This is a genomic window from Pseudomonas sp. S2_E02, assembly GCF_054668355.1.
The window spans coordinates 3,872,231-3,987,573 of the sequence record NZ_CP162761.1; the positions used below are offsets into that span (position 1 = coordinate 3,872,231).

Annotated in this window: 97 protein-coding genes and 4 pseudogenes (2 of these 101 running past the window's edge); 53 read left to right on the top strand and 48 right to left on the bottom strand. The window is 58.4% G+C overall.

Translation table 11 applies throughout. The features are described from left to right. The 5 genes from AB4O01_RS17430 to AB4O01_RS17450 all read left to right on the top strand — a co-directional run. Positions 1-659, top strand: partial view of a hypothetical protein gene (locus tag AB4O01_RS17430; protein ID WP_460089092.1) — the end only. Its footprint begins 2,578 nt before the window's first position; only the last 659 of its 3,237 coding nucleotides appear in the window; the start codon falls outside the window, past its left edge; the stop codon is at positions 657-659. Then, entirely contained in the window at positions 656-1,324 is a 669-nt protein-coding gene (locus AB4O01_RS17435) for a hypothetical protein (RefSeq protein ID WP_460089093.1), read from the top strand. The genes AB4O01_RS17430 and AB4O01_RS17435 overlap by 4 nt, the downstream gene beginning before the upstream one ends. Beyond that, positions 1,311-1,784 carry a hypothetical protein gene (locus AB4O01_RS17440; protein ID WP_192062234.1) on the top strand — a complete coding sequence of 158 codons (474 nt, stop codon included), beginning with the start codon at positions 1,311-1,313 and terminating at the stop codon, positions 1,782-1,784. Before AB4O01_RS17435 ends, AB4O01_RS17440 begins: the two co-directional genes overlap by 14 nt. Beyond that, positions 1,781-3,946, top strand: a complete 2,166-nt coding sequence (locus tag AB4O01_RS17445) for an AAA family ATPase (protein ID WP_460089094.1) — start codon at positions 1,781-1,783, stop codon at positions 3,944-3,946. Before AB4O01_RS17440 ends, AB4O01_RS17445 begins: the two co-directional genes overlap by 4 nt. Positions 3,947-4,057: 111 nt before the next feature. Next, positions 4,058-4,600: a hypothetical protein gene (locus AB4O01_RS17450; protein WP_460089095.1), complete on the top strand. Its 543-nt coding sequence runs from the start codon at positions 4,058-4,060 to the stop codon at positions 4,598-4,600. A gap of 157 nt (positions 4,601-4,757) precedes the next feature. Here AB4O01_RS17450 and AB4O01_RS17455 read toward each other — a convergent pair whose 3' ends face one another. Further along, positions 4,758-5,270 (bottom strand): 3'-5' exonuclease family protein, encoded by a 513-nt coding sequence (locus AB4O01_RS17455; protein ID WP_460089096.1) that lies wholly within the window; start codon positions 5,268-5,270, stop codon positions 4,758-4,760. An 86-nt stretch (positions 5,271-5,356) separates the two neighbouring features. Continuing rightward, a complete protein-coding gene (locus AB4O01_RS17460) occupies positions 5,357-5,758 on the bottom strand; it encodes a hypothetical protein (RefSeq protein ID WP_346609412.1) in 402 nt (133 codons plus the stop codon). Positions 5,759-6,675: 917 nt separating this feature from the next. Here AB4O01_RS17460 and AB4O01_RS17465 point away from each other — a divergent pair. After that, a complete protein-coding gene (locus AB4O01_RS17465; RefSeq protein WP_346609413.1) occupies positions 6,676-7,686 on the top strand; it encodes a hypothetical protein in 1,011 nt (336 codons plus the stop codon). A gap of 43 nt (positions 7,687-7,729) precedes the next feature. On the opposite strand, the gene AB4O01_RS17470 is transcribed toward AB4O01_RS17465, so the two are convergent. Then, the gene (locus AB4O01_RS17470; RefSeq protein WP_460089097.1) at positions 7,730-9,019 is read right to left on the bottom strand and encodes an RES family NAD+ phosphorylase; all 1,290 of its coding nucleotides are present in this window, start codon (positions 9,017-9,019) and stop codon (positions 7,730-7,732) included. Between the two features lie 144 nt (positions 9,020-9,163). On the opposite strand from AB4O01_RS17470, the gene AB4O01_RS17475 reads away from it, so the two are divergent. Beyond that, positions 9,164-9,640, top strand: a complete 477-nt coding sequence (locus AB4O01_RS17475; RefSeq protein WP_346609415.1) for a hypothetical protein — start codon at positions 9,164-9,166, stop codon at positions 9,638-9,640. Between the two features lie 78 nt (positions 9,641-9,718). After that, a complete protein-coding gene (locus AB4O01_RS17480; RefSeq protein ID WP_346609416.1) occupies positions 9,719-10,309 on the top strand; it encodes a hypothetical protein in 591 nt (196 codons plus the stop codon). A gap of 168 nt (positions 10,310-10,477) precedes the next feature. On the opposite strand, the pseudogene AB4O01_RS17485 reads toward AB4O01_RS17480, so the two are convergent. Then, positions 10,478-10,735, bottom strand: a pseudogene (locus AB4O01_RS17485) (LysR substrate-binding domain-containing protein); the annotation flags it as partial. A 183-nt stretch (positions 10,736-10,918) separates the two neighbouring features. Between AB4O01_RS17485 and AB4O01_RS17490 the strand changes: the two are divergent. The 3 genes from AB4O01_RS17490 (at position 10,919) to AB4O01_RS17500 (ending at position 14,155) form a co-directional block, all read left to right on the top strand. Beyond that, positions 10,919-11,389, top strand: coding sequence for an SH3 domain-containing protein (locus tag AB4O01_RS17490; protein WP_234451149.1), 471 nt, complete (start codon positions 10,919-10,921; stop codon positions 11,387-11,389). A gap of 184 nt (positions 11,390-11,573) precedes the next feature. Beyond that, on the top strand, positions 11,574-13,136 hold the full coding sequence (locus tag AB4O01_RS17495) for an ATP-dependent nuclease (RefSeq protein WP_460089098.1): 1,563 nt from the start codon (positions 11,574-11,576) through the stop codon (positions 13,134-13,136). Then, the gene (locus AB4O01_RS17500) at positions 13,121-14,155 is read left to right on the top strand and encodes a DEAD/DEAH box helicase family protein (protein WP_346609418.1); all 1,035 of its coding nucleotides are present in this window, start codon (positions 13,121-13,123) and stop codon (positions 14,153-14,155) included. Before AB4O01_RS17495 ends, AB4O01_RS17500 begins: the two co-directional genes overlap by 16 nt. Before the next feature lie 94 nt (positions 14,156-14,249). Here the strand turns inward: AB4O01_RS17500 and AB4O01_RS17505 are convergent, their stop codons facing one another. Further along, positions 14,250-14,876 (bottom strand): hypothetical protein, encoded by a 627-nt coding sequence (locus AB4O01_RS17505; protein ID WP_236274858.1) that lies wholly within the window; start codon positions 14,874-14,876, stop codon positions 14,250-14,252. 317 nt (positions 14,877-15,193) lie between these two features. Here AB4O01_RS17505 and AB4O01_RS17510 point away from each other — a divergent pair, with 317 nt between their 5' ends. After that, positions 15,194-15,985, top strand: coding sequence for a hypothetical protein (locus AB4O01_RS17510; protein WP_460089099.1), 792 nt, complete (start codon positions 15,194-15,196; stop codon positions 15,983-15,985). Next, a complete protein-coding gene (locus tag AB4O01_RS17515) occupies positions 15,915-16,913 on the top strand; it encodes a DUF6602 domain-containing protein (protein ID WP_460089100.1) in 999 nt (332 codons plus the stop codon). The genes AB4O01_RS17510 and AB4O01_RS17515 overlap by 71 nt, the downstream gene beginning before the upstream one ends. 57 nt (positions 16,914-16,970) lie before the next feature. On the opposite strand, the gene AB4O01_RS17520 is transcribed toward AB4O01_RS17515, so the two are convergent. After that, on the bottom strand, positions 16,971-17,426 hold the full coding sequence (locus tag AB4O01_RS17520) for a helix-turn-helix transcriptional regulator (protein ID WP_236274861.1): 456 nt from the start codon (positions 17,424-17,426) through the stop codon (positions 16,971-16,973). A 159-nt stretch (positions 17,427-17,585) separates the two neighbouring features. On the opposite strand from AB4O01_RS17520, the gene AB4O01_RS17525 reads away from it, so the two are divergent. The 6 genes and pseudogenes from AB4O01_RS17525 to AB4O01_RS17550 all read left to right on the top strand — a co-directional run bounded on the left by AB4O01_RS17525 (position 17,586) and on the right by AB4O01_RS17550 (position 22,198). Next, entirely contained in the window at positions 17,586-17,981 is a 396-nt protein-coding gene (locus AB4O01_RS17525) for a DUF6957 family protein (RefSeq protein ID WP_346609421.1), read from the top strand. 42 nt (positions 17,982-18,023) lie between these two features. After that, positions 18,024-18,494: a hypothetical protein gene (locus tag AB4O01_RS17530; protein WP_460089101.1), complete on the top strand. Its 471-nt coding sequence runs from the start codon at positions 18,024-18,026 to the stop codon at positions 18,492-18,494. Positions 18,495-18,496: 2 nt separating this feature from the next. Beyond that, positions 18,497-18,886, top strand: a complete 390-nt coding sequence (locus AB4O01_RS17535) for a hypothetical protein (RefSeq protein WP_460089102.1) — start codon at positions 18,497-18,499, stop codon at positions 18,884-18,886. Positions 18,887-19,077: 191 nt separating this feature from the next. Continuing rightward, a pseudogene (locus AB4O01_RS17540) lies at positions 19,078-19,623 on the top strand (DeoR/GlpR family DNA-binding transcription regulator). A 76-nt stretch (positions 19,624-19,699) separates the two neighbouring features. Beyond that, positions 19,700-20,932 (top strand): RES family NAD+ phosphorylase, encoded by a 1,233-nt coding sequence (locus AB4O01_RS17545; RefSeq protein ID WP_460089103.1) that lies wholly within the window; start codon positions 19,700-19,702, stop codon positions 20,930-20,932. A 348-nt stretch (positions 20,933-21,280) separates the two neighbouring features. Next, the gene (locus AB4O01_RS17550; RefSeq protein WP_346609422.1) at positions 21,281-22,198 is read left to right on the top strand and encodes a CAAX protease; all 918 of its coding nucleotides are present in this window, start codon (positions 21,281-21,283) and stop codon (positions 22,196-22,198) included. A 315-nt stretch (positions 22,199-22,513) separates the two neighbouring features. On the opposite strand, the gene AB4O01_RS17555 is transcribed toward AB4O01_RS17550, so the two are convergent. From AB4O01_RS17555 to AB4O01_RS17565, 3 genes are all read right to left on the bottom strand, one after another. After that, the gene (locus tag AB4O01_RS17555) at positions 22,514-22,801 is read right to left on the bottom strand and encodes a hypothetical protein (RefSeq protein WP_346609423.1); all 288 of its coding nucleotides are present in this window, start codon (positions 22,799-22,801) and stop codon (positions 22,514-22,516) included. A 363-nt stretch (positions 22,802-23,164) separates the two neighbouring features. Next, positions 23,165-24,031, bottom strand: coding sequence for a DNA adenine methylase (locus AB4O01_RS17560; RefSeq protein WP_460089104.1), 867 nt, complete (start codon positions 24,029-24,031; stop codon positions 23,165-23,167). A 61-nt stretch (positions 24,032-24,092) separates the two neighbouring features. Further along, the gene (locus AB4O01_RS17565) at positions 24,093-25,664 is read right to left on the bottom strand and encodes a hypothetical protein (protein ID WP_460089105.1); all 1,572 of its coding nucleotides are present in this window, start codon (positions 25,662-25,664) and stop codon (positions 24,093-24,095) included. 1,238 nt (positions 25,665-26,902) lie between these two features. On the opposite strand from AB4O01_RS17565, the gene AB4O01_RS17570 reads away from it, so the two are divergent. From AB4O01_RS17570 to AB4O01_RS17615, 10 genes are all read left to right on the top strand, one after another. Then, positions 26,903-27,364, top strand: a complete 462-nt coding sequence (locus AB4O01_RS17570; RefSeq protein WP_093429958.1) for an Lrp/AsnC family transcriptional regulator — start codon at positions 26,903-26,905, stop codon at positions 27,362-27,364. 222 nt (positions 27,365-27,586) lie between these two features. Continuing rightward, positions 27,587-29,269, top strand: a complete 1,683-nt coding sequence (locus AB4O01_RS17575) for a flavin monoamine oxidase family protein (RefSeq protein WP_093429957.1) — start codon at positions 27,587-27,589, stop codon at positions 29,267-29,269. A gap of 12 nt (positions 29,270-29,281) precedes the next feature. Continuing rightward, a complete protein-coding gene (locus AB4O01_RS17580; protein ID WP_460089106.1) occupies positions 29,282-30,076 on the top strand; it encodes a carbon-nitrogen hydrolase family protein in 795 nt (264 codons plus the stop codon). A gap of 38 nt (positions 30,077-30,114) precedes the next feature. Continuing rightward, positions 30,115-32,529 carry a pyrroloquinoline quinone biosynthesis protein PqqF gene (pqqF, locus tag AB4O01_RS17585; protein WP_460089107.1) on the top strand — a complete coding sequence of 805 codons (2,415 nt, stop codon included), beginning with the start codon at positions 30,115-30,117 and terminating at the stop codon, positions 32,527-32,529. 156 nt (positions 32,530-32,685) lie between these two features. Further along, positions 32,686-32,760 carry a pyrroloquinoline quinone precursor peptide PqqA gene (gene pqqA / locus AB4O01_RS17590; protein ID WP_003422658.1) on the top strand — a complete coding sequence of 25 codons (75 nt, stop codon included), beginning with the start codon at positions 32,686-32,688 and terminating at the stop codon, positions 32,758-32,760. Positions 32,761-32,841: 81 nt separating this feature from the next. After that, positions 32,842-33,753 (top strand): pyrroloquinoline quinone biosynthesis protein PqqB, encoded by a 912-nt coding sequence (gene pqqB / locus AB4O01_RS17595; RefSeq protein WP_460089108.1) that lies wholly within the window; start codon positions 32,842-32,844, stop codon positions 33,751-33,753. Positions 33,754-33,889: 136 nt separating this feature from the next. Further along, positions 33,890-34,642 (top strand): pyrroloquinoline-quinone synthase PqqC, encoded by a 753-nt coding sequence (gene pqqC, locus AB4O01_RS17600; RefSeq protein WP_093429953.1) that lies wholly within the window; start codon positions 33,890-33,892, stop codon positions 34,640-34,642. Beyond that, the gene (pqqD, locus tag AB4O01_RS17605; protein WP_007910068.1) at positions 34,639-34,914 is read left to right on the top strand and encodes a pyrroloquinoline quinone biosynthesis peptide chaperone PqqD; all 276 of its coding nucleotides are present in this window, start codon (positions 34,639-34,641) and stop codon (positions 34,912-34,914) included. Before pqqC ends, pqqD begins: the two co-directional genes overlap by 4 nt. Further along, positions 34,907-36,046, top strand: coding sequence for a pyrroloquinoline quinone biosynthesis protein PqqE (gene pqqE / locus AB4O01_RS17610; RefSeq protein ID WP_460092280.1), 1,140 nt, complete (start codon positions 34,907-34,909; stop codon positions 36,044-36,046). Before pqqD ends, pqqE begins: the two co-directional genes overlap by 8 nt. Next, the gene (locus tag AB4O01_RS17615; RefSeq protein WP_460089109.1) at positions 36,012-37,823 is read left to right on the top strand and encodes a S9 family peptidase; all 1,812 of its coding nucleotides are present in this window, start codon (positions 36,012-36,014) and stop codon (positions 37,821-37,823) included. The genes pqqE and AB4O01_RS17615 overlap by 35 nt, the downstream gene beginning before the upstream one ends. Before the next feature lie 133 nt (positions 37,824-37,956). Here the strand turns inward: AB4O01_RS17615 and AB4O01_RS17620 are convergent, their stop codons facing one another. Both AB4O01_RS17620 and AB4O01_RS17625 read right to left on the bottom strand, forming a co-directional pair. Then, positions 37,957-38,115 carry a YqaE/Pmp3 family membrane protein gene (locus AB4O01_RS17620; protein WP_003228885.1) on the bottom strand — a complete coding sequence of 53 codons (159 nt, stop codon included), beginning with the start codon at positions 38,113-38,115 and terminating at the stop codon, positions 37,957-37,959. A 194-nt stretch (positions 38,116-38,309) separates the two neighbouring features. Further along, complete coding sequence (locus AB4O01_RS17625) at positions 38,310-39,593, bottom strand: aspartate aminotransferase family protein (RefSeq protein WP_460089110.1); 1,284 nt, start codon at positions 39,591-39,593, stop codon at positions 38,310-38,312. A 169-nt stretch (positions 39,594-39,762) separates the two neighbouring features. Between AB4O01_RS17625 and AB4O01_RS17630 the strand changes: the two genes are divergently transcribed. Then, a complete protein-coding gene (locus AB4O01_RS17630; protein ID WP_099757343.1) occupies positions 39,763-40,677 on the top strand; it encodes a LysR family transcriptional regulator in 915 nt (304 codons plus the stop codon). 227 nt (positions 40,678-40,904) lie between these two features. Here AB4O01_RS17630 and AB4O01_RS17635 read toward each other — a convergent pair whose 3' ends face one another. The 11 genes and pseudogenes from AB4O01_RS17635 to bioB form a co-directional block, all read right to left on the bottom strand. After that, positions 40,905-42,683, bottom strand: coding sequence for an acyl-CoA dehydrogenase C-terminal domain-containing protein (locus AB4O01_RS17635; RefSeq protein WP_460089111.1), 1,779 nt, complete (start codon positions 42,681-42,683; stop codon positions 40,905-40,907). 210 nt (positions 42,684-42,893) lie between these two features. Next, positions 42,894-44,690: an acyl-CoA dehydrogenase C-terminal domain-containing protein gene (locus tag AB4O01_RS17640; protein ID WP_460089112.1), complete on the bottom strand. Its 1,797-nt coding sequence runs from the start codon at positions 44,688-44,690 to the stop codon at positions 42,894-42,896. A 90-nt stretch (positions 44,691-44,780) separates the two neighbouring features. After that, positions 44,781-46,070 carry a GGDEF domain-containing protein gene (locus tag AB4O01_RS17645; RefSeq protein ID WP_093429947.1) on the bottom strand — a complete coding sequence of 430 codons (1,290 nt, stop codon included), beginning with the start codon at positions 46,068-46,070 and terminating at the stop codon, positions 44,781-44,783. Positions 46,071-46,268: 198 nt separating this feature from the next. Further along, positions 46,269-48,371 carry a cytochrome-c peroxidase gene (locus AB4O01_RS17650; RefSeq protein ID WP_460089113.1) on the bottom strand — a complete coding sequence of 701 codons (2,103 nt, stop codon included), beginning with the start codon at positions 48,369-48,371 and terminating at the stop codon, positions 46,269-46,271. A 270-nt stretch (positions 48,372-48,641) separates the two neighbouring features. Beyond that, positions 48,642-50,447, bottom strand: a complete 1,806-nt coding sequence (locus tag AB4O01_RS17655) for a phenylacyl-CoA dehydrogenase (protein WP_175555483.1) — start codon at positions 50,445-50,447, stop codon at positions 48,642-48,644. A gap of 274 nt (positions 50,448-50,721) precedes the next feature. After that, a complete protein-coding gene (locus AB4O01_RS17660; protein WP_093429944.1) occupies positions 50,722-51,018 on the bottom strand; it encodes a pyrroloquinoline quinone biosynthesis protein PqqE in 297 nt (98 codons plus the stop codon). Between the two features lie 107 nt (positions 51,019-51,125). Then, the gene (gene bioD, locus AB4O01_RS17665) at positions 51,126-51,806 is read right to left on the bottom strand and encodes a dethiobiotin synthase (RefSeq protein ID WP_460089114.1); all 681 of its coding nucleotides are present in this window, start codon (positions 51,804-51,806) and stop codon (positions 51,126-51,128) included. After that, positions 51,803-52,612 carry a malonyl-ACP O-methyltransferase BioC gene (gene bioC / locus AB4O01_RS17670; protein WP_460089115.1) on the bottom strand — a complete coding sequence of 270 codons (810 nt, stop codon included), beginning with the start codon at positions 52,610-52,612 and terminating at the stop codon, positions 51,803-51,805. The genes bioD and bioC overlap by 4 nt, the downstream gene beginning before the upstream one ends. After that, a complete protein-coding gene (locus AB4O01_RS17675) occupies positions 52,605-53,336 on the bottom strand; it encodes an alpha/beta fold hydrolase (RefSeq protein WP_460089116.1) in 732 nt (243 codons plus the stop codon). The genes bioC and AB4O01_RS17675 overlap by 8 nt, the downstream gene beginning before the upstream one ends. Next, entirely contained in the window at positions 53,329-54,507 is a 1,179-nt protein-coding gene (gene bioF / locus AB4O01_RS17680) for an 8-amino-7-oxononanoate synthase (protein WP_460089117.1), read from the bottom strand. Before bioF ends, AB4O01_RS17675 begins: the two co-directional genes overlap by 8 nt. 161 nt (positions 54,508-54,668) lie before the next feature. Then, positions 54,669-55,725: pseudogene (gene bioB, locus AB4O01_RS17685) on the bottom strand (biotin synthase BioB). A gap of 91 nt (positions 55,726-55,816) precedes the next feature. On the opposite strand from bioB, the gene AB4O01_RS17690 reads away from it, so the two are divergent. The 5 genes from AB4O01_RS17690 (at position 55,817) to rarD (ending at position 61,709) form a co-directional block, all read left to right on the top strand. Further along, complete coding sequence (locus tag AB4O01_RS17690; RefSeq protein ID WP_460089118.1) at positions 55,817-56,551, top strand: double zinc ribbon domain-containing protein; 735 nt, start codon at positions 55,817-55,819, stop codon at positions 56,549-56,551. 187 nt (positions 56,552-56,738) lie between these two features. Further along, a complete protein-coding gene (locus AB4O01_RS17695; RefSeq protein WP_220557083.1) occupies positions 56,739-57,503 on the top strand; it encodes a TOBE domain-containing protein in 765 nt (254 codons plus the stop codon). Between the two features lie 70 nt (positions 57,504-57,573). Then, positions 57,574-59,475, top strand: a complete 1,902-nt coding sequence (locus AB4O01_RS17700; RefSeq protein WP_099757352.1) for a PhoX family protein — start codon at positions 57,574-57,576, stop codon at positions 59,473-59,475. Between the two features lie 166 nt (positions 59,476-59,641). Continuing rightward, positions 59,642-60,616, top strand: coding sequence for a serine/threonine protein kinase (locus AB4O01_RS17705; protein ID WP_460089119.1), 975 nt, complete (start codon positions 59,642-59,644; stop codon positions 60,614-60,616). Positions 60,617-60,821: 205 nt separating this feature from the next. Further along, positions 60,822-61,709, top strand: coding sequence for an EamA family transporter RarD (gene rarD, locus AB4O01_RS17710; protein WP_093429936.1), 888 nt, complete (start codon positions 60,822-60,824; stop codon positions 61,707-61,709). 223 nt (positions 61,710-61,932) lie between these two features. Here the strand turns inward: rarD and AB4O01_RS17715 are convergent, their stop codons facing one another. Continuing rightward, positions 61,933-62,451 (bottom strand): glycine cleavage system transcriptional repressor, encoded by a 519-nt coding sequence (locus tag AB4O01_RS17715; RefSeq protein ID WP_093429935.1) that lies wholly within the window; start codon positions 62,449-62,451, stop codon positions 61,933-61,935. 503 nt (positions 62,452-62,954) lie between these two features. Between AB4O01_RS17715 and AB4O01_RS17720 the strand changes: the two genes are divergently transcribed. Continuing rightward, entirely contained in the window at positions 62,955-65,132 is a 2,178-nt protein-coding gene (locus AB4O01_RS17720) for a malate synthase G (protein ID WP_460089120.1), read from the top strand. 332 nt (positions 65,133-65,464) lie between these two features. Here AB4O01_RS17720 and AB4O01_RS17725 read toward each other — a convergent pair whose 3' ends face one another. Beyond that, the gene (locus AB4O01_RS17725) at positions 65,465-65,911 is read right to left on the bottom strand and encodes a response regulator (protein ID WP_034155034.1); all 447 of its coding nucleotides are present in this window, start codon (positions 65,909-65,911) and stop codon (positions 65,465-65,467) included. A 259-nt stretch (positions 65,912-66,170) separates the two neighbouring features. Here AB4O01_RS17725 and AB4O01_RS17730 point away from each other — a divergent pair, with 259 nt between their 5' ends. From AB4O01_RS17730 to AB4O01_RS17765, 8 genes are all read left to right on the top strand, one after another. Beyond that, a complete protein-coding gene (locus AB4O01_RS17730; RefSeq protein ID WP_460089121.1) occupies positions 66,171-68,105 on the top strand; it encodes a DUF294 nucleotidyltransferase-like domain-containing protein in 1,935 nt (644 codons plus the stop codon). Further along, positions 68,102-68,809 carry a 3'-5' exonuclease gene (locus AB4O01_RS17735; RefSeq protein WP_186619960.1) on the top strand — a complete coding sequence of 236 codons (708 nt, stop codon included), beginning with the start codon at positions 68,102-68,104 and terminating at the stop codon, positions 68,807-68,809. The genes AB4O01_RS17730 and AB4O01_RS17735 overlap by 4 nt, the downstream gene beginning before the upstream one ends. A gap of 221 nt (positions 68,810-69,030) precedes the next feature. Next, the gene (locus AB4O01_RS17740; protein ID WP_189661312.1) at positions 69,031-69,507 is read left to right on the top strand and encodes an RNA polymerase sigma factor; all 477 of its coding nucleotides are present in this window, start codon (positions 69,031-69,033) and stop codon (positions 69,505-69,507) included. Then, positions 69,504-70,478, top strand: coding sequence for a FecR domain-containing protein (locus tag AB4O01_RS17745; RefSeq protein ID WP_414927153.1), 975 nt, complete (start codon positions 69,504-69,506; stop codon positions 70,476-70,478). The genes AB4O01_RS17740 and AB4O01_RS17745 overlap by 4 nt, the downstream gene beginning before the upstream one ends. A 234-nt stretch (positions 70,479-70,712) precedes the next feature. Continuing rightward, positions 70,713-73,139, top strand: a complete 2,427-nt coding sequence (locus AB4O01_RS17750; protein ID WP_460089122.1) for a TonB-dependent siderophore receptor — start codon at positions 70,713-70,715, stop codon at positions 73,137-73,139. A 74-nt stretch (positions 73,140-73,213) separates the two neighbouring features. Next, positions 73,214-74,344 carry a PepSY-associated TM helix domain-containing protein gene (locus AB4O01_RS17755; RefSeq protein ID WP_116254363.1) on the top strand — a complete coding sequence of 377 codons (1,131 nt, stop codon included), beginning with the start codon at positions 73,214-73,216 and terminating at the stop codon, positions 74,342-74,344. Continuing rightward, positions 74,341-74,520, top strand: coding sequence for a hypothetical protein (locus AB4O01_RS17760; RefSeq protein WP_016772844.1), 180 nt, complete (start codon positions 74,341-74,343; stop codon positions 74,518-74,520). Before AB4O01_RS17755 ends, AB4O01_RS17760 begins: the two co-directional genes overlap by 4 nt. A 176-nt stretch (positions 74,521-74,696) precedes the next feature. Continuing rightward, positions 74,697-75,326, top strand: a complete 630-nt coding sequence (locus AB4O01_RS17765; RefSeq protein WP_093429925.1) for a glutathione S-transferase — start codon at positions 74,697-74,699, stop codon at positions 75,324-75,326. Positions 75,327-75,534: 208 nt separating this feature from the next. Here the strand turns inward: AB4O01_RS17765 and creD are convergent, their stop codons facing one another. The 4 genes from creD to rloA2 all read right to left on the bottom strand — a co-directional run bounded on the left by creD (position 75,535) and on the right by rloA2 (position 79,756). Then, positions 75,535-76,905 (bottom strand): cell envelope integrity protein CreD, encoded by a 1,371-nt coding sequence (gene creD, locus AB4O01_RS17770; protein ID WP_099757360.1) that lies wholly within the window; start codon positions 76,903-76,905, stop codon positions 75,535-75,537. A 175-nt stretch (positions 76,906-77,080) separates the two neighbouring features. Further along, positions 77,081-78,499, bottom strand: coding sequence for a two-component system sensor histidine kinase CreC (gene creC, locus AB4O01_RS17775; RefSeq protein WP_460089123.1), 1,419 nt, complete (start codon positions 78,497-78,499; stop codon positions 77,081-77,083). After that, entirely contained in the window at positions 78,499-79,179 is a 681-nt protein-coding gene (gene creB, locus AB4O01_RS17780) for a two-component system response regulator CreB (RefSeq protein WP_414927150.1), read from the bottom strand. The genes creC and creB overlap by 1 nt, the downstream gene beginning before the upstream one ends. A gap of 73 nt (positions 79,180-79,252) precedes the next feature. Next, the gene (gene rloA2, locus AB4O01_RS17785; protein WP_007909997.1) at positions 79,253-79,756 is read right to left on the bottom strand and encodes a retropepsin-like aspartic peptidase RloA2; all 504 of its coding nucleotides are present in this window, start codon (positions 79,754-79,756) and stop codon (positions 79,253-79,255) included. 257 nt (positions 79,757-80,013) lie between these two features. Between rloA2 and AB4O01_RS17790 the strand changes: the two genes are divergently transcribed. Next, a complete protein-coding gene (locus tag AB4O01_RS17790; RefSeq protein ID WP_099757363.1) occupies positions 80,014-80,901 on the top strand; it encodes an acyltransferase in 888 nt (295 codons plus the stop codon). Between the two features lies 1 nt (position 80,902). On the opposite strand, the gene AB4O01_RS17795 is transcribed toward AB4O01_RS17790, so the two are convergent. Then, positions 80,903-81,460: a DUF2780 domain-containing protein gene (locus tag AB4O01_RS17795; protein WP_099757364.1), complete on the bottom strand. Its 558-nt coding sequence runs from the start codon at positions 81,458-81,460 to the stop codon at positions 80,903-80,905. Positions 81,461-81,610: 150 nt separating this feature from the next. On the opposite strand from AB4O01_RS17795, the gene AB4O01_RS17800 reads away from it, so the two are divergent. Continuing rightward, complete coding sequence (locus AB4O01_RS17800; protein WP_460089124.1) at positions 81,611-82,246, top strand: sigma-70 family RNA polymerase sigma factor; 636 nt, start codon at positions 81,611-81,613, stop codon at positions 82,244-82,246. Next, positions 82,243-82,917, top strand: coding sequence for an anti-sigma factor (locus AB4O01_RS17805; protein ID WP_460089125.1), 675 nt, complete (start codon positions 82,243-82,245; stop codon positions 82,915-82,917). The genes AB4O01_RS17800 and AB4O01_RS17805 overlap by 4 nt, the downstream gene beginning before the upstream one ends. A 247-nt stretch (positions 82,918-83,164) precedes the next feature. On the opposite strand, the pseudogene AB4O01_RS17810 reads toward AB4O01_RS17805, so the two are convergent. Further along, positions 83,165-83,237: pseudogene (locus tag AB4O01_RS17810) on the bottom strand (hypothetical protein); the annotation flags it as partial. A 241-nt stretch (positions 83,238-83,478) separates the two neighbouring features. Between AB4O01_RS17810 and AB4O01_RS17815 the strand changes: the two are divergent. Both AB4O01_RS17815 and AB4O01_RS17820 read left to right on the top strand, forming a co-directional pair. Continuing rightward, positions 83,479-83,685, top strand: coding sequence for a hypothetical protein (locus AB4O01_RS17815; protein ID WP_460089126.1), 207 nt, complete (start codon positions 83,479-83,481; stop codon positions 83,683-83,685). Between the two features lie 54 nt (positions 83,686-83,739). Continuing rightward, the gene (locus AB4O01_RS17820; protein WP_460089127.1) at positions 83,740-83,952 is read left to right on the top strand and encodes a cold-shock protein; all 213 of its coding nucleotides are present in this window, start codon (positions 83,740-83,742) and stop codon (positions 83,950-83,952) included. A 77-nt stretch (positions 83,953-84,029) separates the two neighbouring features. On the opposite strand, the gene fdhA is transcribed toward AB4O01_RS17820, so the two are convergent. The 8 genes from fdhA to AB4O01_RS17860 all read right to left on the bottom strand — a co-directional run bounded on the left by fdhA (position 84,030) and on the right by AB4O01_RS17860 (position 94,115). Beyond that, positions 84,030-85,229 carry a formaldehyde dehydrogenase, glutathione-independent gene (gene fdhA / locus AB4O01_RS17825; protein WP_093429915.1) on the bottom strand — a complete coding sequence of 400 codons (1,200 nt, stop codon included), beginning with the start codon at positions 85,227-85,229 and terminating at the stop codon, positions 84,030-84,032. Positions 85,230-85,402: 173 nt separating this feature from the next. Further along, positions 85,403-86,260 (bottom strand): formyltetrahydrofolate deformylase, encoded by an 858-nt coding sequence (gene purU, locus AB4O01_RS17830; protein ID WP_064589552.1) that lies wholly within the window; start codon positions 86,258-86,260, stop codon positions 85,403-85,405. 212 nt (positions 86,261-86,472) lie between these two features. After that, positions 86,473-87,105, bottom strand: coding sequence for a sarcosine oxidase subunit gamma (locus AB4O01_RS17835; protein WP_008086919.1), 633 nt, complete (start codon positions 87,103-87,105; stop codon positions 86,473-86,475). A 132-nt stretch (positions 87,106-87,237) separates the two neighbouring features. After that, positions 87,238-90,255 (bottom strand): sarcosine oxidase subunit alpha, encoded by a 3,018-nt coding sequence (locus AB4O01_RS17840; RefSeq protein WP_414927146.1) that lies wholly within the window; start codon positions 90,253-90,255, stop codon positions 87,238-87,240. Then, positions 90,252-90,581: a sarcosine oxidase subunit delta gene (locus AB4O01_RS17845; protein WP_007913119.1), complete on the bottom strand. Its 330-nt coding sequence runs from the start codon at positions 90,579-90,581 to the stop codon at positions 90,252-90,254. The genes AB4O01_RS17840 and AB4O01_RS17845 overlap by 4 nt, the downstream gene beginning before the upstream one ends. A 14-nt stretch (positions 90,582-90,595) precedes the next feature. Then, a complete protein-coding gene (locus tag AB4O01_RS17850; protein ID WP_034155011.1) occupies positions 90,596-91,846 on the bottom strand; it encodes a sarcosine oxidase subunit beta in 1,251 nt (416 codons plus the stop codon). A 20-nt stretch (positions 91,847-91,866) separates the two neighbouring features. After that, positions 91,867-93,120 carry a serine hydroxymethyltransferase gene (gene glyA / locus AB4O01_RS17855; protein WP_460089128.1) on the bottom strand — a complete coding sequence of 418 codons (1,254 nt, stop codon included), beginning with the start codon at positions 93,118-93,120 and terminating at the stop codon, positions 91,867-91,869. 284 nt (positions 93,121-93,404) lie between these two features. After that, positions 93,405-94,115, bottom strand: coding sequence for a TraX family protein (locus tag AB4O01_RS17860; RefSeq protein ID WP_460089129.1), 711 nt, complete (start codon positions 94,113-94,115; stop codon positions 93,405-93,407). 126 nt (positions 94,116-94,241) lie between these two features. Here AB4O01_RS17860 and AB4O01_RS17865 point away from each other — a divergent pair, with 126 nt between their 5' ends. The 3 genes from AB4O01_RS17865 (at position 94,242) to AB4O01_RS17875 (ending at position 97,106) form a co-directional block, all read left to right on the top strand. Further along, entirely contained in the window at positions 94,242-95,282 is a 1,041-nt protein-coding gene (locus tag AB4O01_RS17865) for a threonine aldolase family protein (protein ID WP_460089130.1), read from the top strand. A gap of 314 nt (positions 95,283-95,596) precedes the next feature. Continuing rightward, entirely contained in the window at positions 95,597-96,130 is a 534-nt protein-coding gene (locus AB4O01_RS17870) for an REP-associated tyrosine transposase (RefSeq protein WP_093429909.1), read from the top strand. Between the two features lie 151 nt (positions 96,131-96,281). After that, a complete protein-coding gene (locus tag AB4O01_RS17875) occupies positions 96,282-97,106 on the top strand; it encodes an SDR family oxidoreductase (protein ID WP_460089131.1) in 825 nt (274 codons plus the stop codon). Positions 97,107-97,286: 180 nt separating this feature from the next. On the opposite strand, the gene gbcB is transcribed toward AB4O01_RS17875, so the two are convergent. After that, entirely contained in the window at positions 97,287-98,387 is a 1,101-nt protein-coding gene (gene gbcB, locus AB4O01_RS17880; protein WP_093429907.1) for a glycine-betaine demethylase subunit GbcB, read from the bottom strand. Between the two features lie 297 nt (positions 98,388-98,684). On the opposite strand from gbcB, the gene gbcA reads away from it, so the two are divergent. Beyond that, entirely contained in the window at positions 98,685-99,980 is a 1,296-nt protein-coding gene (gene gbcA / locus AB4O01_RS17885) for a glycine-betaine demethylase subunit GbcA (protein ID WP_095112747.1), read from the top strand. Positions 99,981-100,102: 122 nt separating this feature from the next. Here gbcA and AB4O01_RS17890 read toward each other — a convergent pair whose 3' ends face one another. The 9 genes from AB4O01_RS17890 to AB4O01_RS17930 form a co-directional block, all read right to left on the bottom strand. Continuing rightward, a complete protein-coding gene (locus AB4O01_RS17890; RefSeq protein ID WP_095050267.1) occupies positions 100,103-101,347 on the bottom strand; it encodes a metallophosphoesterase family protein in 1,245 nt (414 codons plus the stop codon). Between the two features lie 24 nt (positions 101,348-101,371). Then, entirely contained in the window at positions 101,372-103,240 is a 1,869-nt protein-coding gene (locus AB4O01_RS17895; RefSeq protein ID WP_460089132.1) for a c-type cytochrome, read from the bottom strand. A 136-nt stretch (positions 103,241-103,376) separates the two neighbouring features. Next, positions 103,377-106,829 (bottom strand): alpha/beta fold hydrolase, encoded by a 3,453-nt coding sequence (locus AB4O01_RS17900; protein WP_460089133.1) that lies wholly within the window; start codon positions 106,827-106,829, stop codon positions 103,377-103,379. Positions 106,830-107,973: 1,144 nt separating this feature from the next. Continuing rightward, positions 107,974-108,744, bottom strand: coding sequence for an electron transfer flavoprotein subunit beta (gene etfB / locus AB4O01_RS17905; RefSeq protein ID WP_093429902.1), 771 nt, complete (start codon positions 108,742-108,744; stop codon positions 107,974-107,976). Positions 108,745-108,753: 9 nt separating this feature from the next. Beyond that, positions 108,754-109,974: an electron transfer flavoprotein subunit alpha gene (gene etfA, locus AB4O01_RS17910; protein WP_460089134.1), complete on the bottom strand. Its 1,221-nt coding sequence runs from the start codon at positions 109,972-109,974 to the stop codon at positions 108,754-108,756. Further along, positions 109,974-111,923, bottom strand: coding sequence for a dimethylglycine demethylation protein DgcB (gene dgcB, locus AB4O01_RS17915; RefSeq protein ID WP_186619988.1), 1,950 nt, complete (start codon positions 111,921-111,923; stop codon positions 109,974-109,976). The genes etfA and dgcB overlap by 1 nt, the downstream gene beginning before the upstream one ends. A gap of 164 nt (positions 111,924-112,087) precedes the next feature. Beyond that, the gene (dgcA, locus tag AB4O01_RS17920; protein ID WP_093429899.1) at positions 112,088-114,148 is read right to left on the bottom strand and encodes a dimethylglycine demethylation protein DgcA; all 2,061 of its coding nucleotides are present in this window, start codon (positions 114,146-114,148) and stop codon (positions 112,088-112,090) included. 15 nt (positions 114,149-114,163) lie between these two features. Beyond that, complete coding sequence (locus tag AB4O01_RS17925; protein WP_005792152.1) at positions 114,164-114,694, bottom strand: DUF5943 domain-containing protein; 531 nt, start codon at positions 114,692-114,694, stop codon at positions 114,164-114,166. Between the two features lie 106 nt (positions 114,695-114,800). After that, positions 114,801-115,343, bottom strand: the 3' portion of a protein-coding gene (locus tag AB4O01_RS17930) for a dipeptidase (protein WP_093429898.1). Its footprint extends 435 nt past the window's final position; only the last 543 of its 978 coding nucleotides appear in the window; the start codon falls outside the window, past its right edge; its stop codon occupies positions 114,801-114,803.

A 115,343-nucleotide genomic window follows, 5' to 3' on the forward strand; every position in this document is an offset into this window, starting at 1 on the left:
TGGGCGCCATACCAGGAGTGAGTACGCCATGTGGGGGTTGTTACTACTCAGTCAAGACCGTCGACCACTTGCCTAGGATCCACGGCCAGATCCGTGCGCTGACAGACGAGTGCAGCGAATTGGAGGCGTATATCGTCGAGGCTAAAAAGAATGGCGCATCTCCCGAGAGCCTTGTGCAGAAAGCAAATCGTCGAAAATTCCTAGCTGCGGAGATCATCTCTTGGAGCGTTACTGCCCACTGCCTTGAACAGATGTACAGCGAGATCAAAACGCGCGAGAGTTTCCTGGTAGAAAAGCCAGAACTCGTCTCGGAACATCTGGAGCGCCTAGAACTGAAGGAGCACTCCCTTTCCAACCTGATCGCCCGTACTGCCGAAGCCAAAACCCATGCAGAGTATTTCACCCCACAACTGAATCAGCAGATAAAGGTGGCGAGAAACAAGCTCTTGGCGTTCACCGGAGACTTCAATCGCATGCTGGAAGAAGCCCCTACTGGATTCACGTTGATCGATGAATTCAGGGGCCTGATTCGATCTACTTGTGAAGTGCTCGGCCTCTCGCTGCATGACTTGAGCGATGCAATGACCAAGCCCATGGCCTTGGATCGCCCTAATTCAATTCTTAGGCTAATTTCGAGCCCTGGGAGTGTCCCGGCATGAGCAAGGGTGCAAAACCTGGTCAGAACCGCTTTGCAGGCTCTCAGAAGAAGAGTCGCGACTACAGGATAAGCCGGATCAAGGATGAGGTCGTCCCGAGACTGAAAACGTTCGCAGGGAAAACTTCTTTTGCCGGCGTTACTCCTTTTTCTAGGTTTTGTGCAGAACTATACAACGCTGAACTCCCCGTGAACGAGAAGAAGATTGGTTACCGTACACTTGTCCAGAGCACTGATTATTGGGCGCTGATCGGCCCACTGTTCTACAAGCACTGGGACTCTTCCGGCAACATGGAATCCACGAAGGACAAGCTTGTTGGGAAGCTTGCTGTACAGCGGGCAGACCAGTTGCAATCTGAAGCGGACAGGCTTAGGAAGGAAAATGAAGCGCTTCGCTCAGCCCTCCGTAGTCATGGAGTCTCGGCAGTAGCCCTGCCAGACGCAAAAAATAGCGATCAAGGCTTCATGGCGAAATTTGATAAGACATGCCGCGTACTCCTGCAAGTGCTCAAAAAAAGCGATGGCATGTTCGATGTTGATATAAAGGCCGAGAAAATCACCTGCACGTTTGATGATCTCGAACCTGCTGAAGGGCTTGTTCCAAGAGACATTGCCGAACCCTTCGTCCTTTGGATGAAAGCCAAGGAAAGCAAAAATGGCGACCAGTGATCAAAAGCGCTCTCCGTACGACCGCTACAGGGACTACGTGCTGCAGCTTGAACAGGCTGGAAAAAAATTCCCTGTGAATCAGTTTGGCGCCGTCAACTTCAGCAAAATAGCTGATGAATGTGGTAATCGTAGGCAGTGGTTTTCAGAAAGCGCAAAGAAGGTCTTTTGCTCCCAGGGCCAGACCCTGGAACAGGTCATCGCGAAGGACATTCGCCGCATAGGCAGTGAGTTTTTTGCGGCCAAAGACCCTGAGTCTCTGGCGGTTGATATGGCGGATTCGAAAAGTCGCGAAGCGAACCGGTTGCGAGTAATGCTTGAGCAAAAGTCGAAGGAAAACGAACTGCTTCGCGAGCAAGTTGAGCGACTCTCTGCCGAGCTGCGGTTGCTTCGGACATCTGCACAAGAAATCAGTAGCCAGCAGGACTTGATGATCGACTCCGGGCGGTCATTCATCCTATGAGCAATCTGTCGAGCATAATCCAGGTGAGCTCGGTGAAGCCAGGCAGTTTTGGCGGTGCAGTCTTTTCCGGGCGCATCATTGGCCAAAACAAAATTTACACATGCAGAGCAAGCTATAAAGTCATCACCCGCATTCCTCAACCCGGTGAATGCTGGCAATTCAAAGGCTCGATCACAGGGCATGATCAGTACAGGGATTTCGTTCTGATCGAAAGCTGTCACATCGTAAACCTGCCCATAGCGGCATATGTGGAACGATTGCTGATAAAGCATCCTGCATTTCGCGGGCTGTCATTCGGCAAAGCGAAAGTCTCGAAACTGGTCAGGGCATTTGGCGCAGAAAACCTTGCTCAGGCATTGACTGCAGGCAGAGTCAGCCACCTGGCGGAACTGATTAATCCTGATCTCGCCCAAAAGGTCGTGGATGCCTGGAGGACACTGCAGGATGAGATTTCAACAATTGAATTTCTCATGGAGCACGACTTCGATCCTGGGCTCGCCAAAAGTATTCTCAAGGTTTGCCAGACGGATACGGTAGAGCGCCTAAAGCTTAATCCGTACAGCCTCATTGCGTTTCAAGGCATCCACCCGAACATGTGGAAAATAGTAGACGCAGCAGCAGCCAAGCTAGGCATACCTCGTGATGACCCACGCAGGCTGGCCGGCCTTGTGGAGAATTTGCTCTATGTGCGCTTGGATCAGGGCCATACCGCATACGAAATAGAAGAGCTAAAAGCCGCCCTGATTCAGAAGCTTCCATCCGCCAGACTGGTAGACCAAGCTATCGAATGCGCCCTACAAAGGCGTGCTGTATGCGTTAAGAAGCATCAAGGAACGACGCTTATCCAGCCACTGGGAGCGGCCCTTGTCGAAAGTAAACTAGAGCAGCGAGTAGCGACTCTACTGTCCGCTCAGGCCTCATTGCTTCACGGCTCTCCGCAGGAACTGGAGCAAGCGATTGAAGATCGCTGCGCACATAGCGAGAGCGCGTCTGGATACCCACTCACCCGAGACCAGAAAAATGCAGTGCTGATGGCGCTTACTAATCGCATCAGCACGCTGACTGGATTTGGCGGTACGGGCAAGACAACGGTGCTGAAAGCCATCGTTGATATAGCCTCTCAGCACCGCCCAGTGCATGTCTTAGCACTGAGTGGAAAAGCCAAGGAGCGCGCCAAGGAGTCTGTTGGCCGAGACACCTACACGATCCACAGCTTCTTAATCAAAATCAGCACCGCAAGCTCAGGGATCAGCACTGGAGGCGACCCTCTGGTAATCATTGATGAATCCAGCATGGTAGACATCGCCTTGATGCTGAAACTGCTGAATGCCTTCGCGAAGAAAGAACTGTCTCTCTTGCTCGTAGGCGATACTGGTCAGCTATCACCGGTAGGTTATGGAATCTTCTTCCATGCACTGGCCAAATCGAAGGCGATACCGTCGACCCACCTGATAAAGGTTCACAGGTCTATCCAGAACAGTCACCTTCAGAACATCGCCATGAAGATTAGATCTGGTCATCTGGATACCTTGCCATTCTGGAATGGCGAGCGCGATGGGGTTTATCTGATCCCCTGCACAAACACGCAGGACATGCTGACACACCTCGCGAAGATCAAGCAGATCATCCCTGACGCTCAGATCCTGACGCCACACATGTCTGATCGCATGCCGGATTCCGGGCACAAGATAAACAAACATCTGCAAAGCGCCCTCCAGCATACAGACGAGACGCAAGGCATCTGGATGGGCAAATACTGGCTGCGAGTTAACGACCCCGTCATCGTCACCCAGAATAGCTACGAACATAATTTGTTCAATGGCAACACCGGGATTATGACTGGCGTTACGTCAATCGATGGCCAGACTTCAGGTGTGTTTTTCTTCAATGGGTTCGAAGTGACCCTGTCCAGGATGGACTTGTTCGTGCTGGGAATGAAGCTTGCCTACGCCATATCCATTCATAAGGCGCAAGGCAGCGAGTACGAGACGTCGATCCTTTGCACTCTGAGTCAAAGCGAATTTGTGGAACGAAGCATGCTGTACACAGCCGTCTCCCGATCTAAGCGGCTGGCTTTGATCCTAAGCACGCAGAACATCATGCAGCAGGGAGTAGCTCGCCCAAACCGAAGCGACACCCTCTGTGTTGGCTTCTCGGTTTGAATACCAAACAGGTCGTTAGCCCTACAATATTGCGGGCAGGGCTTTCGCTTCAGGCGCCTTACCCTCCTTGTATGATCGCAGGATCCGCGCCCAATGCCTCAAGGTAGGAGAATGTCATTGAAGTTGCTCACAACGCTTTGGAGCGTCATCAGCCCCGACCGCCGCCCCGAGCGTGAGAAAGCGCGTGAACGCGAGTTCATCCGGGCGGCGAACTCCTTGAAGACCCTCAAGGTGACACCAGAGGGCGGAATGTCCATCGATCCCGAAGAGCTCCGAGATCAGATAATCGCCTCACGTGAGCAGTTGAAGCATTTTGCCCACAAACCAGGAGCGCCTAGCGGGTCATTCAACGTAGAAGAACGCGAAGCCAGTCCCGCTGCAGTGGCCCCAATGAGGGTCATGGACTGTATCGAGGTGGTGGCTTGGCGTCGGCTCCATAGTGGCGCCGCTGTGCGCTACGTGTGCCTCCAGTCTACGAGTACGGGGCGGTTCACTGTCGCTACAGCAAGCATGTTCACTGGAGCCATAGAGAGTCTCCCGACTTGGGCCGACGGCAATACCAACAGGCAAATCGCGAATGCCTTACAGCTCGGTGATCTCCGGTGGTACGCGACTTTGAGTGAGGCGATGGATGCTTGGGATGCAGAACTTTGATGACCCTGCGCTTTCAGTTGGGGCGTGCCCCCTGCGGGGAGTGGCTGTCGTGTACCGAGCCCTGGCGATGCCAAGGTCTCGGCCCTTCGGGCGTCCATCCCACACGCCTGCGCGCTTCGCTTGCCATACCTACCCTGCCTTCGATTCAAGCGGACACTCAGACTGATCTAGATCCGAAGCTCAATGGATTCCACCCCTTCGAAAGTTCAAGCTTAAAAAAAGCACGGCAGGCGTTCATCAAAGCAGTTGCGTCATTCAAGGCTCGGTGGTGCCTGGTTGTCGGCAGTCGCCGGTAGATTTCACTGGCAGCCTCCCTGCCCACAAAAACCTCCAAAGGCTTCAACTCGAAGGTGGGCACCAGTTCCGGTGCCTCGTAGAGGACATCGAGCCAAAAAACGTCTTGAGGTGAATCGCTGCAAAGCGCCTGCCCTGAAAACAGCTGATTCATATGTCTCGCCACAGCAACCGGGGCATCACCTCGCTGACGCAACTGATCCTGACATAGACCATGCATATCTTGTGCATCGAACGACCAGTGCGTCCAGTAACGAGCTGGCGTGATCAGCGAGCTGAAAGAGGTCTTACTCGATACGACAGCCACCTCGATGGGATAGCTATCCGGGGCTATCGCTGATGCCTCGAAATCGATAAAACACGAAGGCTGCTCCATCTTGCGGCTCGTGTATGGAGGGTGCGACTACACCAGGCTACAGGGGCTGTTTATGCATAGTGTTATTATCGCTCGGACTAGCCACTCTAGCCGCTAGCAGTCTGTGCATCACGGTGGTTCTGAAGATGCTGCATCTCAAGTTCCCATTCAGCTAGAAACTTCTCCCAGTCACACGCATATGCCCCTTCAGGAAGTCGCGTTGATCCGATACTGGCTTGCAGGAAACGCTCTCTCCAAGGCTCGGGGATTTCAAGTTCCAAGACTATATCGATGCCAGAGGGATGGCGTTTCACTGGGACAGAGTCGCGAACCATATTTAGGTCGAGTAGCTCAAGGGTGGACACTGTGCTGTTTTGTTCCAGGTCGCCGAGGTGATCCAGGATGGCTAGAGGTTCGGATGCGTTAGGATCACCCAGGTGGAGACTGGCGAGTGCCCATAGTGTTTTTCGCCTAGCTTTCTCAAGCTCGCGGAGTTCATCGTGGGTCATGCGGCCTCCTCCAAATTTCCATGAGGCAGGGAGTGTTTGTAGCTTGTCGCCCCAGGCGGAAGGGCTGTCGTGAGTCGAGACACGGCAGGCCACGTTTCGACCCTTTGGGCTGACATTCCGCATGCCTGGTGCCGCATGATAGCCACGCGTTTGGAGCCCGAGCCCCTTCCCGCCGATGGCTTAGCGCTCTCAATCCCGACTTGAATATCTCCAGGTTCTTCGTCATCGCCGCTTTTCAGCCTGATCGAGGTTGGCCTGAGATGTTATAGGGAGAAGCAAAACTCAAACGTCAGATACGAGGAGGCCCCGCATAGCGGGGCCATCACATAACCTAGTCTCTTCACCGCTTCTTGTAGCACGGGAGTGGAGGTTCCTAGGGCTGCACATTCATTTTATACGAAGAGCTATCGCTTTCGAAACCCCAGATTGGGATTTAAGTTAGAGAGCTTTCTGGCGTTTTCTGTGGGGGGAGTTGAAGCTTCCCACGCATTGGGAGCGGAGTACGGAAAGTAGAAGTAATAAAGAAGTAATCAGAAGCGTAGCGGGTGAAAAACTCAACCGCCAGAAAGGAGGAGGCCCCGTAGAACGGGGCCGTCACATAACCTAGTCTCTTCACCGCTTCGTGTAGCGCGGGAGTGGAGGTTCCTAGGGCAGCGGGGTTAGATTACCAGCATCGACATACACGTCAACCCCCAATTTCGGAAATGAAGGCTCAAATCCTGGCTTAGGAAGCGAAAAAATCACAGAAACCTTGGCCTGCATAAACTCCTTCTGAAGTCATTTCCGCTGGCCTGCGAAACCCGTGGCAAGCTCATGCGCCGGCCAGTTATGGCATTTTGCTTTCCGCCTGTGAGTCCTGCCTGTACCATCGCATCCGCATGTGAAAATTTATGGCGTTAAAGGGAGCTTGTGGGTAGATGGTCTGGCAAACGTTGGAGGCGAAGCTCTCCACTCCAAGAATGAGCCGCTACCTCAAAGGGCATCAGGGCAATCAGGATCACGCGGCTCAAGCCTACGTGCATAACATGCGGATTGCGGAGTCCCTGGTCTCGATTTTTCACGTGCTTGAAGTGGCATTGCGGAACGCCATTCAGCGCGAAATGGTGCGTGAGTACCAGCGCGAAGACTGGTTTGAAGAATTTGATGGCAGCACCAACGGTGACCTCGCCTCCAGCTATGAGAAGGTGGCAGACGCACGGACATCTCTGAAGAAACGAGGGGTGACTGCCAGTGCGGACGACATTACCGCCGAACTGAGCTTCGGCTTCTGGACATCGTTGTTTAACCGGAAAGCCTTTCCGGACGTATCGAAGCCCCTTATGCGGGTTTTTCACCACGCTCCCAAGAATTCCAAGAAAGCAGATGTCATCCGCAGCCGTCTGAACAATGCAAGGGATTTACGTAATCGATGCTTTCATCACGAGCCGCTTTTGTGGCAACCGATCTATTTTCTGCATCGTGACATTACGGAAATCGTGCAGTGGATCGACCCAGGTTTATGCACCTGGCTCAAAGCCAATGACCGATTGCCGGCTGCTGTGGCCGACTGGAATAACTGGAAGGAAGCCGCTAGGCGCGCAGCTGGACAGGCTAGTGCTGTAGAAACCGGGGAAGTGAGGCCAGAGGCCGTTGTAGTGGCTCAGTCAGCTCAGGTCGAAGTTGCGATGAGGGGCGATGAGAACACGACGGCAACCAAGCCAGAGAAGAAATCTCGGCACGATAAGCCAGTGGTGAAAATCTCCGTCAGAGTGAAAGCGGACGATCAACACAAGCCTGGTGCAAACCCAGCGCCGAAACGCGAGCCTGCCAGAATTCGCCAAGTGGAGATTCCACCGGCAGCTGAAACTGCAAGCGAGCAGCAGCCGCAGGCCACCGGGGGAGCTGGTGTTCGGCCAATATTGAGTCTTAATCGGAAGAAACCGGACTGAGTGATCAGCGCCAGTTTAACCCGACTGCCCCAGACGACTCGAATTAATACTCATCCCAATCGTCGTACTGCTCATCAGACTCGGGCTGGCCATCCTCACGCGTCAGATCATCGGTTATAAATCTCACTCGACAAACGTTATGCCTTACCAACGTGTCAGGCACGTACTCAATCGCAGGCGTCTGCGATGAGTTGGTGCTAAGCAAGTCATCTAGGTTCGTGAAAGCAGTTCGAGGCTCGAGTGAAGCCACCACCGCATGATTAAAAAGGGTCAGGTTAGTGCCTTTCCGCACTTGAGCGGATTCGAACAGTACACCGTCGAGCGGCGGGTCGAATTGTGTAGCTAGGAACTCTGCCATGACTTGGGTAGCCAGGTATTCGTGTTCCTGGTTCGGAAGCACAGGAACGGTAATTTTTGCGTGGAGCGTTTTCAAGAAAATGCGCCTACCCATTTGCTCTTCGTAGTTGGCTTCAAACGCACTCAACGGCCTCGCTTCGTAGGCTTCATCCAGTGCGATGAAATCCAGGACGCGAACGGGTCTTGTGAGTTTGAATTCGCCGCTTACGACTCGTCCTCCGACTGGCGGGCGAAGCTCGGCGACACAGGTCTTTCGGTCAAAAGCTCCATAAAAAGCGGCCAACCCTTTAGGGTTCATTCGGCCAGCACCTGCGGCCTCCTTGGGTGGAGGGCCGAGTTCTGCGGCAGGCTTACTAATGATCGAGTCGTACTCTGAAGCGGAATCACAGCGTCTAGCACGAAAGATCTGGTCATCGACAAGCTCTCTGACAACGGACATCGAGCCATCAGGGCTTTTGAAGGATGAAACTCCTCGAAACAGCCAGTCCAGAAAACCCTTGGCATGCTGACTAAAAAACCGATTTCCATGCTTCATTTCGTTCTGAAAATTCAGCCATCGAGCTTCTGCATCTCTTGGTCGAATCACTCTCCACTCATAGTTTTCATCATCGCTGTACCTCGCTTCGCCTCCTTGCATGATGTCGTAATGGGAGCCTTCGTTCAGGTCACAGAGCACACGCTCTACGACCGGGTCATCCTCATTCAAGCCAAGCAATTCTGCGACATGGAAGACAAGGGGATCCCCGGTCTGCTCGGTCTCAGAGCGCTTACCATTGTCATCGTACTGATTGTATATCGCTCCAGGGTGGCAATACTTCTGGAGGACATTGTCGACCATGTTGATCAGGTCTTCGAATGGGATAGCCTTACGCTTTTTTAGGCAGAACGAGCACTCAGCAGTCACGCCGGTTCGCCTGATCAATCTAATGAGATAGGCTTCGTTCAAGCATTGGTGGCAGATCAGGTCTTCGTCCATGGGGCTGTGCCTAGCAAAGTTCAGATGGGGGTGATTCTAAGTCGCGTCAGAGGCTGAGCCCGATGGAAACTTGCTGCGCCTCAGTCTTCCGTCTTCAGGGTGTGTCCTGGCAATCAGTAGCACAGGTGCACAGAGGCATGTCACATGGTGCAACCGCTCTTCGATTTTGACCTCAAACGCGTTTCTCGCCGGCACTACATAACTGGCAAGGCCGCAATCAATTTCCCTCACCCAGGGTGCACCACTGGTGGGTGGCACTTCCTGTCGTACTTTGACCGAGAGGCAGGGGTCGCCAAAGTATCGCTTGCAGGGATTCACTACCCAGATACCGATGCGTTCTTCGGTGATGCGGGCATCACTGACGTAACTGATCAGCTAGCTGATCGTAAATTTCGTGTTGAAGGACGGCGGCTCTACATGGCTGACCATTACAGGGCTGCTGCCGACATGATAGTGAAATGGGTACTGAGCGACTCCAAGCACTGCAACGTCGAGGTGGCTGAATGGTTTCCATCCCAAGCAGAACGACAGTTATTACTCGCGATGCTTTACTTGGCGAAACCCAAGCTGCTTGAACAGGGTAAGCTGAAAAAAATGGAAGCATGGCAAAGCTCGCAGTAGGTCGAAGACGCCGATTCGCCCAAGAAGGCAACGAGCGGGCCTACCACCTCTCGGTCTGAACTCAGGATTTTTATTCATATGATTCATAGGAACGCTGGCACCTTTCCCCTCCCCGAGACAGTAGAACGCATCGCAACCTTGATCCGGCGCATGATGGACTTTTGGAAGGGTGCTCATGGGTGGGCGCCAATTGAAGCCGCCGAGTTGTTGAACAAGTCCATGCTTGAATGGCAAAGCTCGCTAGCGGAACAGCTGAGTTCATGGTGCGGCACATTGAGCGATGGCCAGCTAATCCTAGCTTGGGCAAACCTTGGCGCGTTAGTTGAGGGGCAGATGAAGCTGCTGTTGTCGGTCTACTACAAAGACTATTTAGCAGATACCCAAGCTATCAAGAGCAGTAGAACCGGAAATACTCTCGATCCAGACGGGGTGAGCCTAGAACCACTGATCATCTTCTTCAAGCGAAAAATATGGTCGCCGGAAGAAGATTGGGAGCCATGGGTGCGTATGGTGCAGCGTCGAAGAAACGCGATCCATGCGTTTAAGGAAAACTCCATCGGAACCGAAGAAGAGCTACATGCTGCATTGGCTACGTTTCTCGAATTTGTGAGATTCATAAACGGTCGGCTGCCGTATCCCGACGGTTACTACGTTCCTAGGGAGCGCTAGGTCGATCAGATGAAAACCCGGTTATCGAGTCAGGTGGACGGCCCCGGTCACGGGCTTTTCGCATAAGGTTATTCAGCGGGTAGATAGTGCGGTGACACACCATTTCAGCTGGGATCAACTAACGATTGGTGATGCACCTCAGGTCTCCATTGTCACCAGGTATGAATCTCACTGCCAGTGCTCGCAAACCTTGACCAGCTCATCCACCACGTAACGAGCCTTTGGCCGCAGGTGAGAAACCTTCGGCCATACAGCATGAACATCTACCGGCTCGGGTTCGTAGTTTCCCAACACCTCCACCAACCTGCCTGCTTCGATGTCTTCTCTGAACAAACAACGAGGCATCTGGCACAGTCTCACACTGGCAACTGCAGCCAGGATCATCCCTTCGCCATCGCCAATCTGGTGCGTCACAGGAGGCGCGAAGCTTTTCTAGCAAGGTTAGCTGCATAAAGTGGAAGCTTGGCTAAGCTCGCAATAGGTAAATGACGTCAGGTTGGTCAGGAAGACAGCCGTTGCAATACGTGCCGAATGAGAGCAATGGATATGCGCAAGAAGTCCCAGTCATGGTTTGTCCCGCTCCTGATTCTTTTTGCCGTTCTGTGGGCAATGGGGAAGAAAGACACGCCTCCAGCCCCGGTACAGCCACACGCTCTTAGCTCGCCGAATACGCAAGCGTCGATTTCCCCGGCCTCACCGCCAACCCCGGCTCCTGCTTCCGCAACTGAGCACTTTGTGAGTGCTGATAATCTCAATGTCAGGGATCAACCAGGTGGAAAGGTCATCTCCAAACTGAAGCGCGGGGAAAAGGTTCAGGTCTTCGAAACTAGGAATGAATGGGCGCGCATCAGCATTGATGGTCAATCTTCGAAATGGCTTTCGTCCAAGAGTCTATGCAGTGGGCCTGGCTGCTACGTTGTTCCGAAGCCCAGACCGTCGGCCCAGCTTCCACTGCCCGCTCGCCAACAGACTCCAGCTTACGGTTCCTCGTGCCCCTGTTCCTCTGGAAACGTGTGTATAGGGCCTAGGGGTGGTCGATACTGCATTACCTCTGGCGGTAACAAACGGTACGGCGTTTGAGCGATTATCTGATGACGTCTTGCCGGGGATTACACTCTCGCAGGCGCTTTAGCCGGTAAACGAGCCGATCTCTTGACGAGGTTTCGTTGCAGACGGATATGTATTGGCTATAAATCCGTAGCCACCTGACTCAACAACCATGTGGTTCAACTTCATTTTTTGATTTTCCAGCTCAGGGCTAAACATGCACACCATACGGAAAGTGGTAATTCAGAATTTCAAAAAATTCAAAACGCTCACGCTCGATTTTGAGTCTGGGAAGAATGTGCTGATTGGCAACAATGAGGCAGGAAAAAGCAGCATTTTGCTCGCGCTAGACCTCGCGCTCGGCGGGAGTCGCAACCGCATTGAAGCTCTGGGTGCAGAAGCTCTGCTCAACAAGGATTCGGTTGACACTTTCCTTGCTGGGGAGAAGAGCCTGGAGAAACTACCTGAGCTGATAGTCGACGTGTTCCTAGAGGAAGGTGACGACGAAGGCCTATATGGAACCAACAACTCCCACCAGCGCCAGACTGACGGCGTGCGCATGATCCTTGCGGTTATGGCCGAGTATGGCGAAGCGGTGCAAGCCATCTTGGCTGATGATCAACCAAACTTCCCATTCGAATATTATGCGGTGCGGTTTGAAACGTTCGCCGGCAGGCCCTACGCAGCATTCAACCGCCCCATTAAGCACATGATGCTAGACGGTTCACGTATTGATGGCGATCACGCGTCTCGTGAATACACCCGAGCCGTTTACGCTTTCAATGCCCCCGTTGAAGACCGCTATAAACTTGAAAACCTGTACCGCCAAGGCAAGCAGGCTTTTACAGGACAACATCTCGCAGCGCTCAACGCTGACCTACCCGCGTATCAGTTTGACGTACGGAGTAGCGTCCGGTCGAACCTAGAAACTGATCTAATCATCACGGAAGACAATATTCCGCTTGAGAACCACGGCAAAGGAAGGCAGTGCTTCATCAAGACTGAATTTGCGCTGAGCAAGCACAAGCAAGGCGGCTTGGATGTAATGCTCTTGGAGGAGCCTGAGAACCACCTCAGCCATTCCTCCATGAAAGCACTCGTCGCCAAGCTAGCGGAAAACGAGAGCACCCAGCTTTTCATTGCAACCCACAGCAGCCATATCTGCTCAAGGCTTGATCTTCGGCATGCCCTTTTGATCGGCCCGAATGCAGCTGCTGGCTCACTTAAAGCCTTATCACCAGACACCGCAGAATTCTTCATGAAAGCCCCGGACAACAATGTCCTGGAGTTCGCGCTTTCGAAAAAGGTGGTATTGGTTGAAGGTGATGCTGAATTCATCCTGGTGGAAGAGTTCTATAAGCAATGTACAAATGGGCGTCTACCGCAAGTCGATGACGTTCACATAATCTCTATTGGCGGCACCAGCTTCAAAAGGTACATGGAGCTCGCTAACCTGCTCGGAATTCGAGTTGCAGCCATACGGGACAACGACAAGGACTATCAGAAAAACTGCGTAGAAAACTATGTCGATTTCGCTTCAGACAATGCCAAAGTTTTTGCCGACAAAGACAATGACCGCTCAACCTTCGAAATAGGGTTGCACAACGACAACGAGGAAACCTGCAAGACCGTCTTCGGCCCAGGACGAAAAACCCTCTCCCCCTTGGAATACATGCTGGCAAACAAGGCAGAAGCCGCGTTTGAGCTGCTCAAGGGAAAGCCCGGTGAGCTGACCGTTCCGGCCTACATCGCGGAGGCAATCCAATGGATAAACGAGTGATGTTCGCTGTGGCAGGGTCAGGGAAGACCACTTTGCTCGTGAAGCGTCTGAGCCTAGAAAAGCGCGCACTGATAATCACCTACACGGAGAACAACTATCGCCATTTGCGCGATAGCATCATCAAACGGTTTGGCCATGTGCCGAAAAACATCAACCTGCTGAGTTATTTCACGTTCCTTTATAGCTTCTGCTATCGCCCTCTGCTGCAGGTGCATATGCAGACGCGGGGAATCAGCTTTCGAGCTCCGCACGCCCGTACACTAAAGCTCAAACGGGACAATATGGCGTATTACGCCACTACAAGCGGCAGCGTTTACCACAATCGCCTCGCAAAGCTCCTAGAAACCGTTAATGCAATTCCTGACGTGATGGCGCGAATGGAGCGCTTTTACGATGAGTTTTATGTCGACGAAGTTCAAGATCTAGCAGGTCATGATTTCAACCTGCTAATGGCATTAGCGAAAGCCAAGGTTGAAATGCTATTTGTAGGTGACTTCTACCAGCATACGTTCGACACCAGTCGCGATGGAAACGTGAATAGCTCGCTACACGCTGACATCGGCAAATACGAAAAGCTTTTTCAAAAGGCGGGTGTGGCCGTGGACAAAGAGACATTGAGTCGAAGCTGGAGGTGTGGCATCACCGTATGTGATTTTATTCGTACACATCTGCACATTGATATGCAGTCCCAGCATACGTATGAAACCGAAATCATTCCTCTGGCCAATCAAGTGGATGCTGACGCCGTGCACGCGGACGCCAGCGTGGTGAAGCTGTTCTACCAGGAACATTATAAATACGGGTGTCTGTCTAACAACTGGGGTGCCAGTAAAGGTCTGGATCACTACAACGATGTATGCGTTGTGCTGGGTACTACTCACTGGAAGGTCTACGAAAAATCCTCGCTTGCCGAGCTCCCTCCACAGACAAAAAACAAACTCTATGTTGCCTTCTCACGGACACGCGGGAGGTTGTATCTGGCGCCCGAAAAACTTTTCAAACGATTCAAAACAGATTAGGTCGGAGCCATAGGTGGTGATCTCTGGCCTAAGACCTTGCCCGGCAAGCATGATCAGCATGAAGGGTAACTGCCTGGCATCACACCTAGCGTGATCAGTCGCCAGGCTTTCCCTGCTCCATCTCCCCAATCCAGCTGTATGTGCCGTTTAGCCAAACGAAGACGCTGTTGAGCACCTCGCGCAAGTGCCGGATGTTGATGTGCGTAACGTCTGGGAGATGGTCTTTACCACTGTTGGTCGTCGCATACCGAAACGCCATCGAGTCTGGGTCAACGTTGTCCAACTGGCGAATGAACTCGTGAACAGCAGTAGCATTGGCGTCAGAGCGCTCTAGGCCCAAGTCCTTGAGCAGATGACGCAACTCCGACCACAGAGGCATCAACGGATGCTTGTCGTAGTTCTTGGGCTCTTTGCCTGTCAGAGCGCGAGCACTCTTTAGCATCAGCTTGAACTGCAGCTCCAAGGAGTGGCGGTATAGAAAAAGCAAAGGATAAATGCCGCTATCCAATGGCACCTGACGATTCGCCATCGCCTCCACAAGTCCGTCAGCGGCATCTTTGTATGCAAAAGCATAGAGGTCGACACGAAAGTGAGACCAGTTCAGCATCGCGTTGTACTGCCAATCTTCACCCTGGATAAACAGCTGCTGGCCGGAGAAGTCTGCCGGCCACTGGATGGCCTCAAGCTCCGGGTCGAGCATCGGTGGCGATTCCTCATCCATGTCGTCTCCTCACGTTGGCCAGTCCATGGTTTAGAACATTACGAATCCGCGTTGGCTACCGGCAACTAATAAATGGCTTTTGCCTACCGATACGCAGCAATCCTGCCGAGGGCCAGCTCGAGCGTCCAAGCGAGGCTTCGTCCTGCTCACGACCTGACTGCCGACGAAACCGGTGTAGTCTGGGAGGCAGCTGAATCCAAGTGATTGGAGATGCCGCTGGTCGGGTTTTATCTGGGAGTTTACTTCATACCGTTGTCATAATGCCCCGCCATGAGTGCTCGCGGCTAAGGCCTGCATAAAGACTTGAGGATGACGTCGTGACCTACGAACCTACTCAGAAGGGCAATCCCCATCGCCTTACTGTTAAGCAGCACACATTCCCCAAAACAAGCATTGCCCGTTTCGCTGGGCAGAAAGGCAACGTTGAGCTGTTCCTCAAATCCCTAGACAGGGTCATCCAGGCGAAACCGTCTAATGAGATTTTCTGTGCTGAAAGGGCTTGGGATCAGCAGGCGGAATCGGGTTTCATGAAAAAGGTCGAAGACGACTTTCAGGATCTTGCTGGTCGGATTCTTGATGATGACCTGGTGTCGTTCAAAGAGGCCGACTTAACAGTCATCAATGAGTTCTATTGTCTGTGGAATATTCGCGCAATTCACAAGCAGGACAGGGTTGAGGATCAGTCCATTTACATGGAGAATTTTCTCGGACTGTCACGTGTGTACACCAAGGATGAGCAAGAGCAGCTGGAAAAAGAAGGCATCAGCACCATCCAAGGCGACTTCAAGATAGCCGGCAGATTCTTGGCTAGTCCGAGTATCAGGCTGCATGTAGCCCAAGCAGCGAAGGCTATGGGAAACTCAAACTGGAATATCCTGCGTGCCATGGAGGGGGAGTTCATCGTGCCGGACAATGCTAAGCGTATGTCAATGTTGCCCCTCAGTCCTACGGCATGCCTGTGGTACGGGCCTACTAAGCCTGTTGCCGCCGTTGAGCTGCTGCCCATTGGGGAGGTGGCGTGGATCAACGAAGCTGCTATTGAAGCCAGTACAGACTATTTCTTTGCTCGTGATCTTTCCCGGTGCCCTGTTGGTGCTGCATTCGGATAGGTTAGCCACGGCGGGATCGCATACAGACGCAAGGCACATCGATATTCCTGCTTCGGATTTCCCCCTGAGCAAGTTTCAGGACGTACTGAGCCGCGCCGGAGTGTCGTTTCATGATTGGTATTCCAGACGCTTCCAGCGCGACCACAGGATGTTTTCCGTTTTGAGCAAATACTTCGATCATTTGACCCAGCAGCTCCACAGCAAGATTCAGCAAGCAAAGGTCTACATCACCAAACACAACCCCACGACCGGCGCCTTGGCTGAAGCGGTGCTGCGAGAATTCCTCCAGGAGCACCTACCTCGCGGGGTAAGTGTTGAGGAGGGCTTCATCATCAGCCCCGATGGTTGGCTGTCAAAGCAGTGCGACATCATCATTTACGATTCGCACCGATTCGCGCCTTTTTACCGAGCGGGCCAGTTGGTCGTCGTCCCCACTGAGGCCGTGCTTGCGGTGATCGAGGTGAAAACCTCAATCAACAAGAAAGGCTTTAACGATGTGATCAGATATTTCCAATCATTCGAGGCTGTCAGCTGGAAGTTTCGCACCTACCTTTTCATGTTCAACGCGCCTACATTGGGTAGGATCAACGCATGGTTCCATTCCTATCCGCATCCAGGACATCACAAAGAATTCGACCATGACACTTATCAGGTGTTGCCGGATGAAATCATCGGTCTTGACTCCTCGTACCAACTGAGGAAGGAATACGTCATTCACGATAGGGACGGCGCAGGGTACATGTCGTATTTCTACCAGGATCAGCAAGGAACTGCGATCAGCGCTCTAGAGCTATTTTTCCTGTCGGTCAACGGTGTCGTTGAAGCCCATCTTCAAGCGCACACATCGAAGAAGCTGACGCCGAGAGAGCAGTATCATCCTCACCGGGCTTTGACCAGTATCTCAGCCATCGACCTGTTTCCGATGTGACCAAGCCGAGCGTAAATACCCTGAGCCTAAGCCACGTAGCAGGCGGTAATCTTGTGGCTAACCATCTACGTGCCACAGTCGCCCAACGGTGCTTGTCGGCAACCCCAGCTTCCGGGAAACCTCCATTTGGGTAAGCCCCGCCGCTCTCAGCTCGCGAATCGCCTTGAGCTTTTCTTCCGCAGTAATCTTTCTGGGTGGAGTGAGCTTTTGAGGTTCGCCAGGAAGCACCTCGTCTAAAACACCCAGCTTTTCCAATTCTGCGAGCGTGTCCTTCAAGGCCGCGCGTGCAGTCTTGCCATCATGGGCGGCAGCCACAAGCGTGAGAAACGACAGTGGTGTTACACCCAGTGCCTGAGCTAGATCGGCGCTAAGGTCGACGCTGGCTGACACCGTCGATGCCTCCAAGCGGCTGATGTGACCCTGATCGGTTTGGGTTTGGAGGTCTGCTTGCGATAAGCCCCGCCTAATTCTTAGCCACTGCAACGTTGCTGCGTATGCCTTGCGCAAAGACATCCAGGCAGTCCTCTTCAAAAAGAAGACGGTATGCCGGGTTTGATCGTTCCCACTCAAATGTATATAGTCATTGCCGTGGGAATTCTCGATTTGCCATGGGGTGGCTACCCCCCGTGACTCGCTCTGAATTCTTCTTATCGCCATGAGGATCATCAATTTATGGGAAATTATCCTGAGCACGAACTGCTGCAGGATGGCCAGGCTTCCTCAGCTGGTACGTCGCTGTCGCCTGCCGAGATAGAGGCATTAGTGGCTGAGCGCTTTCCCCGCAAGGTGTACTGCACAGTCGAAGATTGGCTCATCCTCCACGTGGACGAACCTGCTGAGTCGCTTGCCCGAGTTCGTGCAACAGGCCTTGAGCCGATGTTCATGTACTCGCATTGCGTCATCTACGACGGGCACGGACGGTTCCCACCTGGAGGGTGGGTGCGCTCGACCCTATGCAAATCATTCGATGGCGTTTGCCTGTTCGAGACGCGAAACACGATCTATGTGCTGGTGGGTCAGGGACGCGAGATGAAGGCCTCGCTGAAGACAATATTCGGCTTATGTTAATTGCAGGTGCGCTGAGCGGGCCTGATTCAAACGAGATACATGATGTTCAGGATTAGCATGCAAGACCAGGCTGGCCCGGTGGGAATGTTTGGGGACGGTCTCGCTCACTTTCACGCCGTGTCACGATCTCTCGCAACGCATTGGTATCACGTCAGTCTCAAGCGCCGGCACGATGAAAGATTCATGGCTTATGAGGAGATGGTCAGCGATGAGCCTCGCCTCGTGGAGCTACTGATCTCCCAAGACGAAAGCATGGTCATTCAGGAAGTCCAGGTAGTCACCCCAGCCTGGATGAACAAAGGTTCGAGCTGGAAAATGGAAAAGCTGACCTCCTTGTCCATGGGGTTCAATCAGGCAGAAGTGCCAATCTGTGTTCTGCAGGTCGAGAGTGGTGATGTGTACGTCAATACCCATCAACGCGACCTGGATGTCGATGCCTTGGTTGGGGTCAGGGTGCTATATCGGCGCCGCTCTGAGACCACTGACGTAGCCTCAGCGTCGGAGGCTGTGTAGCCATGGAAAACATCAATACTGTTGCAGTCGATTTACACGAAAAGCGCTACTCGGACTTAGACCTCCTTCGCATAGCCAAAGCAGTGAATCAAGACTACGACGGGCTGGTCACGGCCTACCTGGTGAATGTCCATATTCATGCGTGCAGTGCCGTTGGCGTGGTGTTCAGTCACATTTGCCCTGGGCCGTACCAACGATTTGCAGATGGTAGGCTGATTCGGACATCGGACATTCAGTCCGTTACGAAGGAAGGTAGGTTTTGGGTGATCAATACGGTCAACTCGAAGTACGTCATTGCGACGTTCAGGCGGGACGTCGGGCGCCGTAGCCTGCGTGAGTTCATGCGTATTGCGGGTGATAGGTATATGCCAACGCCTGATCGCCTCCAGTAGAGTCATGATAATTGTTGTTGGGCGGGCGTGCCCTCTTCGAGGGCCGGCTGTCGTGAACCAAGCCCCACTGTTGCGGGTCTTGGCCCTAACGGGCTTAAATTCTCACGCCTGCGGCCATCCTGCCGCCTCGTGGCGAACATGAAAACGCGCTCCAGACCCGGATGAACGAGTTCTCTGCCGAAAAACGGATGATGGCCCGTTACGCGGCAGGTCTCTACCCCTTAGTGGACAGCATCCTCATTGATACCGGTACTACGACTCTATTTTTTGCTCGGGAGCTGGCCAAGTTCAGCTGGATAACGGTGATTACGAACTCCCTCATGATTACCGAGAGCATGGGGGGAAGTGGCAACCGGGTATCCATGATCGGAGGAGAATACCGTCCTGAGTCGGCTCAGAACACGGGGGCTTTGGCAATGCAGCAGATCGCTCGTTTCAACGCCGAGCACGCTGTTGTGACCATCGGTGCGTTGAGTGCGGACGGCGCTTTCGACTTCTGAATAGAAGAGCCAGAGATCACCAGGGCAATGATCGCTCGCACGCGATACCTTACAGTCATCGCGGACTCTTCGAAGATGGGCAAGCGCGCTTTGTTTCAGGTTTTCGCTCTCGAGCGGATTGATCGATTGATCATCGATAGAAAGCCCGTAGGGGAGCTCGCCAAGCCGCTGGCTGAGGCACAGGTTGAGGTGCATGAAGTCCCGGCAGCTACTCGAATTGAATGGACATCTCGCTGAAACTGGAAATGATTACGGCAACGGCTCAACTCTGCCACCTGAGCTAATCATTCGCTCCCTTTGAGAGGCAGGAACAATGGCTCCCAGCAGTACCGATAAGATTCTGAGTGAGATCTGGCTCGGCATGGAAAATGAGAACTCCATGTTCGTATGCACTTCGTGCGTACAAGATGATTGGATCAGGAACCTCGCCACAGGACTTGTGAAACCTCGCACATGCAGCGGTTGCGGGAAGGTTGTCGAAGAGGCGCAGACGCCGGTCGAGATTGCCTCAATAATTCGAGGCCGCCTCCAGGAATACTTTATCGTCGACTATGGGCTCCATCCAGGCTACGAAATGAGCCTGCCAACAATCGTAGGCAAGGCGATCAGATGCGAGTCTGATGCTGTGTGCTCCGCGATAGCTGAGCTGCTGGTTGATCACGAAGTCGACGAGGATGAATTCTACTCCCCAGGGCAAGAGTACAGCCTGGCACCGAGCAAATTTGACTCTGAAGAGCACGAACGATGGTGGGCCGAAGGCGATTGGCACGCAGTTTCTTATGAGCTGACCCACGGTCAGCGATTCTTCAACGATAAAGCCAAAGTGTTTTTCAACTCGCTGATCCACGAAGCAATGGGATCGAGAAAGGATAAGCTTAGCGAGCTGCCGTCAGCGGTCAAAATGGTTCCAGCAGGCTCCTTGTTCTATCGTGCCCGTGTCGCGCAGAACTTGAGTGAGGTCATACGCTTTCAGGGTGATCCGGAAAAGGAATTAGGTGCGCCGCCGAGAGAGCGTGCTGCTAACAATCGGATGAGTGCAGCGGGAATTCCATTGATGTACGTCGCGGGAGACTCTCAGACCTGTATTGCCGAGGTGCGACCGTCAATTGGAGATCAGGTCGTCGTTGCAGAATTTGTATCCACAGAAAACCTTAAGTTCTTCGACTTCACGGCACTCAGGACTCTTGAGCATTCCCCTCTCAGCCTGTTCAGCCCAAGCTTCAGTAATAGAGCCGACAGAAGGCTGCTCCTGGGCTATCTGCATGATTTGATCGCACGGCCTGTTAGAGCAAGCGATACGGATTACGTAATGACCCAAGCGCTCGCTGAATGCATTCGCTACTCAGCCCATGGATTTGATGGAATCGCTTTTCGTTCTGTCCAGCGCAGTGATGGCGGAATCAACTACGTACTGTTCGACAAGACCACATCCGCTCAAATACGCCATCCTGATCAGATGCCAGAGTTCAGTCTGGGTACATCGCCGGAGAACGTTTCAGTTCACTTGGTGAAGGGTGTGACCTATCAGACCGAGGCGCTGCCCTAACACGGTACCGCTAGCGCTTTCTGAAGCGCTAGCGGGGGTGTGTTGGTCTGAGCCGCGAGCCGTTAGGATAGGTACCCAAAGGCGGCATAGCCAAGACCCAATAGCCTCTGGAAGCTTCGACCATTTAGGTTGGCAGAGAGGATTGGATTGTCAGGGAGAGGGTGGGTGCTATGCCCAGAAACGAAAACCCCGGCTCTAGGCCGGGGCGGGTGTTTCGTGGTCTTTGCAAAGAGTCGTAAGCTTTCGCTCATTGGAGCTCAGTGCCAACCTGTGACTCCAATCCTACGAGTGGTTGACACCCATGTCAACCACAATCTATATAGGCGCCTCGCCGAAAGGAAGCCGAGCATGCCGCACACCATCCAGTATAGACCCCAGTTGATCGACGAGCTCATTAGCTCCCACCGAATCGCCAGCTACAGCAAGGTATTTTCGACCAGCAATGATGCTGAGCTAGTGGGGGCCTACCTGTGGAACTCGCACGTTTGTTCTGCCCTTTATCCTCTCCTCAGCGCAGCAGAGGTTACCCTCAGAAACGCAATCGATGCAGCTCTGACTGCCGATCTTGGCAAGTTCTGGTGGAAGAAGGGAGTGCTGCAGTATAAGAGCTTCACTCCTGGCATTGCCCAAGGCCCTTACCCAGTGGAGCACCTGGCCAGGAATTTTTCCTCGGCCTTCAATGCGGCCCAGAAAGAGCGATCTAAACGCACTGGAAAGCCGTTCAAGGGCGTACCAGACCATCATGAAATCGTCTCCAAAACCGAGTTCTCGACCTGGGAGTTCATCCTGGAGAACGAGTACATGGGGAACAATCTAATTTGGCCAAAGAATCTTGGTCTGGTGTTCAGAGGGACGTGGCCTACTAGCGCTAACATGCTGCTTCTCTGCAAAGATCGCGTCTCACTTGTCCGGAACTTCCGTAATCGCGTGTTTCATCACGAGCCCGCTTGGAAGCGTTTCGGTGTCACTAATGAGCAGCAGGCGGTGACTCACCTGCACGAGAAAATCAGGAAGATCACTGAGCTGATTTCCTGGATTTCGCCAGAGAAAATCGACCTACTTGAGAAAAGCGGTGTGATCCGTACCGCCTATCGTGCCTGTTCTGTAGCTGAGATCGAGCGGTTCAAGTATCAGTGCAAGACCAACACGGTCAACAGCATGGTCAAGCTCATCAAGGTTGCGGAGGCCGCGAGCGCCGGCAACGAAGTGCTCCAAATCGCGGTTTATGGAAAGCGTAAACAGGTTTATGCCCTTCACCCAGTCTGAATGCTTGCGCTACCAGAGGATCATTTCAGCACTCTGGGATCAGTTGTTTCAGGTCTATAGGAAACGAGCGGGCGTGTTCATTGAGCGATGAGTGATAGCGCTTGTGCACAAAACTGCAAGCGGAGCGCGCCGGCCCAAGATGGGCCAGAGGCTTGCGGATGAAAGCCTGGAGGGCCAAACCCTGGCTAAGCCAGGGTTTGGTTTACGACAGCCATACCCCAAAGGGGGCAAGCCCACAGCGAATACAGCGAGATTAGCCATCAAGATGCGACATGCGTAGGCATTAGGCATGCCCGTGCGAAGAGGCAGCTCTGTTTACCAACCCAGAATTTCTTCGACTTGCTCGGTGAGCTCCGTCCGGTCGGTAACCTTACTCAGATCCTCGCTATGAAGTGCATTTTCGGCAGCGTGTAACTCTACAAGCTTCTCCTTGCCGTGCTTGTTCATAAGCTTTTCCAGGAAATACAGGACTTCGTAGCCTTCATCCTTGTCTACCTGTCGACGATCTTTAATGCCAGCATAAGGCGAATCGCCCTCATCTCGAGTCCAAGTGTAGGTATAGACATCGGTTTGAAGGTTCGATTTTGTCAGTGTTACAGCCATGTGAACTCCATTTGCGTGATGCAGCTGATGTGGAATTTAGCGCTCCGTGCGTTCCAAAGCCCCGCCTGATAGGCGAGCACGATGGTGCTTGGGCGAGCTAATCGTGCCTCAGCTTTGGCGTAGTGTCACGGGGTTGGTGGCTTCTTGCTAGCACGCTTCAGATTGCTGCTAGGAGTTGGTCTTGTGAGGTCGATTGGGGATGAGGTGAAACCGTGCCTGGCATCTTAAGGGTCAGAGTAGTGGGTCGCACGTCCCGGCTGACTTGCCTATGACCGGGGTATTTAAAGGTCGGTTCGTCGTCCGCGTGGAAAACTGATGTGGCATCAGCGCTAAAAGGCATCTCGAAGGCATAGGCGACTTGGTCTACGATACCTTCCGGCTCAAGCCACTTTCAGGTGCTAAAATAGTTGGCCCATAGATCATAACTTCAGAACCTTTCTTTTTTTGTTGGGCTGTATAGCTCAAGAAATACTCGTCCTGCCGGTAGTTGGCGTATATCTCTTTTATCTCGCTCACGTTGTCATACGAGACGATCCAAGGCTTGTCGATGTTGCCAAGCGCGTTAGCGATCTGTACGTGATCGTCGTGTACGTAGAAGTTTCGATACAAACCAGATCCCTTGATGTAATAGGGAGGATCGAGATAGGTGAGGGATTTCTTTGGAAGAGCTGGGATTATATTATTAATGAAGCCAAGAGCATCTTCATTGTAAATTTTGATTCGATTCTTGTACTTGCCGATTAGTTCTATACGCTTAATAAGTTCGGGCTTATTGAAGCGAACATCCAACTTCCACTTTCCTGCTTGCTCTTTCCCACCAATAACGCCGGCTTTCAAGATGCCCGAGCGATTAGTGCGATTTAGGAAGAAGGTGGCCATGGCAAGATCCACAACTGAACAATCTTCTGGATTATCAAGTATGGCCTTAAATCTATGCCAGTTTTCCATGGTGACAGGCGTGTCAACGATAGCCTTGCTGATATCATCTGTATGATGGACTACCGAATGCCAGAACGCGTAGATAGCCGGATCTAGGTCATTGATATGTATAACTGAGGCATACTCGTGAAACATGAGTTCCAGAGCAACACCAGCTCCGCCTGCATAGGGTTCTGCATAATGACCATCATGTAAGCCATTCACTTCAAACACTTGCTTTATGAAGTGAGCAAATTTTCCCTTGCCACCAGGGTAGCGTAGCGGTGTAGAAAATACCCTAGAAGCGCCCATGAATCTTATCCCAGCTCGTCAAGCTGTCCATGAGAACACATGCTAGGGCATTTTCCAATGCTTAGCGCCAGATGGCTTCAAGCATAGGCTGGTATTCTTCCGCAATATCCTTCAGCTCGGATGGTAGGGGGGCGCTATGAGTCCCGTGCACGAACAGGTTGAAGTGATCTACCGATCCTGGCTGGTCATAGGAGCTGGCACGCTTGAAAATGGCCTTTGCCGCTGGGGCCGCTATTTTCTTTTCGGCTTCCAGATGTTTAACCACCGACTGAACCTTCATGACCAACTTGTCACCGTTTCCTCCGCCGCGAAGTTCATTGTTAGTGTCCCAACGCAAAACTGTTTTACCTGCATCCTTCTGCATTCTCGCGTATTCATCGCAAGTTGTTTCAATAAACACGCGAAAAGTTATTGCAACTGCGTTAGGGCACTCATCAACTCGCAGGACTGCTCTAAGCTCGTTATATATTGCATTGATACGCGAGTTGGAAATCTTCAGCGACCAAGGGGTCAAATATTTCCTCGCTCGTGCTTGTGGTTTTGCGCGAATTCCCGGAGAAGCTGGAGGTTCAGGTTTTATATTTTCGGTGCCGTCCGGCTTGCCCGGCTTAGTCCCGCCCGATTGAGGGCCACTGGCTACACCTGGTCGAGTGCCGTTGCCACCACCTGGCTGCGCGTTAGTACCTTTTTCATCGCCAGAGTCACCGTTGCCGCCAGCGCTGTGACCGCCCACTGTGCCCCCACCATTCGTCGTGTCCGGCTGAGCCGGTCTGACCTTTACCTTTGCGGCTTCAGCCAAACTGTCGGGAAGTATTTCAGGTGGAATATGCCCAAGGGTAACTACTTGGTTCTCATACTTACGCACGTCGTTCACGTTGTATCCATGGGATACAAACATATCGAGCATGAACTCCAGAGCGGGCGCAATCTGATCGAGTGGCAGCTGTGGTGTCAGGGTTTTATTTTCGACTTTTAACCGGAAGGTATTCTGCCCGAGCGTAGACGAGAAGATCCGCGTAAGGGTCGTTACGTCGATCTCGAAGACGTCCAGAGCCGCCTTGTTCGTGAAGATGTGCTGGTTGTCAACGATCAGGTTTCTGATCTGGCGGCCAATAGATTCAATGCCAGTCTGGCGTGCTCGGCGCTCGTCTCGAATGTCACTGTCCCAGCCAACCCGTCCTGCCCCCCGATTCTCACCCGTATGCTTTAGCTCAATCCATACATCCCCGTCAGCGCGGGTAGGCACTACGCTGCATTGCAGGCTTTCAGGCACCCCATCCGTCAAATTATGATGGGCTTTCAGAAAGCCTTTATAGCCGCGATCTGCAGGACAAAGGTCGGGACGCTGAAGGAGCTTAAGGGCTGTGAGCCGGCGATTCCCTTCAAGGACTATAAAGTTGCCGTCTTCGTCCGGTGTTACAAGCTGCAGCTCTGTAGGGTCGAGACCGTTTTCAACAATATGTTCGGCCAGGCGAAGAATTTTCTTGGCCTCCTCCGGATTGGAGAGCATCAGCTTGATCGCTTCACGCTGATTCTGGGCGACATCGTTGCCGAATCGCACGTTCTCCTGGTCGAGCTTAATTTGATCCAGGGAGATAACGCGTATATCCCGCATCATTGCGTCAATTTTCATAAATTATCCATTCGGCGATTCGGTGCTGGCGCAATGATAATACAAAGCGCGGGCATAGGAGGGTCGCCGTTTCTTGGTCTAGCCGCCCTTTGTAGCTGGCGGCGACGCAGGAGCGGTGTACACCGATTTCCCCCTCCAAGTTGGTAACATTTAGCATTGAGATTAAAAGGAAAGGAGTAGAAAGGTGCGCCCAAATAATGCCAATTTCAGTGAAATTACGGTGCGATTTGGAAAACCCTGCAGCCTTCAATGAAGCGATGGCGCATGTCGCTCATCGCCGCTTCCGCCCGAAATTACCGTTGAGCAGACCGGCGACCACGAGCTCCGATGAGGCTTCAGGGATTTTCCGCAATGAGCTCGTCTGAGGTGAACGCTGCACGGTGATTTAGATGTTCCCTAGCACAACGCGAGGTGGGCGCATTGTGACGAGCCATCCAAATACAACACCAGAGTTGTATTTAATTAGCTATGGCCAAATGATCGTCAAACGGAAACAATCACCAGATTTCACGGGCATTTGACCGGGGATATGACCGGACGGACAGTACACGAACGGACACTTTACATACCACATAACGGTTCAAGTCCGTGTGGGCCCACCAAATTGAAAGCCGCGCTAAATGCGCGGCTTTTTCTTGGGCGATGGATTAGGGTTCGACGTCTTGGCGAGCGCAATGTACGAAGGGCATTGTTAGGAATACAACCGCAAGATCTGTAGGAATGTTCCCAAACTAGGTTTTCTCCCCTCTCCGCGCGTTGTTGACCGTTTCTCCAGACGAGTAATCTCCGGACGCCTCCGCCCGTCCAGGATCGATTTCATGCTCGTGAATGCTGCGCCACTGATAAAGGAAGCAGCCGACCAGCAAACCTGGATCGACCTCGCCTTACCCGATCTCTGAAGACAAAGAAAAGGGCAGCCATCTGGCTGCCCTTAATATTTGAATCCTGATATTTGCATCCTCAGGAAATGGGATGAAGAGGTCTCACCTTACACCGATGTTGCAGCATCGCTGAGGTACCTACGTCCACTAATGCCCTGCAAGGCAGCGGATTTCGCACTCTTGCTGGCATTCTTGATAAATAGGCCAACCAAGTCAAATCAAATATCCGATGTATTGTTTCAGCGCAACGATGGCATCGATTCTTGGGTGAACAATTCAAACATCGCCTGCAAGCGTGTTGCTGACAGTGTCTGTAACATGCGTACTCACCGCCCCCACACCCATGGAGCCGCCCCCTTGCCCGACACCCGCACGCCCGTGCTTGATGAAATCGACCGCCAGTTGATTGCCGCCCTGCAGATCAACGCCCGCGAAAGCGTGGCCATGCTCGCCCGGCAGTTGGGCATCGCGCGCACCACCGTGACTTCACGCTTGGCGCGGTTGGAAAAGGCCAAAGTGATTACCGGTTATGGCGTGCGCCTGGGTCAGCGCGTGGTCGATGGCGGGTTGCAGGCGTACGTCGGGATCAAGGTGCAGCCGCGTTCCGGAAAAGAGGTGTTGCGCCGCCTGAGTGCGATGGCGCAGGTGCAGCAGTTGTGTGCGGTGAGTGGCGAGTTTGATTATGTGGCGTGGTTGCGCACCGATTCGCCGGAGCAGCTGGACCAGTTGCTGGATCAGATCGGGAGTGTAGATGGGGTCGAGAAGACCACGACTTCGATCATCTTGAGCAGCAAGATTGATCGGGGGCAGCCGGTTTAAGGTCTTGATCGGGCTTCTCGGCTGGATTTCAGGGCCTCTTCGCGAGCAGGCCCCTCCTAAACTTTGGTCCATATGCAGTCTTTGATCGTCATATTGATCTGCTAACTGGCAAAACGACGACACTTTGCGTCTTATTAACGTGTTCTACGCTCCCTAGAATGGCAGGCATCTTTTCCTATACTCAGACGCGCATCCTGCGTCGGGTCGCCAGCAAGGTCAGCCATGAACAAGAACAATCGCCATCCTGCAGACGGTAAGAAACCAGTCACCATTTTCGGCCCGGACTTTCCGTTCGCGTTCGACGACTGGATCGAGCACCCGGCCGGTCTCGGCACTATTCCTGAACATCATCATGGCGCTGAAGTGGCGATCGTCGGCGCTGGCATCGCCGGCCTGGTAGCGGCTTACGAGCTGATGAAGCTCGGCCTGAAACCGGTGGTCTACGAGGCTTCGAAGCTCGGCGGGCGTCTGCGCTCGCAAGCGTTCAACGGCACTGACGGCATCGTCGCGGAACTGGGTGGCATGCGTTTTCCGGTGTCCTCCACCGCGTTCTATCACTACGTCGACAAGCTCGGCCTGGAAACCAAACCTTTCCCGAACCCGCTGACGCCGGCTTCCGGCAGCACCGTGATCGACCTGGAAGGCAAAACCCATTACGCACAAAAACTGGCGGATCTTCCTGCACTGTTTCAGGAAGTGGCTGACGCCTGGGCGGACGCACTGGAAGCCGGCTCGCAGTTTGCCGATATCCAGCAAGCCATCCGCGATCGCGATGTGCCGCGCCTGAAAGAACTTTGGAATACCCTGGTGCCGTTGTGGGACGACCGAACGTTCTACGACTTCGTCGCCACCTCCGAAGCCTTCGCCAAACTGTCGTTCCATCACCGCGAAGTGTTCGGGCAGGTCGGTTTCGGCACCGGCGGCTGGGATTCCGACTTCCCCAACTCGATGCTGGAAATCTTCCGCGTGGTGATGACCAACTGCGACGATCACCAGCACCTGGTGGTCGGTGGCGTCGAGCAAGTCCCACAAGGCATCTGGCGGCATGTGCCGGAGCGTTGCGTGCACTGGCCGGAAGGCACCAGCCTGAAATCCCTGCACCGTGGTGCGCCACGCTCGGGGGTGAAGAAAATCGCTCACGCGCCCGATGGCCGTTTCGCGGTCACCGACAATAATGGCGACACTCGCGAATACACCGCTGTGCTGACCACTTGCCAGAGCTGGCTGCTGACCACCCAGATCGAATGCGACGAAACCCTGTTCTCGCAGAAGATGTGGATGGCCCTCGACCGCACCCGCTATATGCAATCGTCGAAGACTTTCGTGATGGTCGACCGGCCATTCTGGAAAGACAAAGACCCGGAAACCGGCCGCGACCTGATGAGCATGACCCTCACCGATCGCCTGACCCGCGGCACTTATCTGTTCGACAACGGCGACGACAAACCGGGGGTGATCTGCCTGTCGTACTCGTGGATGAGCGACGCCTTGAAGATGCTTCCGCACCCGGTGGAAAAACGCGTTGAGCTGGCGTTGAACGCGCTGAAAAAGATCTACCCGAAAGTCGACATCGCCGCGCGCATCATCGGCGATCCGATCACCGTATCGTGGGAAGCCGATCCGTACTTTCTCGGTGCGTTCAAGGGCGCCCTGCCCGGCCACTATCGCTACAACCAGCGCATGTACGCGCACTTCATGCAGGACGAGATGCCCGCCGAGCAGCGCGGGATTTTCATCGCTGGCGACGATGTGTCGTGGACACCGGCGTGGGTTGAAGGCGCAGTGCAGACATCGCTCAACGCGGTGTGGGGGATCATGAAGCATTTCGGCGGTTCGACACATAAAGCGAACCCGGGCCCGGGTGATGTGTTCAAAGACATCGGCCCTATCGCCCTGCCCGAGTAAGAGGAATCCCTGATGCGTGTAGCCCTTTACCAATGTCCACCGCTGCCCCTGGACCCCGCCGCCAACCTGCAACGCCTGCATCAAGTGGCGATGGAGGCCAAAGGCGCCGATCTGCTGGTGCTGCCGGAGATGTTCATGACCGGCTACAACATTGGCGCCGAAGCGGTCAGCACCCTGGCCGAGGTCTACAACGGGGAATGGGCGCAGCAGATCGGCCGCATTGCCAAGTCGGCCGGTTTGGCGATTCTCTACGGTTACCCCGAGCGCACGGCGGACGGGCAGATCTACAACGCCGTGCAGTTGATAGACGCCAACGGTGAGCGCCTGTGCAATTACCGCAAGACGCACCTGTTCGGTGACCTTGATCGCTCGATGTTCAGCCCCGGCGAAGGCGATTTTCCGGTGGTTGAACTGAACGGCTGGAAACTCGGTTTCCTGATCTGCTACGACCTGGAATTCCCGGAAAACGCCCGACGCCTGGCCCTCGACGGCGCCGAGCTGATTCTGGTGCCGACGGCGAACATGATTCCGTTCGATTTTATCGCCGATGTCTCCGTACGCGCCCGCGCCTTCGAAAACCAATGCTACGTGGCCTACGCCAACTACTGCGGCCATGAAGGCGATATCCATTATTGCGGGCAAAGCAGCATCGCCGCGCCTGACGGCAGCCGTATTGCTCAGGCCGGTCTGGACGAAGCGTTGATCGTCGGCGAACTGGATCGGCAGTTGATGGTCGATTCCCGCGCGGCCAATCGCTACCTCAGCGACCGCCGCCCGGAGCTTTACGGCGCGCTGAACAAGCGCTAATCCGCTAGCATGGGCACTTCACTGTTCTGGAAGTGCCCATGCCTGCGCCGACTCACCCCCGCCCCCACACCGAAACCCTGGCCAACGGCTTGCGCGTGACCCTGCGTCATGCGCCAGGCCTCAAGCGCAGTGCCGCTGCCCTGCGAGTAGCTGCCGGTAGTCATGACGCGCCATTGGCGTGGCCGGGGCTGGCGCATTTCCTCGAGCATTTGCTGTTTCTCGGCACTGAGCGTTTTCCGGCGGACGAAGGGTTGATGGCCTACGTGCAGCGCCACGGTGGCCAAGTGAATGCCAGCACTCGCGAACGCACCACTGACTTTTTCTTTGAGCTGCCGACGCGCTCGTTCAGCGAGGGGTTGGAGCGTCTGTCAGACATGCTCGCCAAGCCGCGTATGAATCTGGACGATCAGCTGCGGGAACGAGAAGTGTTGCAGGCGGAATTTGTCGCCTGGTCGCAAGATCCTGCGGCTCAGCAGCAGTTTGCGTTGTATGAGGGTTTACCGGCAGAGCATCCGTTGCGCGGATTTCATGCGGGGAATCGGGACAGCCTGAAAGTGGAATTGCCAGCGTTTCAACAGGCGTTGAAGGATTTCCACCAGCAGTTCTATCGCACCGGACAAATGAGCTTGAGCCTGGTGGGGCCGCAGAGCCTTGAAGAGCTGCGTGCACTGGCCGCGCAGTTCGCAGCGGCTTTACCGGCTGGGGATAAAATGGTGCAGGCTGCTCCCCTGCAACTGGCGGTGAAAAGTTATCAACAGGCCGCTGAGCGACGCGCCAATCTGCTGTTTGCGTTCGATGATTTGCCGGAGTCTTCCGCCGAGGCAATGGCATTCCTCTGCCACTGGCTTAACAGTGCCAAGCCCGGTGGGTTGCTGGCGCATCTGCTGGAACAGAATCTGGCGGATGATCTGAAAGCCTCACCACTGTACTGCTTTGCCGGGCAAGCCTTGCTGCATCTGGCATTCATCGCACCAGCCGAATCGATGAACGTCATTAGCGAACGCGCAAAGGATTGGCTGAGCTTCTTCGCGCAACAGGATTGGACGCCGCTGCGGGCGGAATACATGGCCCTGGTTCAGCGCCAGCAACAAGTCAGCGGTGCGCTGCAACTGGCACGAGTCGACAGCGAGCGACAAGAGTGTGGGCTGTCCGACAGCGGCATCAGCGCCCTCAAACACCTGCTCCGTGAAATCGGTGTTGTGGATAACTTCAGCGCCCACTGGCGATTACCTGCTGCCAATCCATTTCTGCGCGCCAGCGAACCGCTCGCCAATGCGGGCCTGATTCGTGGCCAGACCAGCGCCCACCGTGGCCTTCGTACATTTGCTCAGGATCGCTCGCGCGGCCGTCGCGAACGCTCGCCGATGCAGTTCAGCCAGGTCTTGCCGGACAGCGGCGATGAAGGCGCGATTTATCTGCGTTGGCAGGTTGAGTCTGCCGCCAGCCCTGATCTGCACTCGAGATTGCAACGCAGTCTCCGGCAAACTCAGCAAGACGCGCGCGAGGCTGGAGTCGAGTTGTCTTTCAGCACCACAGGGCATCAATGGTTGCTCAAGCTCAATGGCCTGCAGGAGCCAATGCCCAGCGTCCTGGAGCATGCGCTGAAATGTCTGACGCAAGTTGACGCCGATTCGTTGCGTAGTGAGGCGGAAACGCCGCTGATCCCCATTCGCGAGTTGCTGAAAGCGCTGCCGGAACAGGCGCTGGAATCAGCTAAAACCAGCGACGACGCCCCACAGCTGTGGACAACTTCGCATTGGGACGGCCTCGCGTTGGGACTGAGCCAACAGACCCAGTCCGCCATGGGCCTGGCCCTGAGCCGGGTTCCCGGCATCCCGGACAACCATCTGGCAGCGCCGGCGGCAATCACCGCGCAAAAACACTGGCGCCATGTCGATACCGCCTCCAGCGAACACGCCGTGCTGTTGTTCTGCCCCGGCGCCAGCCGCGACATCGTCGAGGACGCCGCGTGGCGACTGTTGGCGCAGGTGTGCCAGACGCCGTTCTACCAGCGCCTGCGCGTCGAATTGCAATTGGGCTACGCGGTGTTCAGTGCGCTTCGCGAGATGAATGGCCAAACCGCCCTGCTGTTCGGCGTGCAATCTCCGAGCGCCAGACCTGCGGAGTTGCTCGAGCACATTCAACAGTTCCTCAAAGGTATGCCCGCGCTGATCGAACAACTTGATGAGGTCAGCCTCAACCAGCGGCGGCAAAACCTCGCGGATCAATTCGACGACGCCAATCTATCCAGCAAAGATGCTGCCGAGTTGCTCTGGCAGGCCAGACTCGCAGGCCACTCGTCGGATTATCTTGGGCAATTGCTCGCCGCCATTGGCCAACTCGATCGCCAGGCGTTGTTTAACGCAGCACAGCGCTTGATCAACGCCGAAGGCGGCTGGCTCTGTCTCGCCAGCGACCCCGCACCCGGTAACCCATGGCAAACGACAAACTGATCATTACCGAGGCTGCAAGGAGCTTTCTCGAATATTCACGGGCAAACCCGGTGAAATTTTGAGTAACATAGCCGCCTAACTATTTGGAACATCTTTGCGCTGCCGTGGACTATACCTATGGACAGCGCTATCCCACCCACCCTGAAGGAGACACCCATGTCCTGGACAAAACCTGCTTACACCGACCTGCGTATCGGCTTCGAAGTCACCATGTACTTCGCCAGCCGCTGAGTTCTGCTTACGTAGAATTGCAGTGCAACGCCTCGGCTCGCCGGGGCGTTTTATTTTCCGCGTAGAAATGATGGAGCGTTCATGTTCGTCCAGATTCTGGGTTCGGCCGCCGGTGGCGGTTTTCCGCAGTGGAACTGCAACTGCGTCAATTGCGCAGGCTTTCGCGACGGCAGCCTGAATGCCAAGGCCCGCACTCAATCGTCCATCGCGATTTCCGATGACGGCGTGAACTGGGTGCTGTGCAACGCCTCGCCGGACATCCGCGCGCAGCTGCAAAGCTTCGCCCCGATGCAACCGGGCCGCGCCCTGCGTGACACCGGCATCAGCGCGATCATCCTGATGGACAGCCAGATCGACCACACCACCGGCCTGCTCAGCCTGCGCGAAGGCTGCCCGCATCAGGTCTGGTGCACGGACATGGTTCACGAAGACCTCAGCACCGGTTTCCCGTTGTTCAAGATGCTTACCCACTGGAACGGCGGCTTGAACTGGAACCGCATCGAACTCGACCAGAGCTTCACCGTGGCGGCGTGCCCGAACCTGCGTTTCACCCCGCTGCCCCTGCGCAGCGCGGCGCCGCCGTACTCGCCGCATCGCTTTGATCCGCACCCGGGCGACAACATCGGTTTGATCGTTGAAGACCTGACCACCGGCGGCAAATTGTTCTACGCGCCGGGTCTGGGCAAAGTCGATGCGCCGTTGCTGGAGATCATGGCCGGCAGCGATTGCCTGCTGGTGGACGGCACGATGTGGGATGACGATGAAATGCAGCGCCGTGGCGTCGGCACCCGCACCGGTCGCGAGATGGGCCATCTGGCGCAGAACGGCCCTGGCGGCATGCTCGAAGTGCTGGAGCAGTTGCCTGAGCAGCGCAAAGTGCTTATCCACATCAACAACACCAACCCGATTCTCGACGAAGATTCGCCGGAGCGTGCCGAGTTGGCCCGGCGTAATGTTGAAGTGGCGTTCGATGGCATGAGTATTGTGCTGTAGCCACCGGCCTCTTCGCGAGCAAGCTCGCTCCCACATTGGATCTGTGGCGTTCACAAACCCTGTGGGAGCGAGCTTGCTCGCGAAAGCGTCCGAATAAACACCCAGGATTCCAACGGTTGTTCCCCGGAGAACCGCAATGACCGACACCCCGCTGTCCCCCGCCGAATTCGAAGCGGCCCTGCGCGCCAAAGGCGCCTACTACCACATACACCACCCCTACCACGTGGCGATGTACCAAGGCCGCGCCACCCGCGAACAGATTCAGGGCTGGGTCGCCAACCGCTTCTACTATCAGGTGAACATCCCCCTGAAGGACGCGGCGATCCTCGCGAACTGCCCCGATAGGGAAATCCGCCGCGAGTGGATTCAACGTCTGCTCGACCACGACGGCGCCCCAGGCGAAGACGGCGGCATCGAAGCCTGGCTGCGACTCGGTCAAGCGGTCGGCCTCGATCCGGATCAATTGCGCTCCCAGGAACTGGTACTGCCCGGCGTACGTTTCGCCGTCGATGCCTACGTCAACTTCGCCCGCAGGGCCAGTTGGCAGGAAGCCGCCAGCAGCTCGCTGACTGAACTGTTCGCGCCGCAGATCCATCAGTCGCGCCTCGACAGCTGGCCACAGCATTACCCGTGGATCGATCCGGCCGGTTACGAATACTTCCGCACCCGCCTCGGTCAGGCCCGGCGTGATGTCGAGCACGGTCTGGCGATCACGCTCGAGCACTACAAGACCCGCGAAGGCCAGGAACGCATGCTGGAAATTCTCCAGTTCAAACTCGACATTCTTTGGAGCATGCTCGATGCCATGAGCATGGCCTACGAACTGAACCGCCCGCCGTATCACAGCGTCACCGAACAACGCGTCTGGCATAAAGGAATCACCTTATGAGTTTCGACCGCAGCAAAGTCCCGACCTGGCGTCCCGGCTACCGCTTCCAGTACGAGCCGGCGCAGAAAGGTCACGTGCTGCTCTACCCCGAAGGCATGATCAAACTCAACGACAGCGCCGCGCTGATCGGCGGCTTGATCGACGGCGAACGCGACGTTGCGGCGATTATTGCCAAACTCGATGAGCAGTTCCCCGGCGTGCCCGAGCTCGGTGACGACATCGAGCAATTCATGGAGGTTGCCCGTGCGCAGCACTGGATCGAACTTGCCTGATCTGCCGCCCAAGCCTGAAGTCGGCCTGCCGCTGTGGCTGCTCGCCGAGCTGACCTACCGCTGCCCGCTGCAATGCCCGTACTGCTCCAATCCGCTGGATTTCGCCGAGCAGGGCAAAGAGCTGAGCACCGAACAGTGGATCAAAGTGTTCCGCGAAGCGCGGGAGATGGGCGCGGCGCAACTGGGCTTTTCCGGCGGCGAGCCGCTGGTGCGTCAGGATCTCGCCGAGCTGATTCATGAAGCGCGGCAGTTGGGTTTCTACACCAACCTGATCACCTCCGGCATCGGCCTGACCGAGCAGAAAATCAGCGACTTCAAAAAGGCTGGCCTGGATCACATCCAGATCAGTTTCCAGGCCAGCGACGAGCAAGTGAACAACCTGCTCGCCGGCTCGAAAAAGGCCTTCGCGCAAAAGCTGGAAATGGCCCGCGCAGTGAAGGCCCACGGCTATCCGATGGTGCTGAACTTCGTCACCCACCGGCACAACATCGACAAAATCGACCGCATCATCGAGCTGTGCATTGCACTTGAGGCCGACTTTGTCGAACTCGCCACCTGCCAGTTTTACGGTTGGGCGCAGCTCAATCGTGTCGGCCTGTTGCCGACCAAAGAGCAACTGGTCCGTGCCGAGCGCATCACCAACGAATACCGCGCGAAACTGGAAGCCGAAGGGCATCCGTGCAAGTTGATTTTCGTCACCCCGGATTACTACGAAGAACGCCCGAAAGCCTGCATGAACGGCTGGGGCAGTATTTTTCTGACGGTCACACCGGACGGCACCGCCCTGCCTTGTCATGGCGCCCGACAGCTGCCGGTGCAATTTCCCAATGTGCGCGATCACAGCATGCAACACATCTGGTACGACTCGTTCGGCTTCAACCGCTTCCGTGGTTACAACTGGATGCCCGAGCCGTGCCGTTCGTGCGACGAGAAAGAAAAAGACTTCGGCGGCTGCCGCTGTCAGGCGTTCATGCTCACCGGTGATGCGAGCAATGCCGACCCGGTGTGCAGCAAGTCCGAACATCACGGCGTGATTCTCAAGGCCCGCGAAGAAGCCGAGACTGCCACTCAAACCATCGAACAACTGGCCTTCCGCAATGAACGAAACTCGCGCCTCATCGCCAAAGGCTGAGCCTTTCAGCGCCTCGCAAGCCGTCGCTGCCGGTATGGACTTTGCCGAACTGCAGCTCGGTGCCAACGGGCTGTTCTGGAATGAATATCGTCCTGAGGATGCCGCCTGCCGGATCTGGCATTGGCGCGATGGATTGGCGAAATGTCTGACGCCGAATGGTTTTAGCGTGCGCAGTCGGGTGTACGAATATGGCGGCGGTGCGTTTTGTCTGACACCCGATGGGGTGGCATTCGTTGCTGAGACGGATCAGCAGTTGTATCGCCAGACGCTGGGTGGTGAGCCAGAGGCGCTGACGTCGGGAGAGTGCCGTTACGGTGATCTCCATTTTGCCTTCGGCCAGGTGCTGGCGGTGGAAGAAGAGCGTGATCAGCATCGACTGGTGGCGATTGATCTGGCTGACAGCGCAAGACATTTGTTGGCTGAGGGCGCGGACTTTTATGCGGCACCAATTATCAGTGTGGATGGCCAGCGTTTGGCCTGGATCGAGTGGAGTCGGCCGCATCAGCCGTGGACGTCGACCCGGTTGATGGTGGCTGAGCGTTCGACCAATAGCGCTTTTGGTTCGCCGCGATGCGTTGCCGGCGCCGAGTTTGAAGAGTCCATCCAACAACCACGATTCGATGCCGACAATCGCCTTTATTGCCTGACCGATCGTGGTGGATTCTGGCAGCCGTGGGCTGAGACTTCCGACGGTTTGGAGCGATTACCTGCTGCGCAAGCCGATCACGCGCCAGCACCGTGGCAACTGGGCGGCTGCACTTGGTTGCCTGTTGAGAATGCGTTTTTGGCGAGCTGGAGCGAAGGTGGTTTTGGTCGCCTGACGCTCGGTGACGAAGATTTCACTGGTGACTACAGCCGCTTCCGTCATCTCGCTGTGGATGAGCGATTTATCTACTGCATCGCCGCCTCACCGATCAGTCCTTCGGCGGTCATCGCCGTTGATCGAACCACGCGAGAAGTGAACGTGCTGGTGGGTGGCGTAGCGCCCTTGCCTGCTGAGCGCATCAGCCGTCCGCAAACCCTGTGCTACCCAAGCGGTTCGGGCGAAGCGCATGGGTTCTTTTATCCGGCCATGAGCGGCGAGACAAACCCGCCGCTGGTGGTGTTCATCCACGGCGGCCCGACATCGGCCTGCTACCCGATGCTCGACCCGCGCATTCAATACTGGACGCAACGCGGCTTCGCCGTGGCCGATCTCAACTATCGCGGCAGCAGCGGGTATGGCCGCGAATATCGGCAGGCCTTGCATCTGAGCTGGGGTGAGGTGGATGTCGAGGATGCTTGTGCGGTGGTGAGTTATCTCGCCGGCCAGGATTTGATCGACGGTGATCGCGCATTCATTCGTGGCGGCAGCGCAGGTGGCTACACCACGTTATGTGCGCTGGCGTTCAAGCAAGTCTTCCGCGCTGGAGCGAGTTTGTACGGCGTCAGCGATCCGGTTGCATTGGCTCGGGCTACGCACAAATTTGAAGGTGATTATCTGGACTGGCTGATCGGCGATCCCGAGCAAGACGCCGAACGCTACGCCGCCCGCACGCCGTTGTTGCACGCAAACAATATCCGCGTACCGGTGATTTTCTTTCAGGGTGAGCTGGATGCCGTGGTCGTGCCACAACAGACCCGCGACATGGTCACGGCGCTGGAGCAGAACGACATCCCCGTCGAAGCGCATTACTACCCCGACGAACGCCACGGCTTCCGCCGCGCGGCCAATCAAGCGCATGCGCTGGAGCAGGAGTGGAAGTTCTATCGGCGGGTGATGGGATTGGCGGACTGATCACCGCGCCCCGTTCAAAACCGAATTGCCCCATTCGCGAGCAGGCTCGCTCCGACATTGGATCTGTGTTGTTCACAAATCCCCTGTGGGAGCGAGCCTGCTCGCGAAAGCTATCTATCAGGCGCAGCAGTACTCAACGCTTGGCGATGATGTACACCGCATGCACGATCCCCGGAATATACCCGCACAACGTCAGCAGAATGTTCAACCAGAACGCCCCGCCAAACCCGACCTGCAGAAACACACCCAGTGGCGGCAACAGAATGGCGATGATGATGCGAATGAAGTCCATGGGTCAGCTCCTGAATGGGGGTTGGCTCACATGAGCCATACAAGCTAATCGACCTGCGCCGTTCGTCAGGGTTCAGTGCAACTGCCATTTGATCGCCATCACCTCACAAAAAAACGCCCCACGCCAAAAGAATCAGGCGTGGGGCGTGCGTTATACCGCGAGACGGTTCTGGAAATCGGGTAGGAAAGTTCAGCTCAGACGGCAATCCCTTTACGGCATTGCAGTTGCGCGGTGCGCACTCGCGAGAACGCGCGGCCCAGGCGCAGGAGCATTTCGTCGATGTTGGTTTTGCTGACGGTAAGGGCCGGGGTGAAGCGCAAACAGTTGGCTTGCGGGGCGTTGAGCAGCAGGCCTTCGTGCAGGGCTGCATGGACCACAGCATCGGCGGAATCGTCCGACAGGGTCAGACCATAGAACAGGCCTTGGCCGCGCAATTCGCCGTGGTCGTAGCGGTGCGCCAATCGGGCCAGGCCTTCGCGCAGATGCTGGCCATTATCGTTGACCTGCTGCAGGAAGCTGCGGTCGTACACGCTGTCGAGCACCACGAGACCAGCCGCTGTCATCAGCGCATTGCCGTGATGCGTGCCGCCCAGTTCACCCGCGTCGAAACAACACGCCTTGCCTCGCGCCAGCAGCGCCGCCAAGGGCACACCGCCGCCAAGGCCTTTGCCGAGCACGACGATATCGGCGCGTACGCCATAGGACTGTTCGGCAAGCAAGGTGCCACAGCGACCGATGCCGGTTTGCACTTCATCGAGAATCAGCAGAATGCCCAGCTCTCGGCACAGACGTTCAACACCTTTTAGATAATGCCCGGTCGCCGGCACCACCCCCGCATCGCTCTGGATCGGTTCAAGCATGATCGCCACGGTTTGCGCATCGACCGCCGCGTGCAGGGCCGGCAAGTCGTTGAACGGCACCAGATCGAAACCCGGCAGCAACGGCGCGAAACGGTTGTGCAGGTTGCAGCTGTCGGAGGCAGAAATCGTCGCCAGACTGCGGCCATGGCAACCCTGCTTCGCGACAATGATTCGCGAGGCGCCGCCACGACGCAGTTGGCCCCACTTGCGCCCGAGTTTGATCGCCGCTTCACAGGCTTCGCTGCCGCTGTTGAGTAGATAGGCCTGATCGCTACCGGTGCTGGCGCACAGACGTTCGGCGAGGCTGAGCATGCCTCGATTGTGCAGATTGAAGCCGGGATTGATCAGTGCCTGCGCCTGACTGCTGATGGCTTTGACCAATGCCGAAGGACTGTGACCAAGACTGTTGGCGCCACCGGCCTGGGAAAAGTCGAGGTACGCACGATCGTTGCTGTCCCACAACCAGGAACCCTGACCACGAACGAACACCTGTTGCGGCCGTTCGACGCTGGGCATCAGGCGTTCGGTGCTCAGATTTTCGTTGAAATCAGAAGGATCAACCTCAAAGGCGAGGTCATCAAGACTCGGCGTCTGGCGCCGCAAACTGAACAGATTCATTGAAAAACACCGCGTTTAAGGTGTTTTGAACTGCCTATGCAAACACTGTCGAAGCGAACGCTATTCATCGCGCTTTCTGGCCCTGTAAGCCTTGTGAATGCGGTTAGACTAGGCTCACTGAGGCCTGCGGGCCATTTCGATTTACCAGCATTTTCGATAAGCATTACTTATGGATTTCAAACAACTGCGTTATTTCGTCGCGGTCTACGAAGAAGGCCATGTCGGTCGCGCCGCCGAACGCCTGTCGATCTCGCAACCGGCACTGTCGCAGCAGATCCGCCAGCTCGAACAGAACCTCGACGTTACCCTGTTCGAGCGCAGCAGCAAGCGTCTGCTGCCAACCCTCGCCGCGCACACGTTGTACAACCACGCCTTGCCGCTGCTCGACGGATTGCAGCGGGCGCGTGAGGCATTGGGCAACTTCAAGGGCCAGGCCTTGCGCACGCTGGCGATCGGCGTGCTGCAAACGGTTCACACCAGTCTCGTTCCGCAAATGCTTGAGCGGGTGCGCAAGGCACAGCCACATCTGGTGGTGCAGATCTATGAATTGACCGGACTTGAGATCGAGCGGCGGCTGCTCAACGGTTCTTTGGACATCGGCATCAGTTACCTGCCGCCGCGCCAACCCGGCCTGCACGGCGTGATGCTCTACGAAGATGAGCTGACGCTGGTCATCCCAGCGGATCATCCACTGCGTGAATTCAAGAAAGTTTCGATGCGCCAGGCGGCTGAACTGCCGATGTTGCTGCTGGGCGAAGAGTTTCAGATCCGCCAGATCTGGCAGGCGCAACTGACCGCTCTGGGGCGACGTCCACAGGTGCAGGCAGAGCTGAACAATATGGTGGGCATTCTCGACAGTCTGCCGCACACCAAACTGGCGACGGTGCTGCCGGGGCGTTCGCAAAAGGAGTACGACGATCAGGATCTGCTCTGGAAACCGCTGAGCGAACCGCGCGTACCGCTGAAAGTTGGGTTGGTCTGTCGCGATGTGCAGCGCCAGCAGGCACCTTTGGCGCTATTGCAGACATTGCTGGAGGAAGTGATGGAGCGTGAAGTGCGGCCAGAGAGAGATCCTCTGGTCTGAGCACTTTTCTTCAGGCAAAAGAAAACCCCGCCGAAGCGGGGCTTTGCAGACTGTTTCCCTGACATCCATTTCACTCCGCCACCCTGGCAGAATCCTACGTGTCCGTGTTGTTGCTTTGCGCTTCCTGCGCGACGTCCATGAAATGTAGATTAGCCGTGGATCCAATCTACGCATATGGGAGAACAGCAGCACGTCATGTAAGAGAATGCTTACATGACGTCATCGCGTCAGAATTGCGCCGCATCCAGCAGGAATAGCGACTCGCTACCGGCCTTCACCGACGCACTCAACGAGTGGATACGCGGCAGCAAACGGGCGAAGTAGAAGCGCGCGGTGCCCAGTTTGCTGGCATAGAAATCGTCTTGCGCTTCTTTGCCCAGCGAAGCTTTGGCCATCAGTGCCCACATGTAGGCGTACGCTGTGTATCCGAATGCTTGCAAATATTCGACCGAAGCCGCGCCGATTTCGTTCGGGTTGTTTTTCGCCCGATCCAGCAGCCACGAGGTCAGCTCGTCGAGAGTGTCGACGGCATCGTTCAGCGGCTTGGTGAATTCACCCAGATCGGCGCTGGCCGTCGCGGTGAAATGGCGAATCTCGTCAGCGAACAGCTTGTAGAAAGAGCCACCGCTGCCGACGATCTTGCGCCCGACCAGGTCCAGCGCCTGAATGCCGTTGGTGCCTTCATAGATCTGGGTGATGCGCACGTCACGTACCAGTTGCTCCTGACCCCACTCGCGGATGTAGCCGTGGCCGCCGAAAATCTGCTGGCCGTGCACGGTGGTTTCCAGACCCAGGTCGGTGAGGAATGCCTTGGCCACCGGCGTCAGCAACGCGACCAGATCTTCCGCACGTTTGCGGGTGGTGGCGTCTTCGCTGAACTTGGCGGTGTCGAGCTGCATCGCTACGTAGGTGGAGAACGCACGGCCGCCCTCGTTCGAGGCTTTCATGGTCAGCAACATGCGCCGTACGTCCGGGTGGACGATGATCGGGTCAGCGACTTTTTCTTTGTTCTGCGCGCCGGTTGGCGAACGGCTTTGCAGACGGTCGCGGGCGTATTCGACGGCGTTCTGATAGGAGCGCTCGCCGGTGGCCAGACCTTGGATGCCGACGCCCAAACGCTCGTAGTTCATCATGGTGAACATCGCGGCCAGGCCTTTGTTCGGCTCACCGACCAGATAGCCCACGGCTTCATCGAAGTTCATCACACAGGTCGCGGACGCCTGGATGCCCATTTTGTGTTCGATCGAACCGCAGTTCGCCGGGTTGCGCGCGCCGAGGCTGCCGTCGGCGTTGACCATGAACTTCGGCACGAGGAACAGCGAGATGCCCTTAGGACCGGCCGGGGCGTCCGGCAGCTTGGCCAGCACCAGGTGAATGATGTTTTCGGTGAGGTCGTGTTCGCCACCAGTGATGAAGATCTTGGTGCCGCTGACTTTGTAGGAGCCGTCGGCCTGAGGCTCGGCCTTGGTGCGAATAATCCCCAGGTCGGTGCCGGCGTGCGGCTCGGTCAGGCACATCGAGCCGGCCCAGACGCCAGCGTACATGTTCGGCAGGTACGCGGCTTTCAGCTCTTCGCTGGCGTGAGCGTTGATCGACAGGCAGGCGCCGGCGGTCAGCATCGGGTACAGACCGAAGGACAGGCTGGCGGAGTTGACCATTTCTTCGACTTGCGCCGACACGGCTTTGGGCATGCCCATGCCGCCGTATTGCGGATCGCCACCGACGCCAACCCAGCCGCCTTCAGCGTACGTCTGATAAGCCTGTGGGAAACCGGCCGGCGTGGTGACGGCACCGTCCTTCCAGTGGCAGCCTTCTTCGTCGGCAGCGCGGCTCAGAGGTGCGATGCTTTTGCTGGTGACTTTGCCGGCCTCTTCGAGAATGGCTTCAACGGTTTCGGCGTCGACGGTCTCGGCCAGGGCCGGCAGTTCGGCCCATAGTTTGGCGACTTCGAACACTTCATTGAGGACGAAGCGCATATCGCGCAGCGGCGCTTTGTAGTCAGCCATGGCAAACCTCGCAAGATCTAAACAGGTGATTCGTGGAATGATGTTTTCTGAGCCCGAGTGTACCTCAACAACTTTTGCGACACATAGGGTCAACCAGTGACTGATTTGTTATTTTTAGTCACCAAAAAACATCGTAGCCTTCGCCAGCGCCTACAGATAAAACTCGATCCTATGTAGGAGCTGCCGCAGGCTGCGATCTTTTGATCTTCCTTAAAGCGCAAACATTTCAGCCGGCAACTTCATCAAGCAATCACTCCCCGCCTCGATCGCCGCACGATGCGCCGCCGTACGCGGCAACAAGCGCTTGAAGTAAAACTCGCAGGTCGCCAATTTCCCGCGCAGGTAATCCCCCTCGCCCTCGCCCGCCTCCAGTTGCGCCTGCGCCACCAGGCCCATGCGCAACCACAGATAGCCAAGGATGATGTAACCGCTGTACATCAGGTAATCCACCGACGCCGCGCCCACTTCATCCGGGTTCTTCATCGCCGCCATGCCGACCTTCATCGTCAGGTCGCCCCACTGCTGGTTCAGCTCATTGAGCTGCGCAACGAAACCGCCCAGTTGCGGGTGTTCGACGTTGGCCGCGCAGAACTTGTGGACGATTTTGGTGAAGCCACGCAACAACTTGCCCTGACTGCCGAGCACCTTGCGCCCAAGCAGATCCAAGGCCTGAATGCCATTGGTGCCTTCGTAGATCGGCGCAATCCGACAGTCGCGAACCAACTGCTCCATGCCCCATTCGCGAATGAAACCGTGGCCGCCGAACACCTGCATGCCGTGGTTGGTCACCTCCAGGCCAGTGTCGGTCATGAAGGCCTTGCAGATTGGCGTGAGAAACGCCAACAAGTCTTCGGCCTCCTGACGCGCCTCGGCATCGCTGCCCAGATGCGCGACATCGAGCAACTGCGCGGTGAAGTAGGTCAGCGCCCGATTGCCTTCGTTAAAGGCTTTCATGGTCAGCAGCATGCGCCGCACGTCCGGGTGGACAATGATCGGGTCGGCAGTTTTATCCGGGGCTTTGGCGCCGGTCAGCGCGCGCATCTGCAAGCGGTCGTTGGCGTATTTGATCGCGCCCTGGAAGCTTGCTTCGCCCAGACACAAACCCTGCATGCCGGTGCCTAGCCGCGCGTGGTTCATCATGGTGAACATGCAGTTCAGGCCCTTGTTCGGCTCACCGATCAGATAGCCCTTGGCGCTATCGAAGTTCAGCACACAAGTGGCTGAAGCCTTGATGCCCATCTTGTGTTCGATCGAACCACAGGAAACACCGTTGCGCTCGCCCGCTTCACCCGCCGTATCCGGCAAGAACTTCGGCACGATAAACAGCGAAATCCCTTTGGTTCCGGCTGGAGCGTCGGGCAATTTGGCCAACACCAGATGGATGATGTTGTCGCTCATGTCGTGCTCGCCGGCAGAGATGAAAATCTTGCTGCCGGTGACCGCGTAACTACCATCAGCCTGAGGCACGGCGCGGGTCTTGATGATGCCCAGATCGGTGCCGCAGTGGGCTTCGGTCAGGCACATGGTGCCGGTCCATTGCCCGGCGGTGAGTTTGTTCAGGTAGGTGTCTTTCTGCTCGGCGCTGCCGTGGGCATGGATCGCCGACATCGCGCCGTGGGTCAGGCCCGGGTACATGCCCCAGGAAGTGTTGCTGGAGCCGACCATCTCGCTGATCACCAGCCCAAGCGAGCTCGGCAGGCCTTGGCCGCCGTAAGCCGGATCCGCCGCCAGACCGTGCCAGCCGCCTTCCACGTATTGTGCGAAGGCTTGCTTGAAGCCTGCAGGCGTTGTCACCACGCCGTTGTCGAAATGGCAGCCCTCTTCATCACCGCTGCGATTGAGCGGCGCCAGAACGTTCTCACAGAACTTCGCGCCCTCTTCGAGGATCGCGTTGATCATGTCCGGGCTGGCGTCGTGCGCGCCAAGGGCGGCGTAATTGCTGTGGAAGTCGAAGACGTGATCGATCAGAAAGCGCATGTCGCGCAGGGGGGCTTTGTACTCAGGCATGGTGGCTTCTCCGTCAGCAGATTGCTCCAACCTACTGCTGGCCACCACACCCCACAATCACTGTGCAGACGCTGAATGCGCCGTCATCACTCAACCTGCGGCCGTGTCCATGCGCACCGCGCCACGGCGGTTTTGTCCGTATGCCATCACGCAGTTACGCCCCGCGCCTTTTGCGGCATAGAGCGCCTCGTCGGCGGACTTCAGCACTTGTTCCGGGTTGCGCTGCTCCACTCGTTCGGCAACGCCGATGCTGACCGTCACCGAAACGCTGGAAGCACCAGAGCCGGCGCGGCGCTGACGACCTTGCTGATCATCCTGCGGGCGGTTTTCCTGATTGCGTAGTTGAATGTTGTAGGACGCAATCGACTCGCGGATCACCTCAAGGTGCGGCATGCATTCCTCAAGGGTTTTGCCTGCGAACACCAGGGCGAATTCCTCACCGCCATAGCGATACGCCCTACCGCCACCGCTGATTTTCGACAGCTTGCTGGCGACCAGACGCAGTACCTGGTCACCGACATCGTGACCGTGGGTGTCGTTGAATTTCTTGAAGTGATCGACGTCGCTCATCGCCAATACATAGTTGCGACCCAAGCGCTGCATGCGTTCGTTGAGCGCGCGGCGGCCCGGCAGACCGGTGAGTTCGTCGCGGAAGGCCATCTGATAAGCCTCGTGCGCAACCGCAGCGGCAATCATCAACATCACCTGGCTGCACATGATGTTCAGGGTGAACGGCAGGATGAAGGTTTTCGGCAGCATCCAGAACACGCCGAGCAGGCCAACCAATTGCGCCGCATGCAGTGGACGCGGATTGCGCCAGTACTGCCAGGCCAGTAGCAGGAACGCCGAGATGAACACTGGATACGAGAGCTGGATAAGACTCATCCACGCGCCGTGCAGCGCCGGCCAGCGAATTTCCGAGAGCCACATCAGCAATGCCTGGGGATAACTTTGCTCAAGCCCCAATGCCACGCTGCCAAAGGCCAGCAACACGGCGAAACGCGCGACCATGTCCTGGAACAGATGTGTACGTTCCTGCCATGCGGCGAACAAGCCGAACAACAACGGCAACAGCAGGCAGACGAGGTGGAAGACCACCGCAGCGTCTTCGCGGACCTTGCCGTTGTCGCGGTAATAGTCGGTCTGGGTGTCGAGCAGAAAGTAGGCGATGTACACCGTGAGCATCAGAAACAGCTCGCGCTGACGGCGATAAACCGCGCAATACGCGCCGCCCAGCAACAGCACCAACGTCGGCAACACATTGAACAGCGACGTGAAGAACACGCTGAGGTCTTTGACGTACGCAGCCGCCAACCCCGCTAGTAACAACAGCAGTGATGGCAGGAAATGACTGAAACGTACAGCGGAAGAACGCGGCAAGGGTAAAGCTCCGACCCGTCATAGCAAAGAGATGGCATTGTGCCTGCAATGCGTGCAGTTAAGCACACACAATGTGATCCAGATCACACGCAGTCTCTTTAACGGCAGAAAACCTGACTATCTGAGCGATTTGCCAAGTTTTTTGCCCGATTTGCCGTGCTGGCCACCATCACTGATGGCCAGACTTGAAAATATCCCTCACAGATCGTTGTAGAACGGCAACAACGGCCCCTCCGCCGAACTCCGGCCCTCGGCCCCGTATGGCTTGAGCGAGAACAAAGCGTCGGTCGCTTGCCGGGTGGTGACTTTCGGACTGGCCGGCCGCTGGGTCACGGCGTTTTCATCGCCGATCTCGCCCTGCGGAAGAACCAGCGACGGATGATCGAACGGCGCCCGCTCCCAGGCCACGCGCGGATCGGTCAGGCCGACTTCCATGAATTTCACCAGTGCGTCGATCTCATCCGGCGTCAGGTTGAGATTGGTCATGTCCGGATCGAGATTTGAGGTGTTGTGCTGATTCGCCGAAGGATGCTCGAAACCGCTGGTGTTGTTGGCGTCTTCGCCACGACGGTCGCCGCCACGGTTGTAGAACTCCATCACCTGTTTAAGCGTGGCGCGGCTGCCGTTGTGGAAGTACGGCCCGGTCAGCGCGATGTTGCGCAAGGTCGGCGTCTTGAAGGCGCCGTCGACCGAATCACGGAAGTTGACGTTGGGCTTGAGCGTGGCGTCGCACGGAATCGCTGCGCTCAGCGGCGCCTCGAAGGTGCAGACATCGACGTCCAGCGGATCGGGGATGCTGCCGCCTTGCAACAGCTTGTTGTACTGGCGGCTGAACGACCATGGGTTACCCCAGGCATCCGAGCCACCGAGCGCGAGGTCTTCAGAGGTCGGACGTACACCGGTGTTGTAGAAGCCGTTGTCGTAAAGGGTGATCAGGTTATCGGCCATGACCATGCGTTCGATGCGTTCACGCGGGTGCATCAGCAGGCGGCTGGCCGCGTTGGTCAGCTCCGCGCCGCCGTGGCAATTGACGCATTTGCCCTTGCCGAGGAACAGATTCATGCCCTGAACCTGCTGCGCGTTCATCGCGGCTGAATCGCCTTGCAGATAGGCATCAATCGGCGCCTGGTCAGAGATCAGGGTGGATTCGTACATCTGAATCGCCAACCCGAAGAACAGCGGGAAGTTGGCTTCCATCTGTGTATACGGTGCACCGCCCACCAGCACATTTTGTGTGGCGTTCCACAGGCGTGGCTGGAAGGCATTTTTGATCAATTCGCGATAAGTCGGACGCCGCGCGCCGGATACCGAAGCGAGCACGGAGTCGTTGGAAGAAATCCGCTGTTGCTTGAGCATCAACTGATCAAGCATGCGCCGGCCGATGTCGGCGAAAGTGCGGCCACCGCAGGACATTTCCACCCCGCTCCCGGGCGGACCAACTGCTTGCGACGCCGCAGAAGCATCGTTGAGCGCCAGCCGGACTTTGCTTGCCACGGTGCTGCGCTCGCTGGTCACGTAAATCGCCGCATCAGGGTCGCGATTGCCGAACGGCGAGAAGCCGTTAAACACGTTATTCGCCCGTCCGTCCCAAAAGTTGCGCACATTGAACGCTGCGTTGATCACCGACGGCGCGTTGCGCCCGGTGCTGCGGCGCACGTTGATGCCGCCGACCTGGAAGATGCCGTCAGGCTGCTGGGTGCATTTGTCGAAACGTGGCTGGTTGGGTTTGACGAAATTGGCGTCGAACACGCCTTGGGAGCCGATCACGTCGTCCGTCGAGTAAACAATCGGCGAGTTGCGCTCCAGTGGATTACTCAGCACATGGGTCGGGAAGTCGTTTTTCTTCAGTGTGTAGTTCGGCCCGCCCTTGCCGCCGGACAGCGTCGCGTAGGACGCCACATCGCCGGGAATATCCGACGCTACAAAGGGTTTGTTGAAGATCGAAGCGACGTTGGCATTGGTGTGCGCCTGGCCGGGGTTGAGCTGGTTGGTGATGCGGTGATCGACGCCGGCGTGGTAATGGCAGGACGCACACGCCGTGGCGCCGTCGCTGCCGACTTCCATGTCCCAGAACAGCGCTTTGCCCAGCAGGATTGCGGCGGACCGGTTGAGCACGTAGTCGGTCATCAGGTCGACTTTACGGCCACCCTCGGTTCCTGAAGGATCGGGCGGAACCATGCCTCGCAGTGATTGCAGGCTCGGCACTTCCGGCACCGGCGGATCCACTTCCAAAGGATCAGCCGCCATGGCGCCGCAGGCACTTAGCGTGAGGGTTAACCCGACAAGTCGACAGATGTTCATATGCTTCACCCTGACGTTGTTGTTATGAGTTCGCCGGGCGAGAGGCGTCGTGAAACAGCACAGGATTTCTCGTGAGCGCCGGTTAATCTGCGCAGTGCAATTAATTGGCCACCCTTCCGAGAAACATTTTGAATCAATAAACGCTGGGGCTGCGCGTTGTCAGCTCACCGTTTCTGCTGGGGAAACATCCCCGGTGTTGGGGGTAATCCAGCGCAAAAAAAACCGCCGCCCCCTAAGGAGCAGCGGTTTTTCAAAAGACCACGTTAAGGCTTAGTAGCCCAGTGCGAAGTCTTCTTCTTTCATGTCCATCAGGTTGTTGGCGCCCGACAGCATGGTGGCCACGTGGGTACGGGTGCGTGGCAGGATGCGCTGGAAGTAGAAGCGCGCGGTTTGCAGCTTGGCGGTGTAGAACGCCGCGTCGCCACTGCCTTCTGCCAGCTTCTCGGCTGCTACACGCGCCATGTCGGCCCAGAAGTAAGCCAGGCAGGCATAACCGGAGTACATCAGGTAATCCACGGAGGCCGCGCCGACTTCTTCGCGATCTTTCATGGCAGCCATACCGACCTTCATGGTCAGCTCGCCCCATTCCTTGTTGATTGCCGCCAACGGTGCGACGAACTCTGCAACGGCTTCGTTGCCTTCGTTGTTCTGGCAGAACTTGTGGACGATCTTGGTGAAGCCTTTCAGGGCCTCGCCTTGCGTCATCAGCACTTTACGGCCCAGCAGATCGAGTGCCTGGATACCGGTGGTGCCTTCGTACAGCATCGAAATGCGGCTGTCGCGAACGTTCTGCTCCATGCCCCACTCGGCGATGAAGCCGTGGCCGCCGTAGATCTGTACGCCGTGGTTGGCGGATTCAAAACCGACTTCGGTCATGAACGCCTTGGCGATCGGGGTCATGAAGGCCAGCAATGCGTCGGCTTTCTTTTTCTCTTCTTCATCGACGCCGTATTTGACGATGTCGACCTGTTTGGCGGTGAAGTACACCATCGCACGGTTGCCTTCGGCGAAAGCCTTCATGGTCAACAGCATGCGGCGTACGTCAGGGTGCACGATGATCGGGTCAGCGGCTTTGTCCGGCGCTTTCGGGCCAGTCAGGGAGCGCATTTGCAGACGGTCGCGAGCGTATTTCAGGCCGCCCTGGAAACCGATTTCGGCGTGGGCCAGACCTTGCAGCGCGGTACCCAGGCGAGCGGTGTTCATAAAGGTGAACATGCAGTTCAGGCCTTTGTTCGCCGGGCCGATCAGGTAACCGGTAGCGCCGTCGAAGTTCATCACGCAAGTGGCATTGCCGTGGATGCCCATCTTGTGTTCCAGCGAACCGCAACTCACTGCGTTGCGTGCACCGACGGTGCCATCAGCATTGGGCATGAACTTTGGAACGATGAACAGCGAGATGCCTTTGGTGCCGGCCGGTGCATCCGGCAGGCGGGCCAGTACGATGTGGACGATGTTGTCGGCCATGTCGTGTTCACCGGCCGAGATGAAGATCTTGGTGCCGGAGACTTTATAGGAGCCATCAGCCTGAGGTTCGGCCTTGGTGCGCAGCATGCCCAGGTCGGTGCCGCAGTGTGGTTCGGTCAGGCACATGGTGCCGGTCCATTCGCCGGAAACCAGTTTGGTCAGATAGGCTTCTTGCTGCTCAGGGGTGCCGTGCTCGGAGATGGTGTTCATCGCACCGTGCGACAGGCCTGGGTACATGCCCCACGACCAGTTGGCTTCGCCAACCATCTCGCTCACTGCCAGACCCAGCGACTCCGGCAAGCCTTGGCCGCCGTGCTCAACGTCGTGCGCCAGGCTTGGCCAGCCGCCTTCGACGAATTGCTTGTAAGCCTCTTTGAAGCCGGTCGGGGTTTTCACGCCGGACTCGCTCCAGGTGCAACCTTCGAGGTCGCCCACGCGGTTCAGCGGCGCCAGTACCTGCTCACAAAACTTGGCGCCTTCTTCGAGAATGGCGTCAACCATGTCTGGAGTTGCGTCTGCGCAAGCCGGAAGGCTCTGATAGTGCGCTTCGTAGCCGAGCAGTTCGTCACGAACGAAGCGAATATCACGCAAGGGGGCCTTGTAGTCAGGCATAGCGATAAACCTCTGCTGATGTAACCGGGAATGAACGACCGTGTTGATTTGTTGTGACGGTCAAACAGTTGTTTGAAACATACGTTTACGCCGAAATCTTGTCAAGCATCGATCTTTTGCCGTTCGTCATCGCATCTTTCAAACGCCGGACACAGCAAACCGCCATGCGCTCGATCGAGTCACGGGTGCTGAAAAAAGATTAGTTGAGGGAGAAGGACTTACAACGAAAAACGCCGCGACAAAGCGCGGCGTTCAGGGTGTAGATGGCGAAAAATCAGGCGAAGGTGTCGATGATCGTACCGAGCATTTCGTCGGAAGCTTTGGCGACTTTTACGCCCAGCTCCACCTGAAATTTGCCTTGGGCCATTTGCACCATGTCGCTGCCCAGGTCCATTTGCTGGCTGCGATCAACGCCACGCAGACGATCGACCTGCGCTTCCGAAGACTGGCTGGTGACCGAACGCTCAATGGTGTTGTTGGCAATCTGGCTGGCGGCCTGATCAACGCGGTTCTGCCCGCTCTGAATCGAGCTCAGACCTGCATAAAAAGCTGTGTTACCGGAGATTTCCATAACAGTTCTCATCCTTGGGAAGGATCAATGGCGCCATTGAACCAGAGGCGCCAGAAAAACACCCGTCAAAAACACTAATGGCACAGTGCCTGCCCATAGAGAAAAGCTTAGTCGAGCAGATCCAGTTGCAAATGATCCGCTAACGCTTCGGCACTCAAGCTCTTGAGTTTCGGCACGCGCCCAAGGCATGGCGCCGGAATTCGCTCGGCCAATGTGGCGAGGTTCTCCTCAAGCCGCGAAGTCTTCGGATCGATGATATTCGCCACCCACCCGGCCAATTGCAGCCCATCACGGGCAATCGCCTCGGCCGTCAGCAAGGCATGACTGATGCACCCCAGCCGCACACCCACCACCAGAATCACCGGCAGCTTCAACGCAATCGCCAGATCCGACAGATTGTCCTGATCCGCCAACGGCACCCGCCAGCCACCCGCGCCCTCGATCAAGGTGAAATCGGCGTTCATCGCCAGAATCTCGCGCATCGGCGCCAGCAACGATTGCACGGTCAACGCTACTCCGGCCTCACGCGCTGCCAGGTGTGGAGCGATCGCAGGCTCGAACGCCACGGGATTGACCTGTTGATATGTCAGCGGCAGCGAACATTCGGCCAACAGCGCCAACGCATCGGAATTGCGCAGCCCCTTCGGCGTGACTTCGCACCCTGAGGCCACCGGTTTGCCCGCCGCGGTACTCAAGCCTGCTGATCGCGCCGCATGCAGCAACCCGGCAGCCACGGTGGTCTTGCCGACATCAGTGTCCGTTCCGGTGATGAAATAGGCTGCGCTCATACGGGTTTCTCCAACACGGCGTAGACCACCTGATAAGTCGCCGGCAATCCCGACGCTTCACGGAATTGCTCGTAAGCTTCCACCAGCCCGAGAATCCGCGCCCGTCCGGTCAAACCACCGGGCCGTCCGGGATTCAGATTGTGCGCACCCAAGGCCTTCAATTCATGGGTCAGGCTGCGCACATCGGGGTAATGCAGCACGTGAGGCTGATTATCCAGGCTCAACGTACGCAAGCCACTGGCCGTACACAGTTGCTCATAACGGGTGAACTCGCGGAAGCGGTTGACGTGCACCATCCCGTCGACCTGCCGCCAGCTGTCGCGCAACTCGAACAACGTCCCTACACAAAGACTAGCAAACGCAAAAATCCCACCCGGTTTCAGTACGCGAAAGGCTTCGCTGAGCACCGCATCGAAATCCGCGCACCATTGCACCGCCAGGCTGGAAAAAACCAAGTCGCAAGTCGAGTCCTGCAACGGCAGACGCTCCGCATCGCCAGCAATGAAGTAATCAGCGCCGCCCAACGGCCGCGCGTGATCGAGCATGCCCTCGGCAATGTCCAGCGCCAGACCATGGCCCTCGGCAAAATGCGCGGCCAGTGCCCGGGTGAAATAACCGGTGCCACAGCCCAGATCCAGCCAGCGCGACGGTGAAAAATCCGCCGGCAAGCGTTGAAGCAATTGTGTACCAACATCACGTTGCAACTCGGCGACGCTGTCGTAACTGGCCGCAGCGCGGGAAAAAGAGGCCGCGACCTGACGTTTGTCAGGCAAGCCGCCGGGCAGCACAAGAGACAAATCAGTCATCACCGCACTCATGTAGAAAAGCCTGGATAGCGCCCGCCAGTCCGTGGGGGTCTTCCAGAAGAAAGGCATGGCTGGCCTGTTCGATCAGACCGATTTCGATATCCGGCAACAGGACGAACAACGCCCCCGCCGCTTCCGCCGGAACGAGAGCGTCCTGTCCGGCGAACAGATGAAATTGCGGGCCGCGAAATGCTTGCAGTGCTTCGCGGGTGTCCAGTTGCGCGAGCAATTCCAGGCCCGCCATCAACGCCGACGGCGCCGTGTGCGGTGCGCCGCCGAGCATCAACCGCGACAAGCCGCGCGCATCTTGTGCACCTTGAGCACAGAGCAGCGAAAAGCGTTTGAGGGTCAGCCGGGGATCGGCCTGGCAACCGGCGAGAAATGCATCGAAGGTCTCGCCCGGCATCGCGGTCGGCCACTGTTCATGGGCAACGAAGGAAGGATTGCTCGCCAGCGTCAGCAATCCGCAGCAACGCTCGCCACGGCGCGCCGCCAGTTCGGTCGCGAGCATGCCGCCCAGCGACCAGCCACCGAGCCAGACGTCTTGTGGAATGCGTTCATCGAGTTCATCGAGCCAGTCTTGCAGGTCACTGGAATCCAGCTCCGGCAGCGGCTCGATTTCCACTTTCAGATGCTCGTCGAGCCCTTGCAAAGCGGCGGCCAGAGGCTCCATCGGCGACACACCGAGGCCCCAGCCGGGCAACAGAATCAGGCGATTACGCATGGCTTGGCTCCGACGACAGTTGGGCAAAGCAATCGGCCAGCCCCTCTAACAATAGCTGCACCTGCGCCTCGCTGTGGGCGGCGGTCAGGGTCACGCGCAAGCGCGCGCTGCCGGCGGGCACGGTCGGAGGGCGGATGGCGGTAACCATCAGCCCGCGCTCGCGCAACATTTGCGAGAACCGCACCGCACGACCGGCATCGCCGATCATGATCGGCTGGATCGGCGTGAAGCTGTCCATCAACTCCAGGCCGATCTGCTCGGCGCCCTGGCGGAACTGGCGGATCAAGGTCTGCAGATGCTCACGGCGCCAGTGTTCAGTGCGCAGCAGCTCCAGACTTTTCAGGGTCGCGCAGGCCAGCGCCGGCGGTTGGCTGGTGGTGTAGATGTAGGGACGGGCGAACTGGATCAGGCTTTCGATCAACTCTTCATTGCCAGCAACAAATGCCCCTGCCGTGCCGAACGCTTTACCGAGGGTGCCAACCAGTACCGGCACATCTTCCTGGCTCAAACCGAAATGCTCGACGATGCCGCCGCCGCTCGCACCGAGCGGCCCGAACCCATGAGCGTCATCGACCATCAACCACGCGCCTTTGGCCTTGGCTTCACGAGCCAATGCCGGCAGGTCAGCGAGGTCGCCGTCCATGCTGAACACACCGTCGGTGACTACTAGCGTATTGCCGCTGGCTTTCTCAAGACGCTTGGCCAGGCTCACCGCGTCGTTGTGCAGATAACGATTGAAACGCGCGCCGGACAACAGACCCGCGTCCAGCAGCGAAGCGTGATTGAGGCGATCTTCCAGCACCGTATCGCCCTGCCCGACCAGCGCCGTGACCGCGCCGATATTAGCCATGTAGCCGGTGGTAAAGAGCAATGCACGCGGTCGACCGGTGAGATCGGCCAGCGCTTCTTCCAGAGCGTGGTGCGGGCCGCTGTGGCCAATCACCAGATGCGAGGCACCGCCACCGACGCCCCAGCGTTCAGCACCGGCGCGCCAGGCTTCGATCACTTGCGGATGATTGGCCAAGCCCAGGTAATCGTTGTTGCAGAACGCGAGCAATGGTTTGCCGTCGACCACCACTTCAGGCCCCTGCGGGGACTCAAGCAGCGGTCGCTGGCGATAGAGATTTTCGGCACGACGGGCAGCAAGGCGTGCGGCGAGATCGAAAGACATGCAGGCCTCGACTTTCAAGTGACACAGATCCCTTGTGGGAGCGAGCCTGCTCGCGAATAGGCCTTCACATCCAACATCAATGTCGACTGAGGCACCGCTTTCGCGAGCAAGCTCGCTCCCACAGGGGTTTTGCATTCCTTCAGAGGAATCCGCGCAGCTTTTTACACTGCGGCGTTGTAGAACTGCTCGCTGCTCTTCTGCTCCACCAGCGCCTGTTCGATTGCGGCCTGGTGAACCTCATCGGAATGTTCTTCACGTGCTTCCGGCTGAATGCCCAGACGCGCGAACAACTGCATGTCCTTGTCCGCCTGCGGGTTGGCGGTGGTCAGCAGTTTGTCGCCGTAGAAAATCGAGTTGGCGCCGGCAAAGAAAGCCAGGGCCTGCATCTGCTCATTCATCGCTTCGCGGCCGGCGGACAGGCGCACGTGGGATTGCGGCATGAGAATGCGCGCCACGGCGAGCATGCGGATGAAGTCGAACGGGTCGACGTCTTCAGCATTTTCCAGCGGCGTGCCGGCAACTTTCACCAACATGTTGATCGGCACCGATTCCGGATGCTCCGGCAGGTTGGCCCAACTGGATCAGCAGATTGGCGCGGTCATCCAGCGACTCGCCCATGCCGAGAATGCCGCCGGAGCAGATCTTCATCCCCGATTCACGCACATAGGCCAGCGTTTGCAGACGTTCGCTGTAAGTACGGGTGGTGATGATGCTGCCGTAGAACTCCGGCGACGTGTCGAGGTTGTGGTTGTAGTAATCGAGCCCGGCCTTGGCCAGTGCTTCGGTCTGATCCTGGTCGAGACGGCCAAGAGTCATGCAGGTTTCCAGGCCCATGGCCTTCACGCCTTCGACCATTTTCAGCACGTACGGCATGTCTTTCGCCGACGGATGTTTCCACGCCGCGCCCATGCAGAAACGTGTCGAACCGATAGCCTTGGCGCGTGCAGCCTCTTCGAGGACCTTCTGCACTTCCATCAGCTTTTCTTTTTCCAGGCCGGTGTTGTAGTGACCGGACTGCGGGCAGTACTTGCAGTCTTCCGGGCAGGCGCCGGTCTTGATCGACAGCAGTGTCGACACCTGAACGCGGTTGGCGTTGAAATGTGCGCGGTGCACCGTTTGCGCCTGGAACAGCAAGTCGTTGAATGGCTGTACGAAGAGTGCTTTGACTTCGGCCAGAGACCAGTCGTGACGCAGGGTGGCGGTGGTGCTCGCGCTCATGGGTAGTTCCTTGGTTATGCTTGGCTGGCGGCTGCGGGAACGGAATACCCACAGGCGCGACACGGATGTTCGGCATATTTAAGGAAGAGTCATGCGCTGTCAACCACGATACGAAGGACAGGTTTACATCTGTTTAAATAATACACAGACCTGCTTACTTTGCGATGAGCCGGCAGAAGCAGAAATGCCAATCTGCGCGGCCTGCGAAACGGATTTGCCCTGGCTCGGCGACCACTGCCAGACCTGCGCCTTGCCACTCTTCGCCGCCGGCCTTACCTGTGGCGAGTGCCTGCTAGAGCCGCCGGCGTTCGAACAGGTGGTGGTGCCGTGGCGCTACGGCTTCCCGGTCGACAGTTTGATTACGCGTTTTAAACACAACGCAAAATGGCCGTTTGGTCACCTGCTCGCCGACGTTCTCGGGCAATACCTGCAACATCGCTTCGATGAGGGGTTGCCGAGGCCTGATGTGTTGTTGCCGGTGCCGCTGGCGAACAAACGTCTGCGTCAACGCGGGTTCAACCAGGCTGCGATGCTGGCGCGGTGGTTGAGTCAGTCACTGGATCTGCCGTGCGAAGAACGGGTTCTGCGGCGAATCAAGGATACCGGTGCCCAGCAGGATCTCGACGCCAAGGCGCGTAAACATAATCTGCGCAATGCCTTCAGCCTCATGCCGGATGCGCGCATAAAAGACCGACATCTCGCGCTGGTTGACGACGTATTGACCACTGGCGCGACCGCACAGGCTCTCGCCCGGTTGCTGATGAACGCAGGCGCTGCGCGGGTTGATGTCTATTGCCTGGCCCGCACGCCAAAACCCGGAAACTGAAGCCAACGCAATGTTCATGTGGGAGCGAGCTTGCTCGCGAAGGGGCCAGCACATTCAAAATCAATGTTGACTGACAAGCCGCTTTCGCGAGCAAGCTCGCTCCCACAGGGTTCTGCGTCAAGCTTGACTCTCGCGTTGCGAGCGGCCAACTTCCTCCTCCACCGCCACAGCAAAAAAGCACCCATTCATGTCCATGCCTTCCCTGCTCTCCCAGCACATCGTCCGCCGTCCGCAGCGCATCGCCCTGCTGCAACATATCGCCGAACAGGGCTCGATCACCCGCGCGGCGAAAAGTGCTGGCCTGAGCTACAAAGCGGCATGGGACGCCATCGATGAGCTGAACAACCTCGCGCAGAAACCGCTGGTCGAGCGCGCCGTCGGTGGTAAGGGTGGCGGCGGTGCGAAACTCTCCAGCGAAGGCGAGCGCGTTTTGCGCCTGTACCAAAAACTGCAGGCCTTGCAGGCCCAGGTGCTGGAGGCAGCGGAAGACGCCAGTGATCTGGATCTGCTCGGTCGTTTGATGCTCAGAACCAGCGCGCGCAATCAGTTGCACGGCAAGGTCGTGGCGATCGAAGCGCAGGGCCGCAATGACCTGATCCGCCTCGAACTGGCCGAAGGCCTGTGCCTCGACGCGCAGATCACCCACGACAGCACCGTGCACCTGGAGCTGCAAGCCGGCACCGAAGTGGTGGCCCTGATCAAGGCCGGCTGGCTGGAATTGCTCAGCAATGAGCAGCCTGCAACGTTTGGTCACAATCTTCTCAACGGCACCATCGAAGCGATCCTCGACGCCGAGGATGGCCCGAGTGAAGTGCGCATTGCCCTGCCCAACGGCCATACCCTCTGTGCCCTGGCGGAACCGCTGGACCTGCGCACTCGCGGGCTGGGCGTCGCACAACCAGTGCAGGTGCAGTTTTCGCCGTCCAATGTGCTGCTCGGCACGCCGCTGTAATCAGGCGCTGCAACGAAAGCGTCATCGACGCTCATTAAGGTGGCTGCCAAAACCAAGCAGGGAGCCTGATGTGAGCCTATTAGAAGAAAACCAATCCACTGACCTGGAAAAAATGGTCGGCCTCAGCCGTCGCGGTTTCATCGGCGCCGGCGCGCTGTGCGGCGCGGCGATGTTCCTCGGCGGCAGCCTGTTGAGCCGCAGCGCGCTGGCCACTGGCGTCAGTGCCGGCAACAGCCGTCTGCTCGGTTTCGAGAGTATTCCGGCGGCAACCACCGACGTCATCACACTGCCCAAAGGCTACAAGTCTTCGGTGCTGATCAGTTGGGGCCAGCCCCTGCAAAAGAACGGCCCGGCCTTCGACCCGAGTGGCAACGGCACCGCTGCCGCACAGGAAGTGCAATTCGGCGACAACAACGACGGCATGAGCCTGTTCGCCTTCCCCGACGACCGCAATCGCGCGCTGATGGCGATCAACAACGAATACACCAACTACCGCTACCTCTATCCGCACGGCGGCATGCCGCAATCGGCCGAAGACGTGCGCAAGGCGCTGGCCTGCGAAGGCGTCTCGGTGATTGAAGTGCAACGCAAGAACGGTCAATGGCAGTTCGTTCAGGGTTCGCGCTACAACCGCCGCATTCACGGCAACTCACCGCTGCGCATCAGCGGCCCGGCTGCCGGTCACGACTTGATGAAAACGGCGGCCGACAAACACGGCAAGAAAGTCCTCGGCACCTTCCAGAACTGCGCCAACGGTAAAACCCCATGGGGCACTTACCTGACCTGCGAAGAAAACTTCACCGACTGTTTCGGCAGCAGCAATGCCCAGCAACAGTTCGACCCGGCGCAGAAGCGTTACGGTGTCTCGGTCGCCAGCCGCGAGATCAACTGGCACCCGTACGACCCGCGCTTCGACATGGCGAAAAACCCCAACGAACTCAACCGACACGGCTGGGTGGTCGAGATCGATCCGTTCGATCCGCAATCGACCCCGGTCAAGCGCACAGCGCTGGGCCGCTTCAAGCATGAAAACGCCGCACTGGCCGAGACCGACGACGGTCGCGCCGTGGTGTACATGGGCGACGACGAGCGTGGCGAGTTCATCTATAAATTCGTCAGCCGCGACCGCATCAACCATCGCAACGCCAAGGCCAACCGCGACATTCTCGATCACGGCACCCTGTACGTGGCCAAGTTCGATAATGGCGACAGCAACCCCGACCACCCGAAAGGCCAGGGCCAGTGGATCGAACTGACCCACGGCAAAAACGGCATCGACGCCAGCAGCGGTTTCGCCGATCAGGCCGAAGTGCTGATCCACGCGCGCCTCGCCGCCAGCGTGGTTGGCGCGACGCGCATGGACCGTCCGGAGTGGATCGTCGTCAGTCCGAAGGACGGTCAGGTCTATTGCACCCTGACCAACAACGCCAAGCGCGGCGAAGACGGGCAGCCGGTGGGCGGGCCGAACCCGCGCGAGAAAAACGTCTACGGGCAGATTCTGCGCTGGCGCACCGACCGTGAGGATCACGCCTCGAAGACGTTTGCCTGGGATCTGTTTGTGGTCGCTGGCAACCCGGGCGTACATGCCGGGACGCCGAAGGGTGGCTCGAAGAACATCACCCCGCAGAACATGTTCAACAGCCCGGATGGTTTGGGTTTCGACAAGGCTGGGCGTTTGTGGATTCTCACCGATGGTGACTCGAGCAATGCCGGGGATTTTGCCGGGATGGGCAATAACCAGATGCTCTGCGCCGATCCGAAGACCGGTGAAATTCGCCGGTTCATGGTCGGGCCGATTGGTTGTGAGGTGACGGGAATCAGCTTCTCGCCGGATCAGAAGACGTTGTTTGTCGGGATTCAGCATCCGGGTGAGAACGGCGGGTCGACCTTCCCCGAGCATCTGCCGAATGGCAAGCCGCGGTCTTCGGTGATGGCGATTACGCGTGAGGATGGCGGGATCGTCGGCGCCTGATACACCGCTTTCGCGAGCAGGCTCGCTCCCACAAGGGATCGCATTCCAAATGTGGGAGCTGGCTTGCCAGCGATGGTGTCAGCACAGACACCAACCAACTCCCCCGCTGCCATCTGCGCTACCATGCTGGGCCGGACGCGGCAGCCTGCTGCGCGCAGGAGTCAGCATGGCCCACCCGTTTGAAACCCTTACCCCCGACCTCGTGCTCGATGCCGTTGAAAGCATCGGCTTTCTCAGTGATGCGCGCATTCTGGCGCTCAACAGCTACGAAAACCGCGTCTATCAGGTCGGCATCGAAGACTCCGAGCCGCTGATCGCCAAGTTCTATCGCCCGCAGCGCTGGACCAACGAAGCCATTCTCGAAGAACACAAGTTCACCTTCGAACTGGCCGACGTCGAAATCCCCGTGGTGGCGCCGCTGATCCACAACGGCGAAACCCTGCACGAACATGCCGGTTTTCGCTTCACTCTGTTCCCGCGTCGCGGCGGTCGTGCGCCGGAGCCGGGCAACCTTGATCAGTTGTATCGCCTCGGCCAGTTGCTCGGGCGCATCCACGCGGTCGGCGCGACCAAGCCGTTCGAGCACCGTGAAGCCCTCGCCGTGCAGAACTTCGGCCACGCTTCGCTGAGCACCTTGCTCGAAGGCAACTTCATTCCGAAAAGCCTGCTGCCAGCATACGAGTCTGTCGCCCGCGACCTGCTCAAACGCGTGGAAGATGCCTACGCCAACACGCCGCACCAGAACATCCGCATGCACGGCGACTGCCACCCCGGCAACATGATGTGCCGCGACGAGATGTTCCACATCGTCGACCTCGACGACTGCCGCATGGGCTCGGCGGTGCAGGACATCTGGATGATGCTCGCCGGTGATCGTCAGGAATGCCTCGGACAACTGTCGGAATTGATGGACGGCTATAACGAGTTTCACGACTTCGATCCGCGCGAACTGGCGCTGATCGAACCGCTGCGCGCCTTGCGCCTGATGCACTACAGCGCCTGGCTGGCGCGGCGCTGGGATGACCCGGCGTTCCCGCACAGCTTTCCGTGGTTTGGCACCGAGCGTTATTGGGGTGATCAGGTGCTGGCGTTGCGTGAGCAACTGTCCGCGCTGAATGAAGAGCCACTGAAACTCTTCTGATCCACCAATATCCTTGTGGGAGCGAGCCTGCTCGCGAATACGGACTGACATTCAACAGTGATGTCGACTGAAACGACGCCTTCGCGAGCAGGCTCACTCCCACAATTGTCCGGTGTTCACAATTTCCCGACCATTGCGCTACGGCATTCGTAGACAAATCTCCTTACAATCCCTCCTTTGTTAGCTGCCTAAGCAAGGATTCTGCATGCAAGCCGCCAACCCGCGTCGCGGGTACATTCTGGGCCTGAGCGCCTACATCATCTGGGGCCTGTTCCCGATCTACTTCAAAGCCATCGCCGAAGTGCCGGCCGTTGAAATCATCATCCATCGAGTGTTGTGGTCGGCGCTGTTTGGTGCGTTGTTGCTGATGGTGTGGAAACATCCGGGCTGGTTGCGCGAACTGCTCGACAACCCTAAACGTTTGGCGATTCTGGCCTTGAGCGGCACGTTGATCGCGGCCAACTGGCTGACCTACGTGTGGTCGGTGAATAACGGGCGCATGCTGGAAGCGAGCCTCGGTTACTACATCAACCCGTTGGTAAACGTGCTGTTGGGCATGTTGATTCTCGGCGAACGCTTGCGCCGGATGCAGTGGCTCGCGGTCGGCCTGGCGGCGGTTGGTGTGGCGCAGCAGGTGTGGCAGGTCGGCAGTCTGCCGTGGGTATCGCTGGTGCTGGCGTTGACGTTCGGCTTCTACGGTCTGATCCGCAAACAGGCGCCGGTCAAGGCGTTACCGGGGCTGGTGGTGGAAACCTGGATGCTGGTACCGATCGCAATTGCCTGGTTGCTGTTCAATCAGACCGCGACCAGCGCCCAACCGGAGTTCTGGACCACCTCGCAAGCCTGGTGGCTGGTAGCGGCCGGCCCGGTGACATTGGTGCCGCTGGTGTGTTTCAACGCTGCCACGCGTCACTTGCCCTACACCACCATCGGCTTCCTGCAATACCTGGCGCCGACTTTGGTGCTGCTGCAAGCCGTGCTGCTGTTCGGTGAGCATCTATCGTCCAGCACATTGGTGGCGTTTATCTTCATCTGGGCCGGCCTGGCCGTTTACAGCGTCGACGCGGTGATCAGTTTACGCCGGCGCAGCTGATCAAAAAACGTACAAACCCTCACAGGCCATGGTTCTCGTGGCCTGCATCGTTCCTTCCCAAGGTTATCCACAGCGTGATCCCCGCCGTTTGTGTGCAAGTCACTGAATGTTGGCGGTTTTTTGATCAGTTCCGCGCAAGCCCCGGCCGGCTTGGCGCTGCGCCCGGTCTCTACAGGTTATCCACAGGCAGGTGCACGTTAAAACTGGATAACCCGGTCAGCGCTTAACTGTCTGTGCGTAACACCAGTTCGACCATCAGATCATCGGCCAGGGTTTCCAGCCGTGACTGCAATACATCCAGCGAAAGTGTCAGCGGTACCGCGAGAATCGCTTCGGCGTGGAACAGCGGTTCGCTGCTCATCGGTGCCGGACGCACTTCAGTCACCAGCCGCTCAAGGTTGACGCCCTGCTCGCTCAACAGCCGGGTGATGTCGCGAACAATGCCGGGCCGGTCATTGCCCACCAACTCCATGGCAATCGGCTTCCACGTGCAGGATTGCTCGATGCCACTCTCGGCAATCAATACGCGAATGCCATGCGTCGACAATGCTTGTAAGGCATCGACTAATTCGTCGTAAGCCTCTGCCGGCACCCCCACACGAAGAATCCCGGCGAACTGCCCGGCCATCCGCGACATGCGGCTTTCCAGCCAGTTACCGCCGTGTTCAGCAATGCATTGGGCGATGCGCTCGACCTGTCCGGGCTTGTCCGGGGCAAAAACGGTGAGTACGAGATGGTCCATGGCGTCGCCCTCTTGTCATGACTTTTGTTATAGAAGGGGAAGTATAGGCAAGGGTCGATTTTGCGTTGAGGCGACCGACGCTTTCGCGAGCAGGCTCGCTCCCACACAAACCGGTGCCATAGCAGCCAATTACTATTTATGTGTACAACTTTTTATATTTAGCTGGAACAATCCATCTGTTTTTTGAGAACATCCCGTTCCGCGATGTGACCGCAATGCGACATGAGGTCGCAGAACGACGTAATTAGTCTGATTTTCACAAGCGCAACTCATCATGTAGTATGCCGCAGCGCGCACTACATAACGCTGAATCGATGTCTGCCCAAAGCCTGTTCGCAACCCTGAAAGCCCCGTCAGCAAGGCCCCAAGCCGTTGATTGGTCCCAGCCCAGCCGCCAGAAATGGCATGTACTGGTCGGCAGGTTTGTGGTTTAAATGGCCTGAGGCTTCATTGTCAAATTGAAGAGCTGAAAAGCGAAATAGCTGAGCAGAGTGAGGCAAGCAATGACTGAACACGTTCAAGTCGGTGGCCTGCAGGTCGCCAAAGTCCTGTTCGACTTCGTGAACAACGAAGCCATTCCCGGTACCGGCCTCACCGCCGAAAAATTCTGGGAAGGTGCCGACAAGGTCATTCATGACCTGGCGCCGAAGAACAAAGCCCTACTCGCCAAACGCGATGACTTCCAGGCTCGCATTGATGCCTGGCACCAGGAACGCAACGGTCAGGCGCACGACGCCGTGGCCTATAAAGCCTTCCTGCAAGAAATCGGTTATCTGCTGCCAGAAGCGGCTGATTTCCAGGCAACGACGCAAAATGTCGATGATGAAATCGCCCGTACCGCCGGCCCGCAACTCGTGGTGCCGGTGATGAACGCCCGCTTCGCTCTCAATGCCTCGAACGCCCGCTGGGGTTCGCTGTATGACGCCCTCTACGGCACCGACGCGATCAGCGAAGACGGTGGCGCGGAAAAAGGCAAAGGCTACAACAAGGTGCGGGGCGACAAAGTCATCGCCTTCGCCCGTGCCTTCCTCGACGAAGCCGCACCATTGGCTGCTGGCTCCCACGTCGATTCGACCGCCTACAAAATCGCTGACGGCAAACTGCTGGTCACCCTCAAGGGCGGCAGCAACACCGGCCTGCGCGACGATGCACAACTGATCGGTTTCCAGGGCGACGCCAACGCGCCAATCGCCATTCTGCTGAAACACAACGGTCTGCACTTCGAAATCCAGGTCGACGCCAGCACCCCGGTTGGCCAGACCGACCCGGCCGGCGTCAAAGACATCCTGATGGAAGCGGCCCTGACCACCATCATGGACTGCGAAGACTCCGTGGCTGCCGTCGATGCCGACGACAAAGTGGTGATCTACCGTAACTGGCTCGGCCTGATGAAGGGCGATCTGTCGGAATCCGTTTCCAAGGGCGGTCAGACCTTCACCCGCACCATGAACCCGGATCGCACCTACACCGCGCCAAATGGCGGTGAAGTGACGTTGCACGGTCGTTCACTGCTGTTCGTGCGCAACGTTGGCCACTTGATGACCATCGACGCGATCCTCGACAAAGACGGCAACGAAGTTCCGGAAGGCATCCTCGACGGTTTGGTCACTTGCCTGGCGGCGATGCACAACCTCAACGGCAACACTTCGCGCCGCAACACCCGCACCGGTTCGGTCTACATCGTTAAACCGAAGATGCACGGCCCGGAAGAAGCAGCGTTCACCAACGAGCTGTTCGGTCGCATCGAAGACGTGTTGGGCCTTACGCGCAATACCCTGAAAGTCGGGATCATGGACGAGGAACGCCGCACCACGGTCAACCTCAAGGCCTGCATCAAGGCGGCCAGCGAGCGCGTGGTGTTCATCAACACTGGTTTCCTCGACCGCACCGGCGACGAAATCCACACCTCCATGGAAGCCGGCCCGGTGGTACGCAAGGCCGACATGAAGGCTGAGAAGTGGATCGGCGCTTACGAAAACTGGAACGTCGATATCGGTCTGAGCACCGGCCTGCAAGGTCGCGCGCAAATCGGTAAAGGCATGTGGGCGATGCCCGACCTGATGGCCGCGATGCTTGAGCAGAAAATCGCGCACCCTCTGGCCGGTGCCAACACCGCTTGGGTGCCGTCGCCGACTGCTGCTGCGCTGCATGCGCTGCACTACCACAAGGTCGACGTGTTCGCCCGTCAGGCCGAACTGGCCAAACGTGCTCGCGCCTCGGTAGACGACATCCTGACCATCCCGCTGGCGGTCAATCCGAACTGGACGCCAGAGCAGATCAAGAACGAACTGGACAACAATGCCCAGGGCATTCTTGGTTATGTGGTGCGCTGGATCGACCAGGGCGTGGGTTGCTCGAAAGTGCCGGACATCAATGACGTCGGCCTGATGGAAGACCGTGCCACGCTGCGTATCTCCAGCCAGCACATCGCCAACTGGCTGCGCCACGGTGTCGTCACCGAAGCGCAAGTGATGGAAAGCCTCAAGCGCATGGCGCCGGTAGTGGATCGTCAGAACGCCAACGACCCGCTGTACCGTCCGCTGGCACCGAACTTCGACAGCAACATCGCCTTCCAGGCGGCGGTCGAACTGGTGATCGAAGGCACCAAACAGCCGAACGGTTACACCGAGCCGGTGCTGCACCGTCGTCGTCGCGAGTTCAAGAAGGCCAACGGCCTGTAACTTGCGCTGAATGCCGGACATGAAAAAGCCCTGATCGAAAGATCAGGGCTTTTTTGTTTGTGCTGTGGATTGGATTTTTGTGGTGGGCTTGAGATCCATCCCCCTCACCCCAGCCCTCTCCCCCAAGGGGTAGAGGGGGAAAGGGGGCCGATCTTTGTGCTTTTCAAAATCTGAGCTCGGATCAGGAATTGCCAAAGGTTGAGGGAGAAGGGAGCCGATCTTTTTGCTTTTCAAAACCTGAGTTCGACTGAGGAATTTCAGGTCGGTGCACCTCGAATATTCACCTCGGTCAGTCCCCTCTCCCCCTGGGAGAGGGCTAGGGTGAGGGGCTTCTAAGGCTCGATACCCAATTCATGTTTCACCAACGCCAACAACTTGCCCGTATCAATCGGCTTGAGCAAAAAATCCACCACGCTCAGATGCATCGCCGCAATCGCATCTTTCACATCGGCATCGCCGGACACGATGATGATCGGCAGCGCCGCCCGCACCGATTCGCGCACCTGGCGAATCAGCTCAAGGCCACCGACATGGCCCATGCGCAGATCGGTAATCACCAGCCCGATCGACGGTTTTTCTTCGAGCATCTTCAGCGCCGTCTCACCACTGGCAGCGGTCATGCAACGAATGCCATCCAACGCGAGAATCTCCGACAACAGCTCCCGGGCGTCCTTGTCGTCATCGACGATCAGTACACGCTGCGGCGGCAAATCGGGTTCGAGCATTACAGCGCTGAGCGCTTCACGCTCGGCGTCGCTCAAAATATCGTGGTCGGACATGGCGTTCTCTACGTTTTCAAATCAATCACCTGGCACAGTCGTCAGACATCGCTAAGCAGAGCTTCAATGTGCACTTCGTCGGATTTTTTTCCAAGAGGCTGGCGGGCGAATTTCCGACTGTTTTTGTAGGGCACTTCCCAAATGTGCCCAACGGCAGCTCAAACCTAGACTTACGTCCAATGGGCACCCCGCCCGCAGGGGTCGACCATGGTCAGAACGATCCGACAACAACAATTCGAAAAAGACTGCGGTAATGGTTATGAGTAAAGCGGACGCCTTCACCCAGGCAGGGAAAACCGCGGTATTGCAGAACATTCAGGGCACCCTGCAATTCCTCCAGCGCTTCCCGCCCTTCAATCAGATGGAACACGCCCACCTGGCTTATCTGGTGGAACAATGCCAGCTGCGTTTCTACGGCCAGGGCGAGAGCATCATCAAACCTGCCGACGGCCCGGTTGAACACTTCTATATCGTCAAGCAAGGTCGGGTGGTCGGCGAACGTCAGCACATCACCAAGCCCGGCACCGAGACCACGTTTGAAATCACCACCGGCGAATGCTTTCCGCTGGCCGCGCTGCTCGGCGAACGCGCAACCCGCACCGAACACTTGGCCGGCGAAGACACCTTCTGCCTGCAACTGAACAAACTGGCGTTCATCAAGCTGTTCGCCCTCTCCAACGCCTTTCGCGATTTCGCCTTGCGCGGGGTAAGCAGTCTGCTCGATCAAGTCAATCAGCAAGTGCAGCAGAAAGCCGTGGAAACCCTTGGCACCCAGTATTCGCTGAACACCCGACTGGGCGAACTGGCGATGCGTCACCCGGTGACCTGCAGCCCCGACACGCCATTGCGTGAAGCGGTGAAGCTGATGCACGAGCAGCAGGTCGGCAGCATCGTTGCGGTAGATGCACACAAGGCGCCACTGGGCATTTTCACCCTGCGCGATCTGCGTCATGTCGTGGCTGCGGGCGTCGGTGATTTCAGCGAGGCCATCGAGCGCCACATGACGCCTTCGCCCTTTTATCTTTCGCCGGATCACAGTGCGTTCGATGCGGCGATTGCCATGACCGAACGGCACATCGCCCACGTCTGTCTGGTCAAGGATCAGCGTTTGTGTGGCGTGGTCTCCGAGCGCGATCTGTTTTCCCTGCAACGGGTCGACCTGGTGCACCTGGCCCGGACGATTCGCAGCGCCCAGCGCGTCGAACAACTGGTGAGCCTGCGCGGCGAGATCGGCCAACTGGTCGAACGCATGCTCGCCCACGGCGCATCCTCGACGCAGATCACCCACATCATCACCTTGCTAAACGATCACACCGTGTGCCGCGTGATCGAGCTGACCCTCGCGGAAAAAGGCGACCCCGGCGTGCCATTCAGTTGGTTGTGCTTCGGCAGCGAAGGCCGTCGCGAGCAGACGCTGCACACCGATCAGGACAACGGCATTCTGTTCGACGCCCGCGATGCTGCGCATGCAGCGGAGATTCGCGGCAAGCTGCTGCCGATTGCCCAGCAGATCAACCAGAGTCTGGCGCAGTGCGGTTTCACTCTGTGCAAGGGCAACATCATGGCCGGCAATCCCGAGCTGTGTCTGTCACGAGCAGAATGGGCGCGGCGCTTTGCGGCGTTCATTCGTGAAGCGACGCCGGAGAATCTGCTCGGTTCGAGTATTTACTTCGATCTGCGCGTGGTCTGGGGCGATGAAAAAGGCTGCGAACAATTGCGCCGCGGCATTCTCGATCAGGTCGGTGACAACCGTTTGTTCCAGCGCATGATGGCCGAGAACGCCCTGCGCAACCGTCCGCCGGTGGGGCGTTTCCGCGAGTTTGTGCTAGCGCGCAAGAATGGCGAAAAAGCCACGCTGGACCTCAAGGTGCAGGGGCTGACGCCGTTCGTGGATGGCGCACGCTTGCTCGCGCTGGCCAACGGTATCGACGCCAACAATACCCTTGAGCGCTTCCGTCAGTTGGTCGAGAAAGAAGTCATCGAGCGACTGGATGGCGCGGCGTATGAAGAGGCCTATCACTTCATTCAGCAAACGCGCATGCAACAGCATCAACTGCAGACGCGGGAGAACCTGCCCTATTCCAACCGCGTCGACCCGGACAGCCTCAATCACCTCGACCGGCGCATCCTGCGTGAATCCCTGCGCCAGGCCCAGCGTCTGCAGAGCAGCCTGATGTTGCGGTATCAGCTATGAGCCTGTTCTCGTGGCTGCGTCCGGCCAGCCCGGTATTGCCGGTGGAGTGGCAACAGCGTCTGGCGAAGCTGCCAGCGATCACCGAGCTGCGCGAATGCACGTTACGCGAACAACGCTGGGTAGTGCTGGATCTGGAGACCACCGGGCTGAATCTGAACAAGGACCGTGTGTTGTCGATTGGCGCGGTGGTGATCGAGGACGGCGCGATCGATTTCAGTCAGCAGTTCGAACGCACGCTGCAATGTCGCGAGCTGAAGCTCAGTCCCAGCGTGTTGATTCACGGGTTGGGGCCGAATGCGATTGCGGCGGGCAGTGAGCCGGTCGAGGCGTTGCTGGAACTCATGGAATTTATCGGCGACAGCCCGGTGCTGGCGTTTCATGCGCCGTTTGATCAGCACATGCTCGGGCGTGCGCTGAAGGAACATCTGGGGCACAAGTTGCAGCAGGTGTTCCTGGATGTCGCCGACATTGCACCGCTAGTGTGCCCGCAAGCGAACATTCGTGAGGCCGGGCTGGATGAGTGGATTGAGTGGTTCAAGCTTGAGGTGTTCGAGCGGCATAACGCGAGTGCCGATGCGCTGGCGACGGCGGAACTGGCGTTGATTCTGTTCAGCCGGGCGCGGGGGCAGCAGATTCATAGTCCGTTGAATTTGCAGCAGCGGCTGAGTCAGTGGAAGCGGCGGCAGCAGGCGCCTTCGTTCTGAAATTGAGTCAAGTCCAAGATCCATCGCCCTCACCCTAGCCCTCTCCCAGAGGGAGAGGGCTAGGGTGAGGGCCAGCCTTTAACGCCCACCTGACCAGTGGCCAATTGCTAACCATTCCCACCTCTGCCACAATCGCGAACAATTCGCGTTAGTTAATATTTCCCAATCGGTGATGTCCGGTGTCGTCAGTCCCAAGCCCTAACAGTGAGCTCGTCGGTGCGATGTATCGTGACCATCGCGGTTGGCTGCTGGCGTGGCTGCGGCGCAATGTGGCCTGCCCGCAACGTGCCGAAGACCTCAGTCAGGACACCTTCGTCCGCCTGCTCGGTCGCGACGACATGCTGACACCGCGCGAGCCACGCGCCTTTCTGGTGGCGATCGCCAAAGGCTTGCTGTTCGACTACTTCCGCCGTGCGGCGCTGGAACAGGCCTATCTCACCGAACTGATGCTGATCCCCGAAGGCGAACAACCGTCGGTGGAAGAACAGCAAATGATCCTCGAAGACCTCAAAGCCATCGACCGCTTGCTCGGCAAACTGTCGACCAAGGCCCGCGCCGCTTTCCTTTATAACCGCCTCGATGGCCTCAGCCATGCCGAGATCGCCGACAAGCTCGGCGTCTCGGTGCCGCGCGTGCGCCAGTATCTGGCCCAGGGGATTCGTCAGTGCTACATCGCGCTGTACGGAGAGCCGACGTGAGCCCGGCCAGTTCCAGACCGGTGCCGGCGCATGTGCTGGACGCGGCGATTGCCTGGCAACTGACCCTCGATTCGAGCAGCCCGCTGGAGCGCGAGGAATTCGCCAAATGGCATGCGGCCCATGAAGAACACGCCCGCGCGTGGCGGCAACTGGGCATGCTCGATCAGCGCTTCAGCGTGGCCAAAGGTCCGGCCCGCAGTGCCTTGCTGCAGTCACGCGAAGGCATTCGCCGCCGGGTGCGCAGACTGGGCAGTGGGCTGGCCAGCGTTGTGCTGCTGGTCGGTGTGGGGCTGTTCGCCAGCGAACGCTTTCTGCCGCTGGATTACTGGCTCGCCGATCAACGCACCGCGACCGGTGAGCAGCGCACTGTGCGTCTGGCTGACGGCACCGTGCTGAATCTGAACACCCACAGTGCGGTGGATGTGCGGTTCGATGAGAAGCGCCGGTTGATCGTCTTGCAGGAAGGCGAAATTCTTGTCGAAACCGGGCATGGCGATGCGCGCCCTTTTATCGTCGAAACCCGCGAAGGCAGCATGCGCGCGCTGGGTACGCGGTTCCTGGTCAAGCGTGAAGACCAAGGCACGCGCCTGAGTGTGTTGCAGTCGGCGGTCGCGGCGCGCCCGCAATCCAACCCTGAAGAGCAAATTCTCCATGAAGGCCAGCAAGTGCTGCTGCGCGGTGACGGGCTGGGCTCGATTGTCGCGCTCAATCCCGGCGCCGATGCCTGGACGCGCGGCATGCTGGTGGTCGATAACGCGCGGTTGGGCGATCTGGTGCACGAACTCGGGCGTTATCGTCGCGGGTATCTGGGCGTGGCGTCGGACGTGGCTGACCTGCGGATTACCGGTAGCTTCCCGCTGCATGACACCGATAAGGCCCTGAGCGCATTGCTGCCGACCCTGCCGGTGCAGATCGAGCGGCATACGCCGTATTGGGTCACAGTCGCTAAGGCCGAGCCCTCCTCCCCTTGACCTGATCGTTCCCACGCTCTGCGTGGGAATGCAGCTCGGGACGCTCTGCGTCCCTGCCGAAGCGGACGCAGAGCGTCCATTGAGGCATTCCCACGCGGAGCGTGGGAACGATCAAGCCCGCAGAAATGTGGCTGTTTCCAGTTAATCGAAATTATTTTCATCCTGCCCTATCACTTTCTGCTTTTCATCCGGCACACAGGCAATTGAGAAATATTTCCATTCAGGAGCCGCCGTATGTCCCGTTCGCTAGACACCTTGTTGCGCCCCGGTCTGCTGGCCGTCGCCATCGCGCTCAGCGCGCCGCTGATCAGCAGTCCGTTGCTCGCCGCTGAACAAGCGTCCAGCGTGCGCGCCTACAACCTGCCGGCGGCGCCACTGTCGACCACCCTGAACCAGATCGCCAGCCAGGGCGGCATTGCGCTGTCGCTGAATCCGTCGCTGGCGGCGGGCAAGACCTCGGCGCCGGTCAACGGCCAGTACGACGCGGCCGGTGCCTTGCGCGCGGCCCTGCGTGGCACCGGTCTGCAACTGGAACAAAGCAGCACCGGCACCTACACCCTTGTGGCGGTGCCTGAAGGGACGTTGGCCCTGCCGGAAACTTCCGTCATCGGTGTGGAAAACGTCGAAAGCGCCTGGGGCCCGGTCGACGGCTACACCGCCACCCGCACCGCCGCCGGCAGCAAGACCGACACCGCGCTGGTCGAAGCGCCGCGTTCGATCTCCGTCGCGACTCGCCAGCAAATGGACGACCGCAGCGTGCACAGCCTCGATGACGCCGTACGCTACATGCCGGGTATCACCGCCAGCAGCTACGGCAGCGACACCCGTGCCGACTGGTTGCGTGTGCGCGGTTTCGAACCGACCCAGTTCCTCGACGGCCTGCCGCTGCCAAAAGGCGTGTACGCCAACCCGAAACAGGAAACCTGGAACCTCGACCGCCTCGCCCTGCTGCGCGGCCCGGCCTCCTCGGTTTACGGCCAGACGCCACCGGGCGGCCTGCTGGATATGGTCAGCCGTCGCCCAAGTGCTGAAGCCAGCAGCGAAATCCAGTTGCAATACGGCAGCGACAACCACCGTCAGATCAACTTCGCCAGCACCGGCAAAATTGACGACGCTGGCCAGTTTCTCTATGGCCTCAGCGGTGTGGTGCGCGACAGCGGCACGCAGGTCGATCACGTCGACAACAAGCGCTACAACATCGCGCCGAGTCTGACCTGGAACATCGACGACGACACCAAGCTCACCCTGCTGAGCCAGTTCACCCGCGACGATACCGGCATCACCAGCCAGTTCCTGCCGGTGCAGGGCACCAAGATCAAATCGCCGTTCGGTGATATTTCCCACCACAAGAATCTGGGTGATCCGGACTGGGAATATTACGATCGCACCTACTACGCGCTGGGCTATGCCTTCGAACATCGTCTGAACGATGTCTGGCAGTTCAAGCAGAACCTGCGCTACACCAAGTCGGACCTGTCGTTCCAGTCGCTGACGCCGGGTTCCTACCCGTTCACCGAAGTGGATGATCAAGGCAACGTCGGGCGCACCAGCACCAGCGTCGAAGAAGACATCAGCCAGTTCGCCGTGGACAACAACTTCCAGGCCGACTTCGCCACTGGCGATATCCGCCACACTCTGTTGTTGGGTCTGGACCATCAGCGCAGCAACACCAACTACACCTCGATCTTCGGTGACGGCCTGACCACCAACGTGATCACGCCGATCTATGGTCAGCCGATCGTGCGTCCAGCGCGCTCCACCGCGTTTTACGATTACGACCAGAAGACCTACCAGACCGGCCTGTACATCCAGGATCAGATGGCCCTCGACCAGTGGCGCCTGACCCTCGGTGGCCGTGAAGACTGGGTGCACACCAGCACCCAGTTCATCAACAAGGGCGATGCCACCAACACCCAGCGCGACAAAGCGTTCAGCGGCAACGCTGCGCTCAGCTACGTCTTCGACAACGGTTTCGTGCCGTACCTGTCGTACGCCGAATCCTTCCAGCCGACCACAGGCGCCGACGCCACCTCGACCGGTTCGCTCAAACCGACCGAAGGCAAGCAGTGGGAACTGGGCATCAAGTACCAGCCACCGGGCAGCAAAACCCTGCTGACCGCTGCCGTATACGACCTCACTCAGAAGAACGTTTCGGTCAACACCTTCGTCAACAACGTGTCGATCACCAGCCAGACCGGCGAAGTGAAAGTCAAAGGCCTGGAGCTGGAAGCGGTTTCCGACGTCACCGACAACCTGAAAGTCATCGCTGCCTACACCCTGGCCAAATCGGAAGTACAAAATGGCGTCGACAAGGGCAATCGCCTGCAACTGATGCCGAACCAGCAAGCGTCGCTGTGGACTGACTACACCTGGCACGCCGGCGTGCTCGACGGCTTCGGCATTGGCGGTGGCGTGCGTTACACCGGCAACACCTACGGCGACAAGGCCAATTCCTGGCTGGGCAAGGCGGACGCCTACACCGTGTTCGACGCTTCGGTGCATTACGACCTCGGCCGCCTGGACAACAGCCTCAAAGGCGCGTCGCTGGCACTCAACGCGACCAACCTGTTCGACAAGGAATACATTTCCACCTGCGACAGCTTCTACTGCTACTACGGCGACACGCGCAGTGTCGTCGCCAGCGCCACTTACAAGTGGTAAGCGTCTGAGCTGAAACAGGCCCTGTGACCAGGCCGTCCTCCGTGGACGGCTTTGGTGTTTTTGAAGGTCATGAAATGAAAAGTAAAACAATTCGCCGCTGGTCGTTCATCCACACCTGGACCAGCCTGGTCTGCACCGTGTTTTTGCTGATGCTGGCACTGACCGGTTTGCCGTTGATCTTTCATCACGAGATCGAGCACCTGCTCGGCGACGCACCCGAAGTGCGCGAGATGCCGGCCGACACGCCTCGATTGAATCTGGCGCAACTGGTCGTGGCCGCCGAACAGCATCGCCCCGATGACGTCGTGCAGTACTTCGGCTTCGATGACGATGAGCCGAACGCCGTGCTGACCATCATGGCGAAAACCGCTGGCACCGAACCGAATTCCTCGCACACGTTCATGCTCGATGCGCGCACCGGGGAAGCGCTGGAAACGCCTTCGGCCAATGGCGGCTTGATGCTGTTCATCCTGCGCCTGCATGTCGACATGTTCGCCGGGCTGCCGGGCAAGTTGCTGCTGGCGTTCATGGGGCTGCTGTTTGTCGTGGCCATCGTATCCGGGACAGTGTTGTACCTGCCGTTCATGCGCCGCTTGAAGTTCGGCACCGTGCGTCAGGACAAATCCACCCGCCTGCGCTGGCTCGACCTGCACAACCTGATCGGTGTCGTCACCCTGACCTGGGCGCTGGTGGTGGGCGTGACCGGCGTGATCAGCGCGTGCGCCGACTTGTTGATCGCGGCCTGGCGCAACGATGCACTGAACACCTTGATCGCACCTTATCGCGATGCCCCGCCACTGACACATCTGGCACCGGCCACACGTTTGCTCGATATCGCTGGCGAAGTCGCGCCGGACATGCAGCCGGACTTCATTGCCTTCCCCGGCACACGCTTTTCCAGCGAACACCATTACTCGGTGTTCATGAAGGGCGGTACGCACCTGACCTCGCATCTGCTGACGCCGGTGCTGATCGATGCGACCACGCTGCAGGTCACCGCCGTGGCCGAACGGCCGTGGTACATGGACGCCATGGGCATGTCGCAGCCGCTGCACTTTGGTGACTATGGCGGCATGCCGATGAAAATCCTCTGGGCCACTCTGGATGTGCTGACGATCATTGTGCTCGGCAGTGGCGTGTATTTGTGGGTGGTGCGGCGCAGAGCGGCCAGGCCTGTGCTGGAAACGGCGGAGGCCTCTGCATGAAGCCGCGTCAGTCGAGTTTCTGGAAAGTGTTCAGCACGCCGATCGTGATTGCGTTGCTCAGTGCGGCGGGGTTGTTTGCGGCGCTGCTTGGGGATGGGATTTGGGATGCGTTGAGCTGGGTTGGGCTGGGTGTGCCGGCATTTCTGGCGATACGAGGTTTTCTGCCGCGAAGCTGAAAAACCTTTGTAGGAGTGAGCCTGCTCGCGATGGCTGCGAGTCAGTCAACATAGTTATTGAATGTTATTACGCTATCGCGAGCAGGCTCACTCCTACATTTGGTTCGGCGCAAGGCTTGAGCTCGTGCACTGACAGGCTATGCTGCTCCCTCATCGTTCTGATCGAGACCCTGCCAATGTCCGCCCCCAGCATGACCCTGTACCACAACACGCTCTCCCCGTTCGTGCGCAAAGTGATGGTGTTGCTGCACGAAACCGGCCAGCAGGATCGCGTCTCTTTGCAAGATTGCGTGCTCAGCCCGGTCAGCCCGAGCGCTGAGCTCAATGTCGACAACCCGCTGGGCAAGATCCCCGCCCTGCGCCTGGCCGATGGCAACGTCATCCATGACAGCCGTGTGATCCTCGAATACCTCGATCAACAACACGTCGGCAATCCGCTGATCCCGCGCGAAGGCGCGGCCCGCTGGCGGCGTCTGACCCTGGCCTCGATGGCCGACGGGATCATGGATGCGTCGGTGATGGTGCGTTATGAAATGGTCCTGCGCGCGCCGGAAAAGCATTGGGACGAATGGCTCGAGGCTCAGCGTGACAAGATCCGCCGCGCCCTCGCTGTGTTGGAGCGCGACGCGATTGCCGAGCTGACCAGCCATTTCGATGTGGCAGCGATCAGCGTGGCGTGTGCGCTGGGTTACCTCGACCTGCGCTTCCCGGACCTGGGCTGGCGTGATGCCAACCCGCAATTGGCCAACTGGTTCTTTGAAGTGAGTCAGCGACCTTCCATGATCGCCACGATGCCCAAGCCTTAAATCGGCGGCGCTTGTTCCGGCCTCTTCGCGAGCAGGCTCGCTCCCACAGTTGTATTGTGTTGTTCATGCCATGGATGCAACGACATAAATCCAATGTGGGAGCGAGCTTGCTCGCGAATGAACCACCTCGGTTCCGATGGTAGCGCTGCAAAAATCAGCGTCACCAAAACCTCCGCCTCTCGCTGATCTTCACGTAATCCCACCCGGCTCATTGCATCGCCCCCACATCAAACTCCAACGGCTTGCCCGGCTTCTGCCCAATCCCGTACCAATCCAGTTTGCGCGTTAGCACCATGAACACACCGAGCAGACCGAACAGCAACAACGAGCCCATCAACAACGCGTAATCCTCGGCACTCAGCAAGCCATAGAGCAGGCCATACAACGCCGCCAGCCCCGCCGAAAAGCTCAAACCGTGACGCACACTGCGTAGCACATGGCAGACATAAAACCCGATCAACACCACACAAGCACTGGCCGACAACAGATACGCCAGGGCGAAGCCGATGTGTTCCGACAACGACAGCAACAACAGATAAAAGAACGCCAGCGCCACACCGACCAACGCGTATTGCACCGGGTGCACGGCCAGACTCTTGAGCACTTCGAACAGGAAGAAACCAGCGAACGTCAGGACAATGAACAGCAGCGCATATTTGATCGCCCGGTCACTCTTCAGATATTGATCCACCGGATCGATAAAGCTCACACCGAAGCTGCGACCGTTGAACGCCTCGCAATCATTGCTGCTCACGCAACGGCTCATGGCGTCTTGCAGGTTGGTGGAGAAAAACGTGGTCTGCCAATCGGCGCTGAAACCTTGATCATTGATTTCACGTTTGCCCGGCAGGAAGTTGCCGACAAAGCTTGGATGCGGCCAGTTGGCGGTGAGGCTGACGCTGCTGCTCTTGCCCACCGGCAGCACCTGCAATGAACCGGTGCCTTGCAGACGCAGGTCGAAGCCGAAGCTCAGTTCCGTGGTTTTACTGGTGTCGAGCAACGGCAGCGTGACCCGCACACCTTCACCGAGCCAACCGACTTGCGTACCTGGAACGAAATTGAGGCGCTGTCCATCGAGCTCGAGTTTCAGCGCATTTTCGATACCGCGAATATCGCTGATACCGACCGCGAGAAACGGTGCATCGAACTGGTAGTCGCTGAAGTCTTCCTTGATGCCCAATTGCGCCGGCAATGAGAAATGGCCGTTGATACGGTTATCGGCGTGGAACAACCGCGCTTCATAAATGCCTCGTGCACGCAGTTCGGTTTGCACCTGGCCGTCGAGTTCGAAACGCTCCGGCAGGAAGTACAAACGACCGCGTTCTTCGCTCGGTTCGTCGTAACGCTGGTTGGTTTTATCGTTGGTTTTCCAGTTGTGAATCACTTTGCGATACGGCACCACCATCACCGGGCCGCTCAGTTGCTGGCTGTAGCTGGAGCTGCGGGCAATGTCTTCGAGCACACCGTCACGCAGCTGTTGGCGCTCGTCGATGACGCCGTCGATCATCAGCAGCGGGATCAATAACAGCAGGATCAGCAGAGCGATGGCGCCGAGCTTTATCGTCAGATTCTTGTTCATGGGACTCTCCCTGTTTGGATGGGCAGAGTCTGCTGAGTGGGTGTGGGGGTTTTGTGGGGGGAATGTGGAGATTGTGTGGAGACTTCACTGGCCCTATCGCGAGCAGGCTCACTCCTACATTTGGAATGCGCTCCCCTGTAGGAGTGAGCCTGCTCGCGATGGCCGCAACTCGGTATCAAGACAAACGCAATGTCACCTCAACACCGCTTTCAACATTACGAATCTGCATCGTCCCACCATGCAACTTGATCACTTCTTCAACGAAGTTAAGCCCCAACCCCGTGCTTTTGCGCCCACTGTCCGGGCGCGGCAATGAGTAAAAACGCTCGGTCAACCGCGGCAAAGCGTAATCGGGAATCGGCGCCGTCTCATTGAACAATCGACATTCGATTTGCTCGCCAACCCGCTCGGCACTGAACCGCAGCAGCCCCTCAACCGGGGTGAAATCCAGCGCATTCTCCAGCAAGTTGCCCAGCGCCTGACCCAACAGAAACGGCTCGCCAATCAACAGCAGATCCGCGGCAATCGTCTGTTCGATGCGCAACTGTTTGCCTTCAATTCGCGCTGCCTGCCCTTGCAGCAACTCATCGACCAACACGGCCAACGGCACGGCGACCCGCTCTTCAAGGCCCTGACGTTGTTCCACCTGCGCCAGATTGAGCAACCGTTCGATCAACTGCTGCATCCGCGCACTTTCGCTGTCGATGTTGCCGACAAACCGCAAACGCTGAACCGGCGCCATGTCGCCTTGCAGCAACTCCGCCGCACCGCGAATCGCCGCCAGCGGACTTTTCAGTTCATGGGTCAGCGTGTGCACATAACGCTCGACGTAGGCCTTGCCTTCCAGTTGCGTGCGCATCTGTTCCACGGCGGTAGCCAGTTGTTCCAGTTCACCACCACGGTAATGCGGCACTTCCACCCGCCGGCCTTCGCTCACCGCCTGGGCATAACCGGTCAGACGGTGCAGCGCACGGCTCAGCCACCACGACAACAAAGCACCAAACAGCAGACCGAGGCCGATCAACCCGGCGCCGTAAAACAGCAAGCGCCGCTCGGTGCGATCGACATAGGGCTGCAATGAGCTGTTGGGCTTGGCCACGGTGACTACGCCGATGATCTTGCCGTTATCGCGAATTGGCGCGCCGACGTGCATCACCGACGAGCTGGCGTCATCCGGATCACTGCGGCTCGAACGCGCACCGTACTCGCCACGCAGGGTCAGGTAGACATCGTTCCAGCGCGAGTAATTCTGACCGACCGCGACACCACTGGAATCGAGCACGACGATGCCTTTCGCGTCGGTGACGTAGATACGGTGGTTGACCTGATTTTTCGGCAAGCCCCAGATGGTCGCTTGCGGCTGGCGCTCGCCATAGGCGCGCAGCAACTCGGGCCAGCGGTTCTCGCTAAGGGTGCCGGCCTTGAAATCATCACGGAGGATTTCTGCCATCAGGTTGGCGGTATCGACCAGGGTTTCTTCGGTGGACTGCCGCACGCCGGGGCGGATTTCTTCCATCACCGTGTTGAGCACGAAATAACCGGTCAGGCCGACAAACAGCACATACACCAGAAAGATCCGCAGCCCCAGCGACATCAGCTGTGCCCCGGGCTGTAGCTGTAACCGAGGCCGCGATGGGTCTGGATCGGCTCGGCGTCGGCGCGCACCAGACGCAGTTTGGCGCGCACGCTTTTGATATGACTGTCGATGCTGCGCTCGTAGCCGGCGTCGGCAGCGACGCCCAGCGCATCGAGCAATTGCTCACGGCTGAATACCCGTTCGGGTTGTTCGAGCAGGCATTGCAACAGGCGGAATTCGTGGCGGGTCAGGCTTAACGTCTGGCCGCGATAGCTGATTTGTACGCGCTCGGGATCGATGCGAAACAGCGCCGAAGAGGCTTCAATCACTGGACGCGGCGCCATGCGTTTAAGGATGGCCTTCACTCGCGCCGCGACTTCACGCGGGCTGAACGGCTTGACCACGTAGTCGTCGGCGCCGATCTCCAGCCCGACCACGCGATCAATCTCGGCATCGCGGGCGCTGAGGAACAGCACCGGCACGTCGCTGAAGCGACGTAGCTGTTTGCAGGTCTCGAAGCCGCTGATGTCCGGCAGGCCGATGTCGAGGATGATCAGATCGGCAGGCGTCTGCCGCTGATGCTCCAGCGCCGCCGCGCCGAGGCTCAGCCACGTGGTGCCGAACCCCTCGCCTTGCAGGGCAAAAATCAGCGTATCGGCAATCGCCGCTTCGTCTTCGACAATCAGGATATGAGGCATGGCGTCCGAGCCCGTGGGTTAGGTGCGCGAACGGTGCCCCAAGCCTGACGTTACGTCAATGAGACCACTTGGCTCAGCAGTCCGGTTTATCCGCCGTGAAGCGCCGCGCCGGGTTAACCGCCGCGCCGAACTCGCGCAAGGCCTTGGCACCGATCAGCAGCGGATAATTGAAGTTGCTGCGATCGGTCAGGTTGACCTCGACGGTACGCTTGACGTTGCCCAGGCACAGCTCCAGATCGACCACCGGACGTTTGGCGACTTCGGTGCTTTCGCCCTCATCCTCTTCATCCGAGCGGCTCTTGATCTTGCTGATCCGCGCGACCTTGTGTTCGTAGACCTTGTTGCTGGCGTCCTTGGTGCCGAGGCGGAAACGCACCCATTCATCGCCATCGCGGGTAAAGGTTTCGATGTCCTTGGCCGACAGCGAAGCGGTCAGCGCGCCAGTGTCCATCTTGGCCTTGAGCACTTCACCGCCGATTTCCGGCAGCGCGATGTATTCATAGCGCCCGTACAGGGTCGGCTCGGCGGCCATGACCGGCAGGGCGACGAGGGCAAACAGTGCAAGGAGGGATTTCACGTAAGGGGCTTCCTTGAGAGGTTGGGCAACGGGATTTTAGACCGTTGCGCGCTTGATCGTTCCCACGCTCTGCGTGGGCATGCATCCAGTGACGCTCTGCGTCACAGGGACGCGGAGCGTCCCGGGCGGCGTTACCACGCAGAGCGTGGGAACGATCAGGTTAACGCGACTAAAGTGAAACATTCGTCACCACCGATTTGGCCTGCCGCGCGAAGCTGCTTATCATGACGCGCCCATCCGTTTGCAAAGAGTTGCTTATGCGCCGCCTGCTCACCGGCTGTTTCGTCACCCTGCTGCTGTTGCTCAACACCCTGATCCTGATCGGGCCGTTGCTGGTATTTGCTCTGCTCAAACTGATCGCACCAGGCCGCTGGCGCGATTACGCCTCGTGGGCGGTGATGTGGATCGCCGAGACCTGGGCCGAGATCGACAAGCTGATTTTCCGCCTGTGCATCCCCACTCAGTGGGACATTCGCGGTGGCGAAGACTTGCGCAGTGACACTTCGTATCTGGTGGTCAGTAACCACCAGTCGTGGGTCGACATTCCGGCGCTGATCCAGACCCTCAACCGCCGCACGCCGTTCTTCAAATTCTTCCTCAAGAAAGAACTGATCTGGGTGCCGTTTCTCGGACTGGCGTGGTGGGCGCTGGATTACCCCTTCATGAAACGCTACACCAAGGCATTTCTGGCAAAACATCCGGAGCTGGCCGGCAAGGATCTGGAAATCACCAAACAGGCCTGCGAGCTGTTCAAGCGTCAGCCAGTGACCGTGGTGAATTATCTGGAAGGCACCCGCTACACCGCCGCGAAAAGCGCACAGCAGCAATCACCGTTCAAGCACTTGCTCAAGCCCAAGGCTGGCGGCGTGGCATTTGTGTTGGCGGCGATGGGTGAACAACTGGATGCGATTCTCGACGTCACCGTGGTTTATCCACAGGCGAACATCCCGGGTTTCTGGGATTTGATCAGCGGCAACGTGCCGCGCGTGATCATCGATATCAAGACCCGCGAACTCGACCCGGCGCTGTGGCAGGGTGATTACGAGAATAATCCGGCGTTTCGTCAAACGGTCCAGAGCTGGGTCAACCAGCTCTGGAACGAGAAGGATCAGCGCATCGCCGAACTGCGCGGCGAACGCGGCTGAATCAGCTACCGGTGCCGGCGCCCCAGATGCTGCCGAGGCTTTGCAGCAGCGGGCCGCCGACGCCCTGATCACCCAAGTACTTGAGCAGCACCGGGGCAAACTGGCCGACCATGCCACTGTCCATGCCCAGCGCGCCGAAGGCATTGTTCAGGTCATTGGTGTCCTTGACGTTGCCCAGCGCGTTTTCGAGCCCGGCTGACTTGCCCGACGAGCCCAACAAGCCGCTCAGCGCCGCCAGGTTACCGCCACCGCCCGACAGCTTGTCGATGCCCGGTACTTCTTTGGCCAACTGTGAATAATCAGTGCTGCTCAACTGGTTCTTGGCCAGGCCAAGCATGGCGCTGGTGCCGCCGACGGCTTGTTGAGGGGTAACCCCCAGACCAGTGACGGCTTGCAGCAGACCGGCGGTTTCCGAGGTCGGCGCCGCGGCGGTGGCAGCATTGCCGCCCTGCATGCTCGAAGCCGCCTTGGTCACGTCGTCCAGACTGAAACCGGCGAACACCGGGCTGGCCGCAAGGGTCATCAGTGAAGCCAAGGCAATACCGCGTGAAATCTTCATTCAGACATCCTCTTGCGCTGTGAAAACCACCCGTTGAACGGGCAGTGAAACTGCCGGTTTGACCGGGTATCCGCCGGCATGTTCCGGCGCGGCGCATCCATTTTCGTCCGGCCTGCGTATATAAAACGTGAAATCCCGGACACCTTCGCGATGAATGGCACAACCGCTATCACTGAACTAGCCTGTGAACAGTCCGAGCCCAGCCCTCGTCGCTCTACCTTTGCCTGGAGAGTCGTCATTTCCATCGCCGACACCGATCAGTTGCGCCAGCTGTTGGCCCAGTGTGCACTGGGCGATCGTCGCGCCTTCGAAACGCTGTACCGCAGCGTCGGCCCGCGTCTGCATGGTGTCGCCCTGCGGTTTATGGGCCGCACCGATCTGGCCGAGGAAGTGCTGCAGGAAAGCTTCGTGCGCATCTGGAACAACGCCTCGCGCTACGAAGCGCATCTGTCGGCGCCGCTGACCTGGATGATCAACATCACCCGTAATCAGGCCATCGATCAGTTGCGCAAACATCGCGAAAGGCCACTGACTGATCTGGAACAGGACACACTGCCGGACGAAAGCCCCTCGGCTCACGAGCAACTGAACAGCGCCCGTGAGGCTCAGACGTTGAACCGCTGCCTGGAAACCCTGGAAAGCATGCAGCGCCAGTCAATCACCGTGGCCTACTTTCAAGGACTGTCGTGCACGGAACTCGCCGAACATCTCGCCACGCCACTGGGGACAGTCAAATCGTGGATTCGCCGTGGCATGGAACGCCTGCGCCGGTGCCTTGAATCATGAACTACCAGACCCCTGCCCTGCGCCGCGCCCTCGCTGCCGATTACGCCATCGGCCTGATGTCTGCACCTGCGCGGCGGCGCTTTGAACAGTTGCTACTGGATGACGCGGCATTAAGGGCTGAACTGGCGCAATGGCAGGAAAGCCTCGCCACTCTCACCGAAGCGCTGCCGGAACATCCGGTGCCCGACCGCGTGTGGCACGGCATCACCTCGCGCATCGAACCACAGGTTCTGCATGTGCCTGAAAAACGGCCATTCTGGAACTGGCTGCGACTCACCGCTGCGATCTGCTCCATTGCCGTGCTGGTGTTCCTCGGCTCGCTGTACAACCGCGACGACGCCCGCTACCGCGCCACCCTGCTGACCGCCGATGCGCAACCGGCGCTGAAGGTCGAAGCGCATGCGGATTATCTGCAAGTTGAGCCGCTGACGCTGGCGGCGGTTGATGCGGATCGTAGTCTGGAACTGTGGGCGATTCCGGCTGACGGCAAACCGATCTCGCTCGGGGTCATTCCGGCGGGGGGCAAAGGCAAGGTTGAGTTGAACGAGGCGCAGAAGGTGTTGATCGGCAAACCGATTGCGCTGGCGGTAAGTCTTGAGCCGAAAGGTGGTTCGCCGACCGGACAACCGACTGGGCCGGTGCTGTATCAAGGGACGTTGGCGACCCTTTGAAGCAAAGCCCCTCACCCTAGCCCTCTCCCAGAGGGAGAGGGGACTGACCGTGGTGTTCTCTCGAGTTTCATCGACCTGAATTACCGAGCCGAACTCGGGCCCGATAACAACGCAAATCTGCTCCCTTTCCCCCTCTCCCTTAGGGAGAGGGCTGGGCGGGCGGCGTTCCGATGAGGGTAGCTTTTTACCTTGGATTTCAACAAAAAACGACGAACCTGAGGCCGCCGTTTTGTATTGCGCTCAAGCATTACGCCGCACTAAACAACTTATGCGGATCAAATCACAAACTTCTTCGGCACACCCGTATCGAACTCGCCATACCTTCCAACGCCTGATCGAGGCTGACCTCCCCGCAAGACTTCAAATCCGCGAAACAACCCGAGGGCTGAGATCTTTTTAGGTCGTTAATTGCTTGTCGTGAAAATCAATATTTCAAAAAGAACTAGACACCTGTCAGATCTGACAGGTGTCTAGCGATCCGGGCTGGAATAGGCTGCTGGTGTGTCAATTGTTCGAAGACAGCGAGGTGCAATTAACGGTCATTCAACGGGAGATACAGTGATGGAGAAGCAATGCAGTCCGCGCGATCAACTGCTCGAATCAGATGTCCCGCCGATCATCTTTTGCATCAGCCCGGACGATCCGATCATCAAATACATCAAAGCGGGGCAGAAGGTTACTTATGACCTTGTGCGCGGGGATAACGGTCAGTACTACGCAGTGGACATAAAACTGGCCCTGGACAAGGGCCAAATCCAAACGCCCTAAAGTCTTCGCAGTTGTATAAATATTTAACCAATCAACGAAACAGGAAATACGGAAATGGCAAACAGAGAAAAGGGTAAAGTCAAATGGTTCAACGATGAAAAGGGATTTGGCTTTATTACTCCAGATAACGGTGGTGACGATCTTTTTGTTCACTTCAAGGCTATACAAGCTGACGGCTTCAAGTCTTTGAAAGAAGGACAGGAGGTTAGTTTCATCGCTGCAAAAGGACAGAAGGGAATGCAAGCTGAAGAAGTTCAGATCCTCTGATCCAAAATCGGAACACTTGTGCTCCCCTCAATGAAAACCGGCGCCTCATGGCGCCGATTTACATTGCCTTCGAAATGTTACGCTGCACTGAACAACTTATGCGGATCAATCACAAACTTCTTCGGCACGCCCGCATCGAACTCGCCGTAACCTTCCGGCGCCTGATCGAGGCTGATCACCTGCACGCCTACCACTTCAGCAATGTTGATGCGATCCCACATGATCGCCTGCATCAGTTGGCGGTTGTACTTCATCACTGGGGTCTGGCCGGTGTGGAAGCTGTGCGACTTGGCCCAGCCCAGGCCGAAGCGAATGCTCAGGCTGCCCATTTTCGCAGCGGCATCGACAGCACCCGGATCTTCGGTGACGTACAGGCCGGGGATACCGATCTTGCCGGCTACGCGCACCACACCCATCAGTGAGTTGAGCACGGTGGCCGGGGCCTCGGCTTTTACGCCGTCGTGGCCATGGCCGCGCGCTTCGAAACCGACGCAGTCCACTGCACAATCCACTTCCGGTTCGCCCAGCAGTGCGGCGATCTGTTCGTGCAGCGGCGTGTCCTTGGACAGGTCGACGATTTCAAAACCCTGCGCCTTGGCGTGGGCCAGGCGGATGGTGTTGACGTCGCCGACGATCACCACCGCCGCACCGAGCAGACGCGCGGAAGCGGCTGCGGCCAGACCGACCGGGCCGGCGCCGGCAATGTAAACGGTGCTGCCCGGGCCAACGCCGGCAGTGACGGCGCCGTGGTAACCGGTAGGGAGGATGTCGGAGAGGCAGGTCAGGTCGCGGATTTTCTCCATGGCCTTGTCGCGGTCCGGCAATTTCAGCAGGTTGAAGTCGGCGTATGGCACCAGCACGTATTCGGCCTGGCCACCGGTCCAGTCGCCCATGTCGACATAACCGTAAGCACCGCCAGCACGAGCGGGGTTGACGGTCAGGCACACGCCTGTGTGTTGCTCTTTGCAGGAACGGCAGCGCCCGCAAGCGACGTTGAACGGTACGGAGACCAAGTCACCGATTTTCAGGTTTTCGACGTCGGAGCCTTTTTCGATCACCTCGCCGGTGATCTCGTGCCCCAGCACCAGACCGGTTTGCGCCGTGGTACGGCCGCGCACCATGTGTTGGTCGGAGCCGCAGATGTTGGTGGAAACCACTTTGAGAATGACCCCGTGCTCGATCTTGCGACCGCGCGGGTCCTGCATTTTCGGATAGTCGATTTTCTGTACTTCGACCTTGCCAGCGCCGAGATACACCACACCACGATTGCCAGACATGCTTTCACCTCGCTGTTGTTTTTATGGAACCGCGTTGCCCAGGCAGGCAGCGCGTTAAGTGCTCGGGTACAGATGCTGTTTATGTGTTGCCTGTTATGGCCTCTTCGCGAGCAAGCTCGCTCCCACAGGGGTATGCGTTCCAATGTGGGAGCGAGCTTGCTCGCGAAAGCGATCTAAAGAACGACCGTGCGATTGGCGTTGAGGAAAACCCTTCTTTCGATGTGATATCCAACAGCACGGGCCAGTGTCAGGCCTTCAATATCGCGCCCCTTGGCAATCAGATCCTCAGGGTAATGACTGTGATCCACCGCCTCGACGCCTTGAGCAATGATCGGCCCTTCATCGAGGTCGTTATTGATGTAATGCGCCGTCGCGCCCACCAGTTTCACGCCCTTGTTGTAGGCCTGGTGATACGGCTTGGCGCCCTTGAAACCCGGCAGCAGCGAGTGATGAATGTTGATCGCCTTGCCATCGAGCTTGCGGCACAACTCCGGCGACAGCACCTGCATATAGCGGGCGAGGATCACCAGTTCAGCGCCGGACTCTTCGATCACCTGCCACACCTGACGTTCCTGCGACGGTTTGTCGTTGGGGTCGAGGGGGAAATGGTAGTAGGGAATCTGGTGCCAGTCAGCCAATGGCTTGAGATCCGGATGGTTGGACACCACCGCCGCCACATCCATCGACAACTGGCCGATGCGCTGGCGGTAGAGCAAGTCGTTGAGGCAGTGATCGGCCTTGGAGACCATGATCACCACTTTCGGCCGGTAGTTCGGCGCGGTCAATTCGAAGACCATGCCGAAGGCCTGACCACGTTCGGCTAAACCCGCGCGGAAGGATTGCTCGTCGAAACCGTCGGGTTGACGGAATTCCACGCGGATGAAGAAACGCCCGGAGAGGCGGTCATCGAACGAGTGGTGCTCGGTGACGTAGCAGCCCTGCTCGAACAGAAAACGCGTGACCGCGTCCACCGTGCCGAGGACGCTGGGGCAGTCGGCGGTCAGAATCCATGTGTCTGGGGCGCGGCTCATGGTGCGGTGACTCCTGTTCTTGTGCGGGGTGTCAGGTTTTCCCTCACCCTAGCCCTCTCCCAGAGGGAGAGGGGACTGACCGAGGTGTTGTTTCGAGCTACGCCGACCTGAAATATCGCGTCGAACTCAGGCTCGAAAAACACACAAATCTGCTCCCTTCCCCCTCTCCCCCTGGGGGAGAGGGCTGGGGTGAGGGGGTAGCTTTTGATCTTTCAGGCCTGAACGCTCAACCCGTACTCAGCCGAAGCATCCTGCAACCACAACCACCAGTAATCCGAGAAGCTGCGACGGATCAGCAATTCCCAGGTGTCTTCGGCCGTGTGGCGAATCATCAGTTGCGACTTGGCGAATACCGTGCCGACCGCTTTACCCACCGGGAAATTGTTCGGGTGCACGTCGTAGCTGGTGGACTTCATCAGCACCTGACGCACGTTCGGCCCGCTCAGTTCGAGCACTTGCTGGCCGCCGCTGACATTGACGATCGCGATGTGCAGATCGCCCAGGGCTTCACGCAGTTTCTGTTCGGCGGCGAATTCTTCACCGCTTGGCACGATCAGCAGCCACTCGTCCGGGCCCATCCATTGCAGGCTGGTTTCACCTTTGACGATCACGCTCAGAGCGCCGGGCAGTTCGATACCCAGGGCCTTGTGCACACCGGCGGCGAACGCAGCATCGTGGCCATCGCCACGAATGGTCAGGTGGCCGAGGAGTTTCTTTTCCCGCACGATCACGCCGGCGTTCTTGCGGCCCTTGCCGACCAGGCTGGCGAGGTCGGCATGGTGCAGCGACGACTCGGCCTTGGCGCCGGTGGTTGGGCGTTGTTGGTAAACATTGGCTGTGGTCATAAAGCACCTTCCTGAATTCTTGATCGTTCCCACGCTCTGCGTGGGAATGCCGCCATGGACGCTCTGCGTCCGCTCTTGGGACGCGGAGCGTCCCGGGATGCATTCCCACGCAGAGCGTGGGAACGATCAGTGTCAGATGTTCTGGCGATCACCCTTCGGATCGAAGAACACCGAAGAAACAATCTCCGCCTCGATCACGCTGCCATCGGCCAGCGGGGCAAACACCCGCTCACCCATGCGCTTCAGACCGCCCTTGACCACACCCATGGCAAACGAATAACCGAGGGAGTTGTGCGCGTAGCTGGACGTCACGTGGCCGACCATGGTCATCGGGATCGCCTGCTTGGTGTTGAACACCAGTTGCGCACCTTCCGGCAGCCACACGTTCGGATCGATCGGTTTCAAGCCGACCAACTGCTTACGCTGATCCTTCACGCAATCTTCACGGTTCATCCCACGCTGGCCGATCCACGAGAACGGTTTGGTGCGACCCACACACCAGCCCATATTCAAGTCGTCCGGGGTCATCGAGCCGTCCGTGTCCTGACCGACAATGATGAAGCCCTTCTCGGCACGCAGGACGTGCATGGTTTCAGTGCCGTACGGGGTCAGGTTGTACTGCTTGCCAGCCTCGACGATTTTCTCCAGCACGCCCATCGCATAGTCGGCCTGCACGTTGACTTCGTACGACAACTCACCGGTGAACGAAATGCGGAACACCCGCGCCGGCACACCGCCGACCAGACCTTCTTTCCAGGTCATGAACGGGAAGGCTTCGTTGCTCAGATCAATGTCGGTCACGGCGCTGAGCAGCTTGCGGCTGTTCGGCCCGGACAGGGTCATGGTCGCCCAGTGGTCAGTCACGGAGGTGAAGTAAACCTTCATGTCCGGCCATTCGGTCTGGTGGTACAGCTCCAGCCACTGCAGCACGCGCGCCGCGCCGCCGGTGGTGGTGGTCATGACGAAATGGTTGTCCGCCAGGCACGCCGTCACACCGTCGTCGAAGACCATGCCGTCTTCTTTGCACATCAAACCGTAGCGGGCCTTGCCCACGTCGAGTTTGGTCCAGGCGTTGGTGTACACGCGGTTGAGGAACTCGCGGGCATCCGGGCCTTGAATGTCGATCTTGCCGAGGGTCGAGGCGTCGAGCAGGCCGACGCTGTCGCGCACGGCTTTGCATTCGCGCTTCACGGCGGCATGCAGGTCTTCACCGTTTTTCGGGAAGTACCATGGACGCTTCCACTGACCGACGTCTTCAAACTCGGCACCGTTCTTCACATGCCAGGCATGCAGCGCGGTGTGACGAACCGGTTCGAAGATGTGCCCGCAATGACGACCGGCCACGGCGCCGAAAGTCACCGGCGTGTAGTTCGGACGGAACATGGTGGTGCCCATCTGCGGGATGGTCACGTTCAGCGAGCGGGCCGCGATGGCCAGACCGTTGACATTGCCGAGCTTGCCCTGATCAGTGCCGAAGCCCAGTGCGGTGTAGCGTTTAACGTGCTCGACCGACTCGAAACCTTCGCGGGTTGCCAGTTCGATGGCGGCGGCGGTCACGTCGTTTTGCAGGTCGACGAATTGCTTCGGCGCCCGTGCGGTGTTCTTTTCATGCGGCACTTGGAACAGCGCCAGCGTCGGCTCTTCGAGACGACTCAGGGCTTTTGGCAGCACGCCTTCGACGGTTTGGAAACCGGCTTCAGCGGCAGCGCGCACGCCACCTTCAAAACCGTCAGCCAGCGAATCGCCGAGACCGTACACGCCGTTGATGCCACCAACGCACACGCGCTTCTGCGGTGCTTCGCCCGGTACGAAACCGAGGATGTCTTCACGCCAGGTCGGCTTGCCACCGAGGTGCGAGGCCAAGTGAACGACCGGGCTGTAACCGCCGGAACTGGCGATCACATCGCAGTCGAGCCATTCGCCCGGGCTGGTCACGGCGTGCGCTTTGACATCGATCGCGGCAATACGAGCAGCGGTGACGCGCTTGCTGCCACGGGCTTCGATCACGGCGCTGCCGGTGAGGATGCGGATGCCTTTGGCGCGCGCTTCTTCTACCAGCGCACCACGCGGATTGCTGCGCGCATCGGCGATGGCCACCACTTGCAGACTGGCGTCGAGCCAATCCAGAGCAACGCGGTAGGCGTGATCGTTGTTGGTGCTGAGGACAAGCTTCTTGCCCGGTGCCACACCGTAGCGACGCACGTAAGTCGACACCGCACCGGCAAGCATGTTGCCCGGCACGTCGTTGTTGCCGTAAACCAGCGGACGTTCGCAAGCACCGGTCGCCAGCACGACACGCTTGGCGCGGACACGGTGAATACGCTGACGCACCTGACCGATTGGCGCACGGTCACCGAGGTGATCGGTGAGGCGTTCGTGAATGGTCAGAAAGTTGTGGTCGTGGTAACCGTTGACCGTGGCGCGCGGCAACAGCAGCACGTCCGGGGTGTTCTTCAGTTCAGTGATGACGCTGGCTACCCAGTCCATCGCCGGTTTGCCGTCGAGGCTTTCGCGGGAATCGAGCAGGCTGCCGCCGAACTCTTCCTGCTCATCGGCAAGAATCACTCGGGCACCGCTGCGCGCAGCGGCCAAGGCAGCGGCGAGACCGGCCGGGCCAGCGCCGACGATCAGCACGTCGCAGTGCTGGTTCATGTAGTCGTAGGTGTCCGGATCGTTCTCGGTCGGCGAACGGCCCAGACCGGCAGCCTTACGAATGTACTTCTCGTAGGTCATCCAGAACGATTGCGGGTACATAAAGGTTTTGTAGTAGAAACCCGGCGGCATCAGCTTGCCGCCGACCTTGCCGAGAATACCCATCATGTCGTTGTTGACGCTCGGCCAGCCGTTGGTGCTGGTCGCAACCAGACCTTGATACAGCGCCTGTTGCGTGGCGCGCACGTTGGGAATCTGCGTGGCTTCGGTAGCACCGATCTGCAGCACCGCGTTCGGCTCTTCGGCACCGGCGGCGAAGATCCCGCGAGGACGCGAATACTTGAAGCTGCGGCCAATGATGTCGACGCCGTTGGCGATCAGTGCGGCGGCCAGCGAGTCACCCTCGAAGCCTTTGTAGCTCTGACCGTTGAAGGTGAAGCTCAGCACTTTGTTGCGGTCGATCCGTCCACCGTTGGACAGGCGATTGGTCTGGCTCATACCTTCTCTCCCAGCGCCGTCGTGGCTGTTTTCGCCGAATCAGCCTTGTCGGTGAATTGCGGCTTGGTGCCGATCTTGTAGGTTTCGAGAATCTCGTAGGTCACGGTGTCGCGGGTGACGTTGAAGTACTGGCGGCAACCGGCAACGTGATCCCACAGTTCGTGGTGCAGACCGCGCGGGTTATCGCGGAAGAACATGTAGTCGCCCCACTCCTCGTCGGTGCACGCGCCAGGGTCGAGCGGGCGCGGAATGTGCGCCTGACCGGATGCGTGGAATTCCTCTTCGGAGCGCAGTTCGCCGCAGTGAGGACAGAAGATATGCAACATGGGGATTTCTCCTGTTAGTGGGCGACGGCAGCAGCGCCGTGTTCGTCGATGAGTGCGCCGTTGTGGAAACGGTCGATGGAAAACGGGGCGGCCAACGGGTGCATTTCACCCTTGGCCAGACTCGCAGCAAACACGTTGCCCGAGCCAGGTGTGGCCTTGAAGCCGCCGGTGCCCCAACCGCAGTTGAAGAACATGTTCGGGACCGGGGTTTTCGAAATGATCGGGCAAGCGTCCGGCGTGGTGTCGACGATGCCGCCCCACTGCCGGTTCATGCGTACCCGCGACAGCACCGGGAACATCTCGACGATGGCCTGGATGGTGTGCTCGATCACCGGATACGAACCGCGCTGGCCGTAGCCGTTGTAGCCGTCGATACCGGCGCCGATCACCAGATCGCCCTTGTCAGACTGGCTGATGTAACCGTGCACCGCGTTGGACATGATCACGCTGTCGATAATCGGCTTGATCGGCTCGGACACCAGCGCTTGCAGCGGGTGGGATTCGATCGGCAGACGGAAACCGGCGAGTTTGGCCATGTGCCCGGAGTTACCGGCCGTGACCACACCGACGCGCTTGGCGCCAATGAAACCCTTGTTGGTTTCGACACCGATGCACACGCCGTTTTCCTTGCGGAAGCCGATCACTTCGGTCTGCTGGATCAAGTCGACACCGAGGGCGTCAGCGGCACGGGCAAAGCCCCAGGCCACGGCATCGTGACGGGCAACGCCGCCGCGACGCTGAACAGTCGCGCCCAACACTGGGTAGCGAGTGTTTTTCGAGCAGTCGAGGTACGGAATCTCGTCAGCGACTTGCTTGGCGTTGAGCAGTTCGCCATCGACGCCATTGAGGCGGTTGGCGCTGACCCGACGCTCGGAATCACGGATGTCCTGCAGGGTGTGGCACAGGTTGTAGACGCCACGCTGGGAGAACATCACGTTGTAGTTGAGATCCTGCGACAGGCCTTCCCACAATTTCATCGCGTGTTCGTAGAGGTGCGCCGACTCGTCCCACAGGTAGTTGGACCGCACGATGGTGGTGTTGCGCGCGGTGTTACCGCCGCCCAGCCAGCCCTTCTCGACCACGGCGACGTTGGTGATGCCGTGTTCTTTGGCCAAGTAGTAAGCCGTCGCCAGACCGTGCCCGCCGCCGCCGACGATGACCACGTCGTAGACCTTCTTCGGCGTTGGCGTGCGCCACATGCGCTGCCAGTTTTCGTGGTGGCTGAGGGAGTGTTTGAAGAGGCCGAAGCCCGAATAGCGTTGCATAGTCATTTACTCCAGAACGCTCAGCGGTAAACCGGGAAGTCAGCGCACAGGGCCGACACTTGCTGGGCAACATTGGCCTCGACATCGGCATCGCCGAGGTTATCGAGGATGTCGCAGATCCAGCCGGCCAACACTTCGCACTGGGTCACCTTGAAGCCGCGAGTTGTGACGGCCGGGGTGCCGATGCGCAGGCCCGAGGTCACGAACGGCGATTGCGGGTCGTTCGGCACGGCGTTCTTGTTGACGGTGATGTGCGCGCGGCCGAGGGCGGCGTCGGCGTCTTTGCCGGTCAGGCCCTGACGGATCAGGCTGACCAGGAACAAGTGGTTGTCGGTGCCGCCGGACACTACATCGTAGCCACGCTTGATAAACACGCTGGCCATCGCCTGAGCGTTGTCGATCACCTGTTGCTGATACGCCTTGAAGCCTGGCTCCAGCGCTTCCTTGAAGCACACGGCTTTACCGGCGATGACGTGCATCAGCGGGCCGCCCTGGGCGCCGGGGAATACGGCGGCGTTGAGCTTCTTCTCGATCTCTTCGTTGGACTTGGCCAGGATCAAGCCGCCACGTGGACCGCGCAGGGTTTTGTGCGTGGTGGTGGTGACCACGTCGGCGTACGGCAGCGGGTTCGGGTACAAACCGGCGGCAACCAGACCGGCGACGTGGGCCATGTCGACAAACAGCAGCGCACCGACCTTGTCAGCGATCTGACGGAAGCGCGGGAAGTCGAGGGTCTTGGAGTACGCGGAGAACCCGGCGACGATCATCTTCGGCTTGCACTCGACGGCCAGACGCTCGACTTCGTCGTAATCGATCAGCCCGGTGTCGGTGTTGATGCCGTACTGCACGGCGTTGTAGAGCTTGCCCGAAGACGACACCTTGGCGCCGTGGGTCAGGTGCCCGCCGTGGGCCAGGCTCATGCCGAGGATGGTGTCGCCCGGCTGGATCAGCGCCAGGTACACGGCACTGTTGGCCGAAGAACCGGAGTGCGGCTGGACGTTGGCGTAATCGGCGCCGAACAGTTGCTTGGCGCGTTCGATGGCCAGCGCTTCGACTTTATCCACATGCTCGCAGCCACCGTAGTAGCGCTTGCCCGGATAACCTTCGGCGTATTTGTTGGTCAGGCCGCTGCCTTGCGCTTCCATCACGCGTTTGCTGGTGTAGTTCTCCGACGCGATCAGCTCGATGTGATCTTCCTGACGTTGCTCCTCGGCATTCATCGCCGCCAGCAGTGCATCGTCGTAACCCTGGATCTGGTCTTGCTTGCTGAACATCGCGTCTCTCCCAGCGGCATCTGTGCGCCATTCGTCTCGGTAAGGCACTGGCATTGAAGGCAGTGCCCTTTGATGCCGATGGTATGACCGGCGCAGACAGCTCAAATGCCTGCGCGCGCCACGCAAAGGTGCGTTTACGACATGGCTGGAAATGCCCTGACAGACACAGTCCTCAATATGACGAAGAACCCTGTGGGAGCGAGCTTGCTCGCGAAGAGGCCGTGTCAGTCAACATCAATGCTGGCTGACACACCGCTTTCGCGAGCAAGCTCGCTCCCACAGGGTTATGTAAAGAGTTGGCGGACGGCGAGTAGCAGGAGGAAATGCGCGGGATACAGGGCGTACGCCCAGCGCCGCATCGGCGGTGGCTGGAGATGTCGCACATGTCGCAACAGGAACAGCCCGAGCACTGGCGCAAACAGACAAATGGCAATCCCGAGGATGGCGACGCTACTGCCGAACCTCGCCGAGTCGTACAGGACTTGCCATTGGTTGGCCGCCAGACACACCAACCCCGGCAGCAGGCTGAAATACCACGGCCGGCGAAACACCAGCAGCAACGCCAGCGGCAACAGAATCCCGAACAAACCAAACATCAGTCGTTCCGGAAACATGGCGGCCAGCACCAGCGCAGCAACACCGAGCAATCGCGACATGATCGAGGGACCCTGCCACCCCCGCGCCACCAGCAAGCCCAACGCCAGCGTCGGCATCACGTTCAACGTATCGGGTTCAGGAATGTACAGCCGATAGGGAATCTCACTGACTGCACTGAACAGCATCAACCAGCCCAGATAGCGCCATTCCATCCTCCGCGCCCCGTCGCGCGCCAGATTCGCCGCCATCGCCAGACAAAACCACGGAAACGCTAGCCGCCCAGGCACATACAGCCAATCGGCGGAGAACCCGGCATATCGCAGGTGATCGAGCAACATGCACAGCAGCGCCAGCCACTTGAGCAGATCCAGTGCGCCGTCGCGTTTGCTCAGGTGCATAATCGTCCTACAAACTGGTAATTTCCTGAACGTGACATCCCGTGTGCTCCCCGGAAGATCTTCGGTAAAGTGCGCACCCTCATTGACCACGAGCCTTCACAAGAGTCTCGACCACGGAAGCCGGCCATGACCGACAAGAGCCAACAATTCGCCAGCGACAACTATTCCGGAATCTGCCCTGAAGCCTGGGCTGCGATGGAACAGGCCAACCACGGCCACCAGCGCGCGTATGGCGACGATGAATGGACCGCACGCGCGGCCGACCATTTCCGCCAATTGTTTGAAACCGACTGCGAAGTGTTCTTCGCCTTCAACGGCACCGCCGCCAACTCGCTGGCCCTGTCGTCGCTGTGCCAGAGTTACCACAGCGTGATCTGCTCGGAAACCGCCCACGTCGAAACCGACGAATGCGGCGCCCCGGAATTCTTCTCCAACGGCTCGAAACTGCTGATCGCTGGCACCGAAAACGGCAAGATCACCCCGCAATCGATCCGCGAAGTCGCGCTCAAGCGCCAGGACATTCACTACCCGAAACCGCGTGTGGTCACCCTGACCCAAGCCACTGAAGTCGGCAGCGTCTACACCCCGGAAGAAGTCCGCGCCATCAGCGCCACCTGCAAAGAGCTGGGTCTGCACCTGCACATGGACGGCGCGCGTTTCTCCAACGCCTGCGCGTTCCTCGGCTGCTCGCCGGCGGATCTGACCTGGAAGGCCGGTGTCGATGTGCTGTGCTTTGGCGGCACCAAGAACGGCATGGCCGTGGGTGAAGCGATCCTGTTCTTCAACCACAAACTGGCCGAAGACTTCGATTACCGCTGCAAACAGGCCGGGCAACTGGCGTCGAAAATGCGTTTCCTCTCGGCACCCTGGGTCGGCATTCTCGAAAACGGCGCCTGGCTGAAATACGCCCGCCACGCCAACCACTGCGCGCAATTGCTGGCCAAGCTGGTCAGCGACATTCCAGGCGTGGAACTGATGTTCCCGGTGCAGGCCAACGGCGTGTTCCTGCAACTGTCGGAACCGGCGATTGCCGCGCTGACCGCAAAAAACTGGCGCTTCTACACCTTCATCGGCAAGGGCGGCGCGCGCTTCATGTGCTCCTGGGACACCGAAGAAGAACGCGTCCGCGAACTGGCTCGCGACATCCGCGAAGTCATGTCCGCCTGACCTGACTCCCGCACACTGATCGTTCCCACGCTCCGCGTGGGAATGCCTCCCGGGACGCTCCGCGTTCCAGCCTCACCACTGTCGACATGCTTAACACCGCTATGACGCGGAGCGTCGACGGCTGCATTCCCACGCAGAGCGTGGGGACGATCTTCGATCGGGAATGATTTTTCCCACCGCAACACCAGACTTCTCTTCTAGCGAGAACATGCCACCCGACTCATCCTGATCGTTCCCACGCTCCGCGTGGTAACGCATCCCGGGACGCTCCGCGTTCCATCTCCAATGCACCGCAAGATTCAAGGAAGAATCCCATGGGCCGCAGCCGCTACACCCTTACCGAAACCGACAAGCCACATTTTCTGACCTGCACGGTCATGGAGTGGTTGCCGCTGTTTATCCGTCCCTACATCGTCGACCACCTGCTCAACTGCTGGCGTTATCAACAGACCCACCATGACTTGAAGCTGTACGGCTACGTGATTCTGGAAAACCATCTTCACTTCGTCGCCCAAGCACCCGACCTGAGCAAATGCCTCAGTCAGTTCAAGTCATTCACCGCTCGAAAGATTATTGATGATCTGCAAAGCAAAGGTGCAGACAAAGCCCTGCAACGTCTGCGCTTTAGCAAACGTGCGCACAAGCAAGACCGGGTTTACCAGTTGTGGCAAGAAGGCTCCCACGCAGAGATGGTTTATAGCGAATCGGTGATGCGCCAGAAGCTTGAATACATCCACAACAACCCAGTGAAACGCGGATATGTGGATTTGCCAGAACAATGGCGTTATTCGAGTGCCAGGAACTACGCGGGAATGCCGGGGCTGATCGAGGTTCAGTGCTGGTATTAAAATGGGACGCGGAGCGTCCCGGGCTGCATTCCCACGCAGAGCGTGGGAACGATCAACTCGCCCACTCAGCCCTCCTCGTTCGCACCTGAAGACTTGGTCTACATTGTCTGTCGAACCCTCCGCTCACATAACAATAAGCAGGAGCATCGGCATGTCGTTACAAGGCAAAACCCTGTTCATCACCGGCGCCAGCCGTGGCATTGGCCGCGAGATTGCGCTACGGGCCGCGAGGGACGGGGCCAATATCGTGATTGCGGCGAAGAGCGCCGAACCCCACGCCAAACTGCCCGGCACCATCCACAGCGTCGCCGCCGAAGTCGAAGCGGCGGGTGGCAAGGCTTTAGCCCTGCAAGTCGATGTGCGTGATGAAGACGCCGTACGCCAGGCACTGGCTCAGGCCAACGATCATTTCGGCGGCATCGATGCACTGGTGAACAACGCCGGGGCGATCAAACTCACCGGTGTGCAACACATCGAGCTCAAACGCTTCGACCTGATGCACCAGATCAACACCCGCGCCGTGCTGCTGTGCAGCCAGGCCGCCCTGCCCTATCTGAAAAAAACCTCGGGTCACATTCTCAACCTGTCGCCACCGCTAAATCTGGCAAGCAAGTGGTTTGCCCAGTTCAGCCCTTACACCGTGACCAAATACGGCATGAGCATGCTGACGATCGGGATGAGCGAGGAATTTGCCAGTTACGGGATCAGTGTCAATTCGTTGTGGCCGCAGACGATGATTGCGACGGCGGCGATTGAATTTCAGTTGGGTAATCGGGAGTCGTTCAAGCAGGCGCGAACGCCAGCGATCATGGCGGATGCGGCGCATGTGATTCTGGATAGCAGCGGGCGGCAGATTACCGGGCGGTTGTTGATTGATGAGGAGATTTTGCGGGAGAGCGGCGTTGGCGAATTTGAGCATTACCGGTTTGAACCGGGGAGTAATGCGGCGTTGATGACGGATTTGTTTATCGACTGAAAAGCCCCTCACCCTAGCCCTCTCCCAGAGGGAGAGGGGACTGACCGTGGTGTTTATCAGAGTTACGCCGACGTGAAATACCGAGCCGAACTCACATTTTGAAAAGCCCAAAAATCGGCTCCCTCTCCCTCGGGAGAGGGCTGGGGTGAGGGGCAAGCCGTGCGCAAAAATTCGAACCACTCAAAAATCGATTCGCACATCCCCTTTAGGCACACTGCAGCACGACAAGATAAACCCTTCAGCCTCGTCATCCTCGGTAATCCCGCCGTTGTGCTCCATCTCCACCTCGCCGCCCAGCTTCATCACCTTGCACGTGCCGCAAATCCCCATCCCGCACGCCTTCGGAATCATCAAGCCAAGCTTGGCCGCCGCCGCATGCACCGTCTCACCCGGTGCCACACGAATGCTCTTGCCAGACGAAGTGAATTCGACCTGATGCAGATCCGCTGCATCGATTTCCGGTGCATCCGCTGCCTGCTCCGCCTGCTCCACCGCATCGGCACGAGCTTCCGGTGGCGTAGCGCCGAAGGATTCCTCGTGATAACGCGACATGTCGTAACCTGCCACTTCCAGCAGGCGCTTGACCGCGTTCATGTACGGCGTCGGGCCGCAGCAGAACACTTCGCGCTCAAGGAAGTCCGGCACCATCAACTCAAGCATCTTGTGATTGAGGTAGCCGCGATACCCCGCCCACGGCTCGCCCAAGCCATGCTTCTCGCAAATCAGGTGCAGGCTGAAGTTGTCGATCCGCGACGCCATGTGTTCCAGCTCGCGGTGGTAAATGATGTCTTTCGGCGAGCGCGCGCTGTGGATAAAGGTCATGTCGACGTTGGCGTTGGTGTCGTAGAACCAGCGCGCCATCGACATGCACGGCGTGATCCCGACGCCGCCGCTCAGGTACAGGACTTTCGGGCTCGGGAAATCGATGGCATTGAACAGCCCAACCGGCCCGTGCACCGCCAGCTCTTGCCCCTCATGAAGTGTGTCGTGCAACCAGTTGGACACCTTGCCGCCCGGCACACGTTTGATCGTTACCGAAAAGCTGTACGGCACCGACGGCGAACTGGAGATCGTGTACGAACGCATGATCGGCTGGCCTTCGATTTCCAGCTCCAGGGTCACGAACTGCCCGGGTTTGAAGAAGAACAGGATCGGCTGGTCGGCCATAAAACAGAAGGTGCGCACGTCCCAGGTTTCCTGGATGACTTTGACGCAACGGACGATGTGTCGGCCATTGGCCCAGGTCTGGGTGGTGACCGGATTCAGGAAGCTGTTGGACATGCTGTTCTCCACGGCCGACTGTCGGCCTCATGTCGGCGATTCTGCGTATAGCGTGAACCGTCCGTTTACCTATCCGCGACATCGGCATACTTATCGCGACCAGCCCCCAACCACCGGGGGTTGCGCGTCGGGAACAGATTGCACCATGTCGCCCATGGATAAGGTTCGCGGCAGCGCCGGCCCCACACTCGCCCCAACACCAATACAGATTCTTTACACCTTGCGTAGCAACCGTTAGCAGCACACCTGATCAGCCACTTTTCGCCGGCCACGCAGATGGCCATGAGGATCACATCGATGGACGTCACCGCAAAAATCAGCCTGGGCGATCCGCTGGAACCCGCACGCAAGGCCACCGCACAAATGCTCCAGGAGCGCGAGCGGACGTTCTCGCTACCACAACCGTTCTATAGCGACGAGCGGCTGTTCGATATCGACATGCAGGAGATCTTCCAGAAAGAGTGGTTGATCGCCGGCATGACCTGCGAGATCCCGGCCAAGGGCAACTACCTGACCCTGCAGGTCGGCAAAAACCCGATCATCGTCATTCGTGGCGCCGAGGGCGTGGTGCACGCGTTCCATAACGTCTGCCGCCACCGTGGCTCGCGCCTGTGCACCAGCGAAAAAGGCAAGGTTGCCAAACTGGTCTGCCACTACCACCAGTGGACGTACGAGCTGGACGGTCGCCTGCTGTTCGCCGGCACCGAGATGGGCGCCGACTTCGACATGAAGCAGTACGGCCTCAAACCGGTGAACGTGAAGACTGCCGGCGGCTACATCTTCATCAGCCTGGCCGAGAACCCGCCGGCCATCGATGACTTCCTGTCGACGCTGAACCATTACATGGAACCGTACGACATGGAGAACACCAAGGTGGCGATCACCACCACCTTGATGGAAAAGGCCAACTGGAAACTGGTGTTGGAAAACAACCGCGAGTGCTACCACTGCAACGCGTCGCACCCGGAACTGCTGAAAACCCTGCTGGAATGGGACGACGTTACCGACCCGCGCGCCGATCAGGCGTTCAAGGATCACGTCGCCGCCTCCGCTGCTGCCTGGGAAGCCGAGAAGATTCCTTATGCCCACGCCAGCTTCGGCCTGCGCAACCGTATCGTGCGCATGCCGCTGCTCAAGGGCACCGTGTCGATGACCCTCGACGGCAAGCAGGGCTGCGCGAAACTGATGGGCCGCATCAAGAACCCGGATCTGGGTTCGATGCGCATCCTGCACCTGCCGCACTCGTGGAACCACTGCATGGGCGACCACATCATCGTTTTCACCGTGTGGCCGATCAGCGCGCAGGAAACCATGGTCACCACCAAGTGGATCGTGCACAAGGATGCCGTTGAAGGCGTCGATTACGACGTCGAGCGCATGCGCCAGGTGTGGGACGCGACCAACGATCAGGACCGTCGTCTGGCGGAAGAGAACCAGCGCGGGATCAACTCCACCGCCTACCAGCCCGGGCCTTACTCCAAGACTTATGAGTTTGGCGTGGTCAACTTCGTTGATTGGTACAGCGAGCGCTTGCTGAGCAACCTCGGCGCCGAGCCTGCGCCGTACCTAAAAGGTGTCCCGGTCCAGGGCTGATGTCTTCTGCTTGATCGTTCCCACGCTCTGCGTGGGAATGCCTCAACGGACGCTCCGCGTTCGGCCTTTGGGACGCAGAGCGTCCCGGGCTGCATTCCCACGCAGAGCGTGGGAACGATCAGTCAGTGTGATGACCACCTCACCGATCCATCCTCACCAATAAACTCCTCAAATATCTCCTCCCCCACCAACCTGATTTTTGCGTACCCGTTCAACACCCGCAGCGGATATGCCGGGTCCTTGGCATCCTGCGTCTCCGACCACAACACCCGCGAATGCCCGTCCAGTTCACTGGCATTGCCATAGGGAATGGCCCCGTGCCCGGCACAACGCGCATGCAAACCGCCCTGCTGCGCGTACACGATGCCGTTGTGTAGATGCCCCCAATACCAGTAATCCGGCTCACGCCCCAGCGCATCGCACACCGGTTGATACAGCGCGGTCTTGTTGTGCCCGGAAATATCGAAGCCCTGATGATGGCTGAGCACCATGAGCTTTTTGCGTTTTGGCAGGCCTTTCATCCACGCGATCTGCGGCTCGTTCAAAGTGCCGTCCATGTACAAATTCATCGCATCAGACGCGTACGCAGAATCCAGCCCTACCACCAGCCAGTCATCGTTGATCAAGGCGAAGTAACTGGTGCCCTGCTGCCCCGGAAAACGCTTGGCCAGTTCCTTGAAGTAGCCGTGGGCGCCGCTGTACATCTCGTGGTTGGAATTGAGGGTAAACGAGCCATGCGTACCCATCGGCCAACCGGCCATGTCGACGTCTTCCTGGGAATGACTGCCGGCGTAATACACATCGCCCAAATGAATGGTGAAATCGGCCTGGGCCAGTTGCATCTGATTGGCCACCGACACCGCCGGCGCATGACTGTCGAACGGCCCGGTGCCCCAGTCGCCGGCAATCGCCAGGGTCACGTCGCGATCCATTTGCACCACCGCCGGGTCAGTACCGAAGGTCGCGTGATGGCGCAGGTTTTCGATCCACTTCAGCAGCGCCTCGCTCCACAGCAAATCCAGCAGTTCCCACTTGCGACAGCCGAGCAGGCTGCCGTCCTTGAGCACCCGGGTCGCCAGTTGATCGGTGGACTGCGGCAACGGTGCGGCGTTGCCGATGCGCAGGATCGACAGACCGTGGGACAGCTCCCAGGGTACGCTCGGTTCGTCGTCCGGCAACTCGCCGTTCTTCAGCACGTACTGCGCCTGATCATGTCCGCGTTGCAGCAGCTTGATGATCGCCTGAAACTCCTGCGGCTCCAGCTCGCTGATGAGTTTCATCCAGGCCATTTCCATGCGCGTGAACAAGCCGTGAATGCGCACTTTGACCTTGTCGTACTCGTGTTCCCAATGACTGACCAGTGACATGGCGTAATCCTCTTTCCGTAAGGTTCACAGGGTTTTCATGAATTCGATCAAGGCACGCTTGTCGTCGTCCGACAGCGTCGTGCCGTACAGGTGACCGCTGTTGTGGTTGCCCTCCAGCCGCGTGTCGTATTTGAAGTCCGCCGAGGCTTTGGCCTGAGCGCCGCTGGTGACGAAACCGACGTTGACCGGGTCGTAAATATCCGAGCCGGTGATGAACACCTGCGGACGTTTTTCCGGCGGTTGCAGCAAGTCCCACAGGGTCGGCACCGAGCCGTTGTGCAGGTACGGTGCGCGCAACCAGACGCCGTCGGTGGGCGTATTGCTGTAGCTCTGGGTCTTGCGGTAGGCGCCGAAATCGAACGGCGGTTTTTTGAAGGTGTGGAACGCGGCGACCAGCCCCGTGGTGAACGAGTCGAGCCGGTGCGGATCAGTGCCGAGCTGATCGATGTTGGTCGTGACCTGCCCGGTATCGGCGCGCCCGAAGTCATGACAAGCCGCGCAGTTGGCCTCCCAGATCGGTTTGCCCTGGGCGACCTTGGCCTGATCCAGCGCCCACGGCCACGCCGGCGCCTTGTGCCCGAGCAGCCAGTTGGTCACGCGGTTGAAGCTCGGCGGCAACACCGATTCTGGCGTTGCGCCTACGGCCATCGCGGCGGCGTAGTTGCGTTCGTGGATCTTGTTGTTATTGCCGTCCCAGTGCAGGTACATCGATTCGCGTGGTTTCTGATTCCACACTTGCGGCAGGTCGACGGTGCCGATCGTCGAGTCATCCGGGAAGCCAAACACCACCATTTTCGTCGGGTTGAAGGTGTCGGTGCGCCCCGGGCCTTGTTGCGGACGCAGCTTCTGCCAGGCGTAGGCCTGTTTCTGCTTGAGCAATGCGCTTTTGGCCATCGGCATGATCAGGTAGCGGTTGTAGAGCTTCTCGAAGAAGCCCAACTGAAACTTGCTGTTGATCGCCGCCATCACCGCGTCGGTGGTGAATTTCGGATCGCTGGCGCAATCGTAAGCGAACCACTGGAAGGCTTGCAGTTGCAGGGTGTTGGCCGGCGCGCTGGGCACATTGACGGCGACGTCGCTGGCATTGGCGCGGTAGGAGCCGGTGTGGCACAGCGCGCAGTTCGGCTCTACCGTCGGGTAACCGATCTGCCGCTTGGCCATGCCGATCGGCAGGTCCTTGCCGTTTTCAAAGAGGAAGCCGAAAACCTCCCAGCCACCGGGTTTGGGCATTTTCTCCGGGCACATCTGCGGCAGCACGGCGAACAGGTAATACGGGATGCGCGCTTCGATGCCGAGGCCGATGGCAGCGTACTTGTAGTGGTCTTCGTCGGAGGCGTATTCCTGCTCCGGCACCACTCGCAGCATCTGATACCAAGTCTCGTAACCGATGAAACCGAGCACCGCGACGACAAACAGCGTGCCTACCTTGAAGGCGTGACTCTGCCATTGCCGCTGCCACGCCGCGCGCCACTCGCGCCAGCCATCGCAAAGCAATGCCCAAGGGCGATTCTCCGGCGCGGTGCCGAGGTAGAGCAGAATGCCGAGGATCAGAAAGAAGCTCAGATCGCCCATCAACATCGGCACGAATACCGAGCCTTGAGAGCTGGTGTTGATCAGGTAAATCCAGAAAATCACCGCGATCAATCGCGTCAGCACACACAACCAGGAATGCACCACGTAACGCGGCGCGTTGAAACCCGACGGCATGTAAAACACGCTGATGCCGACCAGCAGCATCCCGGCGTTCTCCAGCCATGGGTCAGAGAGTTGCGGCGGCAGCCCGACCACCGATGTCAGCAACCCCGGCGCGAACAGCGCAGGGAGGGCGAACACCATGTTTATCGCAATGCCGATCCAGATGAAGCGTTGAAACCAGCGGATGTAGCTGTCCATGTCATCCATTTCCTTGTGCAGACCCAAGAGGTGTAGCGCCTGACCTACCGCTTTCGCGAGCAAGCTCGCTCCCACATTGGAATGCGTGCCCCTGTGGGAGCGAGCTTGCTCGCGAAGCATTCGACTCGGTCAATAGTCAACCGAGGGCTGTTTTCTCCAGGTGTTCAAGGATGATCGGATAGACATCGACCACCGCGTTCTTGCCGAACATGCAGTCGATGTGGCCATAGCCCGGCACCACTTGCCGGCTATAGCGCTCCGGCCCATGCATTTCGCACAAACGCTGATAGGTCTTGAGGGTGCTTTCCGGCAGGTAACACTGGTTGTCGGCACCGCTGATGAAGCAGATCGGCATGGTCAGGCGATCAAAGTGCGGCATGTACACATCGTTGCCTTTGAAATCCACCAGGTGCCCTTTGCGCACGATCAGCGCCAGGTGCTCGAAGGTCTCGATATTCGACTCGCCGAACAACTCGTGCAGGTTGTCGTGCAGGGTTTCGTTGAGGGTGTCGTGGCGATACAGCGAGGCGTACATGAAGGTGATGCGGTGGCACACCGGGTTGGTGCAATAACCCTGCGCCTCGATCCGCGCGTAGCCGTTGAGGGCCTTGTCGTAGAGTTTGTTGAACCAGTTTTCCTTGCTGTCGGCGTAAGCGGTCATCGACTTGATGCCGATCGCATCGAGCATCCCCGGCAGGTGCAATCCGGCCTTCAGCCCTGTGGCAGTGGCAACTACGGTGTCAGCGGCAATCTGCGAGCAGACCACCGAACGCACACCCTGCAAACCGGCGAGCAACGACATGAAGAAGGTCGTTGCGCCGTAGCAATGCACCACGCACTGCACGTCCTTGGCCTGGGTCTGCTGCTGAATCTGCGCGATGGCAGCCTTGAAATCGTATTGGGCAATCTGGTCGCCGTTCCATTCCTTCTTGCTCGCCGGCAGCAAAATGCTCACGCGGAAATCAAGCAACCACACGTCGTAATCGTGTTTGCACAGATATTCCAGCAGGTTGGTCTGGATGGTGTCGGTGGAAAAGATATTCGAGCCGACGCCCAAACCATGCACCAGCATCACCGGGCCTTTGCTGCCGGCCTGGTAACGGGTCAGGCGCAGTTCGACGCCATCCTCGGTGGGAAAGAAATGCACCGCTGGCGTCGGCGCATCCAGCGGCCGTTTCAACCGTGGCGGCGCGTCGGGATTGAAGTAGATATCCCCGGCAAACACCCCGCCGTAACTTTCCCAGAGGATCCCGGCGAAGAACTTGCCGAACCGCGCCAAGCCTTCAATGCGCTCGCGCTCGTTGCGCGCATTGAGGACTTTCATGGTGGTCATCTGCTTGGCGAAATCGGTCGGATGGATGTGCATCACCCCGGAACCGATCACCTCACCGGTCTTGTCCGGCCCGCGATACAGCGTCACGTACAGCGTGCTGGTGTCATGCCAGATATTCAGCACGCCGTTGTCTTCCGGCACGGTTTTGAAGGCGCTGAAGAAATAGTCGTTACCGTCCTCGGCGGTTAGTTTCATGTCGTACTTCATGTGACGGGTATCGACCTGTTGCTCGAATTGTTCGAACAGGTTGAACACGCCGTTGCTCGCGGTCAGCGGCTGCGGTGACAGCGCTGGGGCGATGACAGTGCCAACGATGGTCGCCGCGTGCTCGGGTTCCTTGATCATGCGGTTGAGGTCGTTGGCGGTGATGGTCAGGGTGAAGTCGATCGGCGAATTGTCCGCCTCGCCGCGTTTGGCCGCTGCTTCGTAGACTTTCAGATCAGTGCTTTGCGCCGCGGTGAAGGCGCGAGAGAAATAGCCTTTCATGGTTTCGGTGAACTGCACGCCGAGGGTTGGCGGCGCCACCTGTTTGCGCGGCGCCGAAGGCAGCGTGTAGTCGATCTGCCAGCCACGGTCGGCGGCGAGCAAGCCCATGTTGCGCTCACTCACCGCGGAGATGGTCAGCAGCGGATTGACCGCCAGCGACGTCGGAATCACCGCGCCGTCAGTCACGTACAAATTAGCGTAAACATCCGTGCCGCTGGCACCGCTGAACACCTGCCCCTTGTGATTGACCACGCCTTGCGCCGCGTCTTCGCCCATTACGCAACCGCCCAACGGGTGCACCGAGACGATGCTGTGCTTGAGCAGTTTGGTCCAGATCGGATTCTCCACCCACACGCCACCCAGTGCCTTGGTGCTCTGCTGCAAACGCTCGTTGCCGAGCTTGAAGTTCTCCTGCTCGCCAACGCCCGGCCAGTCGATACGCAGTTGATCCTTGTTGTCGAGGACCATCCGCCCCTGGCCGCTGTCATGGCTCATGATCAGGTAAGTCTGCATGTTGTGCAGTGCACCGTAATACGGGCCGCGCAGAAAGCTTTCCGCTTCACGCGCCTTGTATTTCACCTTGCCGCTGAAGCTGTCATCCGTGGCCACGCCGATCATCTCGGCAAACCCGGCCATGGCCGGCACCATCGGCCGGCCGAGCGCGCCGGGGATCGAGCCCTCCTCGATGACCATGCGGCTGCGCCAGTCGCCTTCCGTGCGCATGTCGATCACCGAGGTGATGCACGGGCCGACCGGGTGCAGTTCCTTGGCCGGGTGCGCACCGAAACCGATGCCGTTGATGGTCTGCTCGCAGTTGTGGCCGAAGCCGAGGATGTCGCCGTTGCCGCTCATGTTCTCGCCGAGCTGGGCGGACATCACCACGCCTTTGTCGCGCGTGCGCAGAAGAATTTCCGTGGAGCCGAGGGTGCCGGCGGAGACCACGACGATGTCGGCCTTCACGAACAACGTCGGCGCGCTGAACATCTCCCGTCCGCTGTCGAGGTACTGGAAGTGCACGATCCAGCCTTCACCATCACGCTCCAGGTGCCGCACTTCGGCCTGGCAAAAAATCTCCGCGCCGTGATTCCAGGCGTCCGGCAGATAATTCATCAGCGTGGTGTTCTTGGCCTTGTTGTTACAGCCCGACACGCAGTCGCCGCACTGGTTGCACGGCAGTTGCTCGACGCCGACATGGTTGAGGTTGTTCGGCAGCTTGTCGAAGGTCACGTTGATCGGCGGCTTGTAGAAGTGCGCGCCTTGCTTGAGGTAATCCGCGGATTTCTTGTTGGCGTCGAGTTTGGGCAGGTTCGGCGCAGTGTTCGGGTAAGGATTGGGTTTGAGCATTTCCCGGGCGCGGGCATAACCGTCCTTGAGCAGCGTATCGCGGTGTTCACGCACCGCTTGCGGCCAGCGCGGATCATCGAATACGCCCGGCTCCGGTTCGAGGGCCACGTTGGCATTGATCAGCGACGTGCCGCCGAGGCCGCAACCGACCACGACGTTCTGCTGGGCATTCACATGTAAATCGAACAGCCCGGTGCGCGAGCCGATATGGCCATCCGGGTCATGCACCTGCAGTTCCTCGGTGGCGGCGATCATGGTGTTGGGGTATTCGCCGGGCTGGATTTCCCGACCGCGTTCGAGCAGGCACACACGTTTGCCGGCACGGGACAGGCGCGAGGCAGCAATGCCGCCGCCGTAGCCTGAACCAATGACAATCACATCGTAGTGTTCCTTGATCTCGCTGATGGGCGTTGCGATCCGTGTCATGAGGTGGTTCCTCTAATCAGGCAGATGGGGGCAACTCTGCGGTTGCCTGCAATCGATGGGCGGACGGGCACCTGGCCACCGGATCAAGTCCGGCGACAGCACAGCGGTCTGGCGGGTGGGGCGCGCTACAGGCGAGCGTGCTGATTGGCGGCGCGCCGTAGCGTGCGCTTGCGTGGCGAGGGCGGGGGGCGGTGCGGCTGACTATCCATCATGCGTTCTCCCAGAACCTGATGTGGATAAGTGACGGCTGTCCTTGTGCCATTGCAGTGAAGACAGCGCAGGAATCGAAGTCAAGGCAACGTCTTAGAACTGTATGAAATGTGATCAATTGCCGTTTGGACTATGCCGGACGGGGCTTGCGGGGTTTGACGAACAAGTTATCCACATAGCCACCCACAGCAAATGGGGGTAACTGTGGATGACTGGAAAAATAAACCGCTGATTTATCAAGAAAAATCGTGACTTATTCAGAAGAAGGGTTTGCGAGACGCATTGGTTGTTTTTTGATCACAAGCTTGAAAGCCACGTTTTTCATGGCTTTCAGAGGATGGCAAACACGTTATCCACAGAAGCACCAACAGAGATCGGGGGTAACTTTGCCTGTGCTGTGGAAAAGCGCCGAAGGCTGTGTGAAATCGAGGTTTGCGCGGGAGTTTTCCTTGGAAACAGATGAATTGACTATTTTTTGATCAAATCTTTGAAAGCCACGGTCTGTATGGGTCGCAGCGGATAGCGAACATCTTATCCACAGAAGCGCCAACAGAGATTGGGGGCAACTTGCTGAGTTATCCTGCCGAAAAAGCCCTGAAAATCCGTGACTTAGGCTGGTTGTTTTTTGATCGGAGGGCTGTAGGGCTTGATTGGCACGGGGTGCAGGGATGGGCGAACACGTTATCCACAGATCCGCCAACAGGGATTGTGGGTAAACCGCCTACCCTCATCGGAACGCCGCCCGCCCAGCCCTCTCCCGGAGGGAGAGAGAGCCGACCGAATCGCCTATTTGAACTCCATCGACCTGAACGAACATTGCGATCTCAGGCTTGGCCAAGCCAAGGTCACCGCGCAATCGCAGGTCGATGTAATTAGCCAATACCACTCGGTCGGTCGCCTCTCCCTCTGGGAGAGGGCTAGGGTGAGGGGCTTTTCAGCGGACAACGCCTTCTTCAATCAGCAACTTGAGGATCGCTTCAGCACCGGCCTGAGGGGTAACACCCTTGAGCACTTGCCCCCCGCCCCCACTGGCCTTGGCCGTCGCGGCTTTCATCCGGTCCGCACCGCTCTTGGCCTTGATCACCTTCAAGCGTTTCGGCCGTGGCTTGGCGGGTTGCAGGGTGGCAACCGACAACAACTCATCGTCCACAACTTCCACATCTTCAGCCTGCAAAACCCCGCGTCGCGCCGGTCCATAAGCACTCTGCCGAGGTTTCGGCGCGGCGTTATCCACAGTCGCCAGAAACGGCAGTTTCACTTTCAACCGACGCCGCTGCCCGCGCGGCAACGCTTGCAGCACCAGCGCCGAGCCGTCGTTGATCGACTCGACCTGCGCTAGGCCCACCACCAGCGGCCAGCCCAGACCTTCCGCCAGCAAGAACGGCAACATCCCCGAACCTTCGCCGGTTTCCGCCTGGCTGCCGGTCAGCACCACCTGCGCACCGGCATCACGCAGATACGCGGTCAGCGCCGGCAGCGCATCGGCACCAGCCGGTTGCTCCAGCACATGCATCTGCTCAAGACCCATGCCCAGATAGGCGCGCAACGCCGGCTCCGCAACGTCGCCGGCATGCAGCACTTGCAAGTTATCCCCAGCCAGTTGCAAACCCAGTTCCACGGCGCGCGCGTCCTGATCAGCGCGGCGTGGCCGCCCGGAAGTAGGGTGAGCGCCGATTGAAACCAGACTGATTACTTTCGTGTTCATAGCGTTTCCTTAAGCCGCATCGCGCTTGGCTTCGTTGCGGTAAGCCGCCACCGCCTCGATCAACGCCTGAAGAATCTCTGCGCTCTCGCCGATCACGGAGAGGTCGGCACGCTTGATCATGTCGCAACCCGGATCGAGGTTGATCGCCACCACCTTGTCGCAGGCACCAATGCCTTGCAGATGCTGGATCGCGCCAGAGATGCCCACAGCCACATAGACCCGCGCGGTAACCCAGGTGCCGGACGCGCCGACCTGGCGATCACGGGCCATGAAGCCATCGTCCACCGCCACCCGCGACGCGCCTTCGGTAGCGCCGAGTGCCGCCGCCGTTTCGTGGAACAGCGCCCAGTCCTTGACGCCGTTGCCGCCGGAGAAAATGAACTCCGCTTCGGCCATAGGAATTGCTGCCGGGTCGACCGCCACGGCGCCGAGATCTTCAATCCGCGACAGGCTGCGCGCTACTGTTGTGGATAACTCCACCGACAAGGCTTCATGACGGGTTTCGCTGACCGGTTCGGCGCATTCAGCGGCGGCCAGAATCAACCGTGCGAACGGACGGGCGAGGTCTTGCAGACCCGCACCGGCACGGCCGATGCATTCCTGATCCTTGACCTGCCAGACTCGCGTGGCCGGGCGCTCGCCCAGTGCAGCGGCAAAACGCCGGCCGAGTTCGCCGCCACCGCTGCGACTGTCTGGGAGCAGCCAGTGACGCGGGTTGAACTGGTTATCCACAGCGCGCAAACCTTGCACGCGTTGCTCCGGTGCATAACCACTAAAGGCTTCGCCTTCGAGCACCAGCAAACGATCGACGCCTGCTGTGGCGAAGGCGTTTTCCTTGTGCTCGCCAAAGACCACCGCCAGCACCGCGCCGTCATTGCCGGCGAGCTGATGAGCGAGGCCGAGCAAGTCGCGATCGTGGCTGCTCAGGCGGCCGCCGACCATTTCCGGCACCACACTGATATAGAACGCCGGGGCCGGCACCTGATGCAGCGGCAATTGCACTTCAACCGTGGCCGAACGTTTGACCGCCCCGCCCTGTTGCGCGCCGCTGCGATCGATCCGCTTGATGCCGTTGGGGCCGATAAAACCAATACCGTGCAGGTTCTTGCGGATGATGCCGTTGGGCCCCATCCAGCTGTGTTGCGCCGGTTGCATCGCCGCGTGCAGCGGATGCAGGCGGTTACGCGCAATCCATTCGGCGCGTGGGTCGCGGCGGATAATGTCGCTCATCAATGGGCCTCCGCAGGTTCACGTTTGGCCGGGGTGGCAGGCTTGTTCGGCGCGGCGTCTTCGAGCAACGCGTCGGCCACCAGTTCGGCGATGTCCTTGATCAGCGGACGCGGTTCGACCACGCCTTCGAGCATCGCCGTGCACTGTGGACAACCCACGGCCACCAGTTCGGCGCCGGTCTCGCGGATGTCTTCCATGCGCATATCAGGAATCCGTTGCTTACCCGGAATGTCGGTGATCGGCGCCCCGCCACCGCCGCCGCAGCAACGCGAGCGGAAGCCGGAACGTTGCATCTCTTTGACCTCGATGCCGAGGGCACGCAGCACTTCGCGCGGCGCTTCGTACTCGCCGTTGTAACGACCGAGGTAGCACGGGTCGTGATAGGTCACGCTGTTGCCTTTGTGCTGACCGAGGTTCAGCGCACCGGCCTGAATGATTTCCGCCATGTAGGTACTGTGGTGCTGCACCAGGTAGTTGCCGTCGAAGGCGCCATATTCGTTTTTCAGCACATGGAAACTGTGCGGATCGCAGGTGACGATGCGGTTGAAGCTGTATTTGGCCAAGGTCTGGATATTGCGTTTGGCGAGCAACTGGAAGGTCGCTTCATCGCCCAGACGACGGGCCACGTCACCGCTGTCACGTTCTTCCAGCCCCAATACGGCGAAGTCGATTTTTGCCGCTTTCAGTACTTTGACGAACGCGCGCAAAGTGCGCTGGTTGCGCATGTCGAAGGCACCGTCGCCGACCCAGAACAGCACGTCAGTGGATTTCTTCTCGCTGAGCAGATTGAGGTTCAAGTCCGCTGCCCAGTTCATCCGTCCGCCCGGGGCAAAACCGCCGGGGTTGTCGGTGGCAATGAGGTTTTCGAGGACTTCTGCGCCCTTGTTCGGGGTTGCGCCTTTTTCCAGGGTCAAATGGCGACGCATGTCGACGATGGCATCGACGTGCTCGATCATCATCGGGCACTCCTCGACGCAGGCACGGCAGGTGGTGCACGACCACAGGGTTTCGGCGTCGACCAGACCGTTGACGATGGGTTGATGGGGATCGCCGCTGTGCTCGCCAATTGGTTTGCCGGGATACGGACTGCCGGCGAACTTGGCATCGGTGCCGCCAGCGAGGCCGACGACCATGTCCTGAATCAGTTTTTTCGGGTTCAACGGCTGGCCGGCGGCGAAGGCCGGGCACGCCGCTTCGCACTTGCCGCACTGCACGCAGGCGTCAAAGCCGAGCAACTGGTTCCAGGTGAAATCCTTGGGTCTCTCAACACCCAACGGCGCTGACGGATCATTGAGATCCAACGGCTTCAAACCCGTGGAACGGCCGCCGCCAAAACGTTCGGCGCGACGGTGCCAGGCCAAGTGCAAGGCACCGGCAAAGGCGTGTTTCATCGGCCCGCCCCAGGTCATGCCGAAGAACAGTTCCGACACGCCCCACAACACGCCGATCCCGAGGATGACCGCGAGTATCCAGCCGCCAAAGTTCACCGGAAGAATTCCGGCCACTGGCAAGGTCAGCAGAAAGAACGACGCCGAGAACGCCAGCAGGCTTTTCGGCAGGCGCATCCACGGGCCTTTCGACAGCCGCGCCGGCGGGTTGCGCCGACGCAGATAAACGAAGATCGCACCGACGAACATCACCGCCGTCATCAGCAGCAAGGCATAACCGAGGATGCGATTGTGCAGGCCAAAACCATGCACCAGCAGCGCCAGCACAATCGACGCCACCGCACCGCCGGCCGTGGCCACGTGGGTGTTGGCGATGTATTTGTCCCGCGCCACGACATGGTGCAAGTCGACCATGTAGCGCTTGGGCATGGCGAACAGGCCGCCGATCAGATCGACCTTCGAGGCCCGGCCCCGACGCCACATCGCTACCCGTCGCAACGCACCAAGGACACCAAGGCCCAGGGCGGCGAACAACAGGATTGGAAGAAGGGTGTTCAACATAGGTGAAGCTCCCAAAGACCGCAGGGTCTTGCAGGTCGAGTTGCCTTACTCGGTCACTGTGGGAGCGAGCTTGCTCGCGAAGGCGGACTGACATTCAACATCGATGTCGACTGATCCACCGCTTTCGCGAGCAAGCTCGCTCCCACAGGGTTGTGTGCAAGCCTTTAGAAGTCTTTACACAGTCTGAGCGCGTCATAGATCGCGGCGTGGGTGTTGCGCTGCGCCACGCAGTCGCCGATGCGGAACAGCAAGTAGCCGTCGCCGGTGGTACTCAGCGAAGGTTGCGGCTGGATCGCGAACAACGCTTCAACGTCGATCTGGCCCTTGTTGCGCGAACCCTCTTTGAGCGCGTAGTAGATTTCTTCATCCGGACGCACGCCGTTCTCCACCACCACCTGATCGACCACCCGCTCCTCTTTGGCGCCGGTGTATTCGTTTTCCAGCACCGCGACCAGTTTGTCGCCTTCGCGGTAGACCTTCTCCAGCATCATGTCGCCGGTCATGATCACTTCTTTCGGGTACATGCTGCGGTAGTAGGTCGGGAACGACGTACCGCCGATGGCCACGCCCGGTTTGATGTCGTCGGTGACGATCTCGACCTGGCTGCCTTTGTCGGCGAGGAAGTCGGCAACCGACATCCCGGTGAACTCGCAAATGGTGTCGTAGACCAGCACGTTCTTGCCCGGCGCAACCTTGCCGTCGAGCACGTCCCAACTGCTGACCACCAAGCCTTCGGCGGCGCCCCAGTGTTCGTTCTGTTCCAGGTACGGATGCCCGCCGACCGCCAGCACCACCACGTCCGGACGCAAGTCCATGATGGTCTCGGCATCAGCCGCCGTGCCCAGACGCAGATCGACTTTCAGCCGCGCCAGTTCCAGCTGGAACCAGCGGGTAATACCGGCGATCTGGTCACGCTGCGGCGCTTTCGATGCGGTAGTGATCTGCCCGCCGATGAATTCCTTCTTCTCGAACAGGGTCACGTCGTGGCCTCGCTCGGCAGCAACACGTGCCGCTTCCATCCCGGCAGGGCCGGCACCGACGATCACCACTTTGCGTTTCGGCCCGGTGGATTTCTCGATGATGTGCGGCACGCCCATGTATTCGCGGGACGTCGCGGCATTCTGGATGCACAACACGTCGAGGCCTTGATACTGACGGTCGATGCAGTAGTTGGCGCCGACGCACTGTTTGATCTGATCGATCTGACCCATCTTGATCTTGGCGATCAGGTGCGGATCAGCGATGTGCGCACGGGTCATGCCGACCATGTCGACGTAACCGCCCTCAAGAATCCGTGTGGCCTGGTTCGGGTCCTTGATGTTCTGTGCGTGCAGCACCGGCACCTTGACCACTTCCTTGATTCCGGCGGCCAGATGCAGGAACGGCTCCGGTGGATAACTCATGTTCGGAATCACGTTGGCCAGGGTGTTGTGGGTGTCACAACCCGAGCCGACGACGCCGATGAAATCGAGCATGCCGGTGTCGTCGTAATACTTGGCGATCTGCTTCATGTCCTCGTGGGACAAGCCGTCCGGGTGGAACTCGTCACCGCACAGACGCATGCCCACGCAGAAGTCGTCACCGACCTCGGCGCGCACAGCCTTCAGCACTTCCAGACCGAACTTCATCCGGCCTTCGAAGGTGCCGCCCCATTCGTCGGTACGCTTGTTGACGCGCGGGCTCCAGAACTGGTCGATCATGTGCTGGTGCACCGCTGACAGCTCAACGCCGTCGAGACCACCGGCCTTGGCCCGGCGCGCCGCCTGGGCATAGTTGCCAATCACCCGCCAGATTTCTTCCGGCTCGATGGTTTTGCAGGTGGCGCGGTGTACCGGTTCACGGATGCCCGAGGGCGACATCAGCGTCGGCCAGTTGAAGCCGTCCCAGCGCGAGCGCCGGCCCATGTGGGTAATCTGAATCATGATCTTGGCGCCATGCTTGTGCATGGCGTCGGCCAGGTTCTGGAAATGCGGAATGATGCGGTCGGTGGACAAATTCACCGAGCTCCACCATTCCTGCGGGCTGTCGATGGCGACCACAGAGGAGCCGCCGCAAATCGCCAGGCCGATGCCGCCCTTGGCTTTCTCTTCATAGTATTTGACGTAGCGGTCGGTGGTCATGCCGCCGTCCGTTGCGTAGACCTCCGCGTGCGCGGTGCTGAGCACGCGGTTGCGGATGGTCAGTTTGCCGATCTGGATCGGCTGGAACATTGCTTCGAAAGCCATGGCGGGTTCCTCGACTTACAACGGCTTGACGGTGAACAGGCCGTCGTCGTGGCCTTCTTCGGAGCCACCGTAGACTTGCTCGGCGACGGTGCGAATCTTGCTGCCGCGAGCCTCAAGAATCTGATCCATGGCCCCGGCAAACCAACCGGTGAACATGTAATCGACTTTGCGCCCGACCTTGCCGTACACGTAGACGAATGCCGAGTGTTCGAGCTTGACGCTGGCGGTGCCTTTGTCGAGGTCGATGTCTTGGATCTTGAACAGACCCCAGCCGCGTTGCGACAAGCGCTTCATGTAGTGCTCGAACACCGCGACGCCTTCCAGGCCGTGGCATTCAGCTTCTTTCTCGCACCAGTGCCAGGCGGATTTGTAGCCGGCCTTATAGAGGATTTCGGCGTAGGCGTCGGCGCCCAAAACTTCTTCGATGCCCATGTGGTTATTCACGAAGAAGTGACGCGGTACGTAGAGCATCGGCAGGGCGTCGGAGGTCCAGACACCGGTTTCGCTGTCGACTTCGATTGGCAATTGCGGGGCGATCTTGGCCATGGAAACTTAACTCCAGAAAAATAGTGGATTCAGTGGTGACCGCTGCCCTCACCCCAGCCCTCTCCCACAGGAGAGGGGGCAGATCGGCGGCGGTCTTGAGTCAGCGTTACTCGCCCCAGACGTCTTTCAGGACGTTGACCCAGTTTTCGCCCATGATCTTGCGCACGACGCGCTCGGAATGGCCGCGCTTGAGCAGGGTTTCGGTCAGGTTCGGGAACTCGCCGACGGTGCGGATGCCCAGCGGGTTGATGATCTTGCCGAAGCTGGTCAGACGGCGGGCGTAGCCCTTGTCGTGGGTCAGGTATTCGAAGAAGTCCTGGCCGTGACCCTGGGTGAAGTCGGTGCCGATGCCGATGGCGTCTTCGCCGACGATGTTCATGGTGTATTCGATCGCTTCGGCGTAGTCGTCGATGGTCGAATCGATGCCCTTGGCGAGGAACGGCGCGAACATGGTTACGCCGACAAAACCGCCGTGGTCGGCAATGAACTTCAGTTCTGCATCGGACTTGTTGCGCGGGTGCTCTTTGAGACCCGACGGCAGGCAGTGGGAATAGCAGACCGGTTTTTTCGATTCGAGGATGACTTCTTCGGAAGTCTTCGAGCCGACATGGGACAGGTCGCACATGACGCCGACGCGGTTCATCTCGGC

Excerpts from the sequence above, each read along its gene's own strand:
- AB4O01_RS17440 (WP_192062234.1), top strand. The coding sequence starts at position 1,311 with ATGGCGACCAGTGATCAAAAGCGCTCTCCGTACGACCGCTACAGGGAC.
- AB4O01_RS17750 (WP_460089122.1), top strand. The coding sequence starts at position 70,713 with ATGTCCCGTTCGCTAGACACCTTGTTGCGCCCCGGTCTGCTGGCCGTC.
- AB4O01_RS17875 (WP_460089131.1), top strand. The coding sequence starts at position 96,282 with ATGTCGTTACAAGGCAAAACCCTGTTCATCACCGGCGCCAGCCGTGGC.
- AB4O01_RS17800 (WP_460089124.1), top strand. The coding sequence starts at position 81,611 with ATGAATGGCACAACCGCTATCACTGAACTAGCCTGTGAACAGTCCGAG.
- AB4O01_RS17565 (WP_460089105.1), bottom strand. The coding sequence starts at position 25,664 with ATGAAAATTGACGCAATGATGCGGGATATACGCGTTATCTCCCTGGAT.
- AB4O01_RS17730 (WP_460089121.1), top strand. The coding sequence starts at position 66,171 with ATGAGTAAAGCGGACGCCTTCACCCAGGCAGGGAAAACCGCGGTATTG.
- AB4O01_RS17490 (WP_234451149.1), top strand. The coding sequence starts at position 10,919 with ATGGGGAAGAAAGACACGCCTCCAGCCCCGGTACAGCCACACGCTCTT.
- AB4O01_RS17535 (WP_460089102.1), top strand. The coding sequence starts at position 18,497 with ATGGAAAACATCAATACTGTTGCAGTCGATTTACACGAAAAGCGCTAC.
- AB4O01_RS17525 (WP_346609421.1), top strand. The coding sequence starts at position 17,586 with ATGGGAAATTATCCTGAGCACGAACTGCTGCAGGATGGCCAGGCTTCC.
- gbcB (WP_093429907.1), bottom strand. The coding sequence starts at position 98,387 with ATGTCCAACAGCTTCCTGAATCCGGTCACCACCCAGACCTGGGCCAAT.
- gbcA (WP_095112747.1), top strand. The coding sequence starts at position 98,685 with ATGGACGTCACCGCAAAAATCAGCCTGGGCGATCCGCTGGAACCCGCA.
- AB4O01_RS17470 (WP_460089097.1), bottom strand. The coding sequence starts at position 9,019 with ATGGACGAAGACCTGATCTGCCACCAATGCTTGAACGAAGCCTATCTC.
- AB4O01_RS17640 (WP_460089112.1), bottom strand. The coding sequence starts at position 44,690 with ATGCCTGAGTACAAAGCCCCCCTGCGCGACATGCGCTTTCTGATCGAT.
- AB4O01_RS17650 (WP_460089113.1), bottom strand. The coding sequence starts at position 48,371 with ATGAACATCTGTCGACTTGTCGGGTTAACCCTCACGCTAAGTGCCTGC.
- creC (WP_460089123.1), bottom strand. The coding sequence starts at position 78,499 with ATGTCGCTGGGGCTGCGGATCTTTCTGGTGTATGTGCTGTTTGTCGGC.
- AB4O01_RS17805 (WP_460089125.1), top strand. The coding sequence starts at position 82,243 with ATGAACTACCAGACCCCTGCCCTGCGCCGCGCCCTCGCTGCCGATTAC.
- AB4O01_RS17720 (WP_460089120.1), top strand. The coding sequence starts at position 62,955 with ATGACTGAACACGTTCAAGTCGGTGGCCTGCAGGTCGCCAAAGTCCTG.
- AB4O01_RS17625 (WP_460089110.1), bottom strand. The coding sequence starts at position 39,593 with ATGAATCTGTTCAGTTTGCGGCGCCAGACGCCGAGTCTTGATGACCTC.
- creB (WP_414927150.1), bottom strand. The coding sequence starts at position 79,179 with ATGCCTCATATCCTGATTGTCGAAGACGAAGCGGCGATTGCCGATACG.
- AB4O01_RS17530 (WP_460089101.1), top strand. The coding sequence starts at position 18,024 with ATGTTCAGGATTAGCATGCAAGACCAGGCTGGCCCGGTGGGAATGTTT.
- AB4O01_RS17675 (WP_460089116.1), bottom strand. The coding sequence starts at position 53,336 with ATGCGTAATCGCCTGATTCTGTTGCCCGGCTGGGGCCTCGGTGTGTCG.
- AB4O01_RS17840 (WP_414927146.1), bottom strand. The coding sequence starts at position 90,255 with ATGAGCCAGACCAATCGCCTGTCCAACGGTGGACGGATCGACCGCAAC.
- AB4O01_RS17655 (WP_175555483.1), bottom strand. The coding sequence starts at position 50,447 with ATGCCTGACTACAAGGCCCCCTTGCGTGATATTCGCTTCGTTCGTGAC.
- glyA (WP_460089128.1), bottom strand. The coding sequence starts at position 93,120 with ATGTTCAGCAAGCAAGACCAGATCCAGGGTTACGACGATGCACTGCTG.
- bioD (WP_460089114.1), bottom strand. The coding sequence starts at position 51,806 with ATGAGCGCAGCCTATTTCATCACCGGAACGGACACTGATGTCGGCAAG.
- AB4O01_RS17480 (WP_346609416.1), top strand. The coding sequence starts at position 9,719 with ATGATTCATAGGAACGCTGGCACCTTTCCCCTCCCCGAGACAGTAGAA.
- bioC (WP_460089115.1), bottom strand. The coding sequence starts at position 52,612 with ATGACTGATTTGTCTCTTGTGCTGCCCGGCGGCTTGCCTGACAAACGT.
- AB4O01_RS17465 (WP_346609413.1), top strand. The coding sequence starts at position 6,676 with ATGGTCTGGCAAACGTTGGAGGCGAAGCTCTCCACTCCAAGAATGAGC.
- pqqC (WP_093429953.1), top strand. The coding sequence starts at position 33,890 with ATGACCGACACCCCGCTGTCCCCCGCCGAATTCGAAGCGGCCCTGCGC.
- AB4O01_RS17475 (WP_346609415.1), top strand. The coding sequence starts at position 9,164 with ATGGTGCAACCGCTCTTCGATTTTGACCTCAAACGCGTTTCTCGCCGG.
- AB4O01_RS17620 (WP_003228885.1), bottom strand. The coding sequence starts at position 38,115 with ATGGACTTCATTCGCATCATCATCGCCATTCTGTTGCCGCCACTGGGT.
- dgcB (WP_186619988.1), bottom strand. The coding sequence starts at position 111,923 with ATGTTGAACACCCTTCTTCCAATCCTGTTGTTCGCCGCCCTGGGCCTT.
- AB4O01_RS17575 (WP_093429957.1), top strand. The coding sequence starts at position 27,587 with ATGAACAAGAACAATCGCCATCCTGCAGACGGTAAGAAACCAGTCACC.
- pqqD (WP_007910068.1), top strand. The coding sequence starts at position 34,639 with ATGAGTTTCGACCGCAGCAAAGTCCCGACCTGGCGTCCCGGCTACCGC.
- AB4O01_RS17500 (WP_346609418.1), top strand. The coding sequence starts at position 13,121 with ATGGATAAACGAGTGATGTTCGCTGTGGCAGGGTCAGGGAAGACCACT.
- etfA (WP_460089134.1), bottom strand. The coding sequence starts at position 109,974 with ATGAGCGACATTATCCGCCGCGACCCACGCGCCGAATGGATTGCGCGT.
- AB4O01_RS17865 (WP_460089130.1), top strand. The coding sequence starts at position 94,242 with ATGACCGACAAGAGCCAACAATTCGCCAGCGACAACTATTCCGGAATC.
- AB4O01_RS17850 (WP_034155011.1), bottom strand. The coding sequence starts at position 91,846 with ATGCAACGCTATTCGGGCTTCGGCCTCTTCAAACACTCCCTCAGCCAC.
- AB4O01_RS17690 (WP_460089118.1), top strand. The coding sequence starts at position 55,817 with ATGCGCTGTCAACCACGATACGAAGGACAGGTTTACATCTGTTTAAAT.
- AB4O01_RS17560 (WP_460089104.1), bottom strand. The coding sequence starts at position 24,031 with ATGGGCGCTTCTAGGGTATTTTCTACACCGCTACGCTACCCTGGTGGC.
- AB4O01_RS17815 (WP_460089126.1), top strand. The coding sequence starts at position 83,479 with ATGGAGAAGCAATGCAGTCCGCGCGATCAACTGCTCGAATCAGATGTC.
- AB4O01_RS17725 (WP_034155034.1), bottom strand. The coding sequence starts at position 65,911 with ATGTCCGACCACGATATTTTGAGCGACGCCGAGCGTGAAGCGCTCAGC.
- AB4O01_RS17695 (WP_220557083.1), top strand. The coding sequence starts at position 56,739 with ATGTCCATGCCTTCCCTGCTCTCCCAGCACATCGTCCGCCGTCCGCAG.
- AB4O01_RS17505 (WP_236274858.1), bottom strand. The coding sequence starts at position 14,876 with ATGGATGAGGAATCGCCACCGATGCTCGACCCGGAGCTTGAGGCCATC.
- fdhA (WP_093429915.1), bottom strand. The coding sequence starts at position 85,229 with ATGTCTGGCAATCGTGGTGTGGTGTATCTCGGCGCTGGCAAGGTCGAA.
- AB4O01_RS17765 (WP_093429925.1), top strand. The coding sequence starts at position 74,697 with ATGTCCGCCCCCAGCATGACCCTGTACCACAACACGCTCTCCCCGTTC.
- AB4O01_RS17740 (WP_189661312.1), top strand. The coding sequence starts at position 69,031 with ATGTATCGTGACCATCGCGGTTGGCTGCTGGCGTGGCTGCGGCGCAAT.
- AB4O01_RS17555 (WP_346609423.1), bottom strand. The coding sequence starts at position 22,801 with ATGGCTGTAACACTGACAAAATCGAACCTTCAAACCGATGTCTATACC.
- AB4O01_RS17435 (WP_460089093.1), top strand. The coding sequence starts at position 656 with ATGAGCAAGGGTGCAAAACCTGGTCAGAACCGCTTTGCAGGCTCTCAG.
- AB4O01_RS17630 (WP_099757343.1), top strand. The coding sequence starts at position 39,763 with ATGGATTTCAAACAACTGCGTTATTTCGTCGCGGTCTACGAAGAAGGC.
- bioF (WP_460089117.1), bottom strand. The coding sequence starts at position 54,507 with ATGTCTTTCGATCTCGCCGCACGCCTTGCTGCCCGTCGTGCCGAAAAT.
- AB4O01_RS17900 (WP_460089133.1), bottom strand. The coding sequence starts at position 106,829 with ATGACACGGATCGCAACGCCCATCAGCGAGATCAAGGAACACTACGAT.
- AB4O01_RS17495 (WP_460089098.1), top strand. The coding sequence starts at position 11,574 with ATGCACACCATACGGAAAGTGGTAATTCAGAATTTCAAAAAATTCAAA.
- AB4O01_RS17445 (WP_460089094.1), top strand. The coding sequence starts at position 1,781 with ATGAGCAATCTGTCGAGCATAATCCAGGTGAGCTCGGTGAAGCCAGGC.
- AB4O01_RS17760 (WP_016772844.1), top strand. The coding sequence starts at position 74,341 with ATGAAGCCGCGTCAGTCGAGTTTCTGGAAAGTGTTCAGCACGCCGATC.
- AB4O01_RS17820 (WP_460089127.1), top strand. The coding sequence starts at position 83,740 with ATGGCAAACAGAGAAAAGGGTAAAGTCAAATGGTTCAACGATGAAAAG.
- AB4O01_RS17890 (WP_095050267.1), bottom strand. The coding sequence starts at position 101,347 with ATGTCACTGGTCAGTCATTGGGAACACGAGTACGACAAGGTCAAAGTG.
- AB4O01_RS17925 (WP_005792152.1), bottom strand. The coding sequence starts at position 114,694 with ATGGCCAAGATCGCCCCGCAATTGCCAATCGAAGTCGACAGCGAAACC.
- AB4O01_RS17790 (WP_099757363.1), top strand. The coding sequence starts at position 80,014 with ATGCGCCGCCTGCTCACCGGCTGTTTCGTCACCCTGCTGCTGTTGCTC.
- AB4O01_RS17715 (WP_093429935.1), bottom strand. The coding sequence starts at position 62,451 with ATGGACCATCTCGTACTCACCGTTTTTGCCCCGGACAAGCCCGGACAG.
- AB4O01_RS17705 (WP_460089119.1), top strand. The coding sequence starts at position 59,642 with ATGGCCCACCCGTTTGAAACCCTTACCCCCGACCTCGTGCTCGATGCC.
- AB4O01_RS17755 (WP_116254363.1), top strand. The coding sequence starts at position 73,214 with ATGAAAAGTAAAACAATTCGCCGCTGGTCGTTCATCCACACCTGGACC.
- AB4O01_RS17550 (WP_346609422.1), top strand. The coding sequence starts at position 21,281 with ATGCCGCACACCATCCAGTATAGACCCCAGTTGATCGACGAGCTCATT.
- AB4O01_RS17450 (WP_460089095.1), top strand. The coding sequence starts at position 4,058 with ATGTCATTGAAGTTGCTCACAACGCTTTGGAGCGTCATCAGCCCCGAC.
- AB4O01_RS17520 (WP_236274861.1), bottom strand. The coding sequence starts at position 17,426 with ATGTCTTTGCGCAAGGCATACGCAGCAACGTTGCAGTGGCTAAGAATT.
- AB4O01_RS17660 (WP_093429944.1), bottom strand. The coding sequence starts at position 51,018 with ATGGAAATCTCCGGTAACACAGCTTTTTATGCAGGTCTGAGCTCGATT.
- AB4O01_RS17455 (WP_460089096.1), bottom strand. The coding sequence starts at position 5,270 with ATGGAGCAGCCTTCGTGTTTTATCGATTTCGAGGCATCAGCGATAGCC.
- purU (WP_064589552.1), bottom strand. The coding sequence starts at position 86,260 with ATGAGCCGCGCCCCAGACACATGGATTCTGACCGCCGACTGCCCCAGC.
- AB4O01_RS17835 (WP_008086919.1), bottom strand. The coding sequence starts at position 87,105 with ATGACCACAGCCAATGTTTACCAACAACGCCCAACCACCGGCGCCAAG.
- pqqB (WP_460089108.1), top strand. The coding sequence starts at position 32,842 with ATGTTCGTCCAGATTCTGGGTTCGGCCGCCGGTGGCGGTTTTCCGCAG.
- AB4O01_RS17795 (WP_099757364.1), bottom strand. The coding sequence starts at position 81,460 with ATGAAGATTTCACGCGGTATTGCCTTGGCTTCACTGATGACCCTTGCG.
- creD (WP_099757360.1), bottom strand. The coding sequence starts at position 76,905 with ATGAACAAGAATCTGACGATAAAGCTCGGCGCCATCGCTCTGCTGATC.
- dgcA (WP_093429899.1), bottom strand. The coding sequence starts at position 114,148 with ATGGCTTTCGAAGCAATGTTCCAGCCGATCCAGATCGGCAAACTGACC.
- AB4O01_RS17580 (WP_460089106.1), top strand. The coding sequence starts at position 29,282 with ATGCGTGTAGCCCTTTACCAATGTCCACCGCTGCCCCTGGACCCCGCC.
- AB4O01_RS17545 (WP_460089103.1), top strand. The coding sequence starts at position 19,700 with ATGGCTCCCAGCAGTACCGATAAGATTCTGAGTGAGATCTGGCTCGGC.
- AB4O01_RS17615 (WP_460089109.1), top strand. The coding sequence starts at position 36,012 with ATGAACGAAACTCGCGCCTCATCGCCAAAGGCTGAGCCTTTCAGCGCC.
- AB4O01_RS17735 (WP_186619960.1), top strand. The coding sequence starts at position 68,102 with ATGAGCCTGTTCTCGTGGCTGCGTCCGGCCAGCCCGGTATTGCCGGTG.
- AB4O01_RS17635 (WP_460089111.1), bottom strand. The coding sequence starts at position 42,683 with ATGGCTGACTACAAAGCGCCGCTGCGCGATATGCGCTTCGTCCTCAAT.
- etfB (WP_093429902.1), bottom strand. The coding sequence starts at position 108,744 with ATGAACACGAAAGTAATCAGTCTGGTTTCAATCGGCGCTCACCCTACT.
- AB4O01_RS17870 (WP_093429909.1), top strand. The coding sequence starts at position 95,597 with ATGGGCCGCAGCCGCTACACCCTTACCGAAACCGACAAGCCACATTTT.
- AB4O01_RS17860 (WP_460089129.1), bottom strand. The coding sequence starts at position 94,115 with ATGCACCTGAGCAAACGCGACGGCGCACTGGATCTGCTCAAGTGGCTG.
- AB4O01_RS17460 (WP_346609412.1), bottom strand. The coding sequence starts at position 5,758 with ATGACCCACGATGAACTCCGCGAGCTTGAGAAAGCTAGGCGAAAAACA.
- rarD (WP_093429936.1), top strand. The coding sequence starts at position 60,822 with ATGCAAGCCGCCAACCCGCGTCGCGGGTACATTCTGGGCCTGAGCGCC.
- AB4O01_RS17845 (WP_007913119.1), bottom strand. The coding sequence starts at position 90,581 with ATGTTGCATATCTTCTGTCCTCACTGCGGCGAACTGCGCTCCGAAGAG.
- AB4O01_RS17895 (WP_460089132.1), bottom strand. The coding sequence starts at position 103,240 with ATGGACAGCTACATCCGCTGGTTTCAACGCTTCATCTGGATCGGCATT.
- pqqF (WP_460089107.1), top strand. The coding sequence starts at position 30,115 with ATGCCTGCGCCGACTCACCCCCGCCCCCACACCGAAACCCTGGCCAAC.